The 114,763-nt window shown below is 61.8% G+C and carries 105 protein-coding genes and 2 tRNA genes (1 of these 107 cut by a window edge); 59 read left to right on the forward strand and 48 right to left on the reverse strand.

The window, feature by feature from the left end; translation table 11 throughout:
- The first annotated feature begins 159 nt into the window (after positions 1-159).
- Complete coding sequence (locus tag M0D68_RS25820; protein ID WP_054042258.1) at positions 160-2,511, forward strand: UvrD-helicase domain-containing protein; 2,352 nt, start codon at positions 160-162, stop codon at positions 2,509-2,511.
- A complete protein-coding gene (locus M0D68_RS25825) occupies positions 2,508-3,314 on the forward strand; it encodes a 5'-methylthioadenosine/adenosylhomocysteine nucleosidase (protein ID WP_200618942.1) in 807 nt (268 codons plus the stop codon). The genes M0D68_RS25820 and M0D68_RS25825 overlap by 4 nt, the downstream gene beginning before the upstream one ends.
- 106 nt (positions 3,315-3,420) lie before the next feature.
- On the opposite strand, the gene M0D68_RS25830 is transcribed toward M0D68_RS25825, so the two are convergent.
- Entirely contained in the window at positions 3,421-5,325 is a 1,905-nt protein-coding gene (locus M0D68_RS25830) for a propionate--CoA ligase (protein ID WP_200618941.1), read from the reverse strand.
- Between the two features lie 213 nt (positions 5,326-5,538).
- Positions 5,539-6,786 (reverse strand): MFS transporter, encoded by a 1,248-nt coding sequence (locus tag M0D68_RS25835; RefSeq protein WP_200652438.1) that lies wholly within the window; start codon positions 6,784-6,786, stop codon positions 5,539-5,541.
- A gap of 521 nt (positions 6,787-7,307) precedes the next feature.
- Between M0D68_RS25835 and M0D68_RS25840 the strand changes: the two genes are divergently transcribed.
- Positions 7,308-8,987: a methyl-accepting chemotaxis protein gene (locus tag M0D68_RS25840; RefSeq protein ID WP_266212932.1), complete on the forward strand. Its 1,680-nt coding sequence runs from the start codon at positions 7,308-7,310 to the stop codon at positions 8,985-8,987.
- Positions 8,988-9,395: 408 nt separating this feature from the next.
- Here M0D68_RS25840 and M0D68_RS25845 read toward each other — a convergent pair whose 3' ends face one another.
- The 4 genes from M0D68_RS25845 to M0D68_RS25860 are packed head-to-tail and all read right to left on the reverse strand — an operon-like array spanning position 9,396 to position 14,316.
- The gene (locus M0D68_RS25845) at positions 9,396-10,256 is read right to left on the reverse strand and encodes an HlyD family secretion protein (protein WP_200618938.1); all 861 of its coding nucleotides are present in this window, start codon (positions 10,254-10,256) and stop codon (positions 9,396-9,398) included.
- Positions 10,257-10,269: 13 nt separating this feature from the next.
- A complete protein-coding gene (locus M0D68_RS25850) occupies positions 10,270-10,470 on the reverse strand; it encodes a DUF1656 domain-containing protein (RefSeq protein WP_054042269.1) in 201 nt (66 codons plus the stop codon).
- Positions 10,460-12,667, reverse strand: coding sequence for an FUSC family protein (locus M0D68_RS25855; RefSeq protein WP_266225772.1), 2,208 nt, complete (start codon positions 12,665-12,667; stop codon positions 10,460-10,462). Before M0D68_RS25855 ends, M0D68_RS25850 begins: the two co-directional genes overlap by 11 nt.
- A gap of 11 nt (positions 12,668-12,678) precedes the next feature.
- On the reverse strand, positions 12,679-14,316 hold the full coding sequence (locus M0D68_RS25860; protein WP_244864102.1) for an efflux transporter outer membrane subunit: 1,638 nt from the start codon (positions 14,314-14,316) through the stop codon (positions 12,679-12,681).
- Positions 14,317-14,471: 155 nt separating this feature from the next.
- On the opposite strand from M0D68_RS25860, the gene M0D68_RS25865 reads away from it, so the two are divergent.
- Together M0D68_RS25865 and M0D68_RS25870 are read left to right on the forward strand one after the other, a co-directional pair.
- Positions 14,472-15,410, forward strand: a complete 939-nt coding sequence (locus M0D68_RS25865; protein WP_200651061.1) for a LysR family transcriptional regulator — start codon at positions 14,472-14,474, stop codon at positions 15,408-15,410.
- A gap of 220 nt (positions 15,411-15,630) precedes the next feature.
- Complete coding sequence (locus tag M0D68_RS25870; RefSeq protein WP_175051215.1) at positions 15,631-15,789, forward strand: hypothetical protein; 159 nt, start codon at positions 15,631-15,633, stop codon at positions 15,787-15,789.
- Between the two features lie 135 nt (positions 15,790-15,924).
- Here M0D68_RS25870 and M0D68_RS25875 read toward each other — a convergent pair whose 3' ends face one another.
- From M0D68_RS25875 to wrbA, 5 genes are all read right to left on the reverse strand, one after another.
- The gene (locus M0D68_RS25875; protein WP_211708382.1) at positions 15,925-16,644 is read right to left on the reverse strand and encodes an SOS response-associated peptidase; all 720 of its coding nucleotides are present in this window, start codon (positions 16,642-16,644) and stop codon (positions 15,925-15,927) included.
- Positions 16,645-16,766: 122 nt separating this feature from the next.
- Positions 16,767-17,573, reverse strand: coding sequence for a metallophosphoesterase (locus M0D68_RS25880; RefSeq protein ID WP_211708381.1), 807 nt, complete (start codon positions 17,571-17,573; stop codon positions 16,767-16,769).
- 51 nt (positions 17,574-17,624) lie between these two features.
- Positions 17,625-19,043 (reverse strand): FAD-binding oxidoreductase, encoded by a 1,419-nt coding sequence (locus M0D68_RS25885; RefSeq protein WP_266225774.1) that lies wholly within the window; start codon positions 19,041-19,043, stop codon positions 17,625-17,627.
- A gap of 89 nt (positions 19,044-19,132) precedes the next feature.
- Positions 19,133-19,570 carry a DUF2069 domain-containing protein gene (locus M0D68_RS25890; protein ID WP_234486612.1) on the reverse strand — a complete coding sequence of 146 codons (438 nt, stop codon included), beginning with the start codon at positions 19,568-19,570 and terminating at the stop codon, positions 19,133-19,135.
- An 11-nt stretch (positions 19,571-19,581) separates the two neighbouring features.
- Positions 19,582-20,184, reverse strand: coding sequence for an NAD(P)H:quinone oxidoreductase (gene wrbA, locus M0D68_RS25895; protein ID WP_266225776.1), 603 nt, complete (start codon positions 20,182-20,184; stop codon positions 19,582-19,584).
- A 120-nt stretch (positions 20,185-20,304) separates the two neighbouring features.
- On the opposite strand from wrbA, the gene M0D68_RS25900 reads away from it, so the two are divergent.
- Positions 20,305-21,618 carry a YihY family inner membrane protein gene (locus M0D68_RS25900; protein WP_175051219.1) on the forward strand — a complete coding sequence of 438 codons (1,314 nt, stop codon included), beginning with the start codon at positions 20,305-20,307 and terminating at the stop codon, positions 21,616-21,618.
- A 26-nt stretch (positions 21,619-21,644) separates the two neighbouring features.
- Here M0D68_RS25900 and M0D68_RS25905 read toward each other — a convergent pair whose 3' ends face one another.
- The 3 genes from M0D68_RS25905 to M0D68_RS25915 all read right to left on the reverse strand — a co-directional run bounded on the left by M0D68_RS25905 (position 21,645) and on the right by M0D68_RS25915 (position 24,440).
- A complete protein-coding gene (locus tag M0D68_RS25905; RefSeq protein ID WP_093643326.1) occupies positions 21,645-21,965 on the reverse strand; it encodes an Mpo1-like protein in 321 nt (106 codons plus the stop codon).
- 199 nt (positions 21,966-22,164) lie between these two features.
- Positions 22,165-23,010, reverse strand: a complete 846-nt coding sequence (locus tag M0D68_RS25910) for an alpha/beta fold hydrolase (protein WP_211708379.1) — start codon at positions 23,008-23,010, stop codon at positions 22,165-22,167.
- Positions 23,007-24,440 carry an O-acetylhomoserine aminocarboxypropyltransferase gene (locus tag M0D68_RS25915; protein WP_200618929.1) on the reverse strand — a complete coding sequence of 478 codons (1,434 nt, stop codon included), beginning with the start codon at positions 24,438-24,440 and terminating at the stop codon, positions 23,007-23,009. The genes M0D68_RS25910 and M0D68_RS25915 overlap by 4 nt, the downstream gene beginning before the upstream one ends.
- 250 nt (positions 24,441-24,690) lie before the next feature.
- On the opposite strand from M0D68_RS25915, the gene M0D68_RS25920 reads away from it, so the two are divergent.
- The 4 genes from M0D68_RS25920 to M0D68_RS25935 all read left to right on the forward strand — a co-directional run bounded on the left by M0D68_RS25920 (position 24,691) and on the right by M0D68_RS25935 (position 29,920).
- Positions 24,691-25,155 carry a CBS domain-containing protein gene (locus tag M0D68_RS25920; protein WP_054042287.1) on the forward strand — a complete coding sequence of 155 codons (465 nt, stop codon included), beginning with the start codon at positions 24,691-24,693 and terminating at the stop codon, positions 25,153-25,155.
- A 141-nt stretch (positions 25,156-25,296) separates the two neighbouring features.
- Entirely contained in the window at positions 25,297-27,234 is a 1,938-nt protein-coding gene (locus M0D68_RS25925) for an MFS transporter (protein WP_266225777.1), read from the forward strand.
- Between the two features lie 70 nt (positions 27,235-27,304).
- Entirely contained in the window at positions 27,305-28,405 is a 1,101-nt protein-coding gene (aroC, locus tag M0D68_RS25930; RefSeq protein WP_266225779.1) for a chorismate synthase, read from the forward strand.
- A gap of 45 nt (positions 28,406-28,450) precedes the next feature.
- Positions 28,451-29,920: a tetratricopeptide repeat protein gene (locus M0D68_RS25935; RefSeq protein WP_256455365.1), complete on the forward strand. Its 1,470-nt coding sequence runs from the start codon at positions 28,451-28,453 to the stop codon at positions 29,918-29,920.
- 134 nt (positions 29,921-30,054) lie between these two features.
- Here M0D68_RS25935 and M0D68_RS25940 read toward each other — a convergent pair whose 3' ends face one another.
- Positions 30,055-31,728, reverse strand: a complete 1,674-nt coding sequence (locus M0D68_RS25940; protein ID WP_256455364.1) for an electron transfer flavoprotein-ubiquinone oxidoreductase — start codon at positions 31,726-31,728, stop codon at positions 30,055-30,057.
- Between the two features lie 190 nt (positions 31,729-31,918).
- Here M0D68_RS25940 and M0D68_RS25945 point away from each other — a divergent pair, with 190 nt between their 5' ends.
- Together M0D68_RS25945 and M0D68_RS25950 are read left to right on the forward strand one after the other, a co-directional pair.
- Entirely contained in the window at positions 31,919-32,695 is a 777-nt protein-coding gene (locus M0D68_RS25945) for an SDR family oxidoreductase (RefSeq protein WP_093643305.1), read from the forward strand.
- Positions 32,696-32,786: 91 nt separating this feature from the next.
- Positions 32,787-33,218, forward strand: coding sequence for a thioesterase family protein (locus M0D68_RS25950; protein ID WP_097389915.1), 432 nt, complete (start codon positions 32,787-32,789; stop codon positions 33,216-33,218).
- A gap of 36 nt (positions 33,219-33,254) precedes the next feature.
- Here M0D68_RS25950 and M0D68_RS25955 read toward each other — a convergent pair whose 3' ends face one another.
- Entirely contained in the window at positions 33,255-33,800 is a 546-nt protein-coding gene (locus tag M0D68_RS25955; protein WP_054040426.1) for a LuxR C-terminal-related transcriptional regulator, read from the reverse strand.
- Positions 33,801-34,050: 250 nt separating this feature from the next.
- Here M0D68_RS25955 and M0D68_RS25960 point away from each other — a divergent pair, with 250 nt between their 5' ends.
- From M0D68_RS25960 to M0D68_RS26030, 15 genes are all read left to right on the forward strand, one after another.
- On the forward strand, positions 34,051-34,755 hold the full coding sequence (locus M0D68_RS25960; RefSeq protein WP_054040428.1) for a CoA transferase subunit A: 705 nt from the start codon (positions 34,051-34,053) through the stop codon (positions 34,753-34,755).
- 2 nt (positions 34,756-34,757) lie between these two features.
- A complete protein-coding gene (locus M0D68_RS25965; protein WP_093643302.1) occupies positions 34,758-35,399 on the forward strand; it encodes a CoA transferase subunit B in 642 nt (213 codons plus the stop codon).
- A gap of 352 nt (positions 35,400-35,751) precedes the next feature.
- A complete protein-coding gene (locus M0D68_RS25970) occupies positions 35,752-36,663 on the forward strand; it encodes an alpha/beta fold hydrolase (RefSeq protein WP_266225783.1) in 912 nt (303 codons plus the stop codon).
- A 106-nt stretch (positions 36,664-36,769) separates the two neighbouring features.
- A complete protein-coding gene (locus tag M0D68_RS25975) occupies positions 36,770-37,123 on the forward strand; it encodes a RidA family protein (RefSeq protein WP_028200195.1) in 354 nt (117 codons plus the stop codon).
- A gap of 84 nt (positions 37,124-37,207) precedes the next feature.
- Positions 37,208-39,451, forward strand: coding sequence for a bifunctional (p)ppGpp synthetase/guanosine-3',5'-bis(diphosphate) 3'-pyrophosphohydrolase (locus tag M0D68_RS25980; protein ID WP_266225784.1), 2,244 nt, complete (start codon positions 37,208-37,210; stop codon positions 39,449-39,451).
- Between the two features lie 140 nt (positions 39,452-39,591).
- A tRNA-Val gene (locus M0D68_RS25985) sits at positions 39,592-39,668 on the forward strand.
- A 250-nt stretch (positions 39,669-39,918) separates the two neighbouring features.
- Positions 39,919-41,826 (forward strand): threonine--tRNA ligase, encoded by a 1,908-nt coding sequence (thrS, locus tag M0D68_RS25990; protein ID WP_211702349.1) that lies wholly within the window; start codon positions 39,919-39,921, stop codon positions 41,824-41,826.
- Between the two features lie 49 nt (positions 41,827-41,875).
- Positions 41,876-42,400: a translation initiation factor IF-3 gene (infC, locus tag M0D68_RS25995; protein ID WP_074263967.1), complete on the forward strand. Its 525-nt coding sequence runs from the start codon at positions 41,876-41,878 to the stop codon at positions 42,398-42,400.
- 248 nt (positions 42,401-42,648) lie between these two features.
- Positions 42,649-42,846, forward strand: coding sequence for a 50S ribosomal protein L35 (gene rpmI / locus M0D68_RS26000; RefSeq protein WP_028200199.1), 198 nt, complete (start codon positions 42,649-42,651; stop codon positions 42,844-42,846).
- 29 nt (positions 42,847-42,875) lie between these two features.
- A complete protein-coding gene (gene rplT, locus M0D68_RS26005) occupies positions 42,876-43,235 on the forward strand; it encodes a 50S ribosomal protein L20 (RefSeq protein ID WP_006052502.1) in 360 nt (119 codons plus the stop codon).
- 157 nt (positions 43,236-43,392) lie between these two features.
- Positions 43,393-44,406 (forward strand): phenylalanine--tRNA ligase subunit alpha, encoded by a 1,014-nt coding sequence (gene pheS / locus M0D68_RS26010; protein ID WP_028200200.1) that lies wholly within the window; start codon positions 43,393-43,395, stop codon positions 44,404-44,406.
- 137 nt (positions 44,407-44,543) lie between these two features.
- Positions 44,544-46,979, forward strand: coding sequence for a phenylalanine--tRNA ligase subunit beta (gene pheT, locus M0D68_RS26015; protein ID WP_266225785.1), 2,436 nt, complete (start codon positions 44,544-44,546; stop codon positions 46,977-46,979).
- Between the two features lie 69 nt (positions 46,980-47,048).
- Positions 47,049-47,459 (forward strand): integration host factor subunit alpha, encoded by a 411-nt coding sequence (locus tag M0D68_RS26020; RefSeq protein WP_093643287.1) that lies wholly within the window; start codon positions 47,049-47,051, stop codon positions 47,457-47,459.
- Between the two features lie 46 nt (positions 47,460-47,505).
- Positions 47,506-47,913, forward strand: a complete 408-nt coding sequence (locus tag M0D68_RS26025) for a MerR family transcriptional regulator (protein ID WP_266225786.1) — start codon at positions 47,506-47,508, stop codon at positions 47,911-47,913.
- Between the two features lie 63 nt (positions 47,914-47,976).
- Positions 47,977-48,053: transfer RNA gene (locus M0D68_RS26030), tRNA-Pro, on the forward strand.
- 151 nt (positions 48,054-48,204) lie between these two features.
- Here M0D68_RS26030 and M0D68_RS26035 read toward each other — a convergent pair.
- The 15 genes from M0D68_RS26035 to urtA form a co-directional block, all read right to left on the reverse strand.
- A complete protein-coding gene (locus M0D68_RS26035) occupies positions 48,205-49,992 on the reverse strand; it encodes a nitric oxide reductase activation protein NorD (protein ID WP_266225788.1) in 1,788 nt (595 codons plus the stop codon).
- Positions 49,989-50,819: a CbbQ/NirQ/NorQ/GpvN family protein gene (locus M0D68_RS26040; protein WP_211702355.1), complete on the reverse strand. Its 831-nt coding sequence runs from the start codon at positions 50,817-50,819 to the stop codon at positions 49,989-49,991. The genes M0D68_RS26035 and M0D68_RS26040 overlap by 4 nt, the downstream gene beginning before the upstream one ends.
- Complete coding sequence (locus M0D68_RS26045; RefSeq protein WP_266225790.1) at positions 50,816-52,342, reverse strand: amidase; 1,527 nt, start codon at positions 52,340-52,342, stop codon at positions 50,816-50,818. Before M0D68_RS26045 ends, M0D68_RS26040 begins: the two co-directional genes overlap by 4 nt.
- Complete coding sequence (locus M0D68_RS26050) at positions 52,333-53,346, reverse strand: urease accessory protein UreD (protein ID WP_266225792.1); 1,014 nt, start codon at positions 53,344-53,346, stop codon at positions 52,333-52,335. The genes M0D68_RS26045 and M0D68_RS26050 overlap by 10 nt, the downstream gene beginning before the upstream one ends.
- Positions 53,336-54,031 (reverse strand): urease accessory protein UreG, encoded by a 696-nt coding sequence (gene ureG / locus M0D68_RS26055; RefSeq protein WP_266225802.1) that lies wholly within the window; start codon positions 54,029-54,031, stop codon positions 53,336-53,338. The genes M0D68_RS26050 and ureG overlap by 11 nt, the downstream gene beginning before the upstream one ends.
- Positions 54,032-54,062: 31 nt before the next feature.
- Positions 54,063-55,766: an urease subunit alpha gene (gene ureC, locus M0D68_RS26060; protein WP_280531447.1), complete on the reverse strand. Its 1,704-nt coding sequence runs from the start codon at positions 55,764-55,766 to the stop codon at positions 54,063-54,065.
- 9 nt (positions 55,767-55,775) lie between these two features.
- Positions 55,776-56,474: an urease subunit beta gene (ureB, locus tag M0D68_RS26065; protein ID WP_266225803.1), complete on the reverse strand. Its 699-nt coding sequence runs from the start codon at positions 56,472-56,474 to the stop codon at positions 55,776-55,778.
- A gap of 17 nt (positions 56,475-56,491) precedes the next feature.
- Positions 56,492-57,220 (reverse strand): urease accessory protein UreF, encoded by a 729-nt coding sequence (locus M0D68_RS26070; RefSeq protein WP_200618916.1) that lies wholly within the window; start codon positions 57,218-57,220, stop codon positions 56,492-56,494.
- Positions 57,213-57,689: an urease accessory protein UreE gene (ureE, locus tag M0D68_RS26075; RefSeq protein ID WP_211702360.1), complete on the reverse strand. Its 477-nt coding sequence runs from the start codon at positions 57,687-57,689 to the stop codon at positions 57,213-57,215. The genes M0D68_RS26070 and ureE overlap by 8 nt, the downstream gene beginning before the upstream one ends.
- A gap of 24 nt (positions 57,690-57,713) precedes the next feature.
- Positions 57,714-58,754, reverse strand: coding sequence for an aliphatic amidase (locus tag M0D68_RS26080; RefSeq protein ID WP_211708337.1), 1,041 nt, complete (start codon positions 58,752-58,754; stop codon positions 57,714-57,716).
- Positions 58,755-58,817: 63 nt separating this feature from the next.
- On the reverse strand, positions 58,818-59,507 hold the full coding sequence (urtE, locus tag M0D68_RS26085; RefSeq protein WP_093643254.1) for an urea ABC transporter ATP-binding subunit UrtE: 690 nt from the start codon (positions 59,505-59,507) through the stop codon (positions 58,818-58,820).
- A 2-nt stretch (positions 59,508-59,509) separates the two neighbouring features.
- Entirely contained in the window at positions 59,510-60,247 is a 738-nt protein-coding gene (gene urtD / locus M0D68_RS26090; RefSeq protein WP_093643251.1) for an urea ABC transporter ATP-binding protein UrtD, read from the reverse strand.
- Positions 60,244-61,383 carry an urea ABC transporter permease subunit UrtC gene (gene urtC, locus M0D68_RS26095; protein WP_211702364.1) on the reverse strand — a complete coding sequence of 380 codons (1,140 nt, stop codon included), beginning with the start codon at positions 61,381-61,383 and terminating at the stop codon, positions 60,244-60,246. The genes urtD and urtC overlap by 4 nt, the downstream gene beginning before the upstream one ends.
- 2 nt (positions 61,384-61,385) lie before the next feature.
- Positions 61,386-62,288 carry an urea ABC transporter permease subunit UrtB gene (urtB, locus tag M0D68_RS26100; protein WP_211702366.1) on the reverse strand — a complete coding sequence of 301 codons (903 nt, stop codon included), beginning with the start codon at positions 62,286-62,288 and terminating at the stop codon, positions 61,386-61,388.
- Positions 62,289-62,378: 90 nt separating this feature from the next.
- Positions 62,379-63,572, reverse strand: a complete 1,194-nt coding sequence (urtA, locus tag M0D68_RS26105) for an urea ABC transporter substrate-binding protein (protein WP_211702368.1) — start codon at positions 63,570-63,572, stop codon at positions 62,379-62,381.
- Positions 63,573-63,999: 427 nt separating this feature from the next.
- Between urtA and M0D68_RS26110 the strand changes: the two genes are divergently transcribed.
- Together M0D68_RS26110 and M0D68_RS26115 are read left to right on the forward strand one after the other, a co-directional pair.
- Complete coding sequence (locus M0D68_RS26110) at positions 64,000-65,166, forward strand: transporter substrate-binding domain-containing protein (RefSeq protein WP_093643241.1); 1,167 nt, start codon at positions 64,000-64,002, stop codon at positions 65,164-65,166.
- The gene (locus M0D68_RS26115; protein ID WP_093643238.1) at positions 65,163-65,771 is read left to right on the forward strand and encodes an ANTAR domain-containing response regulator; all 609 of its coding nucleotides are present in this window, start codon (positions 65,163-65,165) and stop codon (positions 65,769-65,771) included. Before M0D68_RS26110 ends, M0D68_RS26115 begins: the two co-directional genes overlap by 4 nt.
- Before the next feature lie 80 nt (positions 65,772-65,851).
- Here the strand turns inward: M0D68_RS26115 and M0D68_RS26120 are convergent, their stop codons facing one another.
- The 3 genes from M0D68_RS26120 to M0D68_RS26130 form a co-directional block, all read right to left on the reverse strand.
- Positions 65,852-66,982 (reverse strand): acyl-CoA dehydrogenase family protein, encoded by a 1,131-nt coding sequence (locus M0D68_RS26120; RefSeq protein ID WP_266225804.1) that lies wholly within the window; start codon positions 66,980-66,982, stop codon positions 65,852-65,854.
- 12 nt (positions 66,983-66,994) lie between these two features.
- A complete protein-coding gene (locus tag M0D68_RS26125; RefSeq protein ID WP_266225805.1) occupies positions 66,995-68,203 on the reverse strand; it encodes an acyl-CoA dehydrogenase family protein in 1,209 nt (402 codons plus the stop codon).
- Positions 68,204-68,300: 97 nt separating this feature from the next.
- Positions 68,301-70,421 carry a 3-hydroxyacyl-CoA dehydrogenase NAD-binding domain-containing protein gene (locus M0D68_RS26130; protein WP_266225806.1) on the reverse strand — a complete coding sequence of 707 codons (2,121 nt, stop codon included), beginning with the start codon at positions 70,419-70,421 and terminating at the stop codon, positions 68,301-68,303.
- 141 nt (positions 70,422-70,562) lie between these two features.
- On the opposite strand from M0D68_RS26130, the gene M0D68_RS26135 reads away from it, so the two are divergent.
- The 8 genes from M0D68_RS26135 (at position 70,563) to M0D68_RS26170 (ending at position 76,436) form a co-directional block, all read left to right on the forward strand.
- Complete coding sequence (locus M0D68_RS26135; RefSeq protein ID WP_266225807.1) at positions 70,563-71,471, forward strand: LysR family transcriptional regulator; 909 nt, start codon at positions 70,563-70,565, stop codon at positions 71,469-71,471.
- A 99-nt stretch (positions 71,472-71,570) separates the two neighbouring features.
- Positions 71,571-71,759, forward strand: a complete 189-nt coding sequence (locus M0D68_RS26140; protein WP_200618908.1) for a hypothetical protein — start codon at positions 71,571-71,573, stop codon at positions 71,757-71,759.
- Between the two features lie 372 nt (positions 71,760-72,131).
- The gene (locus M0D68_RS26145) at positions 72,132-72,860 is read left to right on the forward strand and encodes a transporter substrate-binding domain-containing protein (RefSeq protein ID WP_234486607.1); all 729 of its coding nucleotides are present in this window, start codon (positions 72,132-72,134) and stop codon (positions 72,858-72,860) included.
- A 13-nt stretch (positions 72,861-72,873) separates the two neighbouring features.
- A complete protein-coding gene (locus M0D68_RS26150; RefSeq protein WP_266225808.1) occupies positions 72,874-73,551 on the forward strand; it encodes an ABC transporter permease in 678 nt (225 codons plus the stop codon).
- A 3-nt stretch (positions 73,552-73,554) separates the two neighbouring features.
- Entirely contained in the window at positions 73,555-74,322 is a 768-nt protein-coding gene (locus M0D68_RS26155) for an ABC transporter permease (RefSeq protein WP_266225809.1), read from the forward strand.
- A gap of 60 nt (positions 74,323-74,382) precedes the next feature.
- The gene (locus M0D68_RS26160; RefSeq protein WP_266225810.1) at positions 74,383-75,003 is read left to right on the forward strand and encodes a hypothetical protein; all 621 of its coding nucleotides are present in this window, start codon (positions 74,383-74,385) and stop codon (positions 75,001-75,003) included.
- A 28-nt stretch (positions 75,004-75,031) separates the two neighbouring features.
- A complete protein-coding gene (locus M0D68_RS26165; protein WP_266225811.1) occupies positions 75,032-75,787 on the forward strand; it encodes an amino acid ABC transporter ATP-binding protein in 756 nt (251 codons plus the stop codon).
- A gap of 43 nt (positions 75,788-75,830) precedes the next feature.
- Entirely contained in the window at positions 75,831-76,436 is a 606-nt protein-coding gene (locus M0D68_RS26170; protein ID WP_266225812.1) for a hypothetical protein, read from the forward strand.
- Between the two features lie 46 nt (positions 76,437-76,482).
- On the opposite strand, the gene M0D68_RS26175 is transcribed toward M0D68_RS26170, so the two are convergent.
- Positions 76,483-77,136, reverse strand: a complete 654-nt coding sequence (locus M0D68_RS26175) for an XRE family transcriptional regulator (protein ID WP_200618904.1) — start codon at positions 77,134-77,136, stop codon at positions 76,483-76,485.
- Between the two features lie 127 nt (positions 77,137-77,263).
- On the opposite strand from M0D68_RS26175, the gene M0D68_RS26180 reads away from it, so the two are divergent.
- From M0D68_RS26180 to M0D68_RS26205, 6 genes are all read left to right on the forward strand, one after another.
- Positions 77,264-77,713 carry a GNAT family N-acetyltransferase gene (locus M0D68_RS26180; protein ID WP_200651089.1) on the forward strand — a complete coding sequence of 150 codons (450 nt, stop codon included), beginning with the start codon at positions 77,264-77,266 and terminating at the stop codon, positions 77,711-77,713.
- Between the two features lie 120 nt (positions 77,714-77,833).
- Positions 77,834-78,739, forward strand: coding sequence for a LysR family transcriptional regulator (locus tag M0D68_RS26185; RefSeq protein ID WP_266225813.1), 906 nt, complete (start codon positions 77,834-77,836; stop codon positions 78,737-78,739).
- 123 nt (positions 78,740-78,862) lie between these two features.
- Positions 78,863-79,741: an alpha/beta fold hydrolase gene (locus tag M0D68_RS26190; protein WP_266225814.1), complete on the forward strand. Its 879-nt coding sequence runs from the start codon at positions 78,863-78,865 to the stop codon at positions 79,739-79,741.
- Positions 79,742-79,758: 17 nt separating this feature from the next.
- Positions 79,759-81,177 carry a 3-isopropylmalate dehydratase large subunit gene (gene leuC, locus M0D68_RS26195; RefSeq protein ID WP_266225815.1) on the forward strand — a complete coding sequence of 473 codons (1,419 nt, stop codon included), beginning with the start codon at positions 79,759-79,761 and terminating at the stop codon, positions 81,175-81,177.
- Positions 81,171-81,788 carry a 3-isopropylmalate dehydratase small subunit gene (leuD, locus tag M0D68_RS26200; RefSeq protein ID WP_093643193.1) on the forward strand — a complete coding sequence of 206 codons (618 nt, stop codon included), beginning with the start codon at positions 81,171-81,173 and terminating at the stop codon, positions 81,786-81,788. Before leuC ends, leuD begins: the two co-directional genes overlap by 7 nt.
- A gap of 102 nt (positions 81,789-81,890) precedes the next feature.
- The gene (locus M0D68_RS26205; RefSeq protein ID WP_266225816.1) at positions 81,891-83,234 is read left to right on the forward strand and encodes a dicarboxylate/amino acid:cation symporter; all 1,344 of its coding nucleotides are present in this window, start codon (positions 81,891-81,893) and stop codon (positions 83,232-83,234) included.
- On the opposite strand, the gene M0D68_RS26210 is transcribed toward M0D68_RS26205, so the two are convergent.
- Positions 83,235-83,477, reverse strand: a complete 243-nt coding sequence (locus M0D68_RS26210) for a LuxR C-terminal-related transcriptional regulator (protein ID WP_200618897.1) — start codon at positions 83,475-83,477, stop codon at positions 83,235-83,237.
- On the opposite strand from M0D68_RS26210, the gene M0D68_RS26215 reads away from it, so the two are divergent.
- Complete coding sequence (locus tag M0D68_RS26215) at positions 83,428-83,808, forward strand: DUF5594 family protein (protein ID WP_266225817.1); 381 nt, start codon at positions 83,428-83,430, stop codon at positions 83,806-83,808. The two genes, M0D68_RS26210 and M0D68_RS26215, sit on opposite strands and share 50 nt — an antisense overlap.
- Here the strand turns inward: M0D68_RS26215 and M0D68_RS26220 are convergent, their stop codons facing one another.
- The 3 genes from M0D68_RS26220 to M0D68_RS26230 all read right to left on the reverse strand — a co-directional run bounded on the left by M0D68_RS26220 (position 83,809) and on the right by M0D68_RS26230 (position 88,891).
- Positions 83,809-85,392: a methyl-accepting chemotaxis protein gene (locus M0D68_RS26220; RefSeq protein WP_211702390.1), complete on the reverse strand. Its 1,584-nt coding sequence runs from the start codon at positions 85,390-85,392 to the stop codon at positions 83,809-83,811.
- Between the two features lie 21 nt (positions 85,393-85,413).
- Complete coding sequence (locus tag M0D68_RS26225) at positions 85,414-87,213, reverse strand: methyl-accepting chemotaxis protein (protein WP_266225818.1); 1,800 nt, start codon at positions 87,211-87,213, stop codon at positions 85,414-85,416.
- A gap of 286 nt (positions 87,214-87,499) precedes the next feature.
- Complete coding sequence (locus tag M0D68_RS26230) at positions 87,500-88,891, reverse strand: PLP-dependent aminotransferase family protein (RefSeq protein ID WP_266225819.1); 1,392 nt, start codon at positions 88,889-88,891, stop codon at positions 87,500-87,502.
- Positions 88,892-89,239: 348 nt separating this feature from the next.
- Between M0D68_RS26230 and M0D68_RS26235 the strand changes: the two genes are divergently transcribed.
- The 8 genes from M0D68_RS26235 to M0D68_RS26270 are packed head-to-tail and all read left to right on the forward strand — an operon-like array spanning position 89,240 to position 96,214.
- The gene (locus tag M0D68_RS26235; protein WP_054040483.1) at positions 89,240-89,722 is read left to right on the forward strand and encodes an MSMEG_0572/Sll0783 family nitrogen starvation response protein; all 483 of its coding nucleotides are present in this window, start codon (positions 89,240-89,242) and stop codon (positions 89,720-89,722) included.
- Positions 89,723-89,741: 19 nt separating this feature from the next.
- The gene (locus M0D68_RS26240; RefSeq protein WP_266225820.1) at positions 89,742-90,776 is read left to right on the forward strand and encodes a Nit6803 family nitrilase; all 1,035 of its coding nucleotides are present in this window, start codon (positions 89,742-89,744) and stop codon (positions 90,774-90,776) included.
- Positions 90,769-91,839, forward strand: coding sequence for an MSMEG_0568 family radical SAM protein (locus M0D68_RS26245; RefSeq protein ID WP_200618950.1), 1,071 nt, complete (start codon positions 90,769-90,771; stop codon positions 91,837-91,839). The genes M0D68_RS26240 and M0D68_RS26245 overlap by 8 nt, the downstream gene beginning before the upstream one ends.
- A gap of 2 nt (positions 91,840-91,841) precedes the next feature.
- Entirely contained in the window at positions 91,842-92,441 is a 600-nt protein-coding gene (locus tag M0D68_RS26250; protein ID WP_200651099.1) for an MSMEG_0567/Sll0786 family nitrogen starvation N-acetyltransferase, read from the forward strand.
- A complete protein-coding gene (locus tag M0D68_RS26255; protein WP_266225822.1) occupies positions 92,438-93,424 on the forward strand; it encodes a sll0787 family AIR synthase-like protein in 987 nt (328 codons plus the stop codon). The genes M0D68_RS26250 and M0D68_RS26255 overlap by 4 nt, the downstream gene beginning before the upstream one ends.
- A complete protein-coding gene (locus tag M0D68_RS26260) occupies positions 93,421-94,596 on the forward strand; it encodes an MSMEG_0565 family glycosyltransferase (RefSeq protein WP_266225824.1) in 1,176 nt (391 codons plus the stop codon). The genes M0D68_RS26255 and M0D68_RS26260 overlap by 4 nt, the downstream gene beginning before the upstream one ends.
- 17 nt (positions 94,597-94,613) lie before the next feature.
- Entirely contained in the window at positions 94,614-94,898 is a 285-nt protein-coding gene (locus M0D68_RS26265; RefSeq protein WP_093643161.1) for an MSMEG_0570 family nitrogen starvation response protein, read from the forward strand.
- 26 nt (positions 94,899-94,924) lie between these two features.
- Positions 94,925-96,214 carry an MSMEG_0569 family flavin-dependent oxidoreductase gene (locus M0D68_RS26270; protein WP_093643158.1) on the forward strand — a complete coding sequence of 430 codons (1,290 nt, stop codon included), beginning with the start codon at positions 94,925-94,927 and terminating at the stop codon, positions 96,212-96,214.
- A 105-nt stretch (positions 96,215-96,319) separates the two neighbouring features.
- On the opposite strand, the gene M0D68_RS26275 is transcribed toward M0D68_RS26270, so the two are convergent.
- The 4 genes from M0D68_RS26275 to M0D68_RS26290 form a co-directional block, all read right to left on the reverse strand.
- On the reverse strand, positions 96,320-98,431 hold the full coding sequence (locus M0D68_RS26275; RefSeq protein WP_211707851.1) for a phosphocholine-specific phospholipase C: 2,112 nt from the start codon (positions 98,429-98,431) through the stop codon (positions 96,320-96,322).
- A 75-nt stretch (positions 98,432-98,506) separates the two neighbouring features.
- Positions 98,507-98,830 carry a hypothetical protein gene (locus tag M0D68_RS26280; RefSeq protein WP_211707852.1) on the reverse strand — a complete coding sequence of 108 codons (324 nt, stop codon included), beginning with the start codon at positions 98,828-98,830 and terminating at the stop codon, positions 98,507-98,509.
- Between the two features lie 137 nt (positions 98,831-98,967).
- Positions 98,968-99,429: a RidA family protein gene (locus M0D68_RS26285; protein WP_054040495.1), complete on the reverse strand. Its 462-nt coding sequence runs from the start codon at positions 99,427-99,429 to the stop codon at positions 98,968-98,970.
- Between the two features lie 105 nt (positions 99,430-99,534).
- Positions 99,535-100,398, reverse strand: a complete 864-nt coding sequence (locus M0D68_RS26290) for an IclR family transcriptional regulator (RefSeq protein ID WP_200651105.1) — start codon at positions 100,396-100,398, stop codon at positions 99,535-99,537.
- A gap of 118 nt (positions 100,399-100,516) precedes the next feature.
- Between M0D68_RS26290 and M0D68_RS26295 the strand changes: the two genes are divergently transcribed.
- The 3 genes from M0D68_RS26295 to M0D68_RS26305 all read left to right on the forward strand — a co-directional run bounded on the left by M0D68_RS26295 (position 100,517) and on the right by M0D68_RS26305 (position 104,447).
- Positions 100,517-101,719: an aminotransferase class V-fold PLP-dependent enzyme gene (locus M0D68_RS26295; RefSeq protein ID WP_211707853.1), complete on the forward strand. Its 1,203-nt coding sequence runs from the start codon at positions 100,517-100,519 to the stop codon at positions 101,717-101,719.
- A 161-nt stretch (positions 101,720-101,880) separates the two neighbouring features.
- Positions 101,881-102,996, forward strand: coding sequence for a porin (locus tag M0D68_RS26300; RefSeq protein ID WP_200651138.1), 1,116 nt, complete (start codon positions 101,881-101,883; stop codon positions 102,994-102,996).
- A gap of 80 nt (positions 102,997-103,076) precedes the next feature.
- Positions 103,077-104,447 (forward strand): gluconate:H+ symporter, encoded by a 1,371-nt coding sequence (locus tag M0D68_RS26305; RefSeq protein ID WP_093643140.1) that lies wholly within the window; start codon positions 103,077-103,079, stop codon positions 104,445-104,447.
- A 56-nt stretch (positions 104,448-104,503) separates the two neighbouring features.
- On the opposite strand, the gene M0D68_RS26310 is transcribed toward M0D68_RS26305, so the two are convergent.
- From M0D68_RS26310 to M0D68_RS26325, 4 genes are all read right to left on the reverse strand, one after another.
- Positions 104,504-105,382: a prohibitin family protein gene (locus M0D68_RS26310; RefSeq protein ID WP_093643137.1), complete on the reverse strand. Its 879-nt coding sequence runs from the start codon at positions 105,380-105,382 to the stop codon at positions 104,504-104,506.
- Positions 105,383-105,856: 474 nt separating this feature from the next.
- Positions 105,857-106,687 (reverse strand): alpha/beta fold hydrolase, encoded by an 831-nt coding sequence (locus M0D68_RS26315; protein ID WP_200651107.1) that lies wholly within the window; start codon positions 106,685-106,687, stop codon positions 105,857-105,859.
- A gap of 8 nt (positions 106,688-106,695) precedes the next feature.
- Complete coding sequence (locus tag M0D68_RS26320; protein ID WP_266225828.1) at positions 106,696-108,288, reverse strand: benzoate-CoA ligase family protein; 1,593 nt, start codon at positions 108,286-108,288, stop codon at positions 106,696-106,698.
- A gap of 95 nt (positions 108,289-108,383) precedes the next feature.
- Positions 108,384-108,857 (reverse strand): DUF4863 family protein, encoded by a 474-nt coding sequence (locus M0D68_RS26325; protein WP_266225830.1) that lies wholly within the window; start codon positions 108,855-108,857, stop codon positions 108,384-108,386.
- A 184-nt stretch (positions 108,858-109,041) separates the two neighbouring features.
- On the opposite strand from M0D68_RS26325, the gene M0D68_RS26330 reads away from it, so the two are divergent.
- The 4 genes from M0D68_RS26330 (at position 109,042) to boxA (ending at position 114,656) form a co-directional block, all read left to right on the forward strand.
- Positions 109,042-110,037, forward strand: a complete 996-nt coding sequence (locus tag M0D68_RS26330) for a helix-turn-helix transcriptional regulator (RefSeq protein ID WP_266225857.1) — start codon at positions 109,042-109,044, stop codon at positions 110,035-110,037.
- A 116-nt stretch (positions 110,038-110,153) separates the two neighbouring features.
- On the forward strand, positions 110,154-111,824 hold the full coding sequence (boxC, locus tag M0D68_RS26335) for a 2,3-epoxybenzoyl-CoA dihydrolase (RefSeq protein ID WP_266225832.1): 1,671 nt from the start codon (positions 110,154-110,156) through the stop codon (positions 111,822-111,824).
- A 101-nt stretch (positions 111,825-111,925) separates the two neighbouring features.
- Positions 111,926-113,353, forward strand: coding sequence for a benzoyl-CoA 2,3-epoxidase subunit BoxB (boxB, locus tag M0D68_RS26340; RefSeq protein ID WP_093643119.1), 1,428 nt, complete (start codon positions 111,926-111,928; stop codon positions 113,351-113,353).
- A 58-nt stretch (positions 113,354-113,411) separates the two neighbouring features.
- Entirely contained in the window at positions 113,412-114,656 is a 1,245-nt protein-coding gene (boxA, locus tag M0D68_RS26345) for a benzoyl-CoA 2,3-epoxidase subunit BoxA (RefSeq protein WP_266225834.1), read from the forward strand.
- 53 nt (positions 114,657-114,709) lie between these two features.
- On the opposite strand, the gene M0D68_RS26350 is transcribed toward boxA, so the two are convergent.
- Positions 114,710-114,763, reverse strand: partial view of a type II toxin-antitoxin system VapC family toxin gene (locus M0D68_RS26350; protein WP_093643113.1) — the end only. It continues 342 nt past the right edge of the window; only the last 54 of its 396 coding nucleotides appear in the window; the start codon falls outside the window, past its right edge; the stop codon is at positions 114,710-114,712.

The raw sequence follows: 114,763 nt of genomic DNA on the forward strand, positions 1-114,763 counted from the left end.
CCCCGCACAGGGGCAACACTAATAGACCACTAACAATGCAAGGAAAGGCCAAAGCGCTAAGAACACGGAAAAAAGCGCCGCGAAGGCAAAAAACCCGCAAAAAAACCCAACCCCCGGAGGGGCATATAATGTCGAACGCCCTCGCCGTCCTCCCAAAAAATGCCCGATCTGCTAGCCAATCTAAACCCCGAACAACACGCCGCCGTCACGCTCCCCAACGAGCCCGCACTCATCCTTGCCGGCGCGGGCAGCGGCAAAACCCGCGTCCTCATCACCCGCATCGCGTGGCTCATCCAGCACGGTCTGGCGTCGCCCGCCACCATCCTGGCGGTGACCTTCACCAATAAGGCCGCCCGCGAAATGATGTCGCGTCTTTCGGCGCTCCTGCCGATCGACACCCGTGGCATGTGGATCGGCACCTTCCACGGCCTCTGTAACCGCATGCTCCGCGCGCATCATCGCGACGCGGGCCTGCCGGCCACCTTCCAGATCCTCGATACCGCGGACCAGCTCTCCGCGATCAAGCGTCTGATGAAGGGCCTCAACATCGACGATGAAAAGTACCCGGCGAAAAATCTCCAGTACTTCATCAACAATTCCAAAGAACAAGGCCTGCGCCCGAAAGACGTCGACGCGACCGACAACTTCAACCGCAAATTCGTCGAGCTCTACGAAGCCTACGACCAGCAATGCCAGCGCGAAGGCGTCGTCGACTTTCCGGAACTGCTGCTCCGCTGCTTCGAACTGCTCGCGCACAATCCGCCGCTGCGCGCCCACTATCAGGCGCGCTTCAGGCACATCCTCGTCGACGAGTTCCAGGACACCAACAAGCTGCAATACGCGTGGCTGAAAATGCTGGCCGGGCAGACCAACTCGATCTTCGCGGTCGGCGACGACGACCAGTCGATCTATGCCTTCCGCGGCGCGAACGTCGGTAACATGCGCGACTTCGAACACGAGTTCAACGTCCGACACATGATCAAGCTGGAGCAGAACTACCGCTCGCATGGCCATATTCTCGATGCGGCCAATCAGCTGATCGCCAATAACTCGCGGCGTCTGGGCAAGAATTTGCGGACCGATGCCGGTCACGGCGAACCGGTGCGCGTCTACGAGTCCGCCACCGATACGCAGGAAGCCGGCTGGATCGTCGAGGAAATCAAGGCGCTGATCAGCACCGGCACCTCGCGCAGCGAAATCGCCATCCTGTATCGCAGCAACGCACAGTCGCGCACGATCGAACACACGCTGGTCAATGCGGGTATCGCGTATCGCGTGTACGGCGGTCTGCGCTTTTTCGAGCGCCAGGAAGTCAAGCACGCGCTCGCCTATCTGCGCCTGATCGACAATCCGAACGACGACACCGCGTTCGCTCGCGTGGTCAATTTCCCCACGCGCGGCATCGGCGCGCGCTCGATCGAACAGCTTGCCGACGCGGCGCGTCTATACAACTGCTCGATGGCTGCGGCGATTCCGTATGTCGCGGGTAAGGCGGGGTCGAGCCTCGCGAGTTTCGCAAACCTGATCGGCAAGATGCGCGCCGAAACGCAACAAATGAGTCTGCCGGAAACCGTCGAATACGTGGTCCGCACGAGCGGTCTCACGGAGTTCTATCAGAACGAACGTGAAGGCCAGGACCGGCTGGAGAACTTGCAGGAACTGGTCAACGCGGCCGCTGCTTTCGTCAGCGAAGAAGGCTACGGCATGGATACGCCCGCGCGCTCGATTCCGCTGCGTCCAGGCGCGACCACGGCGCCTGAGCTGGCCGTCGCCACGGATGATCCGAATACCGTCGTGCTGGACGCGCCCGGCATCGCCGATCCGGCGCAAAACCCGGACACGATGACGCCGCTCGCCGGTTTCCTGTCGCACGCATCGCTGGAAGCAGGCGACAACCAGGCGCAAGCCGGTCAGGAAGCCGTGCAGTTGATGACGGTGCACGCGGCCAAGGGTCTCGAGTTCACGGCGGTGTTCATCACCGGGCTCGAAGAAGGGCTGTTCCCGCATGAAAACAGTGCGATGGAATCGGACGGCCTGGAAGAAGAGCGTCGTCTGATGTACGTGGCGATCACGCGGGCCAAGGAGCGTTTGTATCTGTCGTTCGCGCAGAGCCGGATGCTGCACGGCCAGACGCGCTACAACATCCGCTCGCGCTTCTTCGACGAACTGCCGCAGGAAACGCTCAAGTGGCTCACGCCGAAGGTCGAGGCGGGCGCGCGCTGGGGCGGGCGTTCGGATAACGCCGGTTACGGTCGCGACTGGTTCGCGCGGCCGGGTTACACGGGCGCGGTGTCGTCGACGCCGGCGCCGTTGCCGGCCTTTGCGAACGAACAGCGCGCAGCTGAAACGGGTTTCCGCGTCGGCCAGCAGGTGTTCCACACCAAGTTCGGGGAAGGCACGATCACCGCACTGGAAGGCGGTGGCACGGATGCCAAGGCCCAGGTCAAATTCAAGCGGCACGGCGAGAAGTGGCTGGCGCTTGCGGTCGCTAAATTGCAGGCGGTCGAATGAGCGCGGGCGGCATCGATCCAAACCGCGGCGGTGCGCCGGTTTCGCATCGTCCGCTAGGCATTCTGGCGGCCTTGCCGCAGGAACTCGGCGATCTGATCGAAGCGATGCGCGCCGAATCCGGCGTGCGCACCATCACTCACGGTCAGCGTGACTATCACCTCGGCACCGTGCATGGCGCGCCTTGCGTCGTGACGCTGGCGCGCGTCGGCAAGGTCGCGGCGGCAGCCACGGTCAGCGCCCTGATCCATGCGTTCGATGTCGAAGCGGTCGTGTTCACCGGCGTGGCGGGAGGCGTGGGGACTGAGGTGCGGGTCGGCGACATCGTCGTCGCCAACGTGCTGATGCAGCACGATCTCGACGCGTCGCCCCTGTTTCCACGCTTCGAAGTGCCGTTGCTCGGCGTGTCGCGCTTTGCAGCCGATGCGGTGCTTGCCGATCAACTGGCCGCTGCGTGTGAGCGTTTTGTTGCTGAAGAGGGCGCTGCGTCGGCTGCGCGCTTCGGCACGCGCGAGCCGCGCGTACATCGCGGGTTGATTATCAGCGGCGATCAGTTCGTCGCGAGTGCAACGGGCGTCAAAGCCTTGCGCGATGCGCTGCCGGATGCGCTTGCGGTGGAGATGGAAGGCGCGGCGATCGCACAGGTCTGTTACGAGTACGGTGTGCCGTGCGCGGTAGTGCGGACCATCTCCGACACCGCCGACGATCACGCACCGCAATCGTTCGTGTCGTTTCTCACGGCGATTGCCGGGACGTATTCGAATGCGATTCTGAAGCGGTTTCTGGAGGCGCGTCGGGTGGCGTGACATGTTCGCCGTTGGTACGCGCAGGGCGCTGATCAGCCGGCAGTCACACGAATGAGCGGCGCATGACTGCGTCGCCCTTTCACCGCACGATCAGCCTCGCCGCTCGCTAGTGCTTCGTTGAATCCCCCAGCGCCTCCCGCACCTGCTGCAAAGCCGCCGGATCCTCGATCGTCGGCAGATCACCGGGTTCGCGTCCCTCGGCCAGCGCCGCAATCGCGCGGCGTAGCAGCTTGCCCGAGCGTGTCTTCGGCAGCATCGACACCACCACCACGCGCGCCGGCCGCGCGATCGCGCCGAGTTGGCGGTCCACCGTCGCGGTGAGTTCGGCTTCCAGCTTCGCTCGTGCCTTCTCGCTCGCGTAGGCTTGCGCGTCGCGCAGCACCACGAAGGCCATCGCCGTCTGACCCTTCAGCGCATCCGTCACGCCGACCACCGCCACTTCCGCGACCGCCGCGTGGCTCGACAACGCTTCCTCGATTTCGCGCGTGCCGAGCCGATGGCCGGCCACATTGATCACGTCGTCGGTGCGGCCGAGGATCGTCACGTACCCGTCTTCATCCTGAATGCCCCAGTCGAAGGTCGAGTAGGCCTGCTGATTCGGAATGCTCGACCAGTAGGTGCTGACAAAGCGCTTGTCATCGCCCCATACCGTCGACATACAGCCGGGCGGCAGCGGATAGCCCAGCGTGAGCACGCCTTTTTCGCCGGGCGGGCAGGGCTCGCCCGTCAGTTCGTTACGCAAGGTCAGATTGAAGCCGGCCGACGGCACACCTGGCGAGCCGAGCTTGGTGGGTAGGGCTTCGACGCCGCGCGGAATCGCCAGCATCGGCCAGCCGGTTTCGGTCTGCCAGTAGTTGTCGATCACGGGCTTGCCGAGCGCGTCGGCGATCCATGCGGCGGTCGGCTCGTCGAGCGGCTCGCCGGCGAGGAACAGCGCGCGCAGGCTCGATAGATCGGATTTTTTCAGCAGCGCCGGGTCCTGCTTTTTCAGCACGCGTAACGCAGTCGGCGCAGTGAACATCAGATTGATCTTGTGCTGTTCGACGAGGCGCCACCAGATGCCGCCGTCCGGACGAATCGGCGTGCCTTCGTACATCACGGTAGTCAGGCCCGCGATCAGCGGTGCATAGACGATGTAGCTGTGGCCGACCACCCAGCCCACGTCCGACGCGGTGAACATCGTGTCGCCGGGCTTGCCCTGAAAGATGTGTTCCATCGATGCCGCCAGCGCCACCGCATAGCCGCCGACATCGCGCTGCACGCCCTTCGGCTTGCCGGTGGTGCCAGACGTGTACAGCACATACGAGGGTTCGTTCGATTCAAGCCATTCGCACGGCACGTGGGCGTCGAAAAATTTCTCGCGCAGCGGCTCGTAGGCGACGAGGTAGCTCGCGTTGAGGCGCTCGGGCGCGAGTTGCCGGTCGATCAACAGCACGTGCGGCGTCTTGTGGGTCGCGCGCGCCAGTGCTTCGTCCACCAGCGGCGTGTAGTCGATCACTTTGCCGCCACGCGCGCCGGCGTCGGCGGTGACGATCAGGACAGGTTTCGCATCGTCGATGCGGGCCGCCAGATTGGGGGCCGCGAAGCCGCCGAACACCACCGAGTGAATCGCGCCGAGCCGCGCGCACGCAAGCATCGCGAACAGCGCTTCGGGGATCATCGGCAGATAGAGCAGCACGACGTCGCCGCGCTTCACACCCAGCGAGCGCATCACCGCGGCCATGCGGTTGATTTCCGCGTACAGCTCGGCGTAGGTGTAGCGCCGCTCGATACCGGTTTCCGTCGACACGTACACGAGCGCGTTCTGCTGCGGGCGCTCGGCCATATGCCGGTCCACCGCGTTATGGCACAGGTTCGTGCGGCCGCCGACGAACCAGCGCGCGAACGGCGGATTCGAGCGGTCGAGCACGGTATCGAACGGCGTTTGCCAATGAATCCGCTGCGCCTCGTCACGCCAGAATTCCTCGGGCTGCTCGATCGAACGGCGGTGGAAGTCGCGGTAGGTGGTCATCGGCGGCGATCCTTCTGCTGCGTGAGTGAACGGATGTCGAGTCGTACGGCTCGGGGCGGCTGCCGGGCGCGGCGAGAGGGCAGCAGTGCGTACATCCGCACAAGCATAGAGCAGGCGTTACCTTGCGGACAACGCGGGTTCACCATGAGGGGGCGGCCCAACGGAAAAAGGCGCCGTAGCGCCTTTTTCTTCAAGCAACCAGAAGAGATCCCATCACGCTTTTGCGCGCTTGCCTTCGACATCCGGCAGAAACACCGTCAACAGGCCGATCAGCGGCAGGAACGAGCAGACCTTATACACATAGGTGATGCTGGTGGCGTCGGCCAACTGCCCGAGCACGGCAGCGCCGATCCCGCCCATGCCGAACGCGAGACCGAAGAAGAGGCCCGCGATCATCCCCACCTTGCCGGGGACCAGTTCCTGCGCATAGACGAGGATCGCCGAGAACGCGGAAGCCAGCACGATACCGATGATCACCGTCAGCACGCCGGTCCAGAACAGGTTGGCATACGGCAGCAGCAGCGTGAACGGCGCGACGCCGAGGATCGACACCCAGATCACGTACTTGCGGCCGATCCGGTCGCCGATCGGACCACCGATCACCGTGCCCGCCGCAACTGCCGCGAGGAACACGAACAGGTGGACCTGGGCGGCCTGCACCGGCAGATGGAACTTGTCGATCAGATAGAACGTGAAGTAGCTGTTGATGCTGGCGAGGTAGAAGTACTTCGAAAACACCAGCAGCATCAGTACGCCCATTGCGAACATGACCTGGTTGCGCGACAGGGTTGCGTGACCGGTCTGGCTGCGCGCCTTCTTCACGGCCGGATGCTGCTTGTACCAGCGGCCGATCTGCGTGAGCACGACGATTGCGACCAGCGCCGCCACCGAGAACCACGCGATGCTGCGCTGGCCGTGCGGAATCACGATCAACGCGGCGAGCAGCGGCCCGAGCGACGAACCTGCATTGCCGCCAACCTGGAACAGCGACTGCGCCAGACCGTGGCGGCCGCCCGAGGCCATGCGCGCCACCCGCGACGATTCCGGATGGAACACCGACGAGCCGCAGCCGACCAGCGCCGCCGCGACCAGCAGCACGCCAAAACTCGGCGCGACCGACATCAGCAACAGGCCGGCGAGCGTGAAGCCCATGCCGACGGGCAGCGAATACGGCTTCGGATGCTTGTCGGTATAGCTGCCGACCAGCGGCTGCAGCAGCGACGCGGTGATCTGGTAAGTCAGCGTAATCAGGCCGATCTGCCCGAACGATAGCGAAAAGTTGTCTTTCAGCATCGGGTAGATCGCCAGGATCAACGACTGGATCATGTCGTTGAGCAGGTGCGAAAAGCTGATCGCACCCAGCACGGAATAGACCGTGCGCTGGACCTTGGCAGCCGGCTGCGCGCCAGCGGGGGAGGCTGAAGCGCCGGCGAGGGTGCTTTTATCGAGGCTCGTTTCCATACGCTAGATGAGAGAGGAGAAAGGGTGTGCGGTCATGATTTCAGGCTGCCGGCGCGTCGCGATCTCAGGCGTTCGCATGCCTGTGCGTGACCTGCCGGGTTGCCGCGGCATTTCGACGCGGTGCCGGGCCTTGTCAGCTATTTGTCGAAGTTTAATGTGGCTCGCACGAATTGTAAGGACAAGTTTTGTCGAGAATCGGACACGTATTACGCTTCCCATGCGTCATGGATGTGCCGAAACCCAAACGCGGTGCACTGTGGTGGTGCCTGTGTCAAGTGTGTTGCGCAGGGCGACGTGTGGGCGGCACGTCGTCTGATAAATGCGATTCGTGGATTTTTGGCCATGTATAAAACGGTCGCGGGCGCGAAGCTTACAAGGCGACGCGTCGAGGACCGGGCGCGACAATCGGCATGAGACGAGCGGCGTTAAAGATCGCAGACGTTTGTGCCGTAGACCCGGAGAGATAAGTATTAATGCCGGAACCGACCTTTCCGGCAGTTCGAAACGTGGGGACGAGGAATATGAAAGCAGTTTCGCTGGGTGGCCAGACGGGCGCGGGGTTCGTACCGGAAGGAGAAGCGGCGGGCAAGCCGTCGCCATCGCGTGGCCAGGGCAACCGCTCGCGGGCCGTGCGGCTCAAGGGCTTGTCGGTGAAGGCGACGTTGCGGCTGGCGTTTGCCGTGCTGCTGATCGGCACACTCGCGATCGGCGTGTTTTCGCTGACCCAGATCAGCCGCCTGAATGCTTCCGCACAATCGATCTACGACCAGGGCCACGTCGCGAGCCGCGCCGCCGAAGAGGCGCGTGGCCACATGCTGCGCGCAAGCCGCGCGCAAAAGATGCTGCTGACCGCGACCACCGCCAAGGAACGCGACGAACTCGGCGCCGACATCGACAAGGGCTTGAGCGGCCTCGCCAAGGAGCTCGGCACGCTGCAACAGTACGTCGATACATCCGACGCCAAGGCCGTCGACCAGCAGAAAAAATTCGCCGCAGCCGTCGCGGTATGGAGTGGCCACTTGCGCGACTTCGTGACCCTCGTAAAAGCGCAACCGCTCGATCTTTCGCAGATGAACTGGCAGGTCGGCACCCAGGACGTTTCCTTACTGGTCGAGACCGGCAAGCTCGAAAAACTGGTCGACGAACTCGTAGCCCAGCGCGGCACAGCCGCCAAGGCGACCATCGAAGCATCGGGATTTATCTTCCACTCATCGTTCGTGATGCTCGCGGCGATGACAGTCGCGCTGATCGTACTGGCGTTCGGCATTAGCGAGTGGGTAATCCGACGCCTCGCCGGCCAACTCGGCGGCGAGCCGGCATACGCAAAGGAAATCGCGAGCCGGATTGCCGCGGGCGACCTATCGAACCAGATCGCATTGGGCCGCAAGGACAAGTCGAGCATGCTCTACGCGCTACACGACATGCAAAGCGGCCTCGCGACGACGGTGTCCGACATCGCATCCAGCGCGGACGCGATCGCAACCGCATCGGGCGAAATCTCGATGGGCAACCTCGACCTGTCACAGCGCACCGAACAACAGGCAATGGCGCTCGAGCGAACCGCGAGCAGCATGGAACAGTTGACGTCGACGGTTCGTCAGAACGCCGACAACGCCAAGCAGGCGAGCACGCTAGCCAACAACGCCTCGGAGATTGCGGAGAAGGGTGGCGACGTAGTAAGCCGCGTGGTGGCGACGATGAACGAGATCAACGACAGCGCGCGAAGCATTGGCGACATCATCGGCGTGATCGAGGGGATTGCATTCCAGACCAACATTCTGGCGTTGAACGCCGCGGTGGAAGCCGCACGAGCGGGCGAAGAAGGCCGAGGATTTTCAGTCGTCGCCGCCGAAGTGCGCAACCTTGCTCAACGCAGCGCGGCAGCCGCCAAGGAGATCAAGGGTTTGATCAGCACATCGGTGGAGCGAGTGAGCAACGGCTCGACGTTGGCGCAGGATGCCGGACAAACGATGGACGAAGTGGTGAAGGCGGTGAAGCGCGTAACCGACATCATGGGCGAGATTTCGGCGGCATCATCGGAACAGAGCGCGGGAATTGAAGAGATCAATCTTGCGGTAACACAGATGGATTCCGGCACACAACAAAACGCGGCACTAGTAGAACAAGCCACGGCAGCCGCCCGATCCCTGGACGACCAGGCCCGCGGCCTGAAGCAGATGGTTGGAAAGTTCAGGCTATAGAGCAGCGCAGCACCGCAACAGAAGAAACGATATTGAGGTACCGCCTCGGCGCGCGCCGCGCCGCCGAGGCGAAGCCGATGGTTCCCGCTGCGCAAAAGCGAAGCCCGTGGTTTCCCATGCAGACCCGTCCGCGACGCACGCAGTGCGGAGTGGGAGCTGATGAGTCCTTTGTCACTAACGCTGAATGTGAGAGAACACGGATTCCAGTCGCACCACTACCCGCAGCAGACCACGGTGCCCGCTTAGCATTAGCGGTTTGAGCCGCTTTCTTTGCTTATCTTTCTTTGCGGCGGCAAAGAAAGTAAGTGCCGCCCCGCACAGGGGCAACACTAATAGACCACTAACAAATCAAGGAAAGGCCAAAGCCCTAAGAACACAGACAACAAGCGCCGCGAAGGCAAAAAAACCTTAGCTTGGCTTAACAACAACAGTACAAGTAATCCCCGCAGCAAGCACAACCCCATCAGGCACAGAATCAATCCTCACCCGCACAGGCACACGCTGTGCAAGCCGAACCCAATTAAAAGTCGGATTAACATCAGCGAGCAGCTCACGGCTTTCCGGATTATCCCGATCATAGATCCCACGAGAGATGCTCTCGACATGCCCCTGCAGGGTCCCCCCACTCATCAACCGAACTTCAGCCTTATCCCCAACACGCACATGAGGCAACTTAGTCTCTTCGAAGTAGCCATAAACCCAAAAAGAATGACTATCAACAATAGCCAACTTAGCTGACCCAGCAGTAGCATAATCCCCACGAAACACATTCAGGTTAGTGACATAACCGTCCACCGGCGCAACAACCCGAGTGCGTTCAAGATTCAGCTTAGCCGCATCAAGCGCAGCCAAAGCCTGCTGATAAGAAGCCTCAGCAGCCGAAGCAGTATGAGTCGCATTCTCGCGACTCTCTTTGGAGACAACCAAAGCATCCATATCAGCCCGCCGCTGCGCATCATCCCGCCTCATCTGCAACTCAGCTTTACGCGCAGCAACAGCAGCCTCAGCCTGCTCAACAGCAATCTGATAATGCGAAGGATCGACCTGCATCAACAGATCCCCCTTCTTAACCAGTTGATTGTCTTTAACAGGCAAATCCACAACAGCGCCAGAAACATCGGGCGCCACATTCACAATTTCAGCGCGCACGCGCCCATCACGTGTCCATGGCTCATCCATGTAATGAACCCACAACACGCGCCCAATCAAAACCGCGACGATAAAAATAACGGCTGTCGCGACGAAGCCCACAACATTTCGGATGGTCATGTTTCGACTCTGATCAACGATAAACGGCGAGACCCAGCACGCCGCACACACACACGAGCAAGCTGGCCCGGAACAAGGACGGATGCCACACCACGCGATACAGGCCCGTATAGGCGATCACGCGGTCCAGCACCCAGGTAAGCGCGGCGCCCGCGACAAACAGCAGCACAATGGCCGGCACGTAGGCGTCGAAAACGGCGATATCACGTGGCATGACGAACTCCTTCTGACGCGTCGGCACGTCCGCTCATCAGCGGTTCAAGCGGCGATTGCGGATCGAGCAGCGCGGTACGAATGAAATGCAGTTGACTCAGAATGCGTTGCAGCCGATGCCGATCCTCACGCGGCGGCGTGAAGGTGGCGAGCATCAGTTGGACTGCGGCAATCGCATCGGTGGTGGCGGCGAGCGCGCGGTCGAAGCGGTCCGCACGCGGTCGCTCGAACAGCGCGGTCACCGCATCGCGCATCGCACGCAATGTGACGCGCCACGGCATCGACTTCGCGTAGCGCGCGTCGCGGGGCAGCGCCGCCACTTCGCCGCGCAGGTCGATCATCGCGTTGCCCACTTCGAGCACCGCGAAGAGCCAGCGCAAGGTGTCGCGTTTGACCTCGGGTTCGTTCTGCGCGAGCGCGTTGATCTGGGACATCAGATCGCGTGCGCCGCTCTCGAAGCGTGAACGCACCCGGCGCATGCCCACGCGGCTCGCCAGCGCCACCTGACGGCGCAAGTCGATCAAGAGGCGGTTGCGCAGCCAGGGCGTCGAGGGCGGCAGCAGCACGGCAAAGGCCACCGCACACACCAGCATCGACAGCACCAGCGCAATCGCATCGTTAATGGTGCCGCTCGGGTCGTAGTGAATCAGGTTGTCCGGGCCGGCCAGGAAACAGAAGAAGATGCAGTAGCCGACGCCGTAGCCGGCCAGCGCGGGCCGCGTCGTCATGAACACGCCGAGCAGCAGGAACGGCGTGAGCGCGGCACACAGCAGCGGAAAGCCGTCGATGTGCGGATACACGCCGTACACCGCGATCATCCCCATCACTGAGGCGACCAGCGTGCCGGCGGCCATCTGGAACGCCGTGCGCTTCGGATCCGGCGACGCTGACGCCAGCGCGCAGACCGCCGCGGCGTCCAGCGTCAAGGTCGAGCCGCTCGGCCACGCGGTCGCGATCCAGAACGCGCCGAGCACCACCATGACGATGGCCGCGCGCAAGCCGGCGACGCCCGCGGCAATTCCATTCGTCTTGGGTTCGTAACGCTCGATCCAGCGCTCGCGCTCGTGTATGTCGACGGCAAGCGATGCATAGGTGGCCGCGTACGCGTGCAGATCGTCGATGAAGCGATACAGCAGTTCGGCGCCGGTGTCGAAGTCGAGCAGCGGTGCGTCCGGCTGCGTTTCCAGTGCTGCGCGTGTCTCGCGCACCCGCTTGGGCAGCTCTGCTTTGTACGCGTCGAGCTGCGCGGCGGCGTGGGCGGCATCCGTGGCGCTCAATACCGGTTCGCCGGATTTCGCGAGCAACGGGGCGATTTCCTTGAAGTACGGTTCGAGCGCGTCGACCGCGACCATCGCGCCGCTAGTCTGCGAGTCGCGCAGCCGGTTCATCAACTGATGCAGTGCGTGAAAGCGCGTCGAGGCGGTCATGAACTCGCTGTTCAGACGCGCGAGACGCCCGCCGCGCATTCGTGAATCGGGACCTTCGAACACGGCGACACTGCGCGCGGCTTCAAAACCGACGATGTCGGCGACAAATCTCGCATTGGTCGCTTCGATCTGCGCGCGATCGTTGCGGCCGGCCAACGAGGCCGACACATACTCGACGAACGCCGAGAAACGCGCACGCACGGTGCTGCGCATCTGCAAGCCGGCGAACTGCGGAAACACGAGGCCGCTGACGGCGCCCGCGCAGATGATGCCGACTACCACTTCAGCCACCCGCGTGAGCGCGCTGAGGAACGCGCCATCCGGATGCTGTGAAGCAGGAATGCCGATCAGTGCGGCGGTGTAGCCGGCCAGCACGAAACCGTACGACTTGAAGTTGCGATTACGCGCAGCGCCTGCAGTGCAGATGCCGACCCAGATCGCGGTGGTGACGATGAACAGTTCCGGCTGCTGCGCGAACAGGCCGATCAACGCGAGCATCACGACGAGGCCGACCAGCGTGCCGCAGATCCGGTAAAAGCTCTTGGCGAACACCATCCCGCTTTGCGGCTGCATCACGATGAACACGGTGGTCATCGCGGTGCGCGGCTGCGGCAGGTCGAGTTTCATCGCGATGCCGAGCGCGAGGAAGCAGGCGGCGAGCGCTTTGAACAGATAGACCCACGTGAGACCGTCGGTGCGGGCCCAGTCGGCGGCGGCTGAGTAGAGCGCGGCGAACGACGACGGGCGTGAGGGAGAAGGGGTGGCTGACATGGTCGGCTTCTTCACTCAGCCGCGCCGGCGTTGACGCTGGCGGAAGCGTGGTTCGTACTTGCCGCGGCATTATCCGCATGGCCGGCGGAGCCGGTTTGCGCCGGCGCGGCCGACGGTTTGGCCGCGGTGTTCGAACTGGCTGGCGCGGCGTTGCCCTTACCCTTTCCATGCGCCGGCAGCGTCTCGTTCGCCTGCGGACCATTGGCCGGTTCGTCGAGTCCGCCACCCAACGCCGTGACCAGCGACGCATGCGCGCCCAGCCGCTCGGCCTGAATCTTCGCGACGCCTTCCTGCGCGTGCAGCAACTGGCTTTGCGCGATCAGTACGTTCAGATAGTCGGTCAAGCCGCGCCGATAGCCTTCGCGGGCGAGGTCGTAGTTCTTACGCGCCGCTGCGACCGAACGGTCTGCGTCTTGCGCCTGGGTCGCGAGCGAACGGATCCGGATCACCTGATCGGAGATGTCCTTCAGCGCGCCGACGATCGACTGGTTATAGCGATCGACCGCCTCGTCGTACCCAGCCGACGCCGCGCCGAGCTGCGAGCGCAGACGGCCGCCGTCGAAGATCGGCAACGACAGTGCCGGACCCGCGCTCCAGCTATGCGACGGGTCCTTCAGGAACTGGAACAGCGGGCCCATTGCGGCATAGCCGCCGATCGACGCCAGCAGGTTGATGTCCGGATAGAAGCTGGCCTTGGCGACGTCGATGCCGCGCGCTTGCGCCGCGACCGTCCAGCGCGCCGCAACCACGTCGGGCCGGTGGCCGATCAGATCCGCGGGCAGTGCGCTCGGCAGAGCGGCGGGCGAATTGTCGAGCGAGAGCGTCGGACGCTGGATCGCATCGCCCGCGCCCGGCCCCTTGCCGGCCAGCGCGGCCAATTGATTGCGGCCGAGCGCGATCTTTTCCTCGATCTCATCGATCTGGCGTTCGTATTCCGGCATCGGCGTTTCGGCCTGGCTCACTTCGAGCTGGGTGCCGATGCCGCCTTTCAGACGCCGGTTCGCCAGGTCGACGATCTGCTGCTGTTGCTGCAGCGTGGACTTGGCGATATCGAGCAGCGCGTAGTTCAGCGACAGCTCGATGTACGTGCGCACCACGTTGCCTTCCAGTTCGAGCTGGGCGGCGCGGAAGTCCGCCGCGCTTGCATGGGCTGCGTCGAGCGCGCTCTCGGCGGCGTTCTTGTCCTTGCCCCAGAGATCGAGGTTGTATGAGAGACCCAGCGTGCCGGTGTTGTTCCATGACTGCTGGCCTGCGAGCGGGCCCGGGCCGTAGTAGAGGTTGTCGGCCCATTTCTGACGCTGGATCGACAGGCTGCCGTTCACTTGCGGCGATAACGCCGAACGGGCGACACCCGCCATCGACATGGCCTCGCGCACGCGCGCCTGGGCGACAGCGAGACTCGGGTTGCTCGTCTGCGCGGCTTCGATCCACTCATTGAGCTGCGGGTCGTTATAGGCGCGCCACCAGTCAGCGGCAGGCCATTGGGCGTCCGCGTTGGCGGCCCGGATGGCGTTGCCCACGTCGAGCGAGGAGGGCTCCATTCCGCGATCCTGCGGCGCGATGCCTCCGGTACTGGCACAGCCGGCGATTGTTAATAGGATCGTAAGAACCGCGGCTGCGGCGACCCCTTTCTGTACCGGAGACTGCACGATTTCCTCCAAAATTGGCTATAGAAGCATGTGCGTCATTATATTTTTTGATTGATTGGGGAATAACCGGTAAAGATGCAAGGCATTTTTACGCGATATGAGATAATCGCCTTTGCGAATCGTGTAACAATCGCAGCGGATTACTAGGGAAAAGTATGGATACGCTTCAAAACATGCGCGTATTTGTCCGCGTCGTCGAAGCGGGCAGTTTCACGGGTGCCGCGCAACACCTCAACACGACCACGGCGTACGCGTCGCGCGCGGTTTCCGACCTGGAAGCGCACCTGCGCACGCGGCTGTTGAACCGCACCACGCGCCGTATCGCGCTGACCGAGGCGGGTGAGCGCTATCTGCAGCGCTGCGAGCAGATCCTCGCGTACGTGGACCAGGCGGAAGCGGAGGCCGGCGACGCCCACGCGCGCCCGTCCGGCAAGCTCAAGGTCCACGCGATGACAAGCTTCGGCCAGCACTACGTGGTGCCGGCGGTGGGCCGCTATCAGCAACGCTACCCGGATGTGAGCATCGAGCTGACGCTCGCGCAGCGCATGCCTGATCTTCTCGACGAAGGTTTTGACGTGTCGCTGACATTGGCAATCGGTCTGCCGGATTCGGGGCTCGTGTCGCAGCGACTGTGCAGCGCGTTCAGCATCGCGTGCGCGTCGCCGGCTTATCTGGAGCGGCACGGCGTGCCCGAAAAACCCTCAGACCTTGCGCGCCACACTTGTCTGCAAATGGTGACGCCGATATTCCCGACCGACAAATGGATCTTCGACGGCCCGAACGGTGAAGAAACCATCAACCTCGGCCCGACCACTTTTCAGGTGAATGTCGCCGAAGCGATGGCGGTCGCGGTGAGCAGCGGCATGGGGGTTGGACTGATTCCGATCTACTCGGCGATTAGCGGTCTGCGCAGCGGTGACCTCGTCTGGCTGTTGCCGGAATACACGTCGCAGGAAATGAATCTGTATGCGCTGTATCCGTCACGGCAGTATCTGGACGCGAAAATTCGCACCTGGGTCGAATTTTTGCGCGACGAACTGCCCGCCACGCTGGCCGTCGACCAGGAAGAGTTGCGCCAGTTCGCGCGCAGCTGAAGCGGCGCTACGCGAGCGGTTGACCATTGTTGACGGTTCCAGGCGGCGGTGGCGTGACAGACTGTTACATAAGTGCCGCGTCGCAACATTTCCTTACTTCTGCGCCGGGGTCGATTTGCTAACGTGTGGTTCATGCGCTGCCGGCATCCTGCCGGACGCGTTCAATTAGCCGCTGTTCGGCAAATCGCAAGATCCGCAACAATCGAAGGAAGAGGGATTCATGGATACGCATCTGATGATCGGCGTGGCCGTCATGCTGGGACTGATCGGAATCGCCGCATCGCGCGATCTGCTGCGCCGCCTGCGTGACCAGCAGCCGCAACTGGTGCCGATCAAGGTCGAGCGCCCCGATTTGCAAGGACAGCAGCGCGATCGTTGAAGCTGGCCAGTGCGCCAGGTTGCTGGGCGCGCGGCAATTGAGCTTGCTTTTGTACCTTTTCGGTGTGCCTTGCGCGTGCGTTGCCGCGCCGTTGCGGTCCGGCCGCAGACTAGTTTCGATCCGCGCTCCGCACGTTCAGTGCAGCGCTTCAATCAGGCCCGGCTCGTCATTGAGCGTGCGGTCTACCTCCGCGCTCACCCGGTGCCAGCGGAACCGGGCAGCGGGCAGGCAGGCGCTGCGAGCGAGCTGTTCGAGTTCGTCGAATTGCAGGGCCGGATCCAGCCATCTGCGCGCCGCCTCCGGTGCGAACACCAGCGGGCGGCGGCCGTGTACGTCGATCAGACCCTTGTCGGCGGTGGCCGTCACGATCACCAGTCCCATGCCTTCCGTTTGCAGTTCCGTGCCGCGTACGCTCGATAGCGCCGCGAGGTACATCGGCGCGTCGCTTTTCAGGTGCACGAAGTAGGGTTGGCGGACCGTCGCGTCGGCTTCCGCCGCGTCATCCCCGTGCGGTGTTCCGGGCGCCGCTTCCATGCGCCATTCGAACCAGCCGTCCGCCGGCACCAATACTCGCCCGGTTTTCCACAGATCTTTGAAGTAGCGCGTATGCGGCGCGGTTTCGGCGCGCGCGTTGATGGTCTGCGGCAGATGCTGCTCGCGAGCCCAATCCGGGCAATAACCCCAATGGATCGCGTGCAGCGTCTGGTCCGGGTAGATCGCGAGCGGGTGAGTGCCCGGCGCGAGGTTGTAGCCGGGGCGGCGGTCGGCGTCGTCGAATAGCATGAGCGGATCGGCGAGGCCGAGCTGCCGTGCGTACAGATGCGGATCGCGGTACTGGCTGATTCGACCACACATGAGCGACCTCCGGAGATGACCGGGCTGGCGGGTTTGGCCGAGTCGAAGACCCGAATCCCACGACAACAACAGCGTAGTGCGTGGCGCCTGGCCGCGCTACCCAGATCGGCCCCAAGCCGACGCTATATCTCGACGACTTTGTCCCACGCGAATTGAGGATTTTCCCACTGGCGGGTGCGCCGGTCGAAATAGCCGCGCGGATTGCAGACCACGCGCGTGCCGTTCACCGTGTAATCGAACGGCGTATGCGTATGTCCGTGAATCCACAGGGTAACGGGCGAGCGCACCAGTTCCGGCAAATGATTGACGAAACCGGCCGAGACGCGGTCCTCCGCGTAGCGCTCGGCCAGACTCTGCCGATGCGGCGCGTGATGGGTGACGACGATCGTCTTGCCCTCGAACGGCTTCGCCAGCTCGCTTTCGAGCCAGGCGCGCGCCCGCCGGTGCAGCGCAAGGGAATCGTCTGGGGTGAAGTCGCGCGGCGAATCCTGCGTGTCGTGCGGCCAGTTCATCTGGATCAGGCCGCGGAAGTCGAGCATCACCCGGCGCGATGCATCGATGGACTCGGCGAGCGTGTCCGGATCCGCGCCGTATAACGCGAAGTCGGTCCATAAGGTGGTGCCGAGCACGCGCCAGCGGCCTTGCGGGTCGACCAGTGCGGCATTGTTCAGCACGTGCACGTTGTCGACCTGGGCCGCTGCGTCGTACAGCGCCGTGTCGAGCGCGCTGAATTCGCCGTCGTAGTACTCGTGATTGCCGGGCACATAGACCACCGGCACGGCGCCGTCGAAAGTCTGCGCGGCCCAGCGCGGACCCGCCGCGTGATTGTGGATGTCGCCGGCCAGCACGATCAGATCCGCTTCGGCGTGCGGGACCAGTTCGGGCTCGTCGTTTTCCAGATGCAGATCGGACAACACTCGAATCTTCACGACAGCGACTCCTGCAATTAGCCTCGCACCAGACGGCGAAGGCTTCAAACCCTAGCGTAGCACCTTGCCCGGATTCATCAGGTTCAGCGGATCCAGCGCGCGTTTGACGGCGCGCATCAATTGCACCTCGACGTCCTGCTTGTAATGCATCGCCTCGTCGATCTTCAACTGGCCGAGGCCGTGTTCCGCACTGATGCTGCCGCGATGCCGGTGCACACTGTCGTACACGATCTGGTTGATCGGGCTTTGCCAGGTGTTAAGGAATGCCTTTGCGTCGACGCCCTCAGGCGCCTGCACGTTGTAGTGCAGATTGCCGTCGCCAAGATGCCCGAACGTGACCATGCGTACGCCCGGCACGGCTTGCGCGATTGCCGCGTCGGTTTCCTTGATGAAGTGGCCGATGCGCGAAATCGGTACCGCGATATCGTGCTTGATGTTCAGGCCTTCCTCAGCTTGCGCGAGCGGGATATGTTCGCGCAGATTCCAGAATGCCCGCGACTGCGCGAGGTTTTCCGCGACTACCGCGTCTTCGACCAGACCGTCTTCGAGCGCGGTTTCCATCAGTCGCTCGAATAGTCCGCGTGCGTGTTCCTCGCTCTCGCTGTCCGACAGCTCCAACAGCACGACTTGCGCATGCGATTCGGCGAACGGATAGCGCATCTGCTCGAAGTGCCGGCCCACTAGCCGCAGACAGAAATCCGACATCAGTTCGAAGCCGGTCAGCAGCGGCCCGGCGACGCGTTGCGTGAGCGAGAGGAAATCGAGCGCCGCATGCGGCGACGCGAGCGCGGCGAGCGCCGTGACGCGCGCGGCCGGCTGCGGATGCAGCTTGAGCACGGCGGCGGTGATGATGCCGAGCGTGCCTTCCGCGCCGATGAACAGATCGCGCAGGTCGTAACCGGTGTTGTCCTTGCGCAGTCCTCGCAGGCCGTCCCACAGTTCGCCTTGCGCGGTGACCACTTCGAGGCCCAGGCACAGCTCGCGCGTGTTGCCGTAGCGCAGTACGCCGGTGCCGCCCGCGTTGGTGGCGAGATTGCCGCCGATCGTGCAACTGCCTTCTGCGGCGAGGCTCAGGGGAAACAGGCGGCCGGCTTCTTCGGCGTGCTTCTGTACTTCGGCAAGGATGACGCCCGCTTCGACGGTGATCGTGTTGTTGTACGGATCGATGTCGCGCACGCGATTCAGACGCCGCAGACTGATCACCGCCTGCGCGCCGCTTGCGTCCGGCGTGGCGCCGCCGGCCAGACCGGTGTTGCCGCCTTGCGGCACCAGCGCGATGCGATGTTCGACGGCAAGTTTGACGAGCGCCGCGACTTCGTCAGGCGTGGCCGGGCAGAGCACCGTACAGGCTGCGCCGGTGTAGCGGCGGCGCCAGTCGGTGAGGTAGGGGGCGGTGTCGTGCGGATCGGTCAGCACCTGGGCGGCGCCGATGACGTCGCGGCAAGCAGTGAGGAAAGCGGCTTGGGTCATGTTGGTCGGTCAGTATGTTCGGCGGCGGATAGATTACGCGGGAGATGAGGCGAAAAGGGACGTAAAAAGCGACGCGAAAAGCGCTGTTCTCATCGTGTGCTTCCCTCGGCCTGGCCGCTGTTCTGCTGTGCGTTTTCTTGTGCGGCCTGCTTTGCCGCCAGCTTCGCTGCCCGTTTTGCCGCGCGCTTGAACGGCGCGACATAGGCGAGCGTGCAGACGAAGAAAACCACGGAGAGCGCGGTTTCGAGCCAGCCGAGGCGGGCGCTCAGGCCCCGGTCGCTCCAGCCGCGCACGATGCCCTCGGCAAAATACAGCAGGATCAGCATGGACGCCCATTGCAGCGTGTAAAGCCGGTGCCGCCACACGCCGGGCAGGGCGAGCAGCAGTGGCACGGCTTTGAGCACCAGCGCCGAGCCGCCCGGGCGCAGCGGCGCGAGCCACCATTCCCACGCGACTGACAAAACGATCAGCGCGAGCAAGGCGGCGGTGGCGCCGAAAGCGGCGGCGCGTTTTTGCTGCACCGGCAGGGCGGCTGTATTCACGGCCGCTCGCTCATGGAGGCCGCCGTGCGGGCAACGCGGGCGCCGAGGGCAATCGCGAGCGTTTTTTCGTCGCCGGAGATGCCCTGTTCGGCTGTGCCCGCGCGTGCAAAGTGCGACGCGCCGTAGGGCGTGCCGCCGGTTTGCGTAGTGGAGAGCGCGCTCTCGGTGTACGGAATGCCGACGATCAGCATGCCGTGGTGCAGAAGCGGCAGCATCATGGACAGCAGCGTGGACTCCTGGCCGCCGTGCAAGCTGCCGGTGGACGTAAACACGCAGGCCGGTTTGCCGGACAGCGCGCCCGACAGCCACTGCGGCGTGGTGCCGTCGAGAAAATATTTCAGCGACGCCGCCATGTTGCCGAAGCGGGTGGGCGAGCCGAGCGCGAGACCGGCGCATTCTTCGAGGTCGCGCAGTTCGACGTAGGGTGGCCCTTCAGCGGGAATGTCCGGCTGGGTTGCTTCGCAGACGGTGGAAACCGCCGGCACGGTGCGCACACGCGCCTGCATGCCGGGGATGCTGTCGACGCCGTGCGCGATCGCCAGCGCAAGCTCGCGCGTGGCGCCGTGACGGCTGTAATAGAGCACGAGAATGTCTTTCATAGGCCTCATCGGTGAACGGGTATTATAGGGGCTGGGTCCGCTGCACAGGCCATCCATAGCCATTCGGCCAGGCCTCGGGCACGGTCCTGAAACACCGTTTTATGAAGCAAGGAGGTGGGTTTGTTGTCCAGGGTGCGTTTCGATCTCGACACGCTCAAACGGCTCGCGCAGTTTGCGGCGAAGCGCAGTAGCGAAGACCGCATTCCGCAGGTGGCCGGCAGCCTCACGTTCACCACCATGCTCTCGCTAGTGCCGCTCGCCACGGTCGCGTTTGCGCTGTTCACGGCGTTTCCGATTTTCAGCTCGTTTCAGATGTCGCTGCAGATTTTCCTCGCCGACCATCTGATGCCTGCGCAGCTCAACAGTCAGATTTTCGATTATCTGAATCAGTTCGCGTCGAAGGCCAAGGGCCTTACGACCATCGGCATGATTTTTCTGTTCGTCACCGCCGTGATGACGATGATGACCGTGGAATCCGCGTTCAACGTGATCTGGCGGGTGCGTAAAGCGCGCCCGATCGCGCAGCGCATCCTGGTCTACTGGGCGATCATTACGCTCGGCCCGATTCTGATTGGCGTGAGCCTGTCGATTTCTTCCTATCTGTTCACCCGGTCCATGGCGGTCACGGCCGTCCAGCATATTCCGTCGGTGATCGACTGGGCGCTGACCGGCGCCGCGCTGCCGTTGACGGCACTCGCCTTCACGATGCTTTACGTATTTCTGCCGAACTGCCGGGTGGAGTGGCGCGACGCGGTGATCGGCGGGATTACTGCCGCGATCGCCTTCGAACTCGCCAAGCGCGGCTTTGGCTACTACGTGCGCCGAATTCCCACCTACACCGCGGTGTACGGTGCGTTTGCCGCTGTGCCGCTATTCCTGCTGTGGATGTACCTGTGCTGGTTCATTGCGCTGGCCGGCGCGATGATCGCGTCGGCGTTGCCGGCGATCCGCATAGGCCAGTTTCACCGGCCGACTTTCGAGGGCAGCGATCTGTTCGATTCGCTTGAACTCCTCGCGCGGCTCTCGGAAGCGCGCGATGCCGGTAAGCGCGGCTACACGATGCCGGAGATCTCGCGAATGCTTCGCCGCGACATGGATACCACGGTCAGGCTGCTGCTAAAACTCGAGGAGATCGAGTGGATCGCGCGCTTGCAGGACGACGACACGCGTCCGCACTTCCTGCTGCTGGCGAATCCCGCGCAGATCACCGTCGAGCGTCTGTTCGACCTGTTCGTGATCGATCGGGCGGAACTCGAATATCAGCTTGAACTGAACTCTACGCGCGTGGATGGCCAGACACTTCTTGCGGCGTTGGAAAACGACAAGCTGAAAGTGACGCTCGCAGTACTGCTGGCGGCGCGTGCTGCCGCGCGGGCAGCGCGTGCGCAGGAAAGTGAGCAGGGTACTTCTTCAATGCCGCATCAGGCTGCATGAGCAGGCCGCCTGAAGCGGCGGCAATCCTACAGCGAAATCTTCCCCACGCAGATGTCCTTGAACATCACCCAATCGCCCATCAGGCTATAAAACGGATGCCGGAAGGTAGCCGGCCGGTTCTTCTCGAAGAAGAAATGCCCGACCCAGGCAAAGCCATAGCCGCAGATCACGGCAGCCGGCAGCCATAGCCAGTCACCAGTGGCGAGCGCCATGGCGAGGCACCCGATCACGCCGAGCGACCCCACGAAATGCAGCCGCCGCGATACCGTGTTGCGATGCTCGCTCAGGTAGTACGGGTAGAACTCCGCGAAACTCGCGAAGTGATCGGTGTGCGCGGTTTGAGCCATCACGGCCTCCGAAGGTCGACGCTACTCGATTCCGTGCCCGTCGCTCCCAGGTTGCTTCGCCGCGCGCGGGCATGCTCGGAACGCGCTCGAAATAGGACAGGCTTGGCCCATTGTGCGGCTATCGGACTATGCGCGCAACTAGGCCATTCGGCCGATGGCGCGTCTCCACGTGCCCGGTTATCGTGACGACTCGCAGCGACTATCGAACGCCGGTTGCGACCGCGCCGGCAGCCGTCGAGGCGAAGCTGAACAGCGCGTCGAGCGTGGCATCGGGCTGTTCGGCCATCAAGGCATGGCCGGCCTCGAGCGTGACGGTGTCGACCGGTACGCCGGCCTGGGAGAGCGCGGCGGCGAGCGCTTTGGCCGCACGCGGCGGCGTCATCGCATCGCGTCGGCCCACGATCAGGCGCGTCGGGCAACGGACCTCGGTGGCGCGTGTGAGGCCGTCCGCGTAGCTATTGCAGGCCGTGAAGTCGGTGTGGAACAGCTGCGGCTCGCCACTCGCCGAGACACGCTCCATCAGCCGCTGGTTCATGCCGTGCAGCCAGAAGCCCGGGCCGGGGCACGACGGCTTGGCGGCGAGCGTCGAATGCGACCATTGATTGACCATGTCGATTGCATCGGGCTCGCGATGCAGGGCGGCGTCGAGCAAGGCGTCGGAGACAGCCATCGGCACGGCGGTGGCGAGCAGCGCGAGGTGCGTCGCGCGTTCCGGATAGCGGCCGGCGAAGTCGAGGGCGATCAGCGAGCCCATGCTGTGGCCGGCCACGAAGGCGCGTTGCACACCGGCGGCGTCGAGCAGGGCGGCCAGCCAGTCGGCCATTGCGGTCACGGTGGTGAGCGCCGGGCCGGCGCTGCGGCAGTGACCGGGTAGATCGACCGCCAGTACGCTGAAGCCGTGATGCGCGAAGTAACGCGTTTGCAATGCCCACACGCTATGGTCATGCTCGGCGCCGTGGATGAACACCGCCGTCGGCAGGCTGGGGTCGAAGGGTTTGCCGCCGGTGTACGCGTAGGCGGGCTTGCCTTGAACGGTGAGGATCATGCGGACTCCGGGCGGGGTTTGGCGGCATCGGCAGGCGAGGCGGAGGCGGATGGGTTGCCGGTTGCTGGAGCAGCGGATGAACTGGCGGGGTCGGTTTTTGCCGCGCTGGACGGACTGGATGTTCCACTCCCCGCGCTCGTCCCACTCGCCTTCTGCGCCGCTTTCAGTGCGCGTTTGAGGTCGTCGATCAGATCGTCGGGGTCTTCAAGACCGATAGACAGGCGGATCGTGCCTTCGGCGATGCCGGCTGCGGCGAGCGCGGCGGCGTCCATGCGGAAGTGCGTCGTCGATGCCGGATGGATGACCAGCGAGCGTGCGTCGCCGACGTTCGCGAGATGCGAGAACAGCGAAAGCGCTTCGATGAAGCTGCGCCCGGCGGCGCGGTCGCCGCGCAGATTGAAGCTGAACACCGCGCCCGCGCCGCGCGGCAGCAGACGCTTCGCGAGCGCATGGTCCGGATGCGTCGGCAGTTCCGGGTAGGCGACGGCTTCGACGGCAGGGTGTGCGCTCAGGAATTCGACCACCTTGCGGGTATTCGCGACGTGCCGTTCCATGCGCAGCGGCAGCGTCTCGATGCCTTGCAGCAGTTGCCAGGCGGCCTGGGGATGCAGGCACGCGCCGAAGTCGCGCAAGCCCTCGCGGCGTGCGCGCAGAAGGAACGGCGCGACGGTGCTTTCCTCGGCGAACACCATGCCGTGAAAGCCCTCGTACGGCTCGGTGAATTCGGGGAAACGGCCGGAAGCGTTGAAATCGAACGTGCCGCCGTCCACGAGTACGCCGCCGATCGTGGTGCCGTGGCCGCCGAGGAATTTGGTCGCCGAGTGATAGACGAAGTCCGCTCCGTGCTCGAAGGGCTTGAGCAGGTAGGGCGTCGTGAAGGTCGAATCGACCAGCAGCGGCACGCGGTGCTCATGCGCGAGTTGCGCCACCGCGGCGATATCGAGCACGTCGAGGCCCGGGTTGCCAAGCGTCTCGCCGAACAGCAGGCGTGTGTTCGGGCGCAGCGCGGCGCGCCATGCGTCGATGTCACCGGGTTTGACGAAGGTCGTCTCGATGCCGAAGCGCCGCAACGTGTAGTGCAGCAGGTTGTGCGAGCCGCCGTACAGTGCGCTGGAGGCGACGATATGGGAGCCGGCGCCCATCAGCGTGGCGATCGCCAGATGCAGCGCGGCCTGGCCGCTGGCCGTGCCGATCGCGCCCGCGCCGTTTTCCAGCGCGGCAACGCGTTCCTCGAAAACGGCCACGGTCGGATTCGAGATGCGCGAATAGACGTGGCCGGCGCGCTCCATATTGAAGAGCGCCGCGGCGTGGTCCGAGTCGCGGAACGAAAACGAGGTAGTCTGGTAAATAGGCGTGGCGCGCGCGCCGGTTGTCGGGTCGGGCGCGGCGCCGGCGTGCAGCGCAAGCGTATCGAAACGGTTGGCGGACATCCTGGGCGGCGAGGCCACGGACGGCCTCGCGAAAGGTGAAAGTGGCGGCCATCCTATCACCGGCATGGATCGCTTCAAGCGCGGTTTTCCCGCGGGTCGGACAATGTGGGCGCGCTGAACGGCGCCGGGCCGACCTTGCAAACGCCCGTTGCGCCTTGGTGGGCGGGCCGCTTTCCTTTTATGGACCTTTCCGCTAGGATCGAAAGTCATTCAGGCACTATCAGCCTAGCGGGTATCACGGAGACAGATTATGCGAGTCAGCGACATTCTTAAAGTCAAAGGCAACACCCTTTTCACGGTCACGCCGGATACCACGCTGCACGACGCAGTCAATACCATGGCCGAGCACGATATCGGCTCGCTGGTCGTGATGGAATACGGCGACCTCGTCGGCATGCTGACGTTTCGCGAAATTATCCTGACCTTGAGCAAGCACGGCGGCAGCCTCGGTACCTCCACGATCCGCAAGTTGATGGACGACCATCCGCTCACCTGTACGCCTGAAACGGACGTCAACGAGGTTCGCCGCATGATGCTCGAGCACCACGTGCGCTATTTGCCGGTGCTGGAAAGCCGCACGCTGATGGGCGTGATCTCGTTCTACGACGTCGCCAAGGCGGTGGTCGAAGAGCAGGGCTTCGAAAACCGCATGCTCAAGGCCTATATCCGCGACTGGCCGGAAGAACCGCAGGATCAACAACCGGCGCCGCGTTAACTCACGCGCGGTGGCTCACCGCGGCGCTCGCGCCGTTGCTGTGAGTATGAAAATGCGATCAAGGCGCGCGCGAAAGCGTGCGCTTTTTTTGTGTCCGGCCCTTTCCCCTTTGCTGCTCTATTAGCCTGTTCTCCGAACCTCATGAGCGATCGTCCGATACCTGCCGCCCGCCGTGCCGCCCGCTCCCACGAGACGCACGAGTCCCAGTTCCGCCTGCTGAGCCAGCGCCGCTTCGCGCCGTTTTTCTGGACCCAGTTTCTCGGTGCGATGAACGACAACGTCTTCAAGATCGGCTTCACGTCGCTCGTCACGTACCAGGCGGCGCGCTTTTCAGGCGTCGATCCGAAAACCGCGGCGTTCCTGATCTCGGCGATCTTCATTCTGCCGTTCGTGCTGCTGTCGGCCACCTCCGGCCAGATCGCGGACAAGTACGACAAGGCGATGCTCACGCGCTTCGTTAAGAGCTTCGAAATCGTCGTGATGCTGATCGGCGGCACGGGTTTCTGGATGCACAGCGCGCCCTTGCTGTATCTGTGCACGTTTCTGATGGGCGTCCATTCGACCGTATTCGGACCAGTCAAGTATTCGTATCTGCCGCAGCATCTGTCGAAGTCGGAACTGGTCGGCGGCAACGGCATGGTCGAGATGGGCACCTTTGTCGCGATTCTGATCGGTACGATCGTCGGCGGCGTGGGTGCGGGTTTCGTCGAGCATGGCGCGGTGGTGCTGGCCTGCGCCTGTGTCGGGATTGCTCTGGTGGGGCGGCTGGTGTCGAACTTTGTGCCTGTCACGGCGGCGCCGCAGCCCGATCTGCGCGTCAACTGGAATCCGGTCAGTGAAACGTGGCGCAACCTGAAGCTCGCGCGCGAAAACCGCACGGTGTTTCTGAGCCTGCTGGGGATTTCCTGGCTGTGGTTCGTTGGCGCGACTTTTCTGTCTTCGTTTTTCAGCTTTGCGAAAAACGTGCTGTCCGCCGATCCGGACGTGGTGACCGTGCTGCTCGGCACGTTCTCGATCGGTATCGGCCTAGGTTCGCTGATGTGCGAAAAGCTCTCGAAGCGGCGCATCGAAATCGGCCTCGTGCCGCTCGGCTCGATCGGCATGAGCGTGTTCGCGATCGATCTGTTCTTCGCGAGCCATGCGTTGCCGGCCGCCGGGCATCTGTTGAGCGTCGGCGAATTTCTCGTGCGGCCCGCCCATTGGCGCGTGCTGGCCGATCTGTTCCTGCTGGCCATGTTCGGCGGCTTCTATAGCGTGCCGCTCTATGCGCTGATCCAGAGCCGCAGCCAGCCGACCCACCGCGCGCGCATCATCGCCGCGAACAATATTCTGAATTCGCTGTTCATGATCGTCTCGGCGTTGATGGCGATGGGGCTGACCGCGGCGGGCTTCAGTATTCCGGCGATTTTCCTCGTCACCGCGCTGCTGAACATTGTCGTCGCGACATATATTTATTCGCTCGTGCCTGAGTTCTTGCTGCGCTTTATCGCCTGGGTGCTGGTGCATACGTTCTACCGGATTCGCCTCGTGCATGCCGAACGGATTCCGGAAGAGGGCGCGGCCGTGCTGGTGTGCAACCACGTGAGCTTCGTCGACGCGATCGTCATCATGGCCGAGAGTCCGCGGCCGATCCGCTTCGTGATGGACCATCAGATTTTCAAGTCGCCGTTCGCCGGCTGGGTGTTCCGCCATGCGAAGGCGATTCCGATTGCGCCAGCCCATCAGGACCCGGAGCTGCTGACGCGCGCCTATGAGCGCTGCGCAGAGGCGCTCGCCGAGGGCGATCTGGTCTGCATCTTCCCGGAAGGCAAATTGACGAAGACTGGCGAGATGAATCCGTTCCGCCATGGCGTGACTGAGATCATCCGCCGCACGCCGGCGCCGGTGATACCGATGGCGCTGCGCGGGCTGTGGGGGAGCGTGTTTTCACGCGCCAACGACGCGCGCTGGCCGCGACCGATCCAGAAGGGCGTAATGAGCCGGCTGACGCTGGCGGTGGGTGAGCCGATCGATCCGGCCGAGGCGACGCCTGAGGTGCTGCAGAAGATCGTCACCGAGTTGCGCGGGGCGCGGAAGTAGGGCGGCCGGGACTTAGCCCCTGTAGGGCTGGCATAATGGTGCTTTCCCCGCATTTCTTTGGACGACGCCCATGTCCGGCAACACGCTCGGTACGCTTTTCACTGTCACGACCTTCGGCGAATCGCACGGCCCCGCTATCGGCTGCGTGATCGACGGCTGCCCGCCGGGTATGGCGCTTAGCGAAGCCGACATCCAGCTCGAACTTGACCGCCGCAAACCCGGCACGTCGCGCCATGTCACGCAGCGCCAGGAAGAAGACAAGGTCGAGATCCTGTCGGGCGTGTTCGAAGGCCAGACCACCGGCGCGCCGATCGCGTTGCTGATCCGCAATACAGACCAGCGCAGCAAAGACTACGGCAACATCGCCGACACCTTCCGTCCCGGTCACGCCGACTACACCTACTGGCAGAAATACGGCATTCGCGACTATCGCGGCGGCGGCCGTTCGTCGGCCCGTCTGACCGCACCGACGGTAGCGGCCGGTGCGGTTGCGAAGAAATGGCTGCGTGAAAAGTTCGGTGTTGAGATCCGCGGCTACATGGCGGCGCTCGGAGAAATCGACGTGCCGTTCGTCGACTGGTCGCATGTGCGTGAGAACCCGTTCTTCGTGCCGAACGCGGAGATCGTGCCGGAGCTGGAAGCGTATATGGACGCCTTGCGTAAAGACGGCGACTCGATCGGCGCACGCATTAACGTCGTGGCTTCCGGCGTGCCGGTTGGGCTGGGCGAGCCGCTGTTCGACCGGCTCGACGCGGACATTGCGCACGCCATGATGGGCATCAATGCGGTGAAGGGCGTCGAAATCGGCGCGGGCTTCGCCAGCGTCGCGCAACGCGGTTCGGTCCACGGCGACGAATTGACGCCGGAAGGCTTCGTCGGCAATCACGCGGGTGGTGTGCTCGGCGGTATTGCGACCGGCCAGGACATCACGGTGTCGATCGCGATCAAGCCGACTTCGAGCATCCGTACGCCGCGCCGCTCGATCGACAAGGCGGGGCAGCCCGTTGTTGTCGAAACGTTCGGGCGTCACGACCCGTGCGTCGGCATCCGCGCCACGCCGATCGCCGAATCCATGCTCGCGCTGGTGCTGATCGACCATGCGTTGCGCCACCGTGCGCAATGCGGCGACGTCGCCGTCAGCACGCCGAAGATCGCGGCGAGCGCGCCGTAAAGGGCACTCTCTGAGTGTCTTCGTAGTGCGCGCAGCCTCGTCTCAATGACCGATACGAACACCGAGCCGGCAGATAGCCAACTCGCGAACCTGCGCGCGCGTGCCGCCGCGCCGCACGCTGGCGCCGCGGACTGTCTTGCGTTCGGACATTTCTTGCTGGAGCGCGCCGGCCGCGACAAGGCCCTTCGGCGCGAGGCGCTCGCGGCGCTGGTGCGCGCTTACCAGCTTGATCCCTCCTGCGAACCTACGCTCCTTCACACCATTGCGCAGACGGCCTTCATCGTGCGCGACTGGTCGCTCGTCGACTCCGCCACGACGCTGTTGCTCGCGCAAAACGCCGAAGATGCCAACGCGCTGATCTGGCGTGCGGCGGCCGTGCAACAACGCAACGACTTCGACATGGCCGAGCGGCTATTGCGCGAAGCGGTGCGCATCGTACCCGGCAACCCGGTGGCGCTTCACAAGCTCGCTTTGTGCATCAAGGAGCAGGCGCGGCTGGCCGAAGCGGAGGTCTTGCTCAGGCAAGTGCTGGCCTTGTCGCCGGACAATATGCATGCGCTATTCGATCTGTCGGAACTCGAAATCCGCACGGGACGTTTCGCCGAAGGCTGGGCGCATTACGAATCACGCGTCGCGTTCGGCGACGATCTGAATAACGCGCAGCATGCGCTCGCTTCGATCAGCGCGCATTGGCAAGGCGAATCGCTGCAAGGCAAAACGCTGGTCGTGTACGGCGAGCAAGGTAACGGCGACTGCCTTTGGGCGGTGCGCTTTCTGCCGCTCCTGGCCGAGCGGGCGCGACGCGAAGGCGGCCGGGTGATTTTCGGTCACGACGGACCGTTGCGGCATCTATTCGAACGGATGCTACCTGGTGACTTGCCGCTCGAAACGAGCCTTGAAACGCGGCCGGATTTCCATTGCGGGTTGATGAGCTTGCCGCTGCGGCTTGGCGTCTTCGATGCAACGGGGTGGGGTGCGCCGTATCTGAGCGCCGAGCCCGTGCGCGTGCAGGCATGGCGCGAGCGGGTTCATGCGCACACGGCCGGCAAGCCGGGCAATCGCAACGTCGGTTTAGTGTGGAACGGTAATCCCGAGCATATCCGCGATACGCGGCGGTCGGTGCCTGTCGAGCAACTCGAGCCGTTATTGAGCGTGCCGGGCGTGACCTGGTTTGCGTTGTCGCCTGGGCGCAGCGAGACAGTCGCGCAGTGGCGCGCCAAGGGGCTCGATGTCGTCGACCTGACCCACCATTTTCAGTCCGGATTCGACGATGTCGCTGCGTTGCTGGCGAATCTGGATCTGGTCGTCACGATTGATAGCGGGCCCGCGCATCTGGCGGGGGCGCTCGGCGTGCCGACATGTTTGATGATCGATCATGTGTCGGCATGGTTTTGGGGCGACGAATCGGGCACCACGGCCTGGTACGATTCTATTGAGCTCTTTCGGCAGCCTGAGATTGGCGCGTGGGCGCCGGTGCTGGCTAAAGTGCGGGAGCGGATTGAAATGATGCGGTGAGTTTGAGCTTGTTGCTTTGCGGCGACGTTGGCAGCACGTCTGCAATGGATGCCGCTTTGTTTTTACCTGCGTGGAGCTTGCCTGCATGCGGTGCGCGGACAAACAAGCTCCGCGCACGGCAAACAAACACCGAATCACATATTCGGATAGTTCGGACCGCCGCCACCCTCAGGCGTCACCCAGACGATATTCTGGGTCGGGTCCTTGATATCGCAGGTCTTGCAATGCACGCAGTTCTGCGCGTTGATCACGAGACGCTCGCTGCCGTCGTCGTTCTTCACGAACTCATACACCGCGGCGGGGCAGTAGCGTGACTCCGGACCGGCATACGTCTGCCAGTTCACATTCACCGGCACCGAAGGGTCTTTCAGCGTCAGGTGAGCCGGCTGATTCTCTTCGTGGTTGGTGTTCGAAATGAACACGGAAGACAGACGGTCGAACGTCAGCTTGCCATCCGGCTTCGGATAAGTGATCTGCTTGCATTGCGACGCCGGTTTCAGCATCTCGTGATCGGAATGCTGGTGATGCAGCGTCCAGGGCACGTTGCCGCCCAGCAGCTTCTGCTCGATGCCGACCATCAGGGTGCCGAGGTACAGGCCCTTGCTCATCCACTGCTTGAAATTACGCGCACGATGCAGTTCCGTGTGCAGCCACGAAGTCTTGAACGACTCCGGATAACCCGTCAGCTCGTCGCTGGTGCGGCCAGCCTGGACAGCCTCAAAAGCAGCCTCAGCCGCCAGCATGCCGGTCTTGATCGCCGCATGCGAACCCTTGATCCGCGACGCGTTCAGGAAGCCTGCATCGTCACCCACCAGCGCGCCACCCGGGAAAACGAGCTTCGGCAGCGACAACAGACCGCCCGCAGTAATCGCCCGCGCGCCATACGACACGCGCTTGCCGCCTTCCAGAATTGCGCGGATTGCCGGATGCGTCTTGTAGCGCTGGAATTCCTCGAACGGCGACAGGTACGGATTCGTGTAGCCCAGACCGACCACGAAGCCCACCACCACCTGGTTGTTGTCCATGTGATAAAGGAACGAGCCGCCGTACGTGTCGTTCTCCAGCGGCCAGCCGGCGGTATGCATCACCAGACCCGGCTTGTGCTTCGCCGGATCGATTTCCCACAATTCCTTGATACCGATACCGTAGACCTGCGGATCGACACCGTCGCGCAGCTTGAACTTGTCGTTCAGTTGACGGCCGAGATGCCCACGCGCGCCTTCGCAGAAGAGCGTGTACTTTGCGTGCAGCTCCATGCCGAGCTGGAAGTTCTCAGTCGGCTCGCCGTCCTTGCCGATACCGAGATTGCCGGTGGCGACGCCTTTAACCGAGCCATCGTCGTTATACAGAATCTCAGCCGCCGGAAAGCCCGGGAAAATCTCCACACCGAGCGCCTCAGCCTGCTGACCCAGCCAGCGCGTGACGTTCGCGAGGCTGACCACATAATTGCCGTGGTTCTTGAAGTTGTCGGGCAGCGCCCAGGTCGGCACGCTCTTCGAACCGGTTTCCGTCAGGAACAGGAACTTGTCTTCGGTCACGTCCACGGTCAGCGGCGCGCCTTTTTCCTTCCAGTCCGGGATCAGTTCGGTGATGGCGCGCGGATCCATCACCGCGCCCGACAGGATATGAGCCCCGATCTCCGAACCTTTTTCCAGTACGCACACGCCAAGCTCGACGCCTTTTTCCGCCGCCAGCTGCTTCAGGCGGATCGCTGCGGACAGGCCTGCCGGGCCGCCGCCGACGATCACAACGTCGTATTCCATCGACTCGCGTGGACCGTATTGCTCAATGAGGCTTGCGGGGGTCATTGATGCTCCTCTTCTTACCGTTAGAATGCTTTTTTCGGGATCGTATTGTGGGCGATGGTCTCCGCCACTGCAACCAGATGAGCAGAGATTAGCACGATCGTTCTATTTCTGTGATACGGTATGACCCGCAGCGACGGTCCTACCGCACCTGTCAACCGCGTCTGTAACAACAACCGAACAAGGAACGACAATGGGCCGTTCGATCAATCTGGAAGGCAAGGTCGCGCTGATCACCGGCGCCTCGAGCGGGTTGGGGAAGCGCTTTGCTCAAGTATTGTCGCAGGCTGGCGCCAAGGTCGTGTTGGCAAGCCGCCGCACCGAGCGCCTGAAGGAGTTGCGCGCCGAGATCGAAGCCTCCGGGGGCGCGGCGCACGTCGTCTCACTCGACGTCACGGATTATCAAAGCATCAAGTCGGCGGTCGCCCACGCGGAAACCGAGGCGGGCACGATCGACATTCTGGTGAACAATTCAGGCGTGTCGACCACGCAGAAGCTCTCGGAAGTCACGCCGGCCGACTTCGAATACGTGTTCGACACTAACACGCGCGGCGCCTTCTTCGTTGCGCAGGAAGTCGCCAAGCGCATGATCATGCGCGGCAATAGCGCGCAGAAGCCGTCATACCGGATCATCAATATCGCGTCGATGGCGGGCCTGCGGGTGTTGCCGCAGATCGGCCTGTACTCGATGAGCAAGGCCGCCGTCGTCCATATGACGAAAGCCATGGCGCTGGAGTGGGGCAAGCACGGCATCAACGTGAACGCCATCTGCCCGGGCTATATCGATACCGAGATCAACCACCATCACTGGTCGACCGAGCAGGGGCAGAAGCTGGTCTCGCTGCTGCCGCGTCATCGTGTCGGCAAGCCGGAAGATCTGGACGGGCTGTTGCTGCTGCTGGCGGCCGACGAATCGCAATTCATCAACGGCTCGGTGATTGCCGCCGACGATGGCTTCGGTCTCGCCTGAACGTAGCTTTGCGCCGCCGTTCGTTGTTTGTCATGTTTGCCCCGGCCCGCGTGCCGGTTTCACCCTCGTTTCAACCCGTTAAAGAAGTACGATGAGCGATTTTCACGCAGTTTTTGAGATGTCTATGCCGATTCGGTGGGGCGATATGGACGCATTCGGCCATGTGAACAACACGGTCTATTTCCGTTACATGGAGCAGGTGCGGATTTCCTGGTTCGAGCAACTGGGTCTGGCCGGCAGCAACGCCGACGGGCAGGGGCCGGTGATCGTCAACGCGTCGATGGAATTTCTCAAGCAGTTGCACTATCCGGGCGATGTGATCGGCCGGATGTCCGTGGCCACGCCCGGGCGCAGCAGTTTCGACACGGCGTTCGAACTCGTGCGCGCCGATGATCCGAACACCGTCTACGCTCGCGGTGCTGCGCGTTGCGTGTGGATCGACTATGCCGCGGGCAAGTCGGTACCGGTTCCGGATATGCTGCGCGCGACCATCGAGAGCGCGGCGCTGGTCAAGGCGGCTTGATAGCTCCCAGCGCTGCCAGCACCTCCTCGGCGCCTCTCAATGCCCGAGCAAGCGCTGCAACAGCTCGGTCGCATTCCCCGTATCGTATTTGCGCATCAGCCGCGCGCGGTAGACATCGACCGTGCGCGGGCTGATATCCAGCGCCCGTCCGATCTGCTTGCTGGTTTTGCCCGTCACCAGTTGCGCGGCGATTTCCCGCTCGCGCGGCGTTAGCTCGACCGCCACGCGCCGTGTCGCGCTCAAATCCTCGAAAGTCCACACACCCGCTGCGTGCGGGTCCATGCGTTGCTGCGCACGGCCCGTCACGTGGCACCAGAACAATTCCCCGTTGGCCCGCTTCATGATCCGGTCGTCCGCGTAGCTGCCTTGCGCGGTCATGATCGGCGGAATCCGCGCGCCGATCCGCTCGAATTCGTCCGTTGACGGATATAGCACCTGGAACGACTGGCCGAGCAGCGCCTCGCGGGTGCAGCCGAATATCGACGCCAGCTCGTCGTTGCAGTCTTCTATGATGCGTTCGCGTGACAGCACGAGTCCGATCGGGGCGAGGTGAAACGCGGTTTGGTAATCCAGTGCAGGCATGGGCTGGCGGCAAGTACTTATGTATTTTTGCGTATTGTGCCGCATGGCGCGCCCAGCGTACTCTTTCGGGCACATGACAACGCGGCGAAATGTTTGCAGCAGGCATTTGCGTGAGGCAGGGTAACCTGAGCGCAGAACAGGCCGCGGATGACTAGAATGACGTGTCGGGCGCTTGCCCGCTAAGCGTCATATCGAAGTCGCAACGATCCGAATTCCGTTTTCGGGTTTCCATAAAGGAAGGGACATACTGATGAACAAGGTCTATCCAGGCGCCGCCGAGGCGCTGAAAGACATCGTCAAGGACGGGCAGACGTTCGCCGTCGGCGGTTTCGGGCTGTGCGGCATTCCTGAGGCGCTGATCGCGGCACTGCGCGATTCGAAGGTGCAGGGCATCACCTGCATCAGCAACAATGCGGGCGTCGACGGTTTCGGCCTCGGTCTGCTGCTCGAAACGCGCCAGGTCAAGAAGATGATTTCTTCGTACGTGGGCGAGAACAAGGAGTTCGAACGCCAATATCTGGCCGGCGAACTCGAGCTCGAATTCACGCCGCAAGGCACGCTCGCCGAGAAGCTGCGCGCCGGCGGCTCGGGCATCCCGGCCTTCTTCACGAACACCGGCTACGGCACGCTGATCGCCGAAGGCAAGGAAACCCGCCAGTTCGGCGAAAACCATTACGTGCTCGAACATTCGCTGACGGCCGACGTCGCGTTGGTCAAGGCGTGGAAAGCCGATAAATCGGGCAACCTGATCTATCGCCGCACCGCGCGCAACTTCAACCCGATGTGCGCGATGGCCGGCAAGATCACGGTCGCGGAAGTCGAGGAAATCGTTGAAGTGGGCGAACTCGATCCGGATGCGATCCACACGCCGGGCATTTTCGTGCAGCGCATTGTGCTCAATGCGAATCCGGAAAAACGCATTGAACAACGCATCGTCCGCGCGAAAGGAGACTGATCATGGCATGGACTCGTGACGAAATGGCCGCACGCGCGGCGAAGGAATTGCAGGACGGCTTCTACGTAAACCTCGGCATCGGCTTGCCGACGCTGGTGGCGAACCACGTGCCGGCCGGCGTCGAAGTGTGGCTGCAGTCGGAAAACGGCCTGCTCGGCATCGGCCCGTCGCCGACCGAAGAAGAAGTGGATGCCGACCTGATCAACGCCGGCAAGCAGACGGTGACCACGCTGCCGGGTTCGTCGATTTTCTCGTCGGCGGATTCGTTCGCGATGATTCGCGGCGGCCACATTAATCTGGCTATTCTGGGCGCGATGCAGATCAGCAAGAAGGGCGATCTGGCCAACTGGATGATCCCGGGCAAGATGATCAAGGGCATGGGCGGCGCGATGGATCTGGTCGCGGGCGTCAAGCGCGTGGTCGTGTTGATGGAACACGTCGCGAAGGGCGACCAGCACAAGATCCTCGAAGAATGCACGCTGCCGTTGACGGGCGTGGGCGTGGTCGATCAGATCATCACCGACCTCGGCGTGATCGAAATAACGGAAGACGGTCTGAAGGTGACCGAACTGGCGCCGGGTGTGAGCGTCGAGGAAATCCAGACGAAGACGGGCGCGCCGCTGGATGTGAGCGCGGTGAGCTGAGTGGTGGTATGAGCCGCCTGCTTTGGTCCTTGTGACGGAAGGTGGTGGCAACGCGAGTTGCCTTGTAGGTCTTGGGGTGGCTTGCGAAGCGAATTGAATTGACGCGAGGTTGTAGGCGGGCGAGGCGTGAGTCTCGCCCGTTTTTTTTGGTGCCGTCTTTTCGTGCCGTTTTGCGCTGCCTCCGTCGGCGCGCCGGCGCTGCGGCTTTACGCTGGAGCATCCTGCTGCGGCTTAGGCCATTCGGCCGATCCTTGCCGCGCGGCAAAGCGGTTTACAATCGTTTGAAGATTCGACATTCATTTCCCGCCGCTTGGTCTGCGTCGAGCCCATGGAGCTTTTGCAAGGAACCCAGATGACCGAGACGTCTGCATCCACCGCCGAGCGGCCCGCGCCGCGCCAACGTTATGTGCAGTGCGCGAGCGCCGGTGGCCTGCACCGGATCGCCTACACCGAGTGGGGCGACCCCGCTAATCCACGTGTGCTGCTGTGCGTGCACGGTTTGACGCGCTCGGGGCGCGATTTCGACCGCCTTGCTGCGGAATTCGCCGGCACTTACCGCGTGGTATGTCCGGATGTAGCGGGGCGGGGCTTGTCTTCCTGGCTCGCCAACCCCAACTTCTATAGCGTGCCGCAGTACGTCGCCGATATGGTCACGCTGATCGCGCGCCTGAACGTCGAAACGGTCGACTGGTTCGGTACCTCGATGGGCGGTTTGATCGGACTCGCGCTGGCCGGCCTGCCGGAAACGCCGATTCGTAAAATGCTGTTGAACGACGTCGGACCGCATCTGGAGCCGGTGGCCGTGCAGCGCATCGGCGACTACCTCGGCAAGCCCGTGCGTTTCGAAACCCTGCAGCAGGGCATCGATTACGCGGCGTTGCTTGCGCAAACCTTCGGTCCGCTCACGCCAGAGGAGTGGCGCGAGATCAATACGCCGCTTTTGCACGAGCAGGACGGCGCATGGTTGTTCCGTTACGACCCGCGAATCGCACAGCCGTTTACCGCGACCACTGAAGAAGCGGCCAAACTCGGCGAGGCCGCGTTGTGGCATTCGCTGGCTGCGTTTCAGGGGCCTGTGTTAGTGGTGCGCGGCGAGCAATCGGATCTGCTCTCGCGCGAGACGGTCGCGAAGATGGTTGACACCGGGCGTGCTGTATCCAGCGCCGAAATCGCGGGGGTAGGGCATGCGCCGGCGTTTCTGTCGGCCGATCAGATCGACATCGCGAGGCAGTTCTTTATCGGGCCGGCCGCTGACGCGTCATAATATCGAGTTCCGCGCGGCGTCCTTTATTGGCCACCCGTGGATGCGATGCGTAGGTGCAATGCGGAACGCATCTGCGATCAATTTTCAACCAACCTCAGGATTCTTCATGGCAGTCATTCGTCACCACGTCGGCAAGCGCCTCTCGGAAACCGCTGTGTACAACGGCACCGTGTACCTCGCCGGCCAGATCGCCGAAGACGCGGATCAGGACATCACGGGTCAGACGCGCGAAGTGCTCGGCCACATCGACCGTCTGCTGGAAGAAGTCAACAGCGACAAGTCGCACTTGCTGTCCGTGCAGATTTATATCTCGGACATGGTGCACTTCGCCGGTATGAACGCAGTATGGGACGAGTGGGTCGCACAAGGCGCCACGCCGCCGCGCGCTACCGTCGAAGCGAAGCTCGCTAACCCGAAGTGCCTCGTCGAAATCGTCGTGGTTGCGGCGCAGCGCGATTGAGCGTGGCTGAGCCCGGTTTTAGCGTCGTCTCGCAGTTGTTGTTGAAAATCCGTTGATCCGTCTGGCCCGGTGGGCCGTCGCACTATGACTACCGAAATCGTTACGAGCACGCCGACCCCCATCCCTTCCTTCGACGAAGCGATGGCGTTCGTGCGCGAACATGCGGGCGAAGTGCGGCTCTCATCGGGCGAGTTGCTGGCGGATCACGCGGCGGGTACGGCGTCGATCATGCGCACGCTCAACGTCGATCCGTCGGCTGTGCTGGCGGCGGCCTTGTTTGCGCTAACGCCGCATCTGCAAGACCCGGAACGCGTGATCGCCGATAACTTCGGCGAAGAAGTCGCGCAACTGGTCGGCGACGTGCGCAAGTTGCTGCGCCTCGGTACGGTGAGCTTGCGCGCCGCGCAGAATGCGATGCCCGAAGCCGGGCGCGATGCGCAGGCCGCGCGCCGCGCGCAGGTCGAGGCGCTGCGCAAGATGCTGCTCGCGTTTGCGCAGGACATTCGCGTCGTGCTGATACGGCTCGCGTCGCGCTTGCAATCGCTGCGCTATTACGCGGCGGCGAAAATCACGCCGTCGCCTGATGTGGCGCGTGAAACGCTCGATATTTACGCGCCGCTCGCCAACCGGCTCGGCATCTGGCAACTGAAGTGGGAGCTCGAGGATCTCGCGCTCCGCTTCGAAGAGCCGGTCACTTACAAGCGCATCGCCAAGCTGCTCGACGAGAAGCGCGTTGAGCGCGAGAGCTATGTTGCGCAGGCAATCGAGCGGCTGCAGCAGGAACTGGCGGCGGCGCATGTGCAGGCTGAAGTCAGCGGCCGGCCAAAACATATTTACAGCATCTGGCGCAAGATGCACGGCAAGGAGCTGGATTTCGCCGAACTGTACGACGTGCGCGCGTTTCGCGTGATCGTGCAGGACATCAAGGATTGCTACACCGTGCTCGGCATCGTGCACAACCTGTGGCAACCGGTGCCGAAAGAGTTCGACGACTACATCTCGCGGCCGAAGCCGAACGGCTATAAGTCGCTGCACACGGTCGTGATCGGCGACGACGGCCGCGCGTTCGAAGTACAGATCCGCACGCAGGAAATGCATCAGTTCGCCGAGTATGGCGTGGCGGCGCACTGGCGTTATAAGGAAGCCGGCACGCGTGGTTACGGCGGGCAGTTCAGCGCCAATGAGAAATACGATGAGAAGATTGCGTGGTTGCGTCAATTGCTCGCGTGGAAAGACGATGTCTCCGAAGGCGAGCACGGCGAGAAGCGCGCCGCGCAGCCGTGGGAGCAACTGCGGCAGGCTACGCTTGACGACGACCACATCTACGTGCTCACGCCGCAAGCACGCGTGATTCCGCTGCCGCACGGTGCGACACCGGTGGACTTCGCGTATCACCTGCATAGCGAACTGGGGCATCGCTGCCGTGGCGCGCGTGTCGATGGCGCGATGGTGCCGCTCAATACGGCGTTGCAGAACGGCCAGACGGTCGAGATCGTCGCGGTGAAAGAGGGTGGTCCGTCGCGTGACTGGCTCAACCCGCAACTCGGGTATCTGCAGAGCCATCGGGCGCGGCAGAAAGTGCGCGCGTGGTTCAACGCGGTCGAAGTGCAGGAGCACATCTCGAGCGGCCGTGCGATGGTCGAAAAGACCCTGCAGCGCGAGGGCAAGACGTCGGTCAATCTCGATCAGCTCGCCGCCAAGCTCGGCTTCAAGACCACCGACGATCTGTTCTCAGTGGTCGGCAAAGAGGAGTTCAGTCTGCGGCTCGTCGAGCAGGCGCTGCACGATGCGCCGCCGCCCGAGCCTGTAGTCGAAGCGCCTGAGCAGTTCGAGAAGCGCAGCAGCGGCGCGAGCGTCGCCCGCGGGGCTTCGACGGGTGTGCTCGTGGTCGGCGTCGACGCGTTGCTTACGCAACTCGCGCGCTGTTGCCGTCCCGCACCGCCCGACGACATCAGCGGCTTTGTCACGCGCGGCAAGGGCATGTCGATTCACCGCAGCGATTGCCCGACCTTCATCCGCATGGCCGATCGCGCGCCGGAGCGTGTGTTGCAAACCGCGTGGTCGGCAGATGTCATGAGCGGCCGCGGGCAGTCGGTCTATCCTGTCGATCTCAGCATCGAGGCCACGGATAGGCAAGGTCTGCTGCGCGATATCTCCGAAGTTTTCGCGCGCGAGAAGATGAATGTGATCGGCGTGAAGACGCAGTCGCGTCGCAACGCTGCGTTCATGCAATTTACTGTCGAGGTGTCGAGCGCCGCGCAAATTCAGCGCGCGTGTACGTTGCTCGGTGAAGTAGTCGGCGTGGTGCGCGCTTCACGCAAGAGTTGATGCGCGGACGAGGCGGCGGGTGCCAGCAGGTGCCCGGCAGGCATCGGTTCGATGCGCCCGCGCGCATGAGTAGAAATTTAAAGTCGGTGCATAAAAGTACTTGCCAAGCGGTGTGGGGCTTCATATAATCTCGTTTCTTCAGGCTCGTAGCTCAGCTGGTTAGAGCACCACCTTGACATGGTGGGGGTCGTTGGTTCGAGTCCAATCGAGCCTACCAACGAAAGAGAAATTCCGGTTTTGCCGGGGTTTCGCAAACTGCAGTAAGCGCTTCGGCGCAAAAGGCAAATACGGTTATGGCACCGCGAACGTTGACCGAAACTACTTCGGAGCGACGCTAGTCGAGGACCACTTTCGCCACTGTAGTTAGCAGGAAATGTGAATGCGGCCCCTCGAAAGCGGGGCCGCATTTTTTTTGGTTTTTGACCTGGTTGTATGTGCCGCCGCCGGTCGGCACCACGGAGAACGCAATGGTTTCGATACGTCTGCCTGACGGTTCTGTTCGACAGTACGAGCATCCGGTGACCGTCGCCGAAGTGGCCGCCTCGATCGGCCCCGGCCTCGCGAAAGCTGCGCTCGGCGGCAAGATCGACGGTGAACTCGTCGATACGTCCGCGCTGATCGATCATGACGTGGCGCTTGCCATCATCACCGAGAAAGACGCCGACGGCCTCGACATCATTCGTCACTCCACGGCGCACTTGCTCGCATACGCGGTGAAGGATCTGTTCCCGGAAGCGCAGGTTACGATCGGCCCGGTGATCGACAACGGTTTTTACTACGACTTCGCGTATAGCCGTCCCTTCACGCCGGAAGATCTCGAGAAGATCGAAAAGCGCATGCAGGAACTCGCGAAGAAAGACGAGCCGGTTTCGCGCCGTGTGGTTTCGCGCGACGAGGCCGTGGACTACTTCAAGAGCATCGGCGAAAAGTACAAGGCCGAGATCATCGAATCGATTCCGGCTACCGACGAAATCAAGCTGTACTCGCATGGCGGCTTCACGGATCTGTGCCGCGGCCCGCACGTGCCGTCTACTGGCAAGCTGAAGGTCTTCAAGCTGATGAAGCTCGCGGGCGCCTACTGGCGCGGCGACTCGAAAAACGAGCAACTGCAGCGTATCTATGGCACGGCCTGGACGAAGAAGGAAGACCAGGAAGCGTATCTGCACATGCTTGAAGAGGCGGAAAAGCGCGATCACCGCAAGCTCGGCAAGCAACTGGACCTGTTCCATATGCAGGACGAGTCGCCGGGCATGGTGTTCTGGCATCCGCGCGGCTGGACGCTTTGGCAGCAGGTCGAGCAGTACATGCGCCGCCGCGTGAACGATGCCGGCTACCTCGAAATCAAGACACCGATGATCATGGACCGCTCGCTCTGGGAAGCGTCGGGCCACTGGCAGAACTATCGTGAAAACATGTTCACGACGGAATCGGAAAAGCGCGACTACGCGATCAAGCCGATGAACTGCCCTGGTCACGTGCAGGTGTTCAACCACGGCTTGCGCTCGTATCGCGATTTGCCGCTGCGTTACGCGGAATTCGGCTCGTGCCACCGCAATGAATCGTCGGGCGCATTGCACGGCCTGATGCGCGTGCGTGGCTTCGTGCAGGACGACGCCCACATTTTCTGTACCGAAGACCAGTTCATCAGCGAATCGATCGCCTTCAACACGCTGGCGATGAGCGTCTACAAGGACTTCGGCTTCGACAATGTCGAGATCAAGCTGTCGCTGCGCCCGGACGCGCGCGCCGGCACGGACGAGACATGGGACCGTGCCGAGCAGGGCCTGCGCGAGGCGCTGACGGCCTGCGGCGTGACGTGGGAAGAGTTGCCGGGCGAGGGCGCGTTCTACGGCCCGAAGGTCGAGTACCACATCAAGGACGCGCTCGGCCGTTCGTGGCAGTGCGGCACGTTGCAGCTTGATATGGTGCTGCCGGAGCGTCTGGGCGCGGAATACGTCGCCGAAGACAACAGCCGCCGCCGCCCGATCATGCTGCACCGGGCAATCGTCGGATCAATGGAGCGTTTCCTCGGCATTCTGATCGAGCACCATGCTGGTGCAATGCCGTCGTGGCTCGCGCCGATGCAGGTTGTGGTGATGAATATCGCGGAAAGTCAGGCCGAATATGCGCAGTCGCTAGCTCAATCGTTGCAAAAACAAGGGGTTAGAGTAGAGGCCGATTTGCGCAACGAGAAGATTAGCTATAAAATACGGGAGCACACGCTGGAAAAGGTGCCGTACCTGCTTGTGGTCGGCGACAAAGAGCGTGAAGCCCAAACGGTAGCCGTGCGTGCCCGTGGTGGTGTCGATCTGGGCGTGATGCCTCTCGATACCTTCATTGAGCGTCTGCGCCAGGATGTGCAGTCGTTCAACTGAGCCACTTGGCAGCCCGGCTCGTTTTTTTAATTTTTAGAGGAAACGTAACATCGCTACTGATAAGTCTGCGCACCGCATCAACGGTGAAATTACAGCACCCGAGGTGCGTCTGGTCGGAGTCGAGAACGAACCGCTCGGCATCGTGAAACTCGCTGATGCGTTCCGCATGTCGGAACAGCAGGATGTGGATCTGGTTGAAATCGCTCCGCAAGCGGTTCCTCCGGTCTGCCGTTTGATGGACTACGGCAAGTTCAAGTACTCGGAAGCGAAGAAGCAACACGAGGCCAAGCTCAAGCAGAAGATCGTCCAGGTCAAGGAAGTTAAATTCCGCCCGGGCACTGATGACGGCGACTACAACGTCAAGCTGCGCAACCTCATCCGCTTCCTCGACGACGGCGACAAGACGAAAATCACGTTGCGTTTCCGTGGCCGCGAAATGGCTCACCAGGAAATCGGTATGCGCATGCTCGAGCGCCTGCGCACGGACCTCGACGAAGTTGGTCAGGTCGAGCAGATGCCGAAAATGGAAGGGCGCCAGATGATCATGGTGCTCGCGCCGAAGAAAAAGAAGTAAGCCGCTGGAGCAGCGGCGCACCGTGTGGTGCGCGCTCCGGTTGTGAAAGATTGAAACGATGCTGTGCCGGGTGTCCGGTGCGGGATCGGCAGGTTTCGGAACGGCGCATGTGTAAATGTGCGCCGCTTCCTGAAAAGCGGCTGCCGGCAGTAACGGCGGTTTGCATACCAAGTGGAATGGGTTTCGAAGGGCGGGTAATGGCCATCTGGCCGACCGCACACCCATATCCATCTAATAATGGAGTTGTCATGCCGAAGATGAAGACCAAGAAGAGTGCTGCAAAGCGCTTCGTGGTGCGTCCGGGCGGTACCGTCAAGCGCGGTCAAGCCTTCAAGCGCCACATTCTTACCAAGAAGACCACCAAGAACAAACGCCATTTGCGCGGTTCGACGGCAGTTCATGAAGCAGATATGAACTCCGTGCGCGCAATGCTGCCGTTCGCTTAACCCTTAACCGACACTCATAGGAGCAAGACATGCCTCGAGTAAAACGTGGGGTTACCGCACGGGCCCGTCACAAGAAGATCATCAAGCTGGCCAAGGGTTACCGCGGCCGTCGCAATAACGTCTATCGCATCGCCAAGCAGGCGGTCATGCGCGCAGGCCAATACGCCTACCGCGATCGCCGCAACAAGAAGCGTGTGTTCCGTGCATTGTGGATCACGCGTATCAACGCGGCGGTGCGTCAGCACGACATGACGTACAGCGTGTTCATCAACGGCCTGAAGAAGGCTTCGATCGAACTCGACCGCAAGGTGCTGGCCGACATGGCTGTGTTCGACAAGGCTGCTTTTGCTGCGATCGTTCAGCAGGTGAAAGCCGCCGTTGCAGCCTGATTGCGCTTTGGGCAATTAAACTGCGTGGTTCGTTGCAGCGAACATCCGGTAGTCTCGGTGACGCTGCAGCAAAAACGGGGCTCCTCACCGAGCCCCGTTTTTGTTGGTAGAACCGGATTTGCTTCGATAGAACACTGACGTTGAAATGATGGGATCAATGGATCTGGACCAGATTGTCGCCGACGCGCAAAAAGCCTTCGCAGAAGCCTCCGACGTCACCACCCTCGAGAACGAGAAAGCGCGCTTTCTCGGCAAATCGGGTGCGTTGACCGAGCTATTGAAGGGCCTTGGCAAACTCGATCCCGAAACGCGCAAGACCGAAGGCGCACGGATCAACCTCGTCAAGCAACAAGTGGAGGCCGCGTTGACGGCCCGCCGTCAGGCGCTCGCCGACGCGTTGCTGAACCAGCGCCTCGCCGCTGAAGCCATTGACGTCACGTTGCCCGGCCGCGGCACCGGCGCAGGTAGTCTGCACCCGGTGATGCGCACGTGGGAACGCGTCGAACAGATTTTCCGTACGATCGGATTCGACGTGGCCGACGGTCCCGAAATCGAAACCGACTGGTACAACTTCACCTCGCTGAACAGCCCGGAGAACCACCCGGCGCGTTCGATGCAGGACACCTTCTACGTCGACGGCAAAGATGCCGACGGCCGTCAACTGCTGCTGCGCACGCACACCAGCCCGATGCAGGTGCGCTACGCCCGTACCAATACGCCGCCGATCAAGGTGATCGTGCCGGGCCGCACGTATCGTGTGGATAGCGACGCAACGCATTCGCCGATGTTCAACCAGGTCGAAGGCCTGTGGATCGACGAGAACATCAGCTTCGCGGATCTGAAGGGCGTCTACTCAGACTTCCTCAAGAAATTCTTCGAGCGCGACGATATTCAGGTGCGCTTCCGTCCGTCGTACTTTCCGTTTACCGAACCGTCGGCTGAAATCGACATGCTGTTCGAAACGGGCAAGAACGCCGGCAAGTGGCTCGAAATTTCGGGTTCCGGCCAGGTTCACCCCACGGTGATCCGCAATATGGGCCTCGACCCTGAGCGCTACATCGGTTTTGCTTTCGGCAGCGGCCTCGAGCGGCTCACGATGTTGCGCTACGGCGTGCAAGACCTGCGTCTGTTCTTCGAAAACGACCTGCGTTTCCTGCGTCAATTCGCGTGAACTGGCGCGTACGAACGCGACAAGCATAGAGCGCGGCACTGCACGCAGTGCCGCAGCAGCGTCCCCGGCAGAGCCCAGTGAATCAATGGGCCGCCTGCCGGACCTGGACCTAACCTGATCAGAACGACCACAGAACCATGCAATTCCCGGAATCCTGGCTGAGAACCTTTGTCGATCCGCAACTGACGACCGATGAGCTGTCGCACGCGTTGACGATGGCGGGTCTCGAAGTCGAAGACCTGCGGCCGGCCGCGCCGCCGACCTCGAAGATCGTCGTCGGCCAGGTGCTGGAAGTCGTCAAGCACCCGGACGCGGACAAGCTCAACGTGTGCCAGGTCGACGCCGGCACGGGCGCGACGCTGAATATCGTATGCGGTGCGCCGAATGTCGCGCCGGGCATCAAGGTGCCGGTCGCGCTGGTTGGCGCGCAATTGCCGCCGGCCGAAGAGGGCGGCACGCCGTTCGCAATCAAGCTCTCGAAGCTGCGCGGCGTGGAAAGCCAGGGCATGCTGTGCTCGGCACGCGAACTGAAGCTCTCGGAAGATCATAGTGGCCTGATGATCCTGCCGGAAGCTACGCCGATCGGCCAGGACATCCGCGAAACGCTCAATCTCGACGACACGGTTTTCGAAATCAAGCTGACGCCGAACAAGGCGGACTGCTTGTCGGTGTTCGGCGTGGCGCGCGAAACATCGGCCATCACCGGCGCGCCGCTGCGTCCGCTCGAGATCAAGCCGGTCGAAGTCAAGTTAAACGAAACGTTGCCCGTCAAAATCTCGGCGCCCGATTTGTGCGGCCGCTTCTCGGGTCGCGTGATTCGCGGCGTGAATGCGCGCGCGAAGTCGCCGCAATGGATGGTGCAGCGTCTCGAGCGTTCGGGTCAGCGCAGCATTTCCGCACTCGTCGACATCTCGAACTATGTGATGCTCGAACTGGGCCGTCCGTCGCACGTGTTCGATCTGGACAAGATCCACGGCGGCATGGACGTGCGTTGGGGCCGTAAGGGCGAAACGCTCAAGCTGCTGAACGGCAACACCGTCGAACTCGATGAAACCGTCGGCGTGATCGCCGATGAACAACACATCGAAAGCCTCGCCGGCATCATGGGCGGCGACAGCACGGCCGTTACGCTCGACACCACGAACATCTATCTCGAAGCCGCGTTCTGGTGGCCGGATAGCATTCGTGGCCGCTCGCGCAAGTACAACTTCTCGACTGATGCGGGCCATCGTTTCGAGCGCGGCGTCGATTACGCGACCACCGTCGAACAGATCGAACGCATCACGCAACTGATCCTCGATATCTGCGGTGGCGAAGCCGGACCGGTCGACGATCAGATCGTCAACGTGCCGAAGCGCGAGCCGGTGAAGATGCGTGTCTCGCGTGCGAACCGCATCATCGGCATCAAGATCGACGTGGACGAAATTGCGCAGATCTTCACGCGCCTCGGCCTCACGTTCGAACGCGACGGCGATACGTTCTCGGTGATCCCGCCGTCGTACCGCTTCGATATCGAAATCGAAGAAGACCTGATCGAAGAAGTCGCGCGTATCTACGGCTTCGAAAAGATCCCTGCACGTCCGCCGGTCGCGACCAGCGAGATGCTGCCGACCAACGAAACGCAGCGCTCGATTCACGTGATCCGTCATGCACTCGCCGCACGCGATTACGCAGAAACAGTCAACTTCAGCTTTGTGGATGCCGAGTGGGAGTCGGACTTCGCCGGCAACGACAAGCCTGTTCGTCTGTTGAATCCGATTGCGAGCCAGTTGTCGGTCATGCGCACCACGCTGTTCGGCAGCCTGATCGAGGTCCTGCGCACGAACCTGAACCGTCGCGCGGCCGATCGCGTGCGCGTGTTCGAAGCCGGCCGCGTGTTCCTGCACGATCCGTCGATCAAGGCAGGTGAATTGACCGTCGAGGGTTTCGCGCAGCCGAAGATGATCGGCGGCCTGGCCTACGGTCCCGTGCTCGAAGAGCAGTGGGGCGCGCAAACGCGCACAGTCGACTACTTCGACGTGAAGGGCGATCTGGAAGCCGTGCTCGCGCCGGCAGTGGCGCGCTTCGTGAAAGCGGAGCATCCGGCATTGCATCCGGGCCGCAGCGCGCGTATTGAACTGAATGGCCGCGCAGTGGGCTGGATTGGTGAATTGCATCCGCGCTGGATGCAGAAATATGATTTGCCGCATGCGCCGATTCTGTTTGAAATCGAATCGGAAGCATTAATGCAGCGCGTATTGCCGACTCCGGCGGATGTGTCTAAATTCCCGCCGGTGCGTCGCGATATCGCGGTGGTTGTCGATCAGAAAATCGAGGTGCAGGCGCTGCTGGACGAGCTCCAGAAGGCTCAGTCCGAAGAGGCCTGCAAGACTGTTCAGAAGGTTGTGCTTTTCGACGAATTCCGTCCAAAATCAAACACTTCCGGTGGCTTGGCTGCTCACGAGAAAAGCCTTGCGTTCCGTGTGACCTTGCAAGATACTGGCGGGACCCTTCAGGATGAAACGGTCGATCTGGCCATTCAAACTCTGGTGGAACGTCTGGCTCGAGTATATGGCGCACGGTTGCGTGGATAACCCGCATTTAACATTTGCACGGCATTTTTTCGCAACCTCCGTTTCTGCTTGGCGCGCCATTTGATAGATATGAATGAAATGAACTCGAGTGATTTCGAAGCCCTTCTTACGGCGCAACGCAGCGCCATGATTCGCGATATTCCGACATCACCCGCGGCCGTTTCCTCCGAAACGCCGACGCTTACCAAGGCTGAACTTGCCGAGTTGCTGTTCGACAATGTCGGGCTCAACAAGCGGGAAGCGAAAGACATGGTCGAAGCATTCTTCGAGGTGATCCGCGATGCGCTGGAGAGTGGCGATAGCGTGAAGCTGTCGGGGTTCGGCAACTTCCAGTTGCGCGACAAACCCCAGCGTCCCGGCAGAAACCCGAAGACCGGCGAGGCGATTCCGATCGCCGCGCGCCGCGTTGTGACGTTCCATGCAAGTCAAAAGCTGAAAGCGTTGGTCGAGAACGGCGCTGAAGCGAGCTTCGCGCGCTGATCGACTGGCGCGTCCCTGCGCAACCCACCACGACGGCTAACTGACGATGACAGCGACGATCGAAAAAGTCGTCTTGCCTCCGATTCCGGCGAAGCGCTACTTCACGATTGGTGAGGTCAGCGAACTATGCGGCGTGAAACCGCATGTGCTGCGCTATTGGGAACAGGAGTTCACGCAGTTGAGGCCGGTCAAACGGCGCGGCAATCGTCGGTACTATCAGCATCATGAGGTGCTGTTGATCCGGCGGATTCGTGAGTTGCTGTACGAGCAGGGCTTCACGATCAACGGTGCACGCAATCGGCTCGATTCGCATGGCGGCGGTGCGCAGGGTGGACCGGCTGACCTGGTCGAGGAAAGCGAGGGCGCGGCGGTTCCGGCCGCAGCAACGGCTGCGGTAGACGTGGAGCAGTTGCGCAAGGAATTGCTGCACGTGATCGACCTGTTGGGTCACTAGTTTTCTTTGTTAGCGCAGAGCGGTTCTAATCGATTGAAGTGTCTGTTATAATTTTTAGCTGTTCGGGGCGTAGCGCAGCCTGGTAGCGTACCTGCATGGGGTGCAGGTGGTCGGAGGTTCAAATCCTCTCGCCCCGACCAAAGAAATCAAGGCCTTACAAGCAACGCTTGTGAGGCCTTTTTCGTTTTGGGGTGGATTTTGCCCCCACGGTTGCTCTCACACCACGGTCGGCTCTTACGTGCCCGCACCAACAACCTGACGGTTCCTCTGGACTCGCTCGCCTAGCCATTCTTATCGTGAAGCAACCGCGACCAGCGCCGATGGCAAACCACGCAGGTCACTGAGAGGCGCAACCCGGCGTCGGCCGAATAGCGCTTTCGCATCCTCAAGCGTCTGCGGATCAAGAGCCAGACACCCGCATTCGATCCCGCGCACAGCGAGCTCGTTCAATGCCCGCCGCGTGTCTTCGCGCAAATAGCGAGGATCGAAGACATCGATATCAAACGGAACGCAATCGGACACGGTCAACAAGCTGGCCCTGGACAAGCCTATACGCGCGGCTTCGTGGCTCACCCGCGCACCGGCATGCCGAAGCGCAGCACCAAAGCGGGTGGAAAGCCCTGGACGAATCCGCGCAATATAGGCCTCGGTCGACGCGCTCCACGCCTCGTCGAAATCCTTGAACACGTGAAAGCGCACCCGTTGCCGCCCCTCGGAATGAAAGCCGTACATCGCATAAGGTCGATCGCCCGTGCGCAGCGCTTGCCCAAGTACGCGCGCGACGTCCAGCACGGTATCGATGCGCCCGTCGAACGCGTTCGATGCCGAGAGGTCGAGCAGTATCGCGAGCGGCACACCGCGCGCCTCGCGGCGGGGCGCCACGAAGCCTTTGAAGCGGTCCCGCTCGCCGTGCAGGGCATCAATGCGACCCGCGATACATGCATCGAGATCAAGCAGATCGCCTTCGAACTCGCGCGTCCTGCCCGTGACGGCGTGCTGCCGTGTCGTATTGAGCACCGCCCTGACGCGCCGTGCCGGCGCGGCGTAATCGTGAAGGGCAGGGCAGTCTGGCAAAGCGGTATCCAGACTCAGTGACTCGACGCTGCACCAGTCGCCGCGATAGCGTCGAATCACGTAGTCCCACTCCGGATAGCGGTGCAAAGATACGACGCGTGTGGTCAGTTCTTCATCGTGTGGGGCAGCGGCTGCCGGCGTGTCTCCGGGTCTATCCGCAATCCGCCTGGGCGGCGTTGGCTGATCTGGTGGAATCTCGCCGGCTCCCTCGCTTTCCTGTGGTGCAACATTGCGCTCGGGCGCGACATCGCCGGGTACCGGCGCGACCGCTGTCGGCGGCAATTCCCACAATCCGCTGTTGTCGTCACGATAGATGGCGGCTGGGGTGTAAGTCTTCGCGTTGAACTGGATCCGCATCTGCCCGAGGTCGTTGCCCAGCAAGTTGCCCAGATGGCGTGAGATACCCGCGTCCGTACCAGCGGTTCTGCTGAACGCCGCTTCGAATAGCGTGCGACCCTTTATGACCCAACCGTCGCGATCGACATAGCCAGGGTCGAGCAGACCGCGTGCAAGTCTCGCGATCAAAGCGGCCGCGGTGCCGCTGCTTTCTGAGCCCGTTCGATGAAACGGCAGCCACCAGCGCCGCAGTCCCGGATAGCGCGCAATCGCGAGCCGTTCGACCCGTGCGTCCTCGATTACACCAACCAGCGTCAACTGCAGCGGCCGCAGTCTGGCGGGATCGAAACGCACTGTCGAATAAGTCAGATGGGCTGCCGCATGTGCCGCACACGCCAGGTAGAAGCGGCGCGCGTCGTCCGGACCATCGGCCTCATACTCACGCGGCAACATCAGCGCGGTGCCCGTCACGATCGGACATGGTCGTGCGGCGACTGTCTGTTCGCTGCGCGCGAGCGCCTGCACGGGAGTGCTTATTTGCCACGCCGCGCGCAGATACAAACCGAGCGTCCGCTCGAAGCGCGTGAACGGAAAGACCTCACGCGTTGCGATCGCACAGGGTGCCTCGTCGATGCCGAGGCTGGCCGCTACCGCCGTACCTGCGTTCATCCGAACACGCCACTGGCGATTGCCGTCAGCGCGGCGCACAGATCGGCGTCGTCGCTGAGCGGCTGGATGATGCCGATCCGGCACGCGGCCAGTGCATCCATTCCGTGTGCAATCAACGTCGCAGCGTAGATCAGCATGCGCGTCGAAGCCCCCTCCGGCAAGGCGGGATCGTCGAGTACGCGGGTCCGCGCCGCAATTGTCACGAGCTTTTCAGCCACTTCGTGCGGCACATTGCCTTCATGCGCGACGATTGCGGCTTCCGTCTGCGCACCCGGCCAGCCGAGGTCGAGCGCGACAAAGCGCTGACGTGTCGACGGTTTCAGATTTTTCGACACATGCTGATAGTGCGGATTGAACGAAATCACCAGGGTGAAATCCGGATGCGCGGTAATCAGCTCGCCGCTTTTGTCGATCGGCAGAATGCGGCGCGAATCGGTGAGCGGATGGATGACCACGGTCGTATCCTGACGGGCTTCGACCACTTCATCGAGGTAGCAGATCGCGCCATGCCTGACGGCGTTCGTGAGCGGACCGTCTTGCCAGTAGGTACCGTTGCCGTCGAGCAGGTAGCGCCCGACGAGATCGCCTGCGTTCATGTCCTCGTGACAGGCAATGGTCACGAGCGGGCGTTTCAGCCGCCATGCCATGTGTTCGACCAGGCGCGTCTTGCCGCAGCCGGTCGGTCCTTTGAGCATGATCGGCAGCCGCGCATGGTAAGCCGCTTCGAACCACGCCAGTTCATGGTCGACCGGTTCATACCAGGGTTCCTGCGCGACGCGCCACGCGTCCAGCGGTGCGCCGGCCGGCGCGAGTTGCGGTCTCGTCATGCGCCCCCCTGCTCGTAGGCATGCGCAGCCCGTAGTACGGTGGCATCGGCGAAATGCCGCCCCGTGATCATCAGACCCACGGGCAAACCATCCACCGCTTTGCATGGCACCGAAATCGAAGGATGACCCGTCAGATCGAACGCGGCTGTATTTGCGCACATGTTGAGCGCTTGCCTCACAAAGGTCTTGCGATCGGTCTCCTGACCGGCAAGCCGCGCATGCGCCGTCTGCGGCGTAGTCGGCATGACGACGAGATCGTACGTACCGAACACGCGCTCGTACGCAGCGTTCAGTTGGCGCGCCAGATTGCGGGCACGCGCATAAAACACGCCATGGTAGTAGTCCGTCATGTATGCGGCGACGAGGACACCCATCTTGGCCGTCGGCGAGAAGTCGCCACCGTGAGTCTTGATGCCGCGTGCCATCGCCGACATCAGGCGTGGGTCGTAGAGCCCTTTGTTCTGATAGGCGTGATGCCCCGCATAGAAATTGGCGACGCCTCCCTCGATTGCGACCGCGTTCCACACCGGCACGACCATCCGGTGTTCCGGCACGGAGATCGTGTCGACCGTCGCGCCGAGATGCATCAGCGCCTGTACCGCAACGCGGACGGCTTCGTCGACTTCAGGCAGGGATTCCTCCGAGCCGAATCCTTCCGACACGACCGCGATCTTCAGGCCATGAATGCTGCCCGTCAGCGCACGCGTGTAGTCGCACTTTTCAACGGGTTTCGTCTGACGCGGGTCGGCGTCGGCATCGTCGGGCCCGGCGATGACCGAGAGCAGCAGGGCGGCATCGCTGACGGTACGCGTCATCGGACCGATATGGTCGATCGTCAGGTCGAAGCCGACGATGCCTGTATACGGCACGAGGCCGTGCGTCGGTTTGTGGCCGACGGTGCCCGACCACGACGACGGAATCCGGATCGAGCCACCCTGATCGCCGCCGATCGCGAGATCGACCAGACCGCTGGCAACCGCCGCGGCCGAGCCGCATGACGAGCCGCCCGCGAGATGCGCCGGGTTCGCTGCGTTGAGAGTAGGGCCGTAAGTGCTCGTGTGGCCGCCGCCCGAAAACGCGAAGTCGTCGGTGTTGAGAATCGCGGTGATGTGTGTGCCGTCGGCGAGCAGCCGCTTCACGATGGTTGCGTCACGCTCGGGCACGTAGTCGTACAGCAGGCGCGACGCGCACGACATTGGAATGCCGGCGACGCTGATCGTATCCTTGAGCCCGACGGTTTTCCCGGAGAGCCGCCCCTGCGCGCCGGGCAGATGCACCGAGCAGTTGCGCACCACTGCGTTGAGCGGATCGTCGTGCGGGGCCGGACGCGTGCCCGCGACACGCACCGCCGGCAAGACGTCGAATGCAGGTTCGGGATACTGATCGAGCGTGTCGTAAAGCGACAGGTTTTCGCAGACGAGTTCGTAGTACTCGTCGAGTTCGACCTCGGTCAGAGACAGATGGCGGGCTCGGCTGATTTCAATCAGATCGGTTTTGGACGGACGGCGCAGTGTCACGGGCATACCTCTCGGTTGCGGTTTTGGGACGAATGGGACGCGCGCGGCGCCCCTTCGTGGACACCGTCGAGCGTCCGATGGACAGCCTCGACGGCGGTGGAAAAGATCGCGCGCAACGCGACGCTGTCGGCGGCCAGCATCCTGACGAACGTGCCGCATGCGCCCGGCAGCACACCGGCTGCGGCATAGGCCGTTGAGAGGGGCATGTCGAGTGTCTGAAGGGCCGCGTTGATGGCGTGCGCCACTGCTTCGCTGCCCGCATCGCCGTCGTCGAGCCTGAGCACGAGCAGGCCGCCGTGCGCGCCATACATCTGGCGCACGCCGGAGAGCGAACCGCGTGACACGCCAGGCGCGAGGCGAAAGCGGTCGCGCGCCAGCAGTTGTGCGTCGGCGTTGCGTATGTTGATGGTCGCATCCAGCATGCCGAAGCTCGCGGCGCGACGCGTGGGGTCGTGAGTGAGCCACGTATCGGCGATGAGAACCGTCGCGCCGCCATGCAACACGACATCGATGGTGCTCACCAGCCGGGCGGCGGGAAACAGGATGGTCGGCTGCGGCAGATAGTCGAATCGCGATTGCGGATGCGCTTCAATGGCGACCCGCGAATGCGCGATGCCGTGTGTCATCGTATGCACGATGGTTGCTGCCGCTGTGCGAATGGCAGCTTGCGCGCGCGGCATCGCCACGAAGCGCTGAAACACGCGGTCGCCCTCGAACAGGCCGCCCGATGAAGACTGCACGATCACTTCCGCCGTCGCATCGGAGGCCGGCGCACGATCGATACACCGTGTTACCGGCAAGATACGGCCGACATGGAACGGATAACCGTTGCGTTGCCGCGAGAGCCACGTCTTGCCGGACGGTGCGCGTTCGAAACACAGATCGAGTTGGGCGGCATCCGCATGGCCGTGGACCGCAGCAAGGGCGCCAGGAGCGCACAAGCCGGCATCCATGCAGGACGCTGTGCAAGCGCCCGCGCCGGCGTGACCGGGCAGTGTTTCAGAGCGCATCGAAGAGCACGTTCTCGGCAATGGCATCGGCCACCGCATCGACCCCGTCGCCTGTTGCGCAGTTGGTCAACAGCACGGGCCGCTCGCCGCGCACTTCGCGCGCCTCGCGGACCATCCGTTGCAGATCGACACCCACGTGAGGCGCAAGGTCGAACTTGTTGATCACGAGCAGATCGCAGGACAGCACACCGAGGCCGCGTTTGCGTGGGATGTCGTCACCGGCCGCGACGTCGATGACGAAGATCCAGTAGTCGACCAGATCGAGCGAGAACGACGACGCGAGATTGTCACCGCCCGATTCGATCAGTACCAGCCGCAAGCCGGGGTAGCGCGCGTCCAGTTCGTCGGCCGCCTGCAGGTTGAGGGTCGGGTCTTCGCGGATCGCAGTGTGCGGGCACGCGCCCGTTTCGACGGCCAGCACGCGTGCTGGATCGATCAGGCCGCTGCGACGCACGCGTTCGGCGTCTTCGCGCGTGACGAGATCGTTGGTGATCACCGCGAGGTCGATCCCGCGTGCGGCGAAACGCGGAATCAACTGCTCGAGCAGGCGCGTTTTGCCCGATCCCACTGGACCGCCTATGCCGACGCGGGCCGCACGTGCGGCATGCACAGTAGACCGCGCGGCGTTCTCAAAGGGATTCGTTGCAAGCTGCATGCCGCCGGATAAATCAGAATCGGTGCTCATCGAAAACACTCCTCTATCGCGTCCGATGCCGCTAACGCAACATGTAACGCCGGCTAAGCGGCACTTCGCGTGCGGGGTCGCAGCGGATCACCTGGCCGTCCACCGACACTTCGAACGTCTGCGCATTGACGGAGATGGACGGACACGCGTCGTTATGCAGCATGTCGCGCTTGCTAAGGCTTCGTGTGCCATGTGCGCCGACCAGCCTGCGCGTGATGCCTAGCCGGCCGTGCAAATCGGCGCCGAGCGCAAGCGGATTCACGAAGTTGACCGCGAGCGAGGCGGGCGCGCGTCCGAACGCTCCCCATTGCGGACGCATCGCAAGCGGCTCACAGGTCATGAGCGATGCTGCCGAATCACCCATCGCCCCCCACGCAATGAAGCCACCCTTGATCACGACCTCGGGCTTGATGCCGAAGAACGCGGGCCGCCACAGCACGATGTCGGCGAGCTTGCCGTCTTCGAGCGATCCGACCGTGTCGGCAATACCGAAGGTGCGCGCGGCGTTGATCGTGTACTTTGCGATGTAGCGCTTGATCCGCTCGTTGTCGCCGCGCGCCGTGCGCTCGCTTGAAAGACGCCCGCGTTGGTCCTTCATCTTCGAGGCCAGCTGCCAGGTCCGGCAGATCACCTCATTGATACGCCCCATCCCCTGGCTGTCCGAACCGAGCATCGAGATCGCCCCGAGATCGTGCAATACGTCTTCGGCGGAAATCGTCTGCGCGCGGATGCGCGATTCAGCGAACGCGACGTCTTCCGGCACCGCCGGATTCAGGTGATGGCACACCATGATCATGTCGAGGTGCTCATCGAAGGTGTTCACGGTGTACGGATTGGTCGGATTGGTTGACGAGGGCAGGCAGTTCATACGTCCCGCCACCGCGATGATGTCGGGCGCATGGCCGCCGCCCGCGCCTTCGGTGTGGTACATGTGGATCGTGCGGTCCTTCATCGCTGCAACGGTGTCTTCGAGAAAGCCGGACTCGTTCAACGTGTCGCTATGCAGTTGCACCTGAAAATCGTATTCATCGGCGACCGTCAGACACGTGTCGATCACCGCGGGCATGGCGCCCCAGTCTTCGTGAATCTTCAGCCCGAGGCAGCCGCCCCGCAGCTGGCCGATGAGCGAACCCGGCTTGCTCGAGTTGCCGCGCCCGAGAAAACCGAAGTTGAGTGGCCACTGCTCGGAGGCCTGCATCATGCGCCCCACGTTCCACTCGCCGCCGCAATCGATGCCGACCGTGATGGGGCCAAGCGAACCGCCAATCAACGTGGTGAGGCCGGAGGCGAGCGCGTGTTCGCAGAGCTGCGCCGAATCGAAATGCACGTGGACGTCGATACCGCCTGGGGTGGCGATCAGCCCCTCGGCGTCCTTGACGGTCGTTGCGACGCCGCACACGAGGCGCGGATCGACGCCGTCCATCACCTGTGGATTGCCCGCCTTGCCGATCGCCACGATCCGGCCGTCCTTGACACCAATGTCGCCTTTCACGATGCCGAGCACCGGATCGATGATCGTCGCGTTGCAGATCAGCATGTCGAGTGCGCCGTCTGCGCTGTCGTGCCCGGCCTTCAGGCCCATGCCGTCGCGCAGCGTCTTGCCGCCCCCGTGCAGGCATTCGTCACCCGGCACCGCATAGTCGTGCTCGATCTCGGCGAGAAGCGACGTGTCGCCTAGCCGCACTGCGTCGCCGGTGGTCGGGCCGAACATCTCGGCGTAGGCCTTGCGTGTCATCGTAACCATTCAGGCTCCTTCGAAGCCGCGCTGTGCGGCGCGTGCGATGGCCGCCTCGCGGCGGCTGGGGTCGTCGAGCGCACCGTCGGTCAAACCATTGAGACCGAAAATCTCCTGTGTGCCACCGAAGGCGACCAGCGTTACGTCCTTCGCATCGCCGGGCTCGAAGCGCACGGCCGTGCCTGCCGGGATATCGAGCCGCATGCCGAACGCGGTGGCACGGTCGAAGCGCAGCGCACGATTGACTTCGAAGAAGTGGAAATGACTGCCCACCTGAATGGGCCGGTCGCCCGTGTTGACGGCACGCACGGTTGTGCGAACGCGGCCTGCGTTCAGTTCGATCTCGCCTTCCGCGGCGAGGATTTCGCCGGGGACCACGGCGTCGGCGGCGCTTGCGTGCATGCCGGGCCGGATCGGTTGATGCACGGTGACGAGCTTGGTGCCATCGGGAAACGAGCCTTCCACCTGCAGCATCGGTACCAGATCGGCGACGCCGGGCAGTACATCGTCCTCGCAAAGCAGCGTCGATCCGTACGCGATCAGATCGGCCACGCTGCGGCCTTCGCGCGCGCCCTCCAGAATCTCATCGGCGATCAGCGCGACGGCTTCCGGATGATTGAGCTTCAGGCCCTTGTCGCGATGACGGCGGGCGAGTTGCGCGGCGGTGAAGAGTGTCAGGCGCTCGTATTCGGTCGGGGTCAGCAGCATCGCGGTCTTCCTTCCTGTCAGTTGGCAAAGAGCCGCGCATCGTGGGTCTGGCTGCGCAGCGCGGCAATGTCGGCCGCGAAGGTGGTGGCATGCAGGTCGTCGAGAGGCGGCGCCGGCTGAGCGAGGACTTGTGCAAGCGGCGCGCGCAGGAGCGCGAGCACACGCTGCGCGTCGAGATGCCCGACGATGCCGAGGCGCACGGCTGAACTCACCGCGCCGGTACAGGTCATGTGCGCGGAGATGGCGCGCGCCTCGTTCTCAGTGATGTGCAGGCTTCGCCATATGGCACCTTGAACAGCGGCGAGATGGCCACGCGTGCGGCCATCCACGATGGCCTCGCGGATCCGGCTCGCGGTTTCCGAGCCGAGCCGCGCGTGCACATCGGCGAGCGTGCGCCCGAGCCGACGCGAGCCATTGCGCAGGGCCGGCGGCAAGGCGGTAGCCTCGGCGAGGGCATCGACCTCACGCCATGCGTCGAATGAATCCCCGGCACGCCAGGCGGCGCACACAAGTCCCTGATCCAGACTGGCCCAGCGCGACAGTGCCTGCGACTCGACGAATGCAAACAGCGTTGCAGCGTCGGTGACAAGCGCGTCACGCATGAGGCCTTCGAGACCCCACGAGAAAGCCATCGTGCCGCCCGGAAAGAAGCTGTCCGACTGTTGCAAGCTGGCAAGCAGGCTGACGGGGCACGCCGTGATGCCATGGTTTGCGCCGGTTGCCCGGGCGGAGGACAGGTCAGACATGGTGATGCTCCCTGCCGTCAGACACGTCGTTCGCGAGGCGAATACGTTGATCCGCCAGCATCGGCGCGAGCCTTTGCAGATAGTCGTCGAGCGCGCCTTTCACCGCGATTTCCAGTGCGCCTCGATCGAAGCGCACCTTCCAGTGCATATTGCCCGCGAAGTAGCCGAGTTCGAGCGCCGCCGCCGCGTCGCGTGGCGCAAGCCGCAGCCAGCGCGTGTCCTCGGTGCGCACGACAAGCGCCGCGTCGCGGTCGAGCCGCAGCACCGCGCCGTCGAACAGATGCATATCGCGATCGAGCGCGATGCCGCACTCATCGCCGCGCTGAGTGCGCGCGCGCAGGCGATGCCGCTTGATATCGTCGGCGGCGAGCGTCACATAATCCACCCGCCCGTGATGCTCGAGCGAGTGCAACAGATCGGCAATGCGCGGTTCGGCCGCACTGCCTATGATCGACGTGTAGGTAATCATCGCGTGTCGCTCCCGCCGGCCGGTTTAGCGGTGTGCCAGATCGGACGGGTTAGGAATGCCGGGGATCGGACATTCCTCTGTGCCTGGCGTGCCGCGCGTCAGTGCCTCGACCATCTTGCGGGTGCCTTCCGGATCGGTAATCCACTTCGAGTAGAAGTCGTACGGACAGTCGGCCACTCCGTCGGCGTCCTCGCGCGAATTGATCTTGCCGGTGTAGCCGCGATGCAGCAGCTTGTACAGATGGTTCTCCGACTGCATGTTCTTGCGCGCATCGCGGATCAGACTCTTCGAGAGCGCGCCGTACTGGATGCCGAATTCCTCCTCACCGCATTCGCCCAGCGTGCGGCCGTCGAAGCCGATGATTGCCGAGTGGCCGAAGTAGGAGTAGACGCCATCGAAGCCGGCGGCGTTGGCGACGGCCACGTAGACGTTGTTTGCCCACGCCATCGATTTCGCCATGAGCACCTGTTGCTCCTTGGCGGGGTACATGTAGCCCTGACAGCGTACGATCAGCTCGGCGCCTTTCATCGCGCAGTCGCGCCAGATCTCCGGGTAGTTACCGTCGTCGCAGATGATCAGACTGATTTTCAGTCCCTTCGGACCATCGGACACATACGTGCAGTTGCCGGGATACCAGCCCTCGATCGGCACCCACGGCATGATCTTGCGGTACCTCTGCACGATCTCGCCTTTGTCGTTCATCAGGATCAGCGTGTTATACGGGGCCTTGTGCGGATGCTCCTCGTGCCGCTCGCCCGTGAGCGAAAACACGCCCCACACGCCGGCGCTGCGGCATGCTTCGGCGAAAATTTCCGTTTCCTCGCCGGGCACGGCCGCCGCGGTGTCGTACATCTCCTGCTGGTCGTACATGATGCCGTGCGTACTGTATTCGGGGAAAATCACGAGATCCATGCCGGGCAAGCCGATCTTCATGCCCTTGACCATCTCGGCGATCTTGCGCGCGTTCGCGAGCACCTCCGCCCTGGTGTGAAGACGGGGCATCTTGTAGTTGACCACCGCTACGCCAACCGTGTCGAGACTGCTTGAAATGTCGCCGTGTAACATAAGTACTCCTTTTGGGTAAGGATGAACTCCCGTGCGGGAGCGTCATGAATCCAGTTGGTCGACTCAGATGGTCAGATAGCGCATGATCCGTTCCGCGTCGACGTTCTCACGCCGGTCGGCATGCACGAAGCGCCCCTTCTCGATGATGAGGAAGCGATCGGCGATTTCGAGCGTGAAGGTCAACACCTGCTCCGATACGATCAGGGCGAAGTTGCGTTCCTTCTTCAGGCGGTTGAGCGCGCGGGCGATGTCCTTGATGATCGACGGCTGGATGCCTTCCGTCGGCTCGTCGAGGATCAGCACCTTGGGTTCGGAGACGAGGGCGCGGGCAATCGCAAGCTGCTGTTGCTGGCCACCGGAGAGATTGCCGCCGCGCCGGTTGCGCATTTCCGCGAGCACCGGAAACGAGTCGTAGATGTACTCGGGAATCTTCGGCTTGCGCATCCGGTCCATGCCCGTGAGGATATTTTCTTCCACGCTGAGATAAGGGAAGATCATCCGTCCCTGTGGCACATAGCCGAAGCCCGCGGCAACCCGCTCGTAGCTTTTGGTGCCCGCGAGATCGCGCCCGCCCAGACGTATTTCGCCGCTGCGCGACGGAATCATGCCGATCAGCGACTTCAGCAAGGTGGTCTTGCCCATACCGTTGCGGCCCATCACGGCGATCGTTTCGCCCGCCGTCAGCTCGAAACTGAGATCGTGAAGAATATGGCTTTCGCCGTAGAACACGTTGAGGTTCTGGATAGCGAGCATGTTCAGTGTCCCAGATAGACTTCGATGACGCGCGGGTCGTTCTGCACCTGGTCCATCGTGCCTTCGGCGAGCTTTTTGCCCTGGTGCAGAACGGTGACCTTGTGTGCGACGGCTTTGACGAATTCCATGTCGTGCTCGATGACCACGACTGAGCGCCCCTTTGCAATCTCGCGCAACAGCGCGCCGGTCTGTTCGCGCTCCTTCGCGCTCATGCCGGCAACAGGCTCGTCGAGCAGCAGCAGTTCGGGATCCTGCATCAGCAACATGCCGATTTCGAGCCACTGCTTCTGGCCGTGCGATAACTGTGCCGCCTTGCGGTCGAGTTGATCGGCGAGGAAAATCATTTGCGCGACCCGGTCGATTTCGTTGCGCACGGTATCGTCGCGGTGAAAGAACAGGCAGCCGATCACATCGCGTTTCTTCGGGTAGGAAATTTCCAGATTCTCGGCCACGGTCAGATCTTCGTAGACGAGCGGGTTCTGGAATTTTCGGCCGACGCCCGCACGGGTGATCTGATATTCGAGCAAGCGTTCGAGGTTCAAGCCCTTAAACGCAATCGTTCCGTAGGTGGGTTTCGTTTTGCCGCAGATCATGTCGAGCAGCGTCGTCTTGCCGGCGCCGTTTGGGCCAATCACGACGTGCAACTCGTTTTCTTCGACGTAGAAATTCAGATCGTCGACCGCCTTGAAGCCGTCGAACGACACGGTCAGGTTCTCGACCGAAAGGATCATCTGACTCATTGGGCCGCTCCCTGGCGCTCGCGCAGCCATTCGATGACGCCGGCGAGTCCCTTGGGCAGGAACATCGGCACGAAGATAAAGAGGGCGCCGATCAGGTACAGCCAGAAGCCGACAAAGTTCTCGGACAGGAAACTCTTGGCGGCACCGACGAGGATCGCGCCATAAACCGCGCCGACCAGCGATAGCCGTCCACCCACCGCTGCGTAGATCACCATTTCGATCGACGGCACGATGCCGCAGACCGAGGGCGACGCGAAGCCGACCTGCAGCGTGAACATCGCGCCGCCGATCGCCGAGAACAACGCTGCCACGGCGAAGATGAAGCCCTTGAAGAGGGCGGGGTCATAGCCCGAGAAACGGATGCGGTCCTCGCGGTCGCGGATCGCGATCAACACCTTGCCGAGGCGGCTTTTCAGAATGAACCGGCCGGCAAGGATCGCGGCCAGCAACAGGCACGCGCTCACGTAGTACAGCACGTAGACGGCGGTGTCGCTCTGCACGCTGTAACCCATGAAGGTGGGCAGATTCGTGATGCCGTTGATGCCACCCGTGTAGCCTTGTTGCCCGATGATCACGATCGACATGATCGATGCGAGCGCCAGTGTCACGATCGAAAAATACACACCGCCCACGCGCTTGCGAAAATTCGCGTAGGCCAGGATGAAGGCGAGCAGCGTCGGCAGGATCACGATGGCGGGCAGGGCAAACCACGCGTGCTCGAAGGGCGCCCACCACCAGGGCAGCTTGTCGATGCTGTTCCAGGTCATGAAGTCGGGCACAGGCGGCCCGCCATTGCCGAACACGGCCGCCGCCGGATCGGCGGAGGTCGCCTCGAGCTTCATGTACATCGCCATCATGTAGCTGCCGAGGCCGAAGAAAATGCCTTGTCCGAGACTCAGAATGCCGCCGTAGCCCCAGGTGAGCACGAGCCCCGCCGCGCAGAACGCGAAGCTCAGATACTTCGCGAACAGGCCGAGGCGGAACGAGCCGGACACCGCCGGAATGGCGACCAGCAGAAGCAGCGCGAGGATCACCACGGAATAGCGTTCGAGCAGCAGCGTGGCACGCAATCCAGCGCTATGCGCCGACGCGGCGGGACTCGAAGCACGCGGCGATGAAATAGGGAGGTCTTTCATGGTTAGCGGCGAACCTTGAGTGCGAAGAGCCCATTGGGCCGGAAGTACAGTGCGACGATCACCAGCAGCAGAATGGCTGCCTTCGCCATCGAACCGCTCAGCACCAGCTCGAACATCGATTGCAACTGTCCGATCGAAAACGCCGAGAGGAATGTGCCGACGAGACTCTCGACGCCGCCGAACACGACAACGATGAAGGTGTCGACAATGTATTGCTGCCCGGTTACCGGTCCGGTCGAGGCCAGCATCGTGAGGGCGCTGCCTGCAATTCCGGCGAGGCCGCAGCCCACTGCGAAGGTCACTGCGTCCACGCGCTCGGTATTGATGCCGGCGGCGCCTGCCATCGCGCGGTTCTGCATCACCGAGCGGATGCGCAGCCCCCAGCGGCTGCGAAACAGAAAGAGATACACCGCGAGCGCCACCGCCAGCGTGAGACCAATGATGAAGATGCGGGAGAGCGGAATCGCGATCCCAGGCGTCGGATTCCATGCACCCTGCAACCATGTCACGGTGGGCACACTCACATCGATCGGTCCGAATAGTTGACGGTAGAGCTGCTGCAACACCAGCGACAACCCCCAGGTTGCCAGCATCGTGTCGAGTGGCCGGTGGTAGAGAAAGCGGATCATCGAGCGTTCCAATACGAAACCGACTGCCCCCGTTACCACGAACGCCACCACGATACCGACGAGGAAATACGCGCCCATCAGCGAAGGCAGATAGCGGGCGAACACGAGCGAGGTGAGATAAGTCATATACGCGCCGAGCGCCATCAATTCGCCGTGCGCCATGTTGATGACGCCCATCAGGCCGAACACGATCGCAAGACCGATGGCCATCAGCGCCAGCACCGTGAAGAGCGATAAGCCGTTGAAGACCTGGGTCAGAAAAGTATCGAGAGTCATCGCAGTTCTTTTGCCGGAAAGGATGCCTGGAAAACAAGGCGCGATAGGCAGGGGCGACCCATCGGCGCCGGGTATGACATGAGAATTCGCTCAGCCGAGTTTCGGGAACGGATTCGGTTCGATGAGCGGCGATTCGTACAGAATGTCGACCTGTCCGTCCGGTTTGAAGGCGCCGATCCGCGCGTGCTTCCACAGGTGATGGTTGCTGACGTGGAAATGGATCTGTCCTTCCGGTGCGTCCCAGCTGAGATTCGACGACGCCGCTACCACCTTCTCCACGGCGAAGCTTTTGGCCTTTTCCGCCGCCAGCTTCCACAGATAGACGGACGTGTAGGCCGCTTCCATCGTGTCGCCAATCACGCGGTCGGCGCCGTACTTTGCCTTGAACGCAGGAACGAACTTCGCGTTCACCGGGTTCTGCACGCTCTGGAAGTAGCCCATGCACGAGAGCACGCCGGTCAGGTTGTCGCGGCCGATGCCGATGGCTTCCTCTTCGGTCACCGCGAGCGCCATGATCGGCTGATTCTGGCCGGTGATGCCGACCGAGTTCAGTTGCTTGTAGAACGCCACATTCGAGCCGCCCACGATCGTCGAAAGAATCACGTCGGGCTTGGCGGCCTTGATCTTGTTGATGACCGAGGAGAACTCGACGGTGCCGAGCGGGAAGTAGTCTTCGCCGACAACAGTGCCGCCTGCTTTCGCAATGGTCGGGTGCGCGATGCGGTTGGTCGTGCGCGGCCAGATGTAGTCCGAACCGATCAGGTAGAACTTCTTGCCCTTGTTTTTGGCCAGCCAGTTGACGGCCGGGATCACCGATTGTGTGGCTTCCTGACCCGTGTACATGATGTTCTTCGACATCTCGAGCCCTTCGTAGTACGTCGGATAGTAGAGCAGGCCGTTATAGCGTTCGAACACAGGCAGTACGGCCTTGCGCGACGCTGATGTGTAGCAGCCGAACACAGCGGCGACCTTGTCGCTTTCCATCAACTTTTGCGCCTTCTCCGCGAAGGTCGGCCAATCGCTCGCACCGTCTTCAACGATTGCCTGGATCGGGCGGCCGAGGACGCCACCCGCGGCGTTGATTTCGTCGATCGCGAGCTTCTCGGCGTCGACGACGTGGGCTTCAGCAATCGCGACCGTCCCCGTAAGCGAGTGCAGGATGCCGACCTTCACCGGGTCCGCTGCCGCAGCAGAACGCGAGGCCAGCATCAGCGACCCGGGAATTGCACCAGCTGCGGCGGTGGCGATCGCGGTCTTCAAAAAGTCACGTCTGTTGTTCTTCATGGCGCCCTTCACAAAAGTTAAAGACAAAAAAAAGCCCGAAACCAGCGATTAGCTGGTTTTCGGGCTTTTTTGGCCGGTGTCATGCAAGACGCCTTTGTCTCGCACAACGAAACTCGTTAGGATCGAGGGTGCAGGTCTCGGCTTCACACTCGATCACGAGCAGCGATAACGCAAAAGCTGTGCCATTGGCAGCGTGCATGCGAATTTCTGATGGCCTCATGCAGGCAATCCGCGCGCAATGCCTTTTGGAACAGTACATTACCGTCAGCTCGCAGGCCGTGATCGTCGTTCCGGTTTCATTCTTCGCCGCGCAGTGCGTTCCCCAAGCTGGGGTGAACACGCACAATGCCCGTGCATGGAACCGGAGTCGTGCACAGCGCTGCGCGCTGGTGGGCCGCTCAACCTGCCGTCACTCTCTGGCTGAACTATGACCTCATCACCCAATGAACCGATCAAGGTCGGCGTGTTGTTCTCTTCGTCCGGCGTGACCGCGCCGATCGAGTTGTCGCAGCAGCGCGCGACGATCCTGGCAGCCGAAGAAATCAACCACGCCGGTGGCATCAATGGTCGTGAGCTGCAACTGGTGTTTCGCGATCCGGCTTCGACGCCGGCCCGTTACGCCGCACTGATTGAACAGTTGATCGTCGAGGAGCAGATCCGTGTTGTGGTGGGCTGCTATATGTCGAGCACGCGCAAGGCGGTGATTCCGATCGTCGAGCGGCACAACGCATTGCTGTTCTATCCGACGCTCTATGAAGGCTTCGAGTACAGCCGCAACGTGATCTACACCGGCGCCGCGCCGAACCAGAACAGCTTGCCGCTCGCGGACTACATGCTGGGCCACTTCGGCTCACGCGTGTTCATGGTGGGCTCAGATTACATTTACCCTTACGAGTCGAACCGTATCATGAGCGATCTCGTGTTCGAGCGGGGTGGCGAGAAACTCGAAGAAATCTATCTGCCGCTTGATGCCGGCTGGTCCAGCTATCTGAGCGTGGCGAAGAAGATCGCGGCGCAGGCGCCGGACTTTGTCTTTTCGACCGTGGTGGGCAGCGGTATCTCGCACATGTACCGCGCGTTTGCGGAGGCAGGGCTCGATCCTTACAAGACGCCGATCGCGAGCCTGACAACCAGTGAAACGGAAGTCGCCGCGATGGGCGCCGCGCTCGGCGAAGGGCACATCACCGCGGCGACTTACTTTCAATCGGTGAGCGACCCCGTCAATCAGCGTTGCCTCGCCAACTATCACCAGCGCTTCGGCAGTGGCGTCGTGACCGACATGTGCTGGGAAGCGGCTTATTTCCAGATGCATGTGCTCGCCAACGCAATGCGTATCACAGGCGGGGATGACACCAATGCCTTGCTCAAGACGCTGCCGGGGCTCGAGCTGAATGCGCCGCAGGGGCGTATCCGGATTGACGAACACAATCATCATACCTATCTGCATCCTCGGATCGGGCGCCTGAACCGGCATGGCCAGTTCGATATCCTGAGCGATTCACCCGGGTGGACGCGAGCGGATCCGTTTGTCATTTCGCACTCACTAGTCGACGAGGCGGAATCGCACGGTGGACCAGACGAGGTGCGCTCATGAAGCAGCGCTCGTCTTCCCGCACCCCTCAGGCGCTTCGCGATATCCGCTCGCTAAGCGTGCTGGCCATCCACCCTCAGGATCAGGACGGGGAGGAACTACTGGGGCAGCTGTGCCGTATCGGCTGCAAGGTCCAGATGACCTGGCCCGCGCTCGACACATTGCCGGACGCCACCGATGTCGTGTTTCTCGCGGTCCGTCCGGAGACACTTTCGGTTAGCCTGCCGTGGATGAATGCGAAGGGCGCCCCCCCGGTGATTCCGGTCGTCAGTTATGAGAATCCGATCATCATCGAGGCGGTCATGCAGCTTGGCGCGTATTGCGTGGTGCCGTCACCGGTGCGCTCGTTCGGCCTGCTGACGGCGATTGCCGTCACGCTCAATCAGCACCGCAACCGCCTGCAAATGGAGCGCTATGTGCGGCGCGTTGAGGACAAGCTCGCCGAGCAACGACAGATCCAGCGGGCCAAGACCATTCTTATGGAAACGCGCAATCTTTCCGAGCAGGAGGCCTACGACCTGTTGCGCTCACAAGCCATGGTGAAGCGCGAACACATCGAAACCGTCGCCGAGGCGATCATCAAGGCGGATGAGGTGTTGCGGTTTTGACAGATGCAAACGGACGAGGGCAGCGCCGCCGGAAAACCACCACAGCGGCGCCGATTCGAAGCAAGCCTGGAAACCAGCTCTCACCCTCTACCAAGCGCGATAAACCGCTCGAGATGATGATCCTCATCGCCCAACTGATGGTCGATCATCACAAGCCGCTTCGCATAGTGCGCCATCGGCAACTCCCACGTCATGCCGATACCGCCATGCAACTGAATACATTCCTCGGCGACCATCGTCCCTATCCTGCCGATGCTGTATTTCGCCGCTGACACCGCGCGTTCCCGCGCCGTACGCTCAGCGCCAAGCGCGGCCGCGGCATTGATCACCGCCGATCGCACCTGCTCGATCTCGAGCAGCAGATCCGCCATCCGATGTTGCAACGCCTGGAAGCTGCCGATCGGCACGCCGAACTGCTTGCGCGTGCGCAGGTACTCGAGTGTGTAGTCTTTCGCGACATCCATCGCGCCGACCGCTTCGGAACACAACGCAAGCATGCCGCAACTGATCGCGTATTCGAGCGTCGCAAAGCCTTCTCCAGCTGCGCCGAGCAGCGCATCGTCTGCGAGCATGACGTTGTCGAAGGTGACCTCGGCCGCGCGGCCGCCGTCTATCTTGTGATAGCCGCGCACGCTGACACCCGCGGCGTCGCGCGGGACGAGAAAGAGCGTGATGCCGGCTTCGGCGTCGTCAGCGCCTGCGGTGCGTGCGGAGACCAGAAAAACGGAAGCGTTCTCGCCGAGCTGAACCACCGCCTTCGCACCATTCAACTGCCATGCGTCGCCAACACGCTGAGCACGTGTTGTAACGCGCGACAGTTCGTAGTGGCCGTCCGGCTCACCATGCCCGAGCGCAACGATCCGGGATCCGTCGATCAATTCGCCAAGCGCGGCCTTTTGCGTTTCATTGCCGCCGCGCGCGATCGCCTGGCCGACGATCAGCGTATCGAGAAACGGCTCGACTACGAGGCCGCGACCCAGGCTCTCGAATACGACGGCGATATCGAAGCCGCCGCCGCCAAACCCACCCTGCGATTCATCGAACAACGCGCCGATAATGCCGAGTTCCGCGAAGCGATTCCACAGGTCGGTGCTGAAGCCTTCGGGCGAGCCCGCGATGCGATCGCGCGTTTCGAAGGCGTATTGCTCGGTGACAAAACGGTTTAGCGTATCCGCCAGCATGCGGCGGTCTTCGGTGTGCTGGAAATTCATGACGTGCGCCCCTTACAGTCCCAGGATCATTTTGGCAATGATGTTCTTCTGGATTTCGTTGGAGCCGCCGAAGATCGACAGCTTGCGGTTGTTGAAGTAGAGCGAGGCAGCGCTCGCGGCTTCGTCTGGACCGACTGGCGTGCCCTCGAAGCCATCGTGCAAGGCTTCCTCGACGAACGGCTGCGCATACGGTCCCATCGCGCGGCGCGTGAGCGAGGAGATCTCCTGGCGGATCTCGGTGCCGCGAATCTTCAGCATCGAACTCTCGGCACCCGGCACGCCGCCGCCGGCCACCGCCGCGATAACACGCAGATTGGTGGTCTTCATGTTCTCCAGATCGATCTCGACGCGCGCCATGCGTGCGGCAAACGACGGATCTTCCGCGAGCGGCCTGCCGTTGCGCTGCTGCTTCGCGGCAATCTTGCGTAGCCGGCTAAACGCGGCCACTGAGAAACCGACGCCCGCGATATTGGTGCGCTCATACGTAAGCAGGTACTTGGCGTAGGTCCAGCCTTTGTTCTCTTCGCCCACGAGGTTCTCGACCGGTACACGCACGTCGGTGAAGAAGACTTCGTTGACTTCATGCTCGCCGTCGAGCGTGATAATCGGCCGCACTTCGACGCCTGGCGTGTTCATGTCGATCAGCAGAAAGCTGATGCCTTCCTGCTTGCGCACGTCGGTGGCGCTGCGCACGAGACAGAAGATCATGTTCGCGTAGTGGCCAAGCGTGGTCCACGTCTTCTGACCGTTGACGATGTAGTGTTCGCCTTGCGCATCGCTGTCGCGTACCGCGGTGGTCTTGACCGATGCGAGGTCTGAGCCCGCGCCCGGTTCTGAGTAGCCCTGGCACCACCAGTCCGAACCATCGAGAATGCGCGGCAACCAGTGGCGCTTTTGCGCCTCGTTGCCGTATTTGATCAACACCGGGCCGAGCATGTTGACGCCGAACGGCACGACGCGCGGTGCGCCCGCCAATGCGCATTCATTCTCGAAGATAAATTTCTGCACGGCGTTCCAGCCCGGGCCACCGTACTCCTTCGGCCAATGATTGGCGAGCCAGCCCTGCGCGTTGAGAATCGCGTGCCACTCGGCCATGTCGTCGCGCGTGAGGCGGCGGCCGCCGTGTACTTTGTCGGCGAGACGTTGCGGGAGTTTGTCACGCAAAAACCGCTGCACGTCAGTGCGAAAAGCCTCTTCTTCAGGCGTGAAGTTCAGATCCATAGCGGGTTCTTCCCCTAGATATTTACCGGACCGGCGAGTGAGCGGGCAGGCGGGCGCGCCCCCTGTCGGTCGAGAATGCTCCAAATAACGTGCTGTCTCAAGCTGACTGGTTGAGGCTCGCGAAATCCTCGCCGCGCTCTACCAGCTCGACCAACAGCGGCGACGCCCGCCAGAACAGCGGGTCCTCTTTGGCGAATTCACGAATGTCCGCGAGAACCGTGGCGAGGCCTACGCTATCGGCGTATTTCATCGGACCGCCGCGATAGCGCGGAAAGCCGTAGCCATAGAGGAAGGTCACGTCGACATCGAGCGGCCGCAGCGCGATGCCTTCGTGCACGACATTGGCGCCTTCGTTGATCATCGCGGCCATGTAGCGGCGCATGATTTCTTCGTCGGTGAACGTGCGCGGCGTGATGCCGGCGCGCTCGCGTTCGGCGTCGATGATGGCCTCGACTTCAGGGTCGGGTGCGCCGCTGCGCGAACCTTCGGGGTACAGATAAAAACCACGGCCGGTCTTCTGGCCAAACCAGCCACGTTCGCAAAGACGGTCGGCGATCTGCACGTAGCGCGCGTTGGGGTTCCGTGTGGCCGCGCGCCGCTTGCGCGCGGCCCAACCGATGTCGCCGCCTGCCAGATCGACCACCTGGAACGGGCCCATCGGGAAGCCGAACGCACGCACGGCCGCGTCGATCTGGTACGGCGACGCGCCGTCTTCCATCATCGCGTCGGCCGCGCTGCGATACACCGCCAGCACGCGATTGCCGATGAAACCGTCGCACACGCCGGCCCGCACCGGCGTCTTGCGCAGCTTCTTGGCGAGTTCGAACGCGGTGGCCACCACGTCGGCGCTGACCTGCTTCGGCACCACCACTTCCAGCAGCTTCATGATGTTGGCGGGGGAGAAGAAGTGCAGGCCGATCACATCCGCGGGGCGGGAAATGCTGGCTGCAATCGCGTCGATGTCGAGATACGACGTGTTGGTGGCGAGCACCGCGCCCGCTTTGCAAACGCGATCGAGTTCGGCAAACACGGCTTTTTTCACCGATAGGTCTTCGAATACGGCTTCGATCACCAGATCGGCGTCGGCGAGCGCGTCGTATGACGTGCTGCCTTGCCAGCGTGTCATCACGTCGGCTTTCTTTTCCGCGCTCATGCGGCCTTTGGCGATCAGGCCGTCGTAGACCTTTTCGATGTGCGCGCGACCGCGTGCGAGCGACGCGTCGTCGCGTTCGATCATCGTCACCGGCAGGCCGGCATCGAGCACGGCGACGGCAATGCCCGCGCCCATCGTGCCGCCACCCACCACGCCGATCTTGTTCAGCGCGCGTGGTTTGGTATCGCGTGTTTCCGGGGCTTTGAGCACTTCGCGTTCGGCGAAGAACGCGTGAATCAGGCCGGCGCGCTGCGGGCTGTCGATGCATTCGAGGAACAGTTTGCGTTCGAGTCGCAGGCCTTCTTCGAAAGGCTGTTCGATAGCGGCTTCCACGGCGTCGACGATCTTTAACGGGGAAAACAGGCCGCGCGATTTCTTCGCTGTTTCTGCGCGTGCTGCGGTGACGGCGGCGAGGCTCGCTGCGCGGTCGCTGAGCGCCGCGGCATCGCGCGTGCGGCGCACCGGCGCATGAGCGGCCAGCAGTTCTTGCGCGTAGGCGAGTCCTTCAGCGAGGATGTCGTCACTGCTGCCGAACCGGTCGATGAGGCCAAGCGCGAGCGCTTCTTTCGCGCTGGCGTGGCGACCGCTCAGGATCAGATCGAGGGCGGCCTGCGCGCCGATCAGACGCGGCGTACGCTGTGTGCCGCCTGCGCCCGGCAGCAGGCCCAGTTGCACTTCAGGCAAACCGAGCTTCGCGCCATTCACGGCGAGACGGTAGTGCGCTGCGAGCGCCACTTCCAGGCCGCCGCCGAGCGCAGCGCCGTGAATAGCGGCCACCACCGGCTTCGAACATGCCTCGATACGGTTGCACACGTCCGGCAGTGACGGCGGCACCGGCGGCTTGCCGAACTCGCGAATGTCCGCACCCGCGATGAAGTTGCGCCCGGCGCCGACGATCAGCACGGCTTCGACCGCCTTGTCGGCATCCGCGGCTTCGATGGCGGCGAGCAGGCCGCGCCGCACGTCGGCGGACAAGGCGTTGACCGGTGCGTGGTCGATGGTCACCAGCAGGACTTTGCCGCGCAATTCGCGCGTTACAACGTCGGCGGAAGGGTTGAGGGTCATCGTGTCGTCTCCTGATTGATATCGGGGCAGAGTGGGCATACCGGGCCTGGCGAATTCTCCGATTGTGGGTTGGTCAAGGTTTATTGACAATTGCATAGACGGTTGACAGACTGTCAAAGATATTTTGACAAAGGCCTTGCTATGGACGTCAATTCGCTGACCTTGCTGGTCGATATCCTCGATGCGGGCAACCTGAGCGAAGCCGCGCGCCGGCTGAAAATGAGCCGCGCGAATGTGAGTTACCACCTGAATCAGCTGGAGCGCTCAATCGGGCTGCAGCTGGTCAGGCGCACCACGCGCCGGGTCGAAGCGACTGAAATCGGTCTGCAGTTATACGAGCATGGCCGCACCATTCAGAATGCGCTGCTGGCGGCGCGCGAATCGGTGACTACGCTCGGGCAGAGCTTGCAGGGGCGGGTACGGTTGAGTGTGCCGAGCGGTTACGGGCAACTGGTGATGTCGGACTGGCTGATCGCGTTCAAGCGTCTGTATCCGGGCATCGTGCTGGACGTGATGTTCGAGAATCGGGTTGAGGACTTGATGCGCGACGAGGTCGACATCGCGGTTCGGGTGATGTCGGAGCCGCCGCAGAATCTCGTCGCACGAGACATGGGGCCGGTGCGATACGTTGCCTGCGCGTCGCCGGATTTTGCTGCGAGTCGCGGCATGCCGGTGCGTCTCGATGATTTGCGCACTGCGCCCTTGATTACGGCGGCGGTGGTCGGCAGGCAGTTGCGGGTGGCGGCGTATCTGCGCGACGAACGCCACGAAGTGCTGCTTGAGCCGACGATTATTTCCGAGAACTTTCTGTTCTTGCGCCAGGCGGTGCTGGCCGGTCTAGGCGTCGGTTTGGTGCCCGACTACGTGGTGCAGGACGACCTGCGCCGCAGCGACGTGGTGACGGCGCTCGATGAATGGCGTCTAAGCATCTTCGGTACGAACATGTACCTGCTCTACATGCCGAACCGGCATCACACGCGGGCGGCAGCGAGTTTTATCGAGTTCATCCTTGAGCAGGCGCACGGAAGTGGCAGAGGGGTGGCTGCTTGAGTCGCAACGAAGCGACGGTGCCTCACTCGCGGGTATGCTTAACAAAACGGCGAGATAGCCGTGCATCCGGCAGCACATCAAACTTCAGGGGAGACGGAGATGAAATGGGCAATCGCATGTATCGCGCTACTTGCAATCGCCATCGTCATTGTGTTGGTCTCGCGTCTCCCGAGTGAGGATGCCATTCGCCTCGCCGGCTACGCGGCCACTGCGGCTTTCGCCGCATTGGTCGGCCTGCTGATTCGCTGGCGAGCAAATCGCGCTCAACGAAACAAACGCGCCGGCTGACCACAAACACACGCGCCGGATATTCACCCGACCCGCGTGACAGCCCTGCAGCGCCTCGCTTGCCGCACGCTCGCTAAGCCCATCGAACACGTGCTTCCATCCCGTCTCCGGGAAGGTCGACGCACGTCCCGAGTTCCGTCTACGGCACGACTTTCGACCCATCCCGCGGTGCCCATCTGAGCGTAAACCCGATTAGGGAATTTGCATAAAATTAAAATATTGACGTTAAATTAACGACGGGCTACCTTTACTTCCAATGCGACGGAACATCCGGGGCGCAGCAATCGCGACGAGAGAGTTGCCATGTCACACAGCCTGTTTCAACGTCTTCGAGGATTGGTCACCTGCGCCCTGGCGGCGACAGCGTTGGTCATGTCGGTGCCCGCTTTTTCCGAGGGCGACACGCTGAGAGTCGCCACAGAGGGCACCTATCCTCCGTGGAGCTTTAAAGATGCCTCCGGCCAGCTGGAGGGTTTCGATGTGGACATTGCGAATGCCCTCTGTGCACAGATGAAGGTGAAATGCCAGATCGTTGCGCAGGCATGGGACGGCATCATTCCCGGTCTTCAGGCCAATCGGTATGACGCAATCGTTGCGTCGATGTCGACAACGCCCGCGCGTCGCAAACAGGTGCTGTTCACCAACAAGTACAAGGACACGACGTCCAGCTTTATCGCGGCGAAAGACAGCGGGATCAAGGACGTGTCGCCTGCGGGCCTGAAAGGCAAACGCATCGGCGTTCAACGCGGCGCCTCGCAGCACCAGTGGCTGGTCGCTAACGGTTACGACAAGACGGCGTCACTCGTTCTGTATGACGATACGCGTCAGCCGGAGTTGGACCTCGTTGCAGGTCGTGTCGACCTCATCATCGGCAACAAGGCGACGTTCTACTCCGACTTCTTCAAACGGCCTGACTCGAAAGACTTTGCGTTCGTCGGACCCGAATTCAAAGGCGGCGTACTCGGAGACGGAAACGCAATTGCCGTTCGTCTCGACAACGCCGAGCTCTGTAATCGGATTAACGCTGCGTTGGCCGCAATCATGGCGAACGGCACCTACGATCAGATCAGAAAGAAGTATTTCCCTTTCTCTCTGATGTAAAGCGGGAGCCAGCATGGTCGATTTCACTCTGAATGGTTATGGCGGGCTCATCCTGCTCGGGGCCGTGACGACGTTGCTGGTCGCACTCGCGGCCACAGCGATCGGCTCGGTCATCGGAATCCTGATGGCCGCTGCCAAGTTGTCTCCCATGCGGATTCTCAGTCATTTCGCCGGGGCCTACACAACCACGATACGAGGTGTTCCGGACCTGCTGGTTATCTTCCTGGTGTACTACGGCGGCAGCGCAACCCTTTCTCATGTCCTCGGCCGATCCATTGAAATCAATGCGTTCGGTGCGGGTGCGGTGTCGCTCGGACTGGTGTTTGGTGCCTATGCGACGGAGATCTTCCGGGGTGCGATTCTGGAAGTTCCGCGCGGGCAGTTTGAAGCTGCCGCAGCGCTGGGACTGACGGGCACGGGGAGCTTTGTCCACGTTATCGCACCCCAGGCATGGCGCCTTGCAGTCCCGGCTTTCGGGAATCAACTGACCGTACTCCTGAAAGAAACGGCGCTGGTTTCCTTGGTTGGCCTGGAAGACTTGATGCGACGAACAGGCTTCGCCGTTGAAGCAACCAATCGCCCATTCTTCTTTTACCTTGTTGCCGGCGTGCTGTACTTTGTTCTCAGCTTCGTCCTGACAAATGTCTTTAGTACGGTTCGACGCAAGACGTCGACCGCATTGGCGAGGTGAGCCATGTTTGATTTCTCATTGCTCATTTCGAGTCTTCCGCGTCTGCTTGCTGCGTTGCCTGTCACGCTTGAGTTGTTTGTCTGCATCGTGGTTGTGGGTCTCATTGTGGGTGTGCCCACAGCGCTCGTGGGATTGAGTTCGTCGAAGGTTCTGAGCGCTTGCGTCAAGTTTTATATCGGCGCATTTCGCGGCACGCCGGCGCTCGTGCAACTGTTCTTTCTCTACTATGGATTTGGACAGTTCTCTTTCATTCGACACTCCGTGTTCTGGCCGCTTCTGCGTGACCCGTTCACCTGCGCCGTCATTGCGCTGGGGTTGAATTCGGGCGCGTACACGGCACGCATTCTGATGGGGGCGCTGTCTGCCGTGCCCAAAGGGATCGTGGAAGCTGCCCAGGCGCTCGGGCTGAGTCGAGTCTCGATACTCAGCCGCGTTAAAGCGCCGATCGCCATTCGCATTGCAATCCCCGCGTACGCCAACGAAACGATTCTGAACCTGAAGGCGACGTCGCTGGCATCGACGGTGACCATCATGGAATTGACGGGAACGTCGAAGCTATTGGTGAGTGAGACCTATGCGCCCTATGAGATTTTCGTCGGAGCGGGATTGATTTATCTCGCGATGACGTTCTTTCTGTCGCATGCGTTCCGGATCCTCGAGACGAACATCGCACGCAGAACAGGCAAGGACACCAACGTCGCCAATCCCCGGAAACCTAAGCAACCCGCAATGCTGAAGTCTTCAGATTCTGGCGACACGCACATAGCCTAGTGATTTCGTAGCGCATTTTTACAGGTGGACTCATGTTCCCGAGTCCCCTACGCAAAGTTAATGGAGAAAGACAAATTGCTTCGGTTTCTGACACTTGGGCCCAGTGGTAGCAATCACGAGTTTGTGACTGCTCGATACATTCAACATCATGGTCTGGAAGAAAAAGCATCGATGGCTCTGGTGTTGAGCTTCGACGAGGCAGCGCGCATGGTGATCGACGGCGAGGCCGACTATATCGTTCAGGTTGCAGTGCATCCTTCGACGGCCGACATCGTCGCGAAGTACCGCAAGCAATTGTTCGTCATCGATGCCTTCGTCTCTTCCAGCAAAGACATGGCGGTAGTGACCCGAGTTGACATCGGTACACCACGAACGCTCGCACTTCAACCGGCCACGCGTGACTATGTCAATACAGATGGACTGACGCTCATTCCGGAGACGTCGACGGCGTCGGTTGCGGATGGACTTCTCTCGGGCAAATACGAAAGTGGTCTGACGTACTCGTCTCTTGCAATCGAAAACCCCACGCGGTTCAGAATCGACGAGCGAATCGGTACCGTTGACGATCCGTGGATTGTCTATGGCCGTGAGCGATTGTCCGATGGCCAGGTTGTAGCCTGGAAGGAGAGCCCGGCAGCTCGGGCATTCCACGCCCAGACACCTACGCGGCTCGATAGCTGAGCTGCACGAAATGCACAGGATTTCCGCTATGAACACGGTACCGAACAACGAACTCGCGATATCGATCAAGGGACTCTCAAAGAGTTTCGGCGCGTTCAATGTACTCAACTCAATTTCGCTGCGTGTCCGACGAGGTGAAAAGATTGTTCTGTGCGGGCCGTCCGGTTCTGGAAAATCGACCCTGATTCGCTGCGTGAATCGACTTGAGAAGCATGATTCGGGAGATGTTCACGTCGACGGAATCGAGCTCACCGACGATGCGAAACACGTGCGCATGGTGCGTGCCGACGTTGGCATGGTGTTTCAGCATTTCAATCTGTTCCCGCACATGACGGTGCTGGAAAACTGCACACTGGCTCCGATGCGCGTTCGCGGTCTGAAGCGGAAGGAGGCTGAAGCACGGGCGCTCGAAATGCTTGAACGTGTTCGCGTTGCGAGCCACGCCACGAAATACCCCGCGCAGCTTTCCGGTGGTCAGCAGCAGCGGGTTGCTATCGCGAGAGCGCTTTGCATGTCGCCCACCATCATGCTTCTCGACGAACCGACGTCGGCACTTGACCCGGAGATGGTCAGAGAGGTGCTCGATACGCTCACGCTGCTCGCGCAAGACGGCATGACGATGCTTTGCGTCACGCACGAAATGGGATTTGCAAGGGCGGTGGCCGATCGCATTCTGTTCATGGACCAGGGCGAAATTGTGGAAGACAGCGAGCCCGCCGATTTCTTCGACGCACCGAAGACTGAGCGCGCGAAGCGCTTCCTCAGTCAGATGATTCAAAAATGAATGCGCCACGTTGAAGATGCGCGCGAATTTTCAGGAGTAAAGCATGGCCACAATCAGGTTTGGCACGCTCGGCCCATCCGGGACGAACCACGAGTACGTGACTCGTCGTTACATTGAATTCCACGGGCTTGAGGCTGAAGTCAAACTCTTCGGTAATTTCGACGATGCCCTGGCTGCGTTTGACTCGGACGAAATCGACTATCTCGTTCAGTGCGCGGTTCATCCAGATACCCCACGCGTGATGGGCAGTAACTTCCGCGAGCGATTCGTTGTCGACACCTTCATCTCGCCGAGTCAGACATTGGCGATTCTCACACGTAAAGAGGTGAGCAAGCCGGAAACAATCTCGCTGGTTTCCCCTGCAACGGATGAATACGCCGACCTCAGTTCGTATTCGAAACTGATTCCGGCGGTCTCAATTCCAGTGGCCTTCGAGCGACTGATGAAAGGAGAGTGCGATTCCGCGCTTGTCTATCGATACTATTTTGATTCGCAACCGGAGAAGCTGCGGGTGGATGCAACGATCGGTTCGCCCGATGACGCGTGGATTGTGTACGGCCGGGAGCGTGTTGGGGCAGGAGAGATTGTCGCCAGTCGGGAGAGCGTCGTAGCAAAGCAATTCGCAGAACTGCAGCGGTCACAGCGGTAAACCGACATGTGCGAGAGGCCAGTGCAGGAGCGGTGGCCTCAATTTTCTAGCTGTATTCCCGGATGTTGAAGAATACGGCGAGAAATTTGACCGGCACGCTCTCGATGTCTTCCGGACCATGCGCCGCATTCGGGTCGAACAGCAAACTATCACCGGGTTTCAGATCGTAGAGCCGATTGGCGTACCGGTATTTCATCTTGCCTTCAAGCACGTGAAGGAACTGGATTCCAGTTGTCTGGTGGGTTGACCAGGGTTGGGACTTTTCGTCGAGCGTAACGACATACGGTTCCACGGAAAGGTTGCCTGACAATACGTGGCCAACGAGCCGATAGATGTGGCCGTACGACGAACCTTCGCGGTCGACAGTCACGCCTTGTCCAGCGGGTACGAACGAGCAGTCGTGGCGTTCGCTCTGGTCGACGAAAAAACGCGACACCGGTTTGCCCAAAGCATTCGCAAGCCGCGTGAGCGTTTCTATCGATGGCGTCGCCGTTCCTTTTTCGATTCTCGAGAGCATCGAATGCGAAATGCCGGCCATTTTCGCGAGCGTGCCTGAAGCGATTCCTGCTGACGTTCGAAAGGCATGAATCTGCGCAGACAAAGCACGGGACACTTTTTCTACTGCTGGGTCGATCTGCTTCTCTGCTACCTCAATGTCCGGAGATTCTCCAGCGGGCGGCTGGTTCTGAGATTTTGGCATGGCGCCTTCAGTGAAGGAACAGTTCAAAGATGACTACGTGTTGCCATTATATGAGGCATTGCCGTGGATGAGTGTCAGGCCAACAGCTTTTTGACCGCACCGCGCGAGATAGTAAAGGGGGATCACCATGACGCATATCCGTCCTGTTGCACCGACCGATGCATATTTCGTTGCGCACCTTGTGGATGAGCTTCTGACGGAGCTTCTCAATGGCGAACTTGAACCTGCGGACCGAGTGTCTATCGCCGAAGCTGTTCTGAGCCAAACGAGTCGGTGCTTCGGATATGTGGCGCTCGAAGGCGAGAGTCCGGTAGGCGTAATTCTCATGACAGAAGGCGTGGCGATATATGCGGGAGGAGCTTTCGGACAGATCACGGAGCTATACGTTCGGCCGGAATACCGGTCGGGTGGAGTAGCTGCAGCGCTGGTCCGCGAGGCTACGAAGTTCGGCAAGGAACGAGGATGGAAGCGACTCGACGTCGGCGCGCCTGATCAGCCACGGTGGGCCCGGACGCTTGCGTTCTATCTGTCCGCGGGTTTTGTAGAGGTTGGGCCACGGTTGCGTCTGGACTTGTGATGATGTCCGTGAGGCGCATTTCGCCGCTGCTACAATGCATCTCACAAGACGGCCGCGATACGCTCCGTGTTGACTACCACCCCGCCTCATAAAACCGAGAAGCAGTAAGCTCGTTTCTTCATGAATGATGCCGTCGACATAAGATTCCTGCTCAGCATTCGCGAAGCTGGCAGCCTTGCGGGCGCAGCTCGCAAGTTGGGCGTCACGCCGTCGGCGGTCACGAAGAGATTGCAGCAGATCGAGACGAAGCTTGACGTCCATTTGCTGAACCGCTCGACGAGACAATTGCGCTTCACGGAAGAGGGCGAACTGCTCTGTTCCAAAGGCGCAGAGCTTCTTCGTGACTTTGATTCGTTGCTCGCAGAGTTGGGTAGACGAAGAGGGCAATTGGTCGGTAGCTTGAAAGTCAACGCGCCACTTGGTTTCGGGCGTCGATACGTCGCCCGCATCGCATCTGCGTTCAAGGACGCTCACCCGGATGTGGACGTCTCCTTGACATTGTCCGACCGCCCGCTCATTGAAGAATACGACCGCTATGACATCGTCGTTCATATCGGCGAGTTGGGCCCTTCGAACCTTGTCAGGTACGTGATTGCGCCGAACGCTCGCTACGTCTGCGCGTCCCCCGCTTTTCTGAAAAGATACGGTTCCCCCGTCAACCCCGAAGACCTCGCGAACGTTCCCTGCATCGCCCTTCGTCAAAACAACGAGGACGTGACGTTGTGGCATTTTTCGAAGGGGCGTACTTCACGGGGCGTTCGTGTTTCCTCTGGCCTGAGTTCGAACGACGGCGATGTGATTCACCAGTGGGCTCGCGAAGGGCGAGGGGTGATGCTTCGGTCGGAATGGGACGTAGCGGAGGAACTACAAAATGGCTCGCTGATCCGGCTGCTGCCAGGCTGGAAGTTACCGGATGCTGACGTCATCGCGCTTGTTCACCAAAGGACGGGCATGCCGGCACGAATCAAGACCTTTCTGCAACATCTGCAACGGGAGTTTCGTCCACGGCCGCCCTGGCGACCCTGACTCCGCGTCGCAAGGCGAAAGCCGCCCGTCGATTCGTTCCTGAAAGTTAATTTCGGATTGCCTCACTGGAAACCCCGTCGCCGCAGGCTTCAACTAGACTGCTTTCAGATACGGGAGGCAACGATGTTTACAGGTTTCACCGACGCGTCGATCCACGTCGACGGCACCCAGATCCACGCAATCCGCGGCGGCAACGGCCCGGCCTTACTGCTGCTGCACGGCCATCCGCAGACCCACGCGATCTGGCATAAGGTTGCGCCCACGCTGGCCCAACACTTCACGGTCATTGCCGCGGACCTGCGCGGCTACGGCGACAGCGGCAAACCGCAAGGCGAGCCCGACCATAGCAACTATTCGAAACGCCGCATGGCCGCAGATCAGGTGTCGTTGATGCGCGCCCATGGCTTCACACAATTTGCCGTGGTCGGTCACGACCGGGGTGGACGCGTTGCTGCGCGCATGGCGCTCGATCATCCGCAAGCCGTGACGAAGCTGGTCACGCTGGACGTCGCACCGACACTCGCGATGTATGAGCAAACGTCGTTCGCGTTTGCGCGCGCTTACTGGCACTGGTTTTTTCTCGTGCGTCCCGCGCCGTTTCCCGAAACGCTGATTCGCGCCGATCCCGATCTCTATCTGAAGCAGACCATAGGTGCACGCAGCGCCGGGCTGACGCCGTTCACCGATGCCGCCTACGCCGAGTATTTGCGCTGTCTGTCGGACCCAGCCGCCGCGCACGGCATCTGTGAAGATTACCGCGCGAGCATCACGATCGACCTCGATCACGACCGTGCGTCGCTCGCGGAAGGACAGAAGATCGAGTGCGATTTTCTGGCGTTGTGGGGCGCACAGGGTGTCATCGAGCAATGTTTCGAGCCGCTTGCCGAATGGCGTCAGTGGTCGGCGCACGTGAGCGGCGAGGCCTTGCCGTGCGGCCACTACATTCCCGAGGAAGCGCCCGAGTTGTTGCTCGAACGCGTCCTGCCGTTCTTGCAGTCCTAGTCGCTGGTCGACCCATCATGTCAAAACGAACCCTTTACCAGAAGCTCGTCGATTCGCACGTCGTCACGCGTATCGATGTGCAAAACGTGCTGCTGTATGTCGATCTGCATCTGATGAACGAATACACTAGCCCGCAGGCGTTCAGCGCGCTCGCTGCGAAAGTGCGGCCCGTGCGTCGTCCGCGGCAGCAGTTGGCGGTGGTCAGCCACATCATTCCCACGCATGCGGAATCGCCGCGCGTGATTCGCGATGCCGCTTCGCTGTTGCAGGCGAACAACCTCGCACGCAACTGCGATCAGGCCGGTATCGAACTGCATGCGGCGAACGATCCCCTGCAAGGCATCGAACATATCGTCGCGCCAGAACGCGGTTTGATTCGCCCAGGCATGGTCGTGCTATGCGGCGATAGTCACACGACTACGTACGGCGCGCTCGGCGCGTTGGGCTTCGGCATCGGCACCTCGGAGGTCGAGCACGTGCTTGCCACGCAAACGCTGGTCTATCGCGTTGCGCAAACCATGCGTATCACGATCGACGGGACGTTGCCTTACGGCACGTCGTCGAAGGATGTGATTTTGTGGATCATCAGCCGCATTGGCGCACAGGGTGCGCGCGGTTACGCGGTGGAGTTCGCAGGGTCTACGACCGCCTCGCTGTCTGCGGAAGCGCGCATGACCTTATGCAACATGACTGTCGAAGCCGGCGCGCGAGCGGCGTTGATCGCACCCGATGCGACCACGTTCGACTATGTCCGCGCGCACGCAACATCACTGGACGATGCCCAGTGGGCTGCTGCCATGAACGACTGGCGCGAACTGAAATCGGATGTCGGCGCGAGTTTCGATACGGAACACCATTTCGACGCACACGATATCGCGCCGTTCGTCACGTGGGGCACGAGCCCCGATCAGGCGATTGCGGTCGATCAGCGCATTCCCAGTGCGGCCGCGCAAAAGACGCCTGAGGCCGCTGCCGCACTGCGGCGCGCGCTCGACTATATCGGGCTCGATGCAGACCAACCGATTGCAGGCACGCCGATCGATCGCGTGTTCATCGGTTCGTGCACCAATGGACGTATCGAAGATCTGCGCGTGGTCGCTGCGATTGTGCGAGGGCGCCACGTCGCGCAAGGGGTGCGCGCGATGGTCGTACCGGGCTCGGGCAGCGTGCGCCGCCAGGCCGAAGCCGAGGGCATAGCGACCCTGCTGCGCGATGCCGGCTTCGAATGGCGAGAGCCGGGCTGTTCGATGTGTCTCGCGATGAACGACGATTTTCTCGCGGTAGGCGAACGCTGCGCATCCACGACCAACCGCAACTTCGAAGGACGTCAGGGACGCGGCGGCCGCACCCATCTGATGAGTCCCGCGATGGCCGCAGCCGCCGCGCTAACCGGGCGCATCACCGACGTCCGCACCCTGGAGACGCAATCATGCTAACGAGACTCACCGAAATCGACGGGAATGCCACGCCATTGCCGATCGAAAACCTCGACACCGATCAGATCATGCCGAAGCAGTTTCTTCGCATCATTGACAAGGCCGGGTTGAGGGAGGGCTTGCTGTATGACCTGCGTTTCGACGCAGCAGGCGAGCCGCGCCCGGATTGCGTGTTGAATCAGACGGCGTATCGCGGCGCACGCATCCTGATCGGCGGCTCGAATTTCGGCTGCGGCTCGAGTCGTGAGCATGCTGTGTGGGGGCTTCAGCAATTCGGTTTCGAAGCCGTGATCGCGCCGAGTTTCGCGGAGATCTTCTATTCGAACGCGATGAATAACCGCTTGTTGCTGGTGCAACTGGATCGCGAAGCAGTCGATGTTCTAATGCAGGACGCAGTGACACATCCGGCTGCACGAATGCATATCGACATCGAGCAGCAAACGGTGACGGCCGCCAGTGGCCGCGTGTTCACGTTCCCGCTCGGCGCGCGTCACAAACAGATGGTGATTGAAGGCATGGACATCATCGATCTCACGCTCGCTTCACTCCCCGCTATTGAAGCGTTCGAGCGGATCCATTTCAAACGGCATCCTTGGGCCGCCGTGCTGTAAATCCCCTGGCGGCCCTTGCGCCGCCATTCAACCGAAACGCGTGTGACCGATTCCCCGGCAGAAGGGAAGGGACGCGCTTTGCCTTTAAAAAACGGAGGAGACATGAAGCGCAAACCGCCTTATAAGGTGCTGTACGTGCAGGTGATCGTTGCGATCGTTATCGGTGTGATCGTCGGCCACTTCTTGCCGGCGAATGCGGTGGCGATGAAACCGCTCGGCGACGCCTTCATCAAACTCGTGCGCATGATCATCAGCCCGGTGATCTTCTGCACGGTCGTGACCGGCATCGCCAGCATGCACGACATGCGCAAGGTCGGCCGCGTGGGTGGCAAAGCGCTGCTGTATTTCGAAGTGGTGTCGACACTCGCGCTCGCCATCGGTTTGCTGGCCGCGCACGTTTTGAAACCCGGTGTGGGCTTTAACGTCGATCCCGCTACCCTCGATGCGAGCGCGATATCCAGTTACGCCGCACAAGCCGCGCACGGCGAAGGGCTCGCGGGTTTCTTCATGCATATCATTCCGGAGACATTCGTCGGCGCGTTCACCCAGGGCGATATTCTGCCGGTGCTGCTGATCGCCATGTTGTTCGGCACCGCGCTCGCGGTGACGGGCGAACCCGCGAAACCCGTTATCGGTTTGATCGAACTGCTGTCGAAAACTTTCTTCCGTATTGTGCGCATGATTACGAGCCTCGCACCAATCGGCGCGTTCGGCGCCATCGCGTTCACGATCGGCAAATATGGCATCGTCTCCTTGCTGCCGATGATGAAACTGATCGGCACGTTCTATCTGACCGCATTCCTGTTCGTCTCGTGCGGGCTCGGCCTGATTGCGCGGGCATGCGGTTTCAGCTTGTGGCGCTTCGTCGTGTACATCAAGGACGAACTGCTGATCGTGCTCGGCACGTCGACATCGGAAGCAGCGTTGCCGCAGTTGATGGAGAAGCTCGAACGGCTCGGGTGCTCGCGCGGGATTGTCGGGCTGGTTGTGCCGACGGGTTACTCGTTCAATCTCGACGGCACCAATATCTACATGACGCTCGCGGTGCTTTTTCTCGCCCAGGCCACCAATACCCATTTGACGATTGCCCAGGAGATCACGTTGCTGGCGGTGACGATGCTGACCTCGAAGGGTTCAACCGGTGTTACAGGGGCAGGCTTTATCACGTTGGCGGCGAGTCTTTCGGTCGTACCGACCGTGCCGGTGACGGCGATGGTGCTGATTCTCGGCATCGACCGTTTCATGTCCGAGTGCCGCGCGCTAACCAATACGATGGGCAACGGCGTGGCGTCGATCGTGATTGCGGCATGGGAGAAGGAACTGGATCGCGACAAGCTGAAGGCGGCGTTGGCGAGACCGGTTGTCACGTCCGGCACGGTTGCCGCGGAGGAGGGCGAGGCCGTGGTGGGTCGCTTGCCCGAACGTGAAACGCAGCGCCCGATCTGATTACGCCGCCTTGGTCGCCTCTTGCCCATGCACCAGCGACAACAACCCGCGGCGCGAATTCACGCCAAGCTTCGCGAAAGCGCGCTTGGCGTAAGTTTCAACGGTCGATTCTTTGACACCCATCGCCTCGGCGATCGCGGCCGTCTCACATGCTACGATGCTCCGTTCATCGCACAGAACATCGGAGACATAGATGCGTCCAGAGAGTGCAACCCGTTTCGACGAACAATTCGCCCCTCGCATCGCGGAAGCAATCGCCGCCTGTTTTGCGACAACCGTGCACACGGAAGTCCTCCCCTACGGCGGCCACGGCCACCCCACCCGAGTGCGAATCCACGCGACCCCGATCGAAGACCTCCGCCATTACGCACACCCGTTGAACCTATACCTAACCTGGGACAGCGACGAGATAGAACGCCTGATGGGCCCAGAAGGCCCAGCCCGCTTCGCCGGCTACCTGGCCGCTTTACCCCGTAAGCTCGAAGCCTGGCGCCACGTCCGCGAACTGGATTTCGTCTCGCACACCCAGGCCGAGCCAACGGTCTTACTCGGCGGCCTCGACTTTGAGTCTTGATTAAGAAGCTACAGCACCAATCCGAAAGAAACTCACACTTTGCACCAGCCCTGAAGCCTTACTCTGCACCGCATCGGCCGCCGCAGCCGCCTGCTCCACCAAAGCCGCATTACTCTGCGTCACCTGATCCATCTGCGTGACCGCATCGTTCACCTCCGCAATACCCGCCGCCTGATCGACGCTGGCCGTCGCGATCGCCTCGACGATGCGCGTCACGCTGCCCGCGCTTTGCACCACGCCGTCCATCGTATTGCTTGCGTGATTGATCAACTGCGTGCCGGCGTCGATCGTAGCAACCGACTCACGAATCAGCGCCTTGATCTCACGCGCGGCATCGGCCGAGCGTTGAGCGAGACTGCGCACTTCACTCGCGACCACCGCGAAACCGCGTCCCTGCGTGCCGGCCCGCGCCGCTTCAACCGCCGCGTTAAGCGCCAGAATATTGGTCTGCGCAGCGATCGCTTCAACCACCGCGATGATATCGACGATGCGCTTGGACGCCGCATCGATCTGGCCCATGGTGCGCACGGCATCGGTCATCACCACACCGCCGTCGCGTGCCGCTTGCGCTGCGGTTTGAGCGAGCGTGGTGGCCTCGCGTGCGTTGCTGGCGTTGCGCTGAACCGAGTCGGTGAAATGCTGCATCGACGCGGCGGTTTCCTCGAGCGAGGCGGCCTGCTGCTCCGTGCGCGCCGACAGGTCGAGGTTACCCGCGGCGATCTCCTGCGTCGCCGAGGATATCGTGTGTGCGCCTTCACGAATCTCGCTGACGATGTGCCGCAGGCGTTGATTCATTTCGTTGAGCGCGATTAGCAGCTGACCGGTTTCGTCTCGACTCACCACGGCGACATCGGCACGCAGATCGCCTGCCGCAACCGCTTGCGCGACGCCTACCGCTTGCCTGACCGGCACCGTGATGCTACGGCTCAGGAACCAGACCGCGAAGGTGCCCACGCCGAGCGAGCAGATCACGACCGACAACAGCAGCACGCAGGCGAGCGTGTACGCATGTTCCGCGGCATCGCCCGTGCGCACGCTGGAGTCTTGCGCCTGCTGCATCACCAGGGCGACGATGTCGTCGATAGCGGCGGTCGGCGCGCGGTCGATGCCTTTGACCAGTCCGTCGACGATGTGCGCCGTATTCGGATCGGCCGCGTCGTAGTGCTTGAGCGCGTCGAGGTAACTGTCCTGCAACGAGGCGTGCGTGGCGAGCGCCTTGTCGACGCCGTCAACGTTGGCACCCAATGCACTCAGTTGATCCTTCAGACGCAACAGCGCGGCGTGTGTCGTGCCGCTTTCCTTGCTGAAGGCGTCACGGTACTTGGCGAACGCAGCCGGATCCGCGCCGCGCAGCAACAGGTCTTTCCATTCCTGCACCTGTTTCTTGAATTCGACCTGTGCGACGCGCGCCGTGTCGGCGGCTTGCGCGTATTGGCTGAGCGTTTGCGCGGACTGGATTTGGAGTGCATGGGTATTTGACAGCGCATGCCATCCTTCCAGGCCCACCACCATGGTCGCGGCGAGCAGCACCGCGCCGAGCAGCGCCAACTTGACGGCGATCTTCAGATTTCTATAGAACGTCACTGCGATTTCCTTTGGTGGATCTTAGTCCAGCTTGAATTGCGTCACGGCACCGGCAAGACTCACGGCCTGGCTTTGCAAGGCGGCAGCGGCCGCTGTGGATTCCTCCACCAGCGCGGCGTTCTGCTGAACCATTTCATCGAGTTGGCTGACTGCGCGGTTTACTTCCTGAATGCCGCGCGTTTGCTCGTTGGCCGCCTGGGTGATTTCGGAAATGATGGTGGTCACGTTGGCGACGTTGCTGACGATCTCTGTCATCGTCTCGCCGGCCTGGCGCACCTGGCCCGACCCGGAGGTCACGCTCGCCACGGTTGCTTCGATCAGCCCCTTGATCTCCTTCGCGGCCTGCGCACTGCGTTGCGCGAGGCTGCGCACTTCGCCGGCGACCACCGCGAAACCGCGGCCCTGTTCGCCGGCGCGTGCGGCCTCCACCGCTGCGTTCAACGCGAGAATGTTGGTCTGGAATGCGATGCCGTCGATTACGCCGATGATGTCCGAGATCTTCACCGACGCATGTTCGATCTCGCCCATCGTCGTAATCACTTCGGAGATCACTACGCCGCCGCGCGAGGCGACCTGCGACGCGGACACGGCCGTATTGTCGGCCTGCTTCGCGGCGCTCGCCGATTGCGTAACCGTCGAGGTGATTTCTTCCATCGACGCCGCCGTCTGTTGCAGGCTGGCTGCCGCTGATTCGGTGCGGCCCGACAGATCGACGTTGCCGGCGGCGATTTCATTGGCGGCCACGCGCACCGATTCGCTGGCATCGCGAATCTGGCGCATCACGTGGCTGAGTTTGTCGATGAAGGTGTTGAACGAGCGCGCGATCTGCGCGACTTCGTCGTTGCCGACCGCTGGCAGACGTTGTGTCAGATCGCCTTCGCCCGAGCCGATCGCGTCCATCGCATCGCGTACTTTCGACAGGCGCTGGAACGATACAGCGGTGACCGCGGCCACGATGGCGGCGGCGATCGCGGCGATCACGATTAAGGCAATCACCGAAGCAGTCAACAGCGATCGCATGCCCGCCGTCGCTTCCGATTTGTCGAGTGCGACGACCGCGTACCAGTCGGTGCCGGGAATGGCCTCGGCGCGCAGCAGCTTCGTGCTGCCGTTCACGTCGACTTCGACAGGGTGCTCGGCGCTGAAAAGCGCAGTCACCTTGTCGCTAGTCAGTGCGGGGGCGAGGTCCGATACCGGCTTCAAGGTCAGCTTGGCATCCGGATGCGCGACGATATGGCCGCTCGCGTCGATCAACATGCCGAAGCTCGCGGGCGTCGGATGAATCGCTTTGACGTTGGCAATCACGCTGTCCATCGCGACGTCTCCGGACACCACGCCTTTCACCACGCCGTCGCGCACCACGGGCGCGGCGAATGCGACCACCAGCTTGCCCGTGCCCACGTCCACATAGGGCGGCGTTACTACCGGCTTGCCCGCTGCGGTGGCCTGCTTGTACCAGGGACGGCCGGTCGGATCGTAGTCGGGCGGAATGCCGGTCGGGTCCGAAAACTTCGCGGTCTTGTCCGCGTAGCCGACGTACACGTTGGTGAACTTGCCGGCTGCGGCGATCTGCTTCAACGCGGCGGATGGATCGGGTTGCAGCACTGCGTCCTGCAGCGAGTTGATCATCTGACTATTGGAGGCGATCCAATCTTCGATACCGTCTGCATGACCGCTTTCGACAGCGTTCAAACTGCTTTCGATCGCATCGGCGTTGTATGAGTTGGCGACGACATAGTTGAGAACCGCGTTAGCAGCGAGCGCGACCACAACGATGGCGACGCACAGGGCGACGATGCGCGCGCGAATGGAGGAGAACATGTTGGGAGTCTTTCGGAGTAAGCAGTGAACCGTAGTCGGTGAGGCGGGGGCCTCATACGCGGTATACGGCGCCGGCAGTGGGGACTTGAGCAGGTAATGCTTTCAGTTTCTGACGGCGGCCGGCAACGCCGCTCGTGGCGGCGCGGCGCGATGCTACACACTTTTTCGCGCGCTGCGGGGTTTTCAATGGATGCCGAAACAGCGCCCTGGCAGTGAGTTGCAGGCGCTGTATTCGTATGACGATAACGCCGGAGATGACGCTATATACCGATGCGCACAGATGGTTTCACATCACCGGAGAATGCAGATGATGCGGATGGTCGAGTGTCTCGCCCACGATGCGCAGTGCCTCTTCGCATTCGTCGCGCGTCTTTGAACCACCGAGGCACACACGCATTGCGTTCGGCGGATTGCCGTCAGTGGAAAACGCCGCTCCTGCAACGGCAGCGATGCCCTGGTTGCGCAGTTGCAATGCGAGTTCGGAAGCACTCCAGCCGCTTTCGGCTGGCACCGGCAACCACAAATGAAAGCCATCCGCGTGCGCTTCGTAAGGCCACGCTTCGAGCATGCGCGATGCAATCGCCTGGCGTGCGCGCGATTCGTTGCGGATCGCGTTGAGCATATCGAGCGCGGTGCCGTCGACGATCCATTGTGTTGCGAGCGTGACGGTGAACGGACTCGCCATCACCGTTGTCGCGCGCAATGCGCCGGCGAGACGCTGCGTTTGCCTGGCAGTCGGTGCGTGCAGATGCGCCACTCGCAGACCGGCGCCGAGACTCTTCGATAAACCCGTTACGTAGTAGGTCAGTTCGGGAGCGAAGCTCGCGAGTGCATCGGGCGCACTCTGCGGCAGCATCGCATACGCATCGTCTTCGATGATCGGAACGCTGTAGCGCAACGCGACGTCGGCGAGCGCCTCGCGCCGTTTGTGCGTGAGCGTGAGTGTGCTCGGATTCTGCAGCGTCGGATTGCAATAGAGCGCGCTCGGCTTGTCGGTCTTGCAGAGCGCTTCGAAGGCGTGTGCGAGTGGGCCTTCGTCGTCGCGCGGCAGGGCCTGCAGACGCACGCCGAGTTGGGCGGCAATGGCCTTGATGCCGGGGTAAGCCAGCGTGTCGAGACAGATCGTGCCGCCGGGCCGCGCCAACTGCGAGACGAGCGCCACCAGCGCGCTATGAATGCCGGGGCACACCAGTACGTTCTGCGCGTCGCAATGCGGCACGCGCCGCTTCAGCCATTCTGCGCCCGCATCCTTGTCGGCAGCCGAGCCGCCGAAGTCCTGATAGCGCAGCAACTGATACGGATCGCTGCCGCTCATCAGGCGCGCTGCCGAATCGCGCAAACGGGCCGCGAAATCGGGCGGCTCGGGTGGCGTATTCATCGACATCTCGATGCTGCTGCCGCCGGCGAGCGGCAAGGTGGCGGTTCGACCACGCACGAAGGTGCCGCTGCCCGCGCGCGAATCCAGCAGGCCGCGCTTGCGCGCTTCCGCATACGCGCGCGCCACGGTCGTGTAGTTCAGCGCGAGTTCCTCGGCCAGATCGCGCAGCCCCGGCAAGCGGTCGCGTGGACGCAGGCGGCCGGTGGCCAGATCTTCTTCGATCAGATCGGGAATCGCGAGGTAGGCCGGCTTGCGGGTGTCGGCGAGGCGTTTGATCCAGTGATGTGTCGGGCTGCTCATTTGTAGCCTTCGGCTGGGGGGTGGAGATCATTGATCGCATCCGGATGCGATCAATGATCGGATTGATCGTCTGTGGTGAATGAGTGCACCACGCTGACTCGTCCCGGCAGGCAAATCGCACTTGGCTGGTGCGATATCGCGGGGTCGAGGGCTCCTGCCCGCGACGTCCCGGCTATATGCAAGCTTCACGCCTAAAAATTTTTCGAGTCGCATGTCGAATTGAGGCGGAATTGATTGCTGATTGATCGCATTGGCATGACCGATCAATGGCACGGCCGTTGCATTGAGAGAAGCGCGCACGGATTGAGCGCGCCATCTTTTACTTAGCAACCCTGATCGGAGAGTGTCATGCCAGCCGTCAATAAACCGCTGCATCAGAAAGGCGATTACCTTGTCGACTACGAAGAGAAAGTCTTCGAAGACGTGAAGGCCGAACCAGGCGAGAAGGCACTCGTCACGTTTCATACGGTCGCGTTCGAGGGGTCGATCGGCTTTGTCAATCTGTTGCAAGCCACGCGCTTGCAACGCAAAGGCTTCGAGACGTCGGTGCTCCTTTACGGGCCGGGCGTCACGCTCGGTCTGCAACGCGGCTTTCCAACGCTCGGCGACGAAGCGTTCCCCGGCCACCTGAACTTCAACAAGCAACTGATGAAGTTCATGGAAGAGGGCGGTAAGGTGTACGCCTGCCGCTTCGCGCTGCAAGCCTTGTACGGGCACGGCGAAGCGTCGCTGATCGAAGGTATCCGCCCGATCAGTCCGCTCGACGTGCTCGATATCCAGTTGCTTCATCGCAAGGACAACGCACTGATCATCCACACGTGGACGGTTTGACGAGAGGCGGGTGACCACTATGTCCGACCAACGCATCGTGCGTGCCGCCGCGGTCCAGATCGCACCGGATTTCGAGCGCAGCGGCGGCACCCTCGAGAAGGTATGCGAGGCCATCGAGAGAGCGGCGCGCGAAGGCGTGCAACTGATCGTATTCCCCGAAACCTTCGTGCCGTACTACCCGTACTTTTCATTCGTGCGTCCACCGGTTGCTTCCGGCGCCGATCACATGAAGCTCTACGAGGAAGCCGTGATCGTGCCGGGCCCGGTGACGCAAGCGGTGGCCGAGCAGGCGCGTTTGCATCGGATGGTGGTGGTGCTCGGCGTCAATGAGCGCGATCACGGCAGCCTCTACAACACGCAGTTGATCTTCGACGTGGACGGTCAACTGGTGCTCAAACGTCGCAAGATCACGCCGACGTTTCATGAACGGATGATCTGGGGGCAGGGCGATGCGGCCGGCCTGAAGGTCGCGCAAACGGCGGTGGCGCGTGTCGGCGCGCTCGCGTGCTGGGAGCATTACAACCCGCTCGCGCGCTATGCGTTGATGACGCAGCACGAGGAGATTCATTGCAGCCAGTTTCCCGGCTCACTGGTAGGACCGATCTTCGCCGATCAGATCGAAGTGACGATCCGGCATCACGCACTGGAGTCGGGCTGTTTCGTGGTCAATGCAACGGGCTGGCTGAGCGAAGCGCAGATTGCCTCGGTCACACCCGATACGAATTTGCAGAAGGCGCTGCGTGGCGGCTGCAACACCGCGATCGTGTCGCCGGAAGGACAGCATCTGGCGCAGCCGCTGCGTGAAGGCGAAGGCATGGTGATCGCCGATCTTGACATGGCCTTGATCACCAAGCGCAAACGCATGATGGATTCGGTCGGTCACTACGCGCGGCCGGAATTGCTGAGTCTTGCGATCAACCGGCGGCCGGCGGAAACCGTCGCGCCGATGCCGGCCTGGTCCAGTGCTTCGGGCACGGGTTTTAATTCAAACGAGGGATGGCGTGATGAACTCCAGCGAGACACTGTCGGCAGCGAGCCGGCAATTGATGACTGAATTGCAGTCGGCCGGTTTGCGGCTCGTGTCTCCGGATGCGGGCGCCGCGAGCAGGCGCGGCGGCGCGGGACCTTCGGACCACAAGGCGGTGACGGTGGACGGCGTGACGATCATGGTGCCGGTGCATACGAGCACCGCCTGGCACTCGCCGTTCGTCGCACAGACGCCGGACGCAAACGGCTCGAGCGCCTTGCTGCGCGGCACGATCCCGATTGCCAATATCAGCTTTCCCAAAGCGCCGCGCTTTTACGGCATGCAGACGCTCGACGGCGTGCCTTACTCGCACATTGCCGCGCTGCATAGTGCGGACGTGCTGGCCACGACGGTGCTGCAGACCTGCATTCGCTATGAGAGCCGCCGCAAGAGCTGCAAGTTCTGCGCGATTGGACAATCGCTCGCAGCAGGCCGCACGATTGCGCGCAAGACGCCGGAGCAATTGGCTGAAGTGGCGCGCGCGGCCGTATTGCTCGACGGCGTCAAGCATATGGTGCTGACCACCGGCACGCCGCCCACGTCCGATCGCGGCGCGCAGATTCTGTGCGAAAGCGCCTTCGCTATCAAAGCGGCCGTCGATCTGCCGATCCAGGCGCAATGCGAACCACCCGACGACGACCGTTGGTTCGCGCGTATGAAAGCGAGTGGCATCGATACGCTCGGCATGCATCTCGAAGTGGTGACGCCCGCGTTGCGCGAACGCATCATGCCGGGCAAGGCGAGCGTGCCGCTGGCGCGCTACATGGAAGCGTTCAAGGCGGCAGTTGCTGTGTTCGGACGCGGTCAGGTGAGTACGTACATACTCGCCGGTCTTGGTGATAGCGCGGAGGCCATTCTGTCCATGTCGCGCGAGTTGATCGAGCTTGGTGTCTATCCGTTCGTGGTGCCGTTCGTGCCGATCAGTGGGACGCCGCTCGAAGATCATCCCGCACCCACGCCTGAATTCATGAAGTCCGTTCTGCAACCGCTCGGCGCAATGCTAAACGTGGCCGCGATGCGCTCAAGCGATATCAAAGCCGGCTGCGGAAAATGCGGCGCGTGTTCGTCGTTGTCGTCGTACGAGGAGTGATCATGTTCGGTGAGGCGATCGCAGGCGAGGCACTGGAAGGCGACGTGGGTTTCGCACCCTATGCGCCGAGCGAATTCCGCATCAAGTGGACGACGCTGGATTGGGAGGCCGAGGAAGCGTACAAGTTGCGGCGCGCGGTGTTCTGCATCGAGCAGGGCATTTTTGTTGGCGATGATCGCGACGATATCGACACGCACGCGCAGCAACTGGTGGCAGTGAGCTGTGTCGCCGGCATGCCGGAGCAGGTGGTCGGCACGGTGCGGATTCATCGCGATGAGGGCAACGTGTGGTTCGGTTCACGTCTTGCCGTACATGCTGCGTTTCGCCGCCATGGAAAAATCGGTGCGACGCTGATTCGCCTCGCGGTGAGCAGCGCCCATGCGCTCGGCTGCGAGACTTTTCTCGCCCACGTGCAGAGCCAGAACGTGCCGCTCTTTTGCGCGATGCATTGGGACGTGCTTGCAGAGGAAATGTTGTTGGGCCGGCCGCATCATCTGATGCAGGCGCAACTCGATTGGTATCCGCCGTGCGTGACGCCGTATAGCGGCTTCGTGACTCATACTCAACCGCATAGCGCAGCGTCCGCACGGAGCGCGGCATGACAAGCGTGGGCGATCTCGTCGCCAGCCTGCGCGAGAGTCGCGGGTTTCGGCACAAGACAGATATCGTCGACGTGATCGGCTCACTCGCCCGGCGTTTGCCTGGCGGCACGCAGGACCTCGCTCAGGCTGTTGCACTTGGCGACGATTGCGCGGCCATTGCCGATGGCGATGGCTACCTGTTGTTCGCGATCGAAGGCATGGTCAGCGATTTCGTGAGCGCTATGCCGTGGTTCGCCGGCTACAGCAGCGTGATGGTCAACATCAGCGATATCTACGCGATGGGCGGACGGCCGCTGGCGGTGGTCGATGCGCTATGGAGTCGGGGCATTGACGCCGCTGAGGAGGTGCTTGCCGGCATGGCGGCGGCTTCTGTTGCTTATGGCGTACCGATAGTCGGCGGTCATACGAATACGCGCAGCGACGCGGCGCAACTGGCGGTCTCGATCGCGGGGCGCGCGAAAGCGCTCTTGTCGAGCTTCAATGCGAAGCCTGGTGACCGCTTGATGATGGCCGTCGATCTGCGCGGGCACTTCGAGGAACCGTATCCGTTCTGGAATGCGTCGGTGGGTGCGCCGCCTGAACGTTTGAGAGCGGATCTCGAGCTGCTTGCGCAGTTAGCGGAAAGTGGCTTATGCGACGCGGCGAAGGACATCAGTATGGCCGGCACACTCGGCACGGCGCTGATGCTGCTCGAGTGCTCGAGAGTGGGTGCACGGATCGATCTTGAGCGTATTCCGAAGCCTGCGGACGTCCCCTTGGAGCGTTGGGTCACCGCATTTCCGAGCTTCGGCTATCTGCTATCGGTTCGGGAAGAGCAGGTGGACGCAGTGCAGGCGCAGTTCGATTCGCGTTCGCTCGCTTGCGCGGTGATCGGTTCGGTCGATGCGACGTGTGAGGTGGTTTTGCGTCACCACGATGAGCCGGCGGTGTTGTGGGATTTTAATCGCGAGCCGTTCATGATCGCGAAGGACGGTTTGCGATGAACCCGTTGCGTATCGCGTTGCTGACGCATTCTGTCAATCCGCGTGGCGGGGTTGTGCATACGCTTGAACTGGCGACCGCGTTGACCGCGCCCGGTCATGAGGTGACCGTGTTTGCGCCGGCTGCGCCGGGCGAGACGCTGTTTCGCCTGCCGCCATGCCGCGTGGTCTATGCGCCGATCACGCTATCGCAGACCAGCACGGTTGCCATGGTGGAGGCGCGTATCCATGCATTCAAGCAGACCTTGATGGAACACGACGCGTGGTCGTTTGATGTCTTGCACGCGCAGGACAGTATCAGCGGCAACGCACTCGCGGAACTGAGAGCGCAAGGACTCATTCGTGGTTTCATGCGCACCGTTCATCACCTGGATCATTTCGACGATCCCCGTCTTGCTGCATGGCAGCGGCGGGCGTACGAGGATGCGGAGCAAGTGTTGTGTGTCAGCGATACATGGACGCGAGAGATGCGTTCGACACTCGGTATTGCGGCGCTGACGGTGCCGAACGGTGTCGACATCGCGCGCTTCACGCCTGACCAAGACGAGCACGACGCGCAGATCACGCGGCGCTTGGGTATTGATAGTGGCCCGATCGTACTTTCAGTGGGCGGTATCGAAGCGCGCAAGAACACCCTCGCGCTGCTGGAAGCATTTGCGTTGGTGCTGCGCACGTTGCCGGGCGCGCAACTTGTGATTGCCGGCGGCGCGAGCCTGCTCGACCACGACGTCTACGCCCGTGGCGTGATTAAGCGAGCTGCGGAGTTGGGGCTGTCAATTGGCCCGGGCGAAAGCGTGGTCGTGACCGGGCCGCTCGAAGACGCCGCCATGCCCGCACTCTTTCGCAGCGCAGACGTGTTGTCGATGGTGTCGTTGCGCGAGGGCTTCGGTCTGGTGGTGCTGGAGGCGCTTGCTAGTGGCACGCCGGTGGTTGCCTCGGCAATCGCGCCGTTCACCGAGTATCTCGACGACTCCACGTGTTACTGGGCGAATCCGACCGATGTCGAGTCGATAGCGGCGGCGTTGCTACGTGCTCTCAGCGGCAGCGGTAGTCGTATTGATTTCGAGCAGGCCGTGCCCAGGTTACTCGCACGCTTTAGTTGGGCCGCAAGCGCGCGGCGTCACGTCGACGTATACCGCCAATTGCTGGCAGCGCGCGCGTTAGCTATTCATTGATCGATTGAGGATTTGCGATGCCTGTCATGCACTTTCGGATTCAGTGGCCCGATGGCGATGAAGCCAATTGTTATTCGCCATCGCTCGTCATTGGTGATTTCTTCAAACCTGGCGAGGCCTATGCGTTGGACGATTTCGTCGAACGTTCACGGCAGGCGTTAGGTATCGCTTCGGAGCGCGTGCGTGAGAAGTACGGCTTTGCCTGCTCGGCGGCGATGGATCAGCTCGCGCAGATCGAACGCGAAGCCGAGCGTTTTCGCGATCGACCCGAAGCGACCGTCAAGGTTATCGAATTCAGCTAGGCGCTTATTTTTGCAGAGGACGCATCATGTCGAATCCAACCCATCCTGGGCGCGCTGACGGGCATTACAGCGTGCTCGTCATCGGTGGCGGGCAGGCAGGCCTGTCGGTCAGCTATTACCTCAAGCAGGCCGGCATCGACCATCTGGTTGTGGAAAAGAACACGGTGACGCATACGTGGCGGCAGCAACGCTGGGACGCGTTCTGTCTCGTGACGCCGAACTGGCAGTGTGCGTTGCCCGGTTACCCCTACCTGGGAGACGATCCGCACGGGTTCATGAAGAAGGACGAGATCATCGGCTATCTCGACGGTTTCATCGCGCACGTCGAAGCACCGGTGATCGAGCACGCGGAAGTCAAACGCGTGAAGCAGCGCGACGACGGCGTCTATGCGATCGTGACCACGCAAGGCGATTTCACAGCGGATCAGGTCGTGGTCGCCTCGGGTGGCTATCACACGCCGATCGTGCCGCGTCTCGCCGAGCGCTTGCCCGCAAGCATCGTGCAGTTGCAATCGTCAGCGTATCGGAATCCAGAGACCTTGCCCGAAGGCGCGGTCATGGTGGTCGGCACGGGGCAATCCGGCGCGCAGATCGCAGAAGACTTGCATCTGGCTGGACGCAAAGTGGTGCTCGCGGTTGGCGAGGCGCCACGCTGTGCGCGCTTTTATCGGGGGCGTGACGTAGTCGATTGGCTCGCCGACATGCAGTACTACGACATGCCGGTCGAAAAACATCCGTTGCGCGAAGGCGTGCGCGACAACACCAATCACTATGTGACCGGCCGCGACGGCGGCCGCGACATCGATCTGCGCAAGTTCGCCGCTGAAGGCATGGAGCTATACGGCAGGCTCGACGACCTGCGCGACGGGCACCTCCATTTCGCACCGACGCTCGCGACCAATCTCGACGCCGCGGACGACACGTACAACCGGATCAACGCGAGCATCGATGGTTTCATTGAAAAGCATGGCATCGACGCACCGGTGGGTGAAGTCTACGAACCCGTCTGGAGACCAGCCGAAGAACGTACGACACTTGATCTCCACACTAGCGGCATTTCGGCAATTATCTGGTGCATCGGTTTTACTCCCGACTTTAGCTGGCTCGACGCGCCGGTGTTCAATGGTCGTGGTTATCCAGCGCATACCCGTGGCATTACGCCGATCGACGGTTTGTATTTCGTCGGTTTGCCGTGGCTGCATACATGGGGATCGGGGCGCTTCTCGGGCGTCGCGCGCGACGCGGAGTTCGTCGTACAGGCGATTCGAGAGAAAATGCGCGAGCGTGAGTCGGTGAGGTCGGCTGTGGCGGCTTGAGATTAAGGCTTACACATCAAGACGCGAAGACAAAAAAGCGGCCGCTGCTTTTTATCGCAGCGGCCGCTTCTTTTCGTACGGACTGAATCGAAACCGAACTGAAGCTTAGCTCCCCAGTGCCGGATCGCTCATGCTGCTCCGGCCGGTTTCCACGTGTCCGGCGAAGCGTCGTGCGAACGACGGATCCGTGTCGACGGTGATCACAAGGTCGTACCAGCCGTATGCGTTACGCAGATCGAGGTACAGCTGTTCAGTATCGCCGCCGCGCACCGAATGCTTGACCACGTTGTGCGCGTCATAGGCATTGACGATGGTGAACTGGCAGCGCGCGCTGCCCACATTTTCCAGTCGCAATTGCAGATTGCCGTTGGCGACGTCGTAGCCTTCGGCGACTTCCGGCCGTGCAATGTCGGAGCCGTGCCACCAGCTTCTTGCGACCGGCTTGCCCGCGAAGCGGCGCAGAAAACCGTTCGGGCCGTACACCGTGTAATCGTACGTGCCGTCGATATTCAACGGCAGTTGATCCTGCAACCGCTTGCCGGCTTCAACCGTGTAGGTCAGCGGCGCAGCGAGACCATTGGCTGCATAGACGAGAAACACGGCGCCCGCGCGGCCCGAATTGACGAAACGCATCGTCAGCTTGTTCTCCGCGCCTTCACCGTGCACGCGTACGAACAGTTCGTACGGCAGCGCGCGCGCCGGGCGCACGCCGGGTTCCTGCTTCGGCACGGCTTGTACGAGCGGCGGCAGCGGTACATAGTCCGGATGACGATTCTGATCGGGCGGCACATAGCCGGCCGTGCTCGGCAGAGTCGGGAACGCGTCGTTCGGGGTGCTGAAGTTGAACGCCGACATCAGATCGCCGCACACTGCACGACGCCACGGTGTGATGTTCGATTCGCCGAGATTGTGCTGCTGGCCGAAGCGCTTTTCGATAAAGCGGATCACCGACGTATGGTCGAACAGTTCCGAGCACACGTAGCCGCCTTTCGACCACGGCGAGACCACCAGCATCGGCACACGCGGTCCGAGTCCGTACGGACCCGCCGGCGTGTTGCCGCTGCCCGCATAGTTTTCATTGCTGGTGTCGACGGTCGACAAACCGTTTGCGCTCGATGCCGGCGCGAACGGCGGCGCCATATGATCGAAGAAGCCGTCGTTTTCGTCGTAATTGATCAGCAGTACCGTCTTGCTCCACACCTCAGGATTCGACGTGAGAATCTGCAGAACCTGATCGACATACCACGCACCGTAGTTCGACGGCCAGTTCGGGTGCTCGGAATACGCTTCCGGCGCGACGATCCACGAGACTTGCGGCAGCGCGTTGTTCTGCACGTCGCGCTTGAGGATGTCGAAGTAGCCGTCGCCATTCGCCACGTTCGTACCGGTACGGGCATTGTCGTACAGCGGGTTGCCCGGTTGCGCGTTGCGGTACTGATTGAAGTAGAGCAGCGAGTTATCGCCGTAGTTGCCGATGTACGGATTCTGCGTCCAGCCCCACGAGCCGCTGGCGTTGAGTCCTGTACCCATGTCCTGATAGATCTTCCAGGTGATGCCGGCGTTCTGCAGCACTTCCGGATATGTGGACCAGCCGTAGCCGAGTTCCGAGTTGTCGATCACCGGGCCGCCACCGTTGCCGTCGTTGCCGACCCAGCCGCTCCACATGTAGTAACGGTTCGGGTCGGTCGGGCCCATCAGCGAGCAGTGGTACGCGTCGCAGATCGTGAAGGCGTCGGCGAGTTGATAGTGAAACGGAATGTCGTCGCGCGTGAGGTAGGCCATCGTCGTGGTGCCCTTGGACGGCACCCATTGATCGTAGCGGCCACCGTTCCATGCAGCGTGCGTGCTGGTCCAGTCGTGTGCGAGGTCCTGCAGGAATTGCAGACCGAGATTCGGTGCCGTCGGGCGGAACGGCAACACATAGCCGACGTCCGCGGCAAGCGGCTGGTACCACACCGGCTTGCCGTTGGGCAGGTTGATTGCGCGCGTGTCGCCGAAACCGCGTACGCCCTTGAGCGTGCCGAAGTAGTGGTCGAACGAGCGGTTTTCCTGCATCAGCACGACGATATGCTCGACGTCGCGGATCGTGCCGGTCTTGTTGTTGGCGGGAATCGCGAGGGCGTTGCGAATGCCCAGCGGCAACATGCTCAACGCGGTGGCGGAACCGGCGGCGTGCGCGGCGGAGCGCAGAAAATCACGGCGATTTTTTGAAGTCATGGTTTTGGCTTTCGATCTTCATAAGAGGAACGAGCCATGCGGCGTGTGAGCCACGCGCCGCATGGGGCGCGGAACTCAATCTACGGTGTGGATGACGGGTGTAGCGAGCGGCGTCGAAGCGGCAGCGGACAGCGCCGCGTCGGCGCTTGATGCGGGCAGTGCTGGGGTTTGAATCGTGACTGCGGGTAACGCGGGTGAAGCGGAAGAAGGATTCGCTGACAGAACCTGTGAAGCGCCGCCGTTATCGCCGGCGCCGTCGGTAGAACTGGTGGTGCCCGTGTCCGGTGCGGGATCGTCGTTGCCGCAAGCGCCGAGCAGCATGCAGAGCGACACGGCGGCCAGTGCGCCCGCCAAACGTTTGCGATAGAAGGCAATGGACGGCTTCGACACAACAGACATGGCAATGTCTCCGGCACGGGGAGGATGCGCCAGGGCATCCACGCGCCCAGGTCAGCGATGCGCAAGAATAGTCGCTTACCTGTGTAACTTTTGTGAAGATGTGGAAATTTGGGTATTTGTTGAGAATTGGGCGTCGGTCAATCCTGGATCGCGACGATCGCCTCGATCTCGACGGTAATATTGCCCGGCAGGGAGCCCACGCCGACCGCCGAGCGGGAATGCCGACCGGCATCGCCGAATACATCGACGAACAGATCCGAGCAGCCGTTGATCACGCGCGGATGCTCGGTGAAATCCGGCGCCGCGTTGACCATGCCAAGCAGCTTGACGACCTGCTTCACGCGCCGTAAATCGCCCAGTTCGTTATGCAGCACGGCAAGCAGATTCAGGCCGACCATCTGAGCGTGCCGGTACGCTTCGTCCGCACTGACGGTGGCGCCGACCTTGCCGGTCATCAGCGAGCCGGATTCGTCGAGCGGACCCTGGCCGGATAGGAACAGCAGATTGCCCTCGCGCGTGCAGTGCGTGAAATTGCCGATCGGCGTCGGCACTTGCGGGAGCTTGAGGCCGCGCGTGTGCAGCCGGTCGTAGCAGTTCATCGGTGGGGAAGTGATGGTGAGCGGTCTTTAAGGAGTCAGCGTTGCGTGCGGGTTTGGAGTTAATGCTTCTTTAATGCTTCTTCGTGCTTCGGGCCCGGGGCGGCCTTACGCCGCCGGGTCCTGCTCGCGATGCCGCCAGCCGAGACGTGCTTCGATCCGGGCGGCCACCGCCTGGACGGCTTGCGCGAACCGTTCGGTGCCAAGCTCGGCTTTCGCCTCGGGCATCACGATCGAAATCGTGAAAACGCACGCGCCGGTGTTGTCGAGCACGGGCGCCGCGAGACACGCCACGGACGCATCCGATTCGCCGATCTGAATCGACAGCCGCGCCTCCAGCGCCTCGCGGGCAATCTGCGCGAGCACTTGCGGCCGGGTTTCCGCGCGACCGGTAGGCGAGCTTTGCGCGTGCTGCGCAAAAAACGCGACCCGTTCGGCATCCGGCAGGTGCCCGACGAGCAAGCGTCCCGACGCGGTCCAATTGAGCGGCACGCGGCTGCCCACTCGCGAGGTCACACGGAAGTGGCCCGGCCCTTCGGCCATTTGCTGGACGACCATCATGCCGTCTTCGAGTCCGCAGACCTGCACGGTTTCTTCGACTTCGGCGGAGAGCCGCTGCATTTCTTCATGAGCGACCGCGAGGTAGTCGAGCGAGCTGGCGTACGTCAAACCGTAACCGTACAGACGCGAGCCGAGCCAGATCGTGCCGTCCATGCGCCGCGCCAACAGGTTCTTCTCGACCAGATCGTTGATGATCGAATACACGGTGGACAGCGGCGCGCCGACCATGCGCGCGACTTCATACGCGGTGGCCGGGCGGTTTGCCTGCTGGAGTGCGTCGAGAATCTGCACGGCGCGCTCGATCGCGCTGGTGCGCGTGCGCGGCGCGGCAGCTTCAGCCTGTGCTTCGGTGCTGGCTGAAGCCGCCGCGGGTACTGCTTCGGACGCGGAAGGTCGGGACGTGCGAGCCATCGTGCTCCTCTGACGCGAGATGTTTTTGTCCAGTTGACGCAGGGTGATTGTATGCTAGACTGATCCGCAATTACAACATATATTCCATAATTAAGAAATACCCGGTCGGAGGCGCTTCATGGACATTCGCTCTCGCTTTGGCTTACGCCCTGTCATCAATGCTTCAGGCACGATGACGAGTCTGGGCGCGTCCATTGTCAGCGCGCCGGTAATCGACGCGGTGGCGCAGGTGCTGCCGCAATTCGTCGAGATCGACGATCTGCAACGCAGAGCCTCAGCGGCGATTGCCGAGGCGTGCGGCAGCGAAGCCGGGTATATCACCGCGTCGTGCTCGGCGGCGATCACGCTGTGCATCGCTGCCACCATGACGGGCGACGACCACGGCCTGATCGAACGGCTGCCCGATACGAGCGCCCTGCAGCGCAACGAAGTCGTGATTCAAACCGGTCACCTCGTCAATTATGGCGCACCGGTGGACCAGGCGATCCGTTTGTCCGGCGCGCGCGTCGTGCCGGTGGGCGCGGCAACCGAAGCGCACGGCTACCAGTTGAATACCGGCATCACCGAACGCACGGCTGCGGCGCTTTACGTGGTTTCGCATCATACGGTGCAATTCGGCATGATCCCGCTCGAAGAATTCATTGCGGTTGCGCACGCGAAGGGTGTGCCTGTGATCGTCGACGCGGCTTCCGAATACGACCTCAAACGCTTTATCGAAGCCGGCGCTGATTTTGCGCTTTATTCGGCGCACAAATTTCTTGGCGGACTGACTGCCGGCATCGTCGCGGGCAAGAAAACGCTGGTACGTGCCGCGTATTTCCAGAACGGCGGCATTGGCCGCGGCATGAAAGTCGGCAAGGAAGGCATTGTGGGCGCGATTACCGCGCTCGAACAATGGCAGCAGCGCGACCATGTCGCGGTTCGCGCTCGCGAACGCGGCTATCTCACGCTGTGGCGCGAGACCTTGAATCGTTGCGACGGCGTCTGGGCTGAGATCGACGCCGACCCGACCGGCAATCCGCTCGATCGTCTGAAACTGCATATCGATCCCCGGCAGGCCCGTATCACTGCATGGGATCTCGCCGATGCGCTCGCGCGGCCGTCCGAAGGCGAGGCGCCGGTGATCGTGCGTGATCATGAAGCGGAACTGCATTTCTTTTTCATCGACCCGTGCAATCTGCACCCGGGCGAAGAGCAGACCGTACTGGCGCGGCTGACTGCCGAGCTCGAGCGCGCACGACAGTCGCCCGAACCCGTGGTTACGCCGTTTTACCAGCGCGACGCGCGCCGCATTGCGGCGCGCCGTAATTGGCCGGGTTGATTCTCTCCCGGTTCATATCGATTGATCGATGACCGTTGTTTGACCGTAGCGCCGGATTTAATTCCGGTGCCGCTTTGACTTGCCCGCTTAGTACTACTCATATCGCCGGAACACCATTGTGTGACCGGCGTTCGCTTTTCTTTCGACTTGAGGAAACCATGATGCACAAGCAGATTCTTCGTACGGCCATCGCTTTCGCTGCCGCCGGACTCGCCGCGCAGGCCGCCCACGCACAAAGCAGCGTGACGCTGTACGGCATTGTCGATGCCGGCTTTACCTTCACCAATAATCAGAAGGGTGAGAAGGCTTATCAGGCGACGCAGGGTAATGTGCAGGGCTCGCGTTGGGGCCTGCTCGGCAGCGAAGATCTGGGCGGCGGCAACAAGGTTCTGTTCAAGCTCGAAAACGGCTTCAGCCTGGAGAGTGGCGCAGCCGGTCAGGGCGGCCGCATCTTTGGCCGTAGCGCATGGGTGGCGCTCTCCAACAGCAAGGCCGGTACGATCACGCTCGGCCGTCAGTACAACAGCGTGCAGGACTATCTGTCGAACATGCAGATCAATGGCGTCGGCGCGATGAGCCAGTATGGCAACGCGATCTACGACAACGACGATATCAACAACACGTACCGCACCAACAATGCGGTCAAGTACACCACGCCGACCTATGCGGGTTTCACCGCGAACGCAATGTACGCGTTCTCGAACACGGCGGGTGAGTTCGCCAACAATCGCGCATGGAGCGTCGGCGCCGATTACGTGAACGGTCCGCTGCACCTGGACGCGGCATACTCGCTGGTCAATCAGCCGGCTACCAGCACCGCGGGTGCGGCGCCGTCTGACAACTACTACAGCACCAGTTCGTCGATCATCAGCGGCGTGAAGCGCAACCAGGTGTGGGGCGCGGGCGGTTCGTACGTGTTCGGCCCGGCAACCGTCGCGCTGCTGTACACGAACTCGCAGTTCCAGTTGTTGAGCGGCGGCAGCCTGCGTTTCGCCAACTACGAAGCCAGCCTGAAGTATCAGTTCACGCCGGCTACCTTGCTCGCGCTCGGCTACATCTACACGACGCAGAACACCAGCGGCACTACGGCAACCAACGCTCACTACAACCAGCTGAGCGTGGGCGGCGAGTACTTTCTGTCGAAGACCACGGACCTCTACCTGAACGGCATCTACCAACGCGCGTCCGGTTCGCACGCATGGGTCGAAGGCATTTCGAATCCGTCGAGCAACAACGGCCAGTTCGTGACCGTCGCCGGCATCCGTCACAAGTTCTAAGTCTGTCGCCCGCGCCGCTGCGCATACAACATTCCGGCTAACGGAAGCTGCGGCGCGGCTCTTTCTCTTCAGGAGCACCTATGGCGACCGTTCAAGGAAGTCTGTTACTCGTCTATGCATTGATTGCCATCATCGCGCTGGTCGTGTTGATCGCGCGCTTCAAGATGAATCCGTTCATCACGTTGATGATGGTGTCGGTGGCGTTGGCACTTGCCGTCGGTATGCCGGCGACATCGATTCTCAAGTCGTTCGAAACCGGCGTGGGCGGAACGCTTGGCCATATTGCCATCGTGGTTGGGCTCGGTACGATGCTCGGCAAGATGATGGCCGAATCGGGCGGTGCGGAACGTATCGCGCGTACGCTGATCGACCTGTTTGGGCCGAAGAACGTGCATTGGGCGATGATGTGCATCGCGTTCCTCGTCGGCCTGCCGGTGTTTTTTGAAGTCGGTTTCGTGCTGCTGATTCCGATTGCATTCAACGTCGCTCAGCGGACCGGTACGTCGATGATTCGCGTCGGCATTCCGATGGTGGCGGGTTTGTCCGTCGTGCACGGTCTGATTCCGCCGCACCCGGCTGCGTTGCTCGCGGTCACGGCCTACAACGCGGATATCGGTCACACGATTTTCTACGCGCTGATTGTCGGCATTCCGACCGCGGCTGTGGCCGGCCCGCTGTTCTCGAAGCTGATCGCGCGCTTTGTCGTGCTCGACGGCTTTAACCCGATGGCGCAGCAGTTCATCGAACAGGACGCGAAGCGCTCGCATCAGGAACTGCCGGGCTTCGGCATTACGTTGTTGACGGTGCTGTTGCCGGTGTTGTTGATGCTGGTCGGCAGTTGGGCGGATTTGATTGTGCCGGCCAAATCGTCGATGAACAACGCGCTGCGTCTGATCGGCCATCCTGACATGGCTCTGTTGCTGGCCGTGCTGTTGAGCTTCTACACGTTCGGCAAGTCGCGTGGCTTTAATCGCGAGCAGATCCTCAAGTTCACCAACGAGTGTCTGGCGCCGACGGCAAGTATCACGCTGGTGGTGGGAGCGGGCGCGGGCTTCGGGCGCATCCTGATCGATAGCGGCGCGTCGAAGGCGATCGTCGATGTCGCGACGGGCGCGCATGTGCCGCTGCTGATTCTCGCGTGGCTGGTGGCGGCGTTGATTCGTGTGGCGACGGGTTCGGCGACTGTGGCAATGGCAACGGCGGCCGGCATCATTGCACCGATCGCGGCAGCGGCGGTGGGTACGGCGGGCGGTGTGCGGCCCGAGTTGCTGGTGCTGGCCACCGGCGCGGGATCGCTGATTCTGTCGCACGTGAACGACGGCGGGTTCTGGCTGGTGAAGGAGTACTTCGGGATGACTGTGCCGCAAACCTTCAAGACGTGGACCGTTTGCGAAACGATCATTTCGGTCACGGCGCTCGTATTGACGTTGGGACTTTCGACCGTGATTTGAGCGGGGAGAGGTAGAAACGCCGCTGCCCATCCATCGGGCAGCGGCCACGTTGCGCCTTACTTCTCGATGTTCAGAAAAGGCAGCGGCGCACCGGCGCCCATATAGGTCGGCAGCTTGCCGTCCCAGCGATTGATCGCCTGCAACTGCAGATACTCCTGTCCGCCGTTGGTCTTGACGGCCTGCGCCTGAATCGCGATCGATTCCGCTTCACCGCGTGCCTTGGCAATCTGCTGATCCGCTTCGAACTTCACGCGCGCGAGTTCGCGCTCGGCCTGTTCGGCGCGCTGGCTGGCGGTGACCTTCGCCTCGATCGCCTGATCGAATGCGGCGCTGAACTTGAAGTTGGTGATGTTGATGTCCTGAATCAGAAAGCCGTAGCCTTTGAGCTTGGTGATCAAGCCGCTCATGATGTCGGTCGATACCTGCTGGCGCTTTGTGACGAGTTCTTCCGCGGTGTAGCGCGCGGCGACCGCCTTGAACACTTCGAACATCGCAGGCTGCACATACGACGCCTCATATTCGAGCGACGGCGCCATCGCAAACAGTGCGCGAACCTTGTTGGGATCGACGCGATAGTTCATCGTCAGGTCGGTATGCACCGACTGCAGATCTTTCGATGCAGCTTGCGCGCCTTCTACCTTGGCGACGTCGAGTCCAATGAATACCTCATGCACGCGCGATACCGGGCTGACGAGGTGAGGGCCCTCGGACAGCGTGTCCGATTCGATATGTCCGAAGGTTGTTACCACGCCGATGCGCGATTGCGAGACCTGCGTAAAGCACGAAAACAGCATGCCGACAGCTACAACCAGGACGAATGTGATAACGCCGTAGCGCATTTGCGGCTCATGGTCTTTGCGCAGCGATTTAGAAGCGAATACAGCTGCCGCGCCGATAATGGCGGCGAAGAAAAGAACAACAATAATCTGGCCCATGTCGATGATCTATCAGGTGAGAGAACACAAAAGGAGAGAAAGACCGGTTGGTTACACACGTCGTTCGACCGGCCTTATGCGGAGGTGAGACGGAAAGCGGAAAGAGCGTTTGGCGAATCTGAAATGGGAACGAACTGGCTGAGCCGCCCGGCGCGGCGCGATGAGCGCACTCAATAGACCGTATGACCGAGTGTTATCAAAGAACGCCAGTTTGTTCGTTTGCATTGAAGCGGTGCGAAATCATTAAGCGAATTTGTTGTTTTTTATGTTTCTGGTGATTAAGGAAATCAGCGAAGTTGTGGCGAAGTCTACAAGCATATTGAATGCTTGTGCAACGGTATCTTTTAGAGCGGGGGATTAAAGCGCTTGATCGTGGAGGTGCTTTGCGAGTGGCACGCTTTTCTATTTATGTCGCATAAAAAACTGCGCCGGGGGCGGCGCAGTTGTACGGCGTTTCGGTGCGGTCGTTTCGGGCTAGCGCTGTTTTGCAACGAACCCCGCAATCGCGTCATTCAACGCATCCGGTGCATCGCGATGTGGCGAGTGTCCGCAAGCATCGAGCTTCACCAATTGCGCATGCGGCACGCGCTCGCCGATCGTATCGATCTGCGCCATGGTGCCGTAGTTGTCGTCGTGGCCTTGCACTGCGAGTAAAGGTTGCCGGATGGCGGCGAGTTCATCCACGATGCGCCATTCCCTGAACGCCGGATTCAGCCAGATATCGTTCCAGCCGTAGAACGCGGAATCGACGTCGGCGTGATAGCGGGCTAGCTTGCTGCGCAGATCGGTGGTCTCGTAGAGTTGCTTGGTTTGCGCGATGCTTTCCACAGATATGTCTTCGACGAATACATGCGGCGCGATTGCTATCGCGCCTGCCAATTCATCCGGATGCTGCGCCGCATAGAGCAGCGCGATCGAGCCGCCGTCGCTATGGCCGATCACCCACATGCGCTTGCGTTCCTGTGCGCCGATATCGAGCGCATCGAGCAAAGCGGGCAGGATGTCGCGCGCTTGTGAGGTCATGAAATCGACCGGCCATTTGACGTCGTGCGCACGCGGCGTGGATAGCCCATAGCCGGGTCGCGAATAAACGAGACCACGCATGCCGAGCCGCTCGCACAAGGCTTGCGGCCAGTCGCGCCACATCGCGATGGAACCCAGTCCTTCGTGCAGGAAGACGGCGATCGGTGCATTGGCCGCCGCTTCATTCACCCAGCGATATTCGATGCGCAACGGCCCATGCGATGCCGTGGCGGGCAGTTCTGCGAATTCGCTAGCAAGGGTTGCGGTTGCGGGGTTCTGCATGGATCACCTTATGACTGTTCGCGCAGTTTGAAGCGTTGAATCTTGCCGGTAGCGGTTTTCGGCAAATCGTCGACGAAGAGGATATCGCGCGGATACTTGTGCGGCGCGAGCCGTCCCTTGACGAAATTCTTCAACTCATCCGCGAGTATCTCAGACGGTGTGAATTCACGCTTCAGCACCACGAACGCGCGGGTCTTCACGAGGCCGCCGTGATCGACACCGACCACCGCGGCTTCCAGCACCGCGTCGTGCTGCACCAGAACCATCTCCACTTCGACGGGCGATACGTACTGGCCGCTCACTTTCAGCATGTCGTCGCTGCGGCCCGCGTACACGTAACAGCCGTTCGCGAGACGACGGTACTTATCTCCGCTGCGGATCCACTCGCCGAGGAACGTGGCGCGCGACTTCTCGCGATTGCTCCAGTACATGAGTGCCGCGCTCGGTCCTTTGATAAACAGATCGCCGACTTCGTCGTCGGGCACCGGATGTCCGGCTTCGTCGCGTAATTCGACTTCATAGCCGGGAACGGGCCGGCCCGTGGTGCCGTACTCGACTTCGCCCGCGCGATTCGACAGGAAGATATGCAGCATCTCGGTCGAACCGATGCCGTCGAGAATTTCGCAGCCGAAGTGCGCGGTGAAGCGCTCGCCAATTTCACGCGGCAGCGCTTCGCCCGCCGAGGTGCACACGCGCATCGCGACATCGGCGCGCGCGGGCAGGTTGGGCGAGACGAGCATGCTCGCGTAGAGCGTCGGTACGCCGTAAAAAATGGTCGGGCGATACCGCACGAGGCGCGTGAAAATCGCGTCGGCGGTGGGACGCTCGGCCATCAATACAGCCGTGGCGCCAACCGAAAGCGGGAACGTCAAGCCATTGCCCAAACCATATGCAAAGAACAACTTGGCCGCCGAGAAAACCACATCGCTTTCGACGATGCCAAGAATCGGCTTCGCGTACAACTCGGCAGTCCAGTACAGATTTGCGTGCGTATGGACGGTGCCTTTCGGTTTGCCCGTCGAGCCGGACGAATACAGCCAGAACGCGATATCGTCGCAACCTGTCGCAGAAGGCTTGGTGGCCGGTGTGGCCGCGTCGATCAGATCTTTAAGCAATGGCGCCGTTACAGGCTCGCCTTCAGGCGGCTGTGAAACGATCAACTGGCAACCGTCGTGTTCGGTCGTATCCATCGCCTGCGTGACATTCGGCAGCAATGCGCCGGATGCGATCACGGCGCGCGCATGGCTGTGCGTCAGCATGTACACATAGTCGGCCGTGGTGAGCAAGGTGTTCGCGACGACCGGCACGACGCCCGCATAGAGCGCACCGAGAAAGGCGATTGGCAGTTCGATGGTGTCGAGCATCACCAGCAGCACGCGTTCTTCCGGATGCACACCAAGCGTGCGCAGTGCGCTTGCGAAGCGCCGGGCCCGTTCTTCGAGTTCGCCGTAGGTGGTCGTGCCGGTGTCGTCGATATAGGCAGTCTTGGCGGCGCGCGCTTCATTCAGTCCAAACAGGTAGGCCGCGAAATTGAATAGCGCGGGCGGCGGTTCGACAGTCGGGGCGGGCCGACTCGCAGCCGTTTCCAGCAGGGCTTCCATATGTCTCCTCCATCGGGTGGGGGCGGTCTGGCGGTTATGTGCTCTTGATCCGCTCGATGCTTACTGTTTGATTGCGTGAAGCTTGTCTCGTGCCGCTACGCTGCGGTGGGCGTGAATTCGATCGCGCCTTGCGGCAGCAGATACAGCACCAGCGCCTGCCCATTCGCAACGGTCGGCCGATGCGCGCTGCCGGGACCGTACACGCACCAACCTGCCGGATGACCGTCGAAGGTAGCGCCTTCGGTGAGCGGCATGATCAGATCGATTTCGCCGTTCGGATGCACGTGATGCGGACCGGCAATATCCTTCATATCGACCACGTCGACGGAAAAGCCGTGGGTCTCCGGCAAGGCCTTGAAGATCCGGCCATAACGAATGCCGCCGCCTTCGCGATTGCACAGCCAGCCTTCGACCACGCCGGTGCGGCAGGCATCCGCCAGTTCGCGGAAGGTGGCGCCGTTTGCGGGATAGGTGTCGTTGAGCCACGTGGTCAGCGTGCCGTCGAGCGGGCGGCCGGCGAGTTGCTCTGTCACGCCCGCAATCAGGCGTTGAAAGTCATGTGGGGACATGCAAGCCTCCAGATCAGCACGCGCACGCACCTTAATTCATGCGTGCCGTTGCGCCGTCTCCGTGACGCCGCCGAAAAACCTCGACAGCGTTTGTTATTGGATCAATATTTGGCGAAAATTAACTGTTCACCAATGCCATGTCAAGCACTATAGTACATGTAATGTATTCAATAGGCAGTTAAACATGAACCAAAATTACTCTTCCACGTCGCTGGACGATCCTGCCGATGAGGACGCGAGCCGCGCTGCCGGGGCCAGCCGCGGTGCCGACAGTGGGGCTGAGCGTGGGGCGGAGCGCGATCCTTTTCTAACCGCGATGGGTGATCGCGTGCGTTTGCTGCGCGCGCGCCGCGGCATGACACGCAAGACGCTGGCGACTGAAACCGGCTTGTCGGAGCGTCATCTGGCGAATCTGGAATCGGGCGTGGGCAACGCATCGGTGCTGGTGTTGCGGCAAATCGCGGCGACGCTGAACTGCCCGCTGGCCGAAGTGATCGGCGACGAAACTACTGCTTCCGCCGAATGGCTGCTGATCCGCGAACTGCTGCAAGGGCGCGATCAGGCGGCGCTGCAGCGCGCCCGCGTGGCGCTTGCCGAGATGTTCGCGCAGGCGCCGCGCGATCCGCATCGCAAGGATCGGATCGCGCTGATCGGCCTGCGCGGGGCCGGCAAGTCGACCTTCGGCCGGATGCTGGCGCAGGAGCGCAAGGTGCCGTTCGTCGAGCTGACCCGCGTGATCGAGCAGCTGGCCGGTTGTCCGCCGTCGGAGATTCATTCGCTTTACGGTGCAAGCGCTTACCGGCGTTATGAACACCGCGCGCTGGAGGCGGTGATTCGCGAGCACGAGCGCGCCGTGATCGCGTCGCCGGGGGGGCTGGTGTCGGAGTCGGGCACCTTCAACGCGCTGCTGTCGCACTGCTTTACCGTATGGCTGCAGGCCACGCCGGAAGAGCATATGCGCCGCGTCGTCGCGCAAGGCGACCTGCGGCCGATGTCCGGCAACAAGGAGGCGATGGATGACCTGAAGCGCATCCTGGCGGGGCGTAGCGAACTATACGGCCGCGCCGATATGACCTTCGACACCAGCGAAAAAACCTTGGCCGACGCCTATTTGCAGCTGCGCGACCGGCTGGCTGCAAGGCTCGCGGCAGAATCGCCGGACGAAGTACGGGTGAGTTGAAATGCAGTGCGAGCTAGGGTTTACTAGCAAACATGCACTAAAGTGCTTTACTCGGGGATGACGATGCACTATTGTTCAAAAAACAAGTTTTGCATCGTCCAGTCAGGAGACGCCCCATGCCCACAGCAGAAACCGCAATCGCGCCGGTCGACTACCGCACCGATCCCTCTCAGTACAAGCACTGGAAGCTGAGTTTCAACGGTCCTGTCGCAACCCTTGGCATCGACATCGCCGAGGACGGCGGGATCCGGGACGGCTACAAGCTGAAGCTGAATTCATACGACCTTGGCGTCGACATCGAACTGCACGACGCGATACAACGCATCCGCTTCGAGCATCCTGAAGTCAAAACGGTGGTGCTGACGAGCTTGAAGGATCGCGTGTTCTGCTCGGGCGCGAACATCTTCATGCTGGGTTTGTCCACGCACGCCTGGAAGGTCAACTTCTGCAAATTCACCAACGAAACGCGCAACGGTCTCGAAGATTCATCGCGTCATTCAGGTCTGAAGTTTCTCGCCGCCGTGAACGGTGCATGCGCCGGTGGCGGATACGAACTCGCGCTCGCTTGCGACGAGATCTATCTCGTGGATGACCGCTCGTCGTCGGTTTCGCTGCCGGAAGTGCCGTTGCTGGGCGTGCTGCCGGGTACAGGCGGTCTGACGCGTGTTACCGACAAACGCAAGGTGCGTCACGATCGTGCGGACATCTTCTGTACTGTAGTCGAAGGCATTCGCGGTGAGCGGGCGAAAGCATGGCGTCTCGTGGATGAAGTCGTGAAGCCGAATCAGTTCGATCAGACGATTCAGGCGCGCGCGCTCGAACTCGCCGAACAAAGCGATCGCCCGTCGGATGCACAAGGCGTGGTGCTCACGCGTATCGAACGCACCAACCGCGAAGACGGCCTGACTTATAAAACGCTCGACGTCACGATCGATCGGGCGAAGCGCATTGCTACTTTCACGGCGAAAGCGCCGCAAGCCGGACAACCTGCCGAGATCGACGCGATCGTCGCCGCCGGCACGAGCTGGTGGCCATTGCAGTTCGCCCGCGAACTCGACGATGCGATCCTCTCGATGCGCACTAACGAGCTTGAGGTCGGCACCTGGGTCTTCAAGACCGAAGGCGATGCCCGTAATCTGCTCGCCACCGACGCTACGCTGATGCAGCACAAGGACCACTGGTTCGTGCGCGAAACCATCGGCCTCTTGCGCCGCACGCTGGCACGTATCGACGTATCGTCGCGTTCGCTGTTCGCGCTGATCGAGCCGGGTTCGTGCTTTGCAGGCACCTTCGCGGAACTCGCGTTTGCCTGCGACCGCAGCTATATGGCGGCACTACCGAGCAACGAAGACGAAGAACCGGCGATCACGCTGTCGGAAGTCAACTTCGGTCTCTATCCGATGGTCACGCATCAATCACGTCTTGCTCGTCGCTTCTATGAAGAAGCCGAGCCGCTCGACGCGGTGCGCTCGAAGATCGGCCAGGCGATCAAGGCTGTTGAAGCCGAGCGCCTCGGTCTCGTGACCGCGTCGCCCGACGATATCGATTGGGCCGACGAAATCCGTATCGCGCTCGAAGAGCGCGCGGCGATGTCGCCGGATGCATTGACCGGACTGGAAGCGAATCTGCGCTTCAACGGCCCGGAAACGATGGAGACGCGTATTTTCGGGCGTCTCACCGCATGGCAGAACTGGATCTTTAACCGGCCGAACGCAGTGGGTGAGAAGGGCGCGCTCAAGGTGTACGGCAAAGGCAGCAAGGCGCAATTCGACGTCTCGCGCGTTTGATTCTTTCGACGCGACGCGACGCGACGTAACCGCAACCGACGCCACCTGCCTGATACGCGCCTCTCATCCGCAAGCTCTGTATTCCGACCAAGGAACCGACCATGTCTACGATCAACTACAGCGAAAAGATTCCGAACAACGTCAATCTCGCCGACGACCGTGCACTGCAACGCGCGCTGGAGCAATGGCAGCCGAATTTTCTGTCATGGTGGGGCGATATGGGCCCTGAAGGCTCGCATGGCTATGACGTGTATCTGCGCACGGCGGTGAGTGTCGACGCGGGCGGTTGGGCGCATTTCGATCACGTGAAGATGCCGGACTATCGCTGGGGCATTTTCCTCACGCCCGGCGAACAGGACCGCAAGATTCATTTCGGCGAGCACAAGGGTGAGGCTGCGTGGCAGGACGTGCCTGGCGAGCATCGTGCGAATCTGCGCCGAATTATCGTCACGCAAGGTGATACGGAGCCGGCTTCGGTCGAGCAGCAACGGCATCTGGGTTTGACCGCGCCGTCGATGTACGACCTGCGCAACCTGTTTCAGGTGAATGTGGAAGAAGGCCGCCACCTGTGGGCGATGGTGTACCTGCTGCACCGTTACTTCGGCCGCGATGGTCGCGAGGAAGCAGAAGCATTGCTCGGCCGCCGTTCTGGTGACGAAGATAATCCGCGCATTCTCGGCGCCTTCAACGAGAAAACGCCCGACTGGCTCGCGTTCTACATGTTCACGTACTTCACCGACCGCGACGGCAAGTTCCAGTTGTCGGCGCTCGCCGAGTCGGGTTTCGATCCGTTGGCGCGCACCACCAAGTTCATGCTGACCGAAGAAGCGCATCACATGTTCGTCGGCGAATCGGGTGTGTCGCGCGTGATCCAGCGCACGGCGCAAGTGATGAACGAACTGGGCACGGACGACGTCGCGAAGATTCGCGCGGCGGGTGTGATCGATCTGCCGACCATCCAGCGCTACTTGAACTTTCATTACTCGGTGACGATCGATCTGTTCGGCGCCGATCATTCGTCTAATGCGGCCACGTTCTATAGCTCGGGCCTGAAGGGCCGCTATGAAGAGAACAAGCGCGACGACGATCATCAATTGAACGGTCAAAGCTACAAGCTGCTCGACGTGCAGGACGGCAAACTGGTCGAGCGCGAAGTGCCGATGCTCAACGCGATGAATGAAGTGCTGCGCGACGACTACATTAAAGATTCGGTGGCGGGTGTCGGCCGCTGGAACAAGGTGCTCGAGAAGGCTGGCATCGATTTCCGCATGACAGTGCCGCATAAAGCGTTCAACCGGCAGATCGGCACGTTTGCAGGTACGCGTGTGTCGCCGGACGGCCGCGTGATCAGCGAAACCGAATGGGCCGCTAATGAAGCAAAGTGGCTCGCCTCGCCGGAAGATCGTGCGTATGTCGCCTCGCTGATGGGTCGCGTCGTCGAGCCGGGCAAGTTCGCGAACTGGATTGCGCCGCCGGCAATGGGCGTGAACCGTCAGCCGGTCGATTTCGAATACGTGCGCTTCAACTGAGCACGGCGATTGAAAACGTGCGGCGTCGTATTCGCACGAATATCTGGTGGAGGAAGTCATGAACGGCCCAGTATCGATCGAAGTTCTTAGGCAACATCTGATCGATCCGGAAATCTGCATTCGCTGCAATACCTGCGAAGAGACTTGCCCGGTCGATGCGATCACGCACGACGAGAACAATTATGTGGTCAAGGCGGATGTCTGCAACGGCTGCATGGCGTGCGTGCCACCGTGTCCGACTGGCTCGATCGATAACTGGCGCACTGTGCTGAAAGCCGATGCGTATTCCATTGGCGAGCAGTTCAAATGGGACGTGCTGCCCGAGCAGAACACGATGGCGGTGCCTGCTGCGGAAGATGAATCGGTCGCGGCCGGAGCCTCAGGCGATGCGCCAGCGGACGCAAGCGGTATTGAAGTCGATACCGTGCGTGGGTCGGTCGTGCCGCCGTGGTCCGCTGCGAAACCGTACGTGAATCTTTATACGCACAAGGCGCCGACTACCGCGACGGTGGTCGGCAACTACCGGCTCACGGACGGCTCGACCGATAGCGACATCCATCACATCGTGCTCGATTTCGGCTCGATGCCTTTCCCTGTGCTTGAGGGCCAGTCGATCGGCGTCCTGCCACCGGGCGCGACCGCAGATGGCCGCACGCATCACGCGCGGCAGTATTCGATTGCGAGTCCGCGCGATGGCGAGCGGCCCGGCTACAACAATGTTTCTCTCACCGTGAAGCGCGTGTCCCAGCAGCACGGCGACGCGCTCGATGGAGTCTGCTCGAATTATCTGTGCGATCTGAAGAAGGGCGACGTGGTCAGCGTAATAGGCCCGTTCGGCGGCACCTTCCTGATGCCGAACCATCCGAACTCGCATCTGCTGATGATTTGCACGGGCACAGGCTCGGCGCCGATGCGCGCGATGACCGAATATCGTAGGCGGCGTCGTCTGAAAGGGGCGACCGGCAAGCTGATGTTGTTCTTCGGCGCGCGCACGAAAGAAGAGCTGCCTTACTTTGGTCCTTTGACGAATCTGCCGAAGGATTTCATCGACACGAATCTGGCGTTTTCGCGCACGCCGGGACAGCCCAAACGCTACGTGCAGGACGCGATGCGTGAGCGTGCGGTCGATGTCGCACAGATGCTCAAGGACGACAACACGCATATCTATGTGTGCGGCTTGAAAGGGATGGAAGACGGCGTGCTGCAAGCGCTCAAGGAGATCGGCGAACAGCACCAGCTCGACTGGGAAGCGCTATGGATGAAGCTGAAGCGGGAAGGGCGGTTGCATCTGGAGACGTATTGATTGACTGATGTCTGGCCATGAATTGGCACGCATGCCTGCGGGCCTCATGGTCTTTACCAGATCGTTTTGACGTGTGGATACGCGCGAATTTTTTCGTCTTTTGTCAC

The organism is Paraburkholderia sp. SEWSISQ10-3 4, from assembly GCF_030464785.1.
GTDB lineage: Bacteria > Pseudomonadota > Gammaproteobacteria > Burkholderiales > Burkholderiaceae > Paraburkholderia > Paraburkholderia aspalathi.

Bases quoted from the DNA above. Each gene is read 5' to 3' on its own strand.
- M0D68_RS25820 (WP_054042258.1), top strand. From the start codon at position 160: ATGCCCGATCTGCTAGCCAATCTAAACCCCGAACAACACGCCGCCGTC.
- M0D68_RS25825 (WP_200618942.1), top strand. From the start codon at position 2,508: ATGAGCGCGGGCGGCATCGATCCAAACCGCGGCGGTGCGCCGGTTTCG.
- M0D68_RS25830 (WP_200618941.1), bottom strand. From the start codon at position 5,325: ATGACCACCTACCGCGACTTCCACCGCCGTTCGATCGAGCAGCCCGAG.
- M0D68_RS25835 (WP_200652438.1), bottom strand. From the start codon at position 6,786: ATGGAAACGAGCCTCGATAAAAGCACCCTCGCCGGCGCTTCAGCCTCC.
- M0D68_RS25840 (WP_266212932.1), top strand. From the start codon at position 7,308: ATGAAAGCAGTTTCGCTGGGTGGCCAGACGGGCGCGGGGTTCGTACCG.
- M0D68_RS25845 (WP_200618938.1), bottom strand. From the start codon at position 10,256: ATGACCATCCGAAATGTTGTGGGCTTCGTCGCGACAGCCGTTATTTTT.
- M0D68_RS25850 (WP_054042269.1), bottom strand. From the start codon at position 10,470: ATGCCACGTGATATCGCCGTTTTCGACGCCTACGTGCCGGCCATTGTG.
- M0D68_RS25855 (WP_266225772.1), bottom strand. From the start codon at position 12,667: ATGTCAGCCACCCCTTCTCCCTCACGCCCGTCGTCGTTCGCCGCGCTC.
- M0D68_RS25865 (WP_200651061.1), top strand. From the start codon at position 14,472: ATGGATACGCTTCAAAACATGCGCGTATTTGTCCGCGTCGTCGAAGCG.
- M0D68_RS25870 (WP_175051215.1), top strand. From the start codon at position 15,631: ATGGATACGCATCTGATGATCGGCGTGGCCGTCATGCTGGGACTGATC.
- M0D68_RS25875 (WP_211708382.1), bottom strand. From the start codon at position 16,644: ATGTGTGGTCGAATCAGCCAGTACCGCGATCCGCATCTGTACGCACGG.
- M0D68_RS25885 (WP_266225774.1), bottom strand. From the start codon at position 19,043: ATGACCCAAGCCGCTTTCCTCACTGCTTGCCGCGACGTCATCGGCGCC.
- wrbA (WP_266225776.1), bottom strand. From the start codon at position 20,184: ATGAAAGACATTCTCGTGCTCTATTACAGCCGTCACGGCGCCACGCGC.
- M0D68_RS25905 (WP_093643326.1), bottom strand. From the start codon at position 21,965: ATGGCTCAAACCGCGCACACCGATCACTTCGCGAGTTTCGCGGAGTTC.
- M0D68_RS25910 (WP_211708379.1), bottom strand. From the start codon at position 23,010: ATGATCCTCACCGTTCAAGGCAAGCCCGCCTACGCGTACACCGGCGGC.
- M0D68_RS25915 (WP_200618929.1), bottom strand. From the start codon at position 24,440: ATGTCCGCCAACCGTTTCGATACGCTTGCGCTGCACGCCGGCGCCGCG.
- M0D68_RS25920 (WP_054042287.1), top strand. From the start codon at position 24,691: ATGCGAGTCAGCGACATTCTTAAAGTCAAAGGCAACACCCTTTTCACG.
- M0D68_RS25925 (WP_266225777.1), top strand. From the start codon at position 25,297: ATGAGCGATCGTCCGATACCTGCCGCCCGCCGTGCCGCCCGCTCCCAC.
- aroC (WP_266225779.1), top strand. From the start codon at position 27,305: ATGTCCGGCAACACGCTCGGTACGCTTTTCACTGTCACGACCTTCGGC.
- M0D68_RS25935 (WP_256455365.1), top strand. From the start codon at position 28,451: ATGACCGATACGAACACCGAGCCGGCAGATAGCCAACTCGCGAACCTG.
- M0D68_RS25940 (WP_256455364.1), bottom strand. From the start codon at position 31,728: ATGACCCCCGCAAGCCTCATTGAGCAATACGGTCCACGCGAGTCGATG.
- M0D68_RS25945 (WP_093643305.1), top strand. From the start codon at position 31,919: ATGGGCCGTTCGATCAATCTGGAAGGCAAGGTCGCGCTGATCACCGGC.
- M0D68_RS25950 (WP_097389915.1), top strand. From the start codon at position 32,787: ATGAGCGATTTTCACGCAGTTTTTGAGATGTCTATGCCGATTCGGTGG.
- M0D68_RS25955 (WP_054040426.1), bottom strand. From the start codon at position 33,800: ATGCCTGCACTGGATTACCAAACCGCGTTTCACCTCGCCCCGATCGGA.
- M0D68_RS25960 (WP_054040428.1), top strand. From the start codon at position 34,051: ATGAACAAGGTCTATCCAGGCGCCGCCGAGGCGCTGAAAGACATCGTC.
- M0D68_RS25965 (WP_093643302.1), top strand. From the start codon at position 34,758: ATGGCATGGACTCGTGACGAAATGGCCGCACGCGCGGCGAAGGAATTG.
- M0D68_RS25970 (WP_266225783.1), top strand. From the start codon at position 35,752: ATGACCGAGACGTCTGCATCCACCGCCGAGCGGCCCGCGCCGCGCCAA.
- M0D68_RS25975 (WP_028200195.1), top strand. From the start codon at position 36,770: ATGGCAGTCATTCGTCACCACGTCGGCAAGCGCCTCTCGGAAACCGCT.
- M0D68_RS25980 (WP_266225784.1), top strand. From the start codon at position 37,208: ATGACTACCGAAATCGTTACGAGCACGCCGACCCCCATCCCTTCCTTC.
- thrS (WP_211702349.1), top strand. From the start codon at position 39,919: ATGGTTTCGATACGTCTGCCTGACGGTTCTGTTCGACAGTACGAGCAT.
- rpmI (WP_028200199.1), top strand. From the start codon at position 42,649: ATGCCGAAGATGAAGACCAAGAAGAGTGCTGCAAAGCGCTTCGTGGTG.
- rplT (WP_006052502.1), top strand. From the start codon at position 42,876: ATGCCTCGAGTAAAACGTGGGGTTACCGCACGGGCCCGTCACAAGAAG.
- pheS (WP_028200200.1), top strand. From the start codon at position 43,393: ATGGATCTGGACCAGATTGTCGCCGACGCGCAAAAAGCCTTCGCAGAA.
- pheT (WP_266225785.1), top strand. From the start codon at position 44,544: ATGCAATTCCCGGAATCCTGGCTGAGAACCTTTGTCGATCCGCAACTG.
- M0D68_RS26020 (WP_093643287.1), top strand. From the start codon at position 47,049: ATGAATGAAATGAACTCGAGTGATTTCGAAGCCCTTCTTACGGCGCAA.
- M0D68_RS26025 (WP_266225786.1), top strand. From the start codon at position 47,506: ATGACAGCGACGATCGAAAAAGTCGTCTTGCCTCCGATTCCGGCGAAG.
- M0D68_RS26035 (WP_266225788.1), bottom strand. From the start codon at position 49,992: ATGAACGCAGGTACGGCGGTAGCGGCCAGCCTCGGCATCGACGAGGCA.
- M0D68_RS26040 (WP_211702355.1), bottom strand. From the start codon at position 50,819: ATGACGAGACCGCAACTCGCGCCGGCCGGCGCACCGCTGGACGCGTGG.
- M0D68_RS26045 (WP_266225790.1), bottom strand. From the start codon at position 52,342: ATGCCCGTGACACTGCGCCGTCCGTCCAAAACCGATCTGATTGAAATC.
- M0D68_RS26050 (WP_266225792.1), bottom strand. From the start codon at position 53,346: ATGCGCTCTGAAACACTGCCCGGTCACGCCGGCGCGGGCGCTTGCACA.
- ureG (WP_266225802.1), bottom strand. From the start codon at position 54,031: ATGAGCACCGATTCTGATTTATCCGGCGGCATGCAGCTTGCAACGAAT.
- ureC (WP_280531447.1), bottom strand. From the start codon at position 55,766: ATGACACGCAAGGCCTACGCCGAGATGTTCGGCCCGACCACCGGCGAC.
- ureB (WP_266225803.1), bottom strand. From the start codon at position 56,474: ATGCTGCTGACCCCGACCGAATACGAGCGCCTGACACTCTTCACCGCC.
- M0D68_RS26070 (WP_200618916.1), bottom strand. From the start codon at position 57,220: ATGTCTGACCTGTCCTCCGCCCGGGCAACCGGCGCAAACCATGGCATC.
- ureE (WP_211702360.1), bottom strand. From the start codon at position 57,689: ATGATTACCTACACGTCGATCATAGGCAGTGCGGCCGAACCGCGCATT.
- M0D68_RS26080 (WP_211708337.1), bottom strand. From the start codon at position 58,754: ATGTTACACGGCGACATTTCAAGCAGTCTCGACACGGTTGGCGTAGCG.
- urtE (WP_093643254.1), bottom strand. From the start codon at position 59,507: ATGCTCGCTATCCAGAACCTCAACGTGTTCTACGGCGAAAGCCATATT.
- urtD (WP_093643251.1), bottom strand. From the start codon at position 60,247: ATGAGTCAGATGATCCTTTCGGTCGAGAACCTGACCGTGTCGTTCGAC.
- urtC (WP_211702364.1), bottom strand. From the start codon at position 61,383: ATGAAAGACCTCCCTATTTCATCGCCGCGTGCTTCGAGTCCCGCCGCG.
- urtB (WP_211702366.1), bottom strand. From the start codon at position 62,288: ATGACTCTCGATACTTTTCTGACCCAGGTCTTCAACGGCTTATCGCTC.
- urtA (WP_211702368.1), bottom strand. From the start codon at position 63,572: ATGAAGAACAACAGACGTGACTTTTTGAAGACCGCGATCGCCACCGCC.
- M0D68_RS26110 (WP_093643241.1), top strand. From the start codon at position 64,000: ATGACCTCATCACCCAATGAACCGATCAAGGTCGGCGTGTTGTTCTCT.
- M0D68_RS26115 (WP_093643238.1), top strand. From the start codon at position 65,163: ATGAAGCAGCGCTCGTCTTCCCGCACCCCTCAGGCGCTTCGCGATATC.
- M0D68_RS26120 (WP_266225804.1), bottom strand. From the start codon at position 66,982: ATGAATTTCCAGCACACCGAAGACCGCCGCATGCTGGCGGATACGCTA.
- M0D68_RS26125 (WP_266225805.1), bottom strand. From the start codon at position 68,203: ATGGATCTGAACTTCACGCCTGAAGAAGAGGCTTTTCGCACTGACGTG.
- M0D68_RS26130 (WP_266225806.1), bottom strand. From the start codon at position 70,421: ATGACCCTCAACCCTTCCGCCGACGTTGTAACGCGCGAATTGCGCGGC.
- M0D68_RS26135 (WP_266225807.1), top strand. From the start codon at position 70,563: ATGGACGTCAATTCGCTGACCTTGCTGGTCGATATCCTCGATGCGGGC.
- M0D68_RS26140 (WP_200618908.1), top strand. From the start codon at position 71,571: ATGAAATGGGCAATCGCATGTATCGCGCTACTTGCAATCGCCATCGTC.
- M0D68_RS26145 (WP_234486607.1), top strand. From the start codon at position 72,132: ATGTCGGTGCCCGCTTTTTCCGAGGGCGACACGCTGAGAGTCGCCACA.
- M0D68_RS26150 (WP_266225808.1), top strand. From the start codon at position 72,874: ATGGTCGATTTCACTCTGAATGGTTATGGCGGGCTCATCCTGCTCGGG.
- M0D68_RS26155 (WP_266225809.1), top strand. From the start codon at position 73,555: ATGTTTGATTTCTCATTGCTCATTTCGAGTCTTCCGCGTCTGCTTGCT.
- M0D68_RS26160 (WP_266225810.1), top strand. From the start codon at position 74,383: ATGGAGAAAGACAAATTGCTTCGGTTTCTGACACTTGGGCCCAGTGGT.
- M0D68_RS26165 (WP_266225811.1), top strand. From the start codon at position 75,032: ATGAACACGGTACCGAACAACGAACTCGCGATATCGATCAAGGGACTC.
- M0D68_RS26170 (WP_266225812.1), top strand. From the start codon at position 75,831: ATGGCCACAATCAGGTTTGGCACGCTCGGCCCATCCGGGACGAACCAC.
- M0D68_RS26175 (WP_200618904.1), bottom strand. From the start codon at position 77,136: ATGCCAAAATCTCAGAACCAGCCGCCCGCTGGAGAATCTCCGGACATT.
- M0D68_RS26180 (WP_200651089.1), top strand. From the start codon at position 77,264: ATGACGCATATCCGTCCTGTTGCACCGACCGATGCATATTTCGTTGCG.
- M0D68_RS26185 (WP_266225813.1), top strand. From the start codon at position 77,834: ATGAATGATGCCGTCGACATAAGATTCCTGCTCAGCATTCGCGAAGCT.
- M0D68_RS26190 (WP_266225814.1), top strand. From the start codon at position 78,863: ATGTTTACAGGTTTCACCGACGCGTCGATCCACGTCGACGGCACCCAG.
- leuC (WP_266225815.1), top strand. From the start codon at position 79,759: ATGTCAAAACGAACCCTTTACCAGAAGCTCGTCGATTCGCACGTCGTC.
- leuD (WP_093643193.1), top strand. From the start codon at position 81,171: ATGCTAACGAGACTCACCGAAATCGACGGGAATGCCACGCCATTGCCG.
- M0D68_RS26205 (WP_266225816.1), top strand. From the start codon at position 81,891: ATGAAGCGCAAACCGCCTTATAAGGTGCTGTACGTGCAGGTGATCGTT.
- M0D68_RS26215 (WP_266225817.1), top strand. From the start codon at position 83,428: ATGCGTCCAGAGAGTGCAACCCGTTTCGACGAACAATTCGCCCCTCGC.
- M0D68_RS26210 (WP_200618897.1), bottom strand. From the start codon at position 83,477: ATGCGAGGGGCGAATTGTTCGTCGAAACGGGTTGCACTCTCTGGACGC.
- M0D68_RS26225 (WP_266225818.1), bottom strand. From the start codon at position 87,213: ATGTTCTCCTCCATTCGCGCGCGCATCGTCGCCCTGTGCGTCGCCATC.
- M0D68_RS26230 (WP_266225819.1), bottom strand. From the start codon at position 88,891: ATGAGCAGCCCGACACATCACTGGATCAAACGCCTCGCCGACACCCGC.
- M0D68_RS26235 (WP_054040483.1), top strand. From the start codon at position 89,240: ATGCCAGCCGTCAATAAACCGCTGCATCAGAAAGGCGATTACCTTGTC.
- M0D68_RS26240 (WP_266225820.1), top strand. From the start codon at position 89,742: ATGTCCGACCAACGCATCGTGCGTGCCGCCGCGGTCCAGATCGCACCG.
- M0D68_RS26245 (WP_200618950.1), top strand. From the start codon at position 90,769: ATGACTGAATTGCAGTCGGCCGGTTTGCGGCTCGTGTCTCCGGATGCG.
- M0D68_RS26250 (WP_200651099.1), top strand. From the start codon at position 91,842: ATGTTCGGTGAGGCGATCGCAGGCGAGGCACTGGAAGGCGACGTGGGT.
- M0D68_RS26255 (WP_266225822.1), top strand. From the start codon at position 92,438: ATGACAAGCGTGGGCGATCTCGTCGCCAGCCTGCGCGAGAGTCGCGGG.
- M0D68_RS26260 (WP_266225824.1), top strand. From the start codon at position 93,421: ATGAACCCGTTGCGTATCGCGTTGCTGACGCATTCTGTCAATCCGCGT.
- M0D68_RS26265 (WP_093643161.1), top strand. From the start codon at position 94,614: ATGCCTGTCATGCACTTTCGGATTCAGTGGCCCGATGGCGATGAAGCC.
- M0D68_RS26270 (WP_093643158.1), top strand. From the start codon at position 94,925: ATGTCGAATCCAACCCATCCTGGGCGCGCTGACGGGCATTACAGCGTG.
- M0D68_RS26275 (WP_211707851.1), bottom strand. From the start codon at position 98,431: ATGACTTCAAAAAATCGCCGTGATTTTCTGCGCTCCGCCGCGCACGCC.
- M0D68_RS26280 (WP_211707852.1), bottom strand. From the start codon at position 98,830: ATGTCTGTTGTGTCGAAGCCGTCCATTGCCTTCTATCGCAAACGTTTG.
- M0D68_RS26285 (WP_054040495.1), bottom strand. From the start codon at position 99,429: ATGAACTGCTACGACCGGCTGCACACGCGCGGCCTCAAGCTCCCGCAA.
- M0D68_RS26290 (WP_200651105.1), bottom strand. From the start codon at position 100,398: ATGGCTCGCACGTCCCGACCTTCCGCGTCCGAAGCAGTACCCGCGGCG.
- M0D68_RS26295 (WP_211707853.1), top strand. From the start codon at position 100,517: ATGGACATTCGCTCTCGCTTTGGCTTACGCCCTGTCATCAATGCTTCA.
- M0D68_RS26300 (WP_200651138.1), top strand. From the start codon at position 101,881: ATGCACAAGCAGATTCTTCGTACGGCCATCGCTTTCGCTGCCGCCGGA.
- M0D68_RS26305 (WP_093643140.1), top strand. From the start codon at position 103,077: ATGGCGACCGTTCAAGGAAGTCTGTTACTCGTCTATGCATTGATTGCC.
- M0D68_RS26310 (WP_093643137.1), bottom strand. From the start codon at position 105,382: ATGGGCCAGATTATTGTTGTTCTTTTCTTCGCCGCCATTATCGGCGCG.
- M0D68_RS26315 (WP_200651107.1), bottom strand. From the start codon at position 106,687: ATGCAGAACCCCGCAACCGCAACCCTTGCTAGCGAATTCGCAGAACTG.
- M0D68_RS26320 (WP_266225828.1), bottom strand. From the start codon at position 108,288: ATGGAAGCCCTGCTGGAAACGGCTGCGAGTCGGCCCGCCCCGACTGTC.
- M0D68_RS26325 (WP_266225830.1), bottom strand. From the start codon at position 108,857: ATGTCCCCACATGACTTTCAACGCCTGATTGCGGGCGTGACAGAGCAA.
- M0D68_RS26330 (WP_266225857.1), top strand. From the start codon at position 109,042: ATGAACCAAAATTACTCTTCCACGTCGCTGGACGATCCTGCCGATGAG.
- boxC (WP_266225832.1), top strand. From the start codon at position 110,154: ATGCCCACAGCAGAAACCGCAATCGCGCCGGTCGACTACCGCACCGAT.
- boxB (WP_093643119.1), top strand. From the start codon at position 111,926: ATGTCTACGATCAACTACAGCGAAAAGATTCCGAACAACGTCAATCTC.
- boxA (WP_266225834.1), top strand. From the start codon at position 113,412: ATGAACGGCCCAGTATCGATCGAAGTTCTTAGGCAACATCTGATCGAT.